This is a genomic window from Amycolatopsis sp. NBC_01488 (assembly GCF_036227105.1).
Taxonomy (GTDB): domain Bacteria; phylum Actinomycetota; class Actinomycetes; order Mycobacteriales; family Pseudonocardiaceae; genus Amycolatopsis.
Window position 1 is genome coordinate 686,667 of sequence record NZ_CP109434.1, and the last position, 115,343, is coordinate 802,009.

The 115,343-nt window shown below is 66.6% G+C and carries 105 protein-coding genes, 1 tRNA gene and 8 pseudogenes (1 of these 114 only partly in view); 48 read left to right on the forward strand and 66 right to left on the reverse strand.

The window, feature by feature from the left end:
* Positions 1-459 carry the 5' end (the start) of an ABC transporter substrate-binding protein gene (locus tag OG738_RS03280; RefSeq protein ID WP_329051093.1) on the reverse strand. Its footprint begins 489 nt before the window's first position, so only the first 459 of its 948 coding nucleotides appear in the window; it begins with the start codon at positions 457-459; the stop codon falls past the left edge of the window.
* Positions 460-555: 96 nt separating this feature from the next.
* Between OG738_RS03280 and OG738_RS03285 the strand changes: the two genes are divergently transcribed.
* Complete coding sequence (locus OG738_RS03285) at positions 556-1,539, forward strand: Gfo/Idh/MocA family protein (RefSeq protein WP_329051094.1); 984 nt, start codon at positions 556-558, stop codon at positions 1,537-1,539.
* 21 nt (positions 1,540-1,560) lie between these two features.
* A complete protein-coding gene (locus OG738_RS03290) occupies positions 1,561-1,953 on the forward strand; it encodes a TIGR03618 family F420-dependent PPOX class oxidoreductase (protein WP_329051095.1) in 393 nt (130 codons plus the stop codon).
* Positions 1,954-1,979: 26 nt separating this feature from the next.
* Here the strand turns inward: OG738_RS03290 and OG738_RS03295 are convergent, their stop codons facing one another.
* From OG738_RS03295 to OG738_RS44595, 3 genes and pseudogenes are all read right to left on the reverse strand, one after another.
* On the reverse strand, positions 1,980-2,540 hold the full coding sequence (locus OG738_RS03295) for a TetR/AcrR family transcriptional regulator (RefSeq protein ID WP_329051097.1): 561 nt from the start codon (positions 2,538-2,540) through the stop codon (positions 1,980-1,982).
* Positions 2,540-4,084, reverse strand: coding sequence for an acyl-CoA synthetase (locus tag OG738_RS03300; protein WP_329051099.1), 1,545 nt, complete (start codon positions 4,082-4,084; stop codon positions 2,540-2,542). Before OG738_RS03300 ends, OG738_RS03295 begins: the two co-directional genes overlap by 1 nt.
* Before the next feature lie 216 nt (positions 4,085-4,300).
* Positions 4,301-4,381: pseudogene (locus tag OG738_RS44595) on the reverse strand (winged helix-turn-helix transcriptional regulator); the annotation flags it as partial.
* On the opposite strand from OG738_RS44595, the pseudogene OG738_RS03305 reads away from it, so the two are divergent.
* A pseudogene (locus tag OG738_RS03305) lies at positions 4,381-4,587 on the forward strand (Rid family hydrolase); the annotation flags it as partial. The pseudogenes OG738_RS44595 and OG738_RS03305 overlap by 1 nt on opposite strands.
* Here the strand turns inward: OG738_RS03305 and OG738_RS03310 are convergent.
* The 3 genes from OG738_RS03310 to OG738_RS03320 all read right to left on the reverse strand — a co-directional run bounded on the left by OG738_RS03310 (position 4,584) and on the right by OG738_RS03320 (position 8,664).
* A complete protein-coding gene (locus tag OG738_RS03310; protein WP_329051100.1) occupies positions 4,584-5,786 on the reverse strand; it encodes a GTPase in 1,203 nt (400 codons plus the stop codon). The pseudogene OG738_RS03305 and the gene OG738_RS03310 overlap by 4 nt on opposite strands.
* On the reverse strand, positions 5,783-7,567 hold the full coding sequence (locus tag OG738_RS03315) for an isoniazid inducible protein IniA (protein ID WP_329051102.1): 1,785 nt from the start codon (positions 7,565-7,567) through the stop codon (positions 5,783-5,785). The genes OG738_RS03310 and OG738_RS03315 overlap by 4 nt, the downstream gene beginning before the upstream one ends.
* Positions 7,568-7,668: 101 nt before the next feature.
* Positions 7,669-8,664 (reverse strand): IniB N-terminal domain-containing protein, encoded by a 996-nt coding sequence (locus OG738_RS03320; RefSeq protein ID WP_329051104.1) that lies wholly within the window; start codon positions 8,662-8,664, stop codon positions 7,669-7,671.
* Between the two features lie 303 nt (positions 8,665-8,967).
* Between OG738_RS03320 and OG738_RS03325 the strand changes: the two genes are divergently transcribed.
* Positions 8,968-10,098: a molecular chaperone DnaK gene (locus OG738_RS03325; RefSeq protein ID WP_329051106.1), complete on the forward strand. Its 1,131-nt coding sequence runs from the start codon at positions 8,968-8,970 to the stop codon at positions 10,096-10,098.
* Positions 10,095-12,509, forward strand: a complete 2,415-nt coding sequence (locus OG738_RS03330; protein WP_329051107.1) for a helix-turn-helix transcriptional regulator — start codon at positions 10,095-10,097, stop codon at positions 12,507-12,509. Before OG738_RS03325 ends, OG738_RS03330 begins: the two co-directional genes overlap by 4 nt.
* A 211-nt stretch (positions 12,510-12,720) precedes the next feature.
* Here OG738_RS03330 and OG738_RS03335 read toward each other — a convergent pair whose 3' ends face one another.
* The 4 genes from OG738_RS03335 to OG738_RS03350 form a co-directional block, all read right to left on the reverse strand.
* On the reverse strand, positions 12,721-15,357 hold the full coding sequence (locus OG738_RS03335) for a fibronectin type III domain-containing protein (RefSeq protein WP_329051109.1): 2,637 nt from the start codon (positions 15,355-15,357) through the stop codon (positions 12,721-12,723).
* A gap of 99 nt (positions 15,358-15,456) precedes the next feature.
* On the reverse strand, positions 15,457-16,200 hold the full coding sequence (locus tag OG738_RS03340) for a ferredoxin reductase (protein WP_329051111.1): 744 nt from the start codon (positions 16,198-16,200) through the stop codon (positions 15,457-15,459).
* Positions 16,170-16,769, reverse strand: a complete 600-nt coding sequence (locus OG738_RS03345; protein ID WP_329051112.1) for a sulfite oxidase-like oxidoreductase — start codon at positions 16,767-16,769, stop codon at positions 16,170-16,172. The genes OG738_RS03340 and OG738_RS03345 overlap by 31 nt, the downstream gene beginning before the upstream one ends.
* Positions 16,770-16,798: 29 nt before the next feature.
* Positions 16,799-17,410, reverse strand: coding sequence for a pentapeptide repeat-containing protein (locus tag OG738_RS03350; protein WP_329051113.1), 612 nt, complete (start codon positions 17,408-17,410; stop codon positions 16,799-16,801).
* 580 nt (positions 17,411-17,990) lie between these two features.
* Between OG738_RS03350 and OG738_RS03355 the strand changes: the two genes are divergently transcribed.
* Positions 17,991-18,245 (forward strand): hypothetical protein, encoded by a 255-nt coding sequence (locus OG738_RS03355; protein ID WP_329051114.1) that lies wholly within the window; start codon positions 17,991-17,993, stop codon positions 18,243-18,245.
* A 197-nt stretch (positions 18,246-18,442) separates the two neighbouring features.
* A complete protein-coding gene (locus OG738_RS03360; RefSeq protein ID WP_329051115.1) occupies positions 18,443-19,255 on the forward strand; it encodes an LmeA family phospholipid-binding protein in 813 nt (270 codons plus the stop codon).
* A gap of 95 nt (positions 19,256-19,350) precedes the next feature.
* On the opposite strand, the gene OG738_RS03365 is transcribed toward OG738_RS03360, so the two are convergent.
* From OG738_RS03365 to OG738_RS03390, 6 genes are all read right to left on the reverse strand, one after another.
* Positions 19,351-20,844 carry a carboxylesterase/lipase family protein gene (locus OG738_RS03365; RefSeq protein ID WP_329051117.1) on the reverse strand — a complete coding sequence of 498 codons (1,494 nt, stop codon included), beginning with the start codon at positions 20,842-20,844 and terminating at the stop codon, positions 19,351-19,353.
* Positions 20,844-22,265, reverse strand: coding sequence for an ATP-binding protein (locus tag OG738_RS03370; protein WP_329051119.1), 1,422 nt, complete (start codon positions 22,263-22,265; stop codon positions 20,844-20,846). The genes OG738_RS03365 and OG738_RS03370 overlap by 1 nt, the downstream gene beginning before the upstream one ends.
* Entirely contained in the window at positions 22,262-23,914 is a 1,653-nt protein-coding gene (locus OG738_RS03375) for an FAD-dependent oxidoreductase (RefSeq protein WP_329051120.1), read from the reverse strand. The genes OG738_RS03370 and OG738_RS03375 overlap by 4 nt, the downstream gene beginning before the upstream one ends.
* Positions 23,915-23,923: 9 nt before the next feature.
* Entirely contained in the window at positions 23,924-24,850 is a 927-nt protein-coding gene (locus OG738_RS03380) for a ribonuclease Z (RefSeq protein ID WP_329051122.1), read from the reverse strand.
* 13 nt (positions 24,851-24,863) lie between these two features.
* Entirely contained in the window at positions 24,864-25,433 is a 570-nt protein-coding gene (locus OG738_RS03385) for an HdeD family acid-resistance protein (RefSeq protein WP_329051123.1), read from the reverse strand.
* Positions 25,434-25,583: 150 nt separating this feature from the next.
* On the reverse strand, positions 25,584-27,773 hold the full coding sequence (locus tag OG738_RS03390; RefSeq protein ID WP_329051124.1) for an RICIN domain-containing protein: 2,190 nt from the start codon (positions 27,771-27,773) through the stop codon (positions 25,584-25,586).
* A gap of 288 nt (positions 27,774-28,061) precedes the next feature.
* Between OG738_RS03390 and OG738_RS03395 the strand changes: the two genes are divergently transcribed.
* Positions 28,062-28,134 (forward strand) — tRNA-Ala (locus tag OG738_RS03395).
* Positions 28,135-28,475: 341 nt separating this feature from the next.
* Here the strand turns inward: OG738_RS03395 and OG738_RS44600 are convergent.
* Positions 28,476-29,540, reverse strand: a pseudogene (locus OG738_RS44600) (tyrosine-type recombinase/integrase); the annotation flags it as partial.
* A gap of 187 nt (positions 29,541-29,727) precedes the next feature.
* Between OG738_RS44600 and OG738_RS44605 the strand changes: the two are divergent.
* Positions 29,728-29,869 (forward strand): annotated as a pseudogene (locus OG738_RS44605) (IS256 family transposase); the annotation flags it as partial.
* Positions 29,870-30,429: 560 nt separating this feature from the next.
* On the opposite strand, the gene OG738_RS03400 reads toward OG738_RS44605, so the two are convergent.
* Positions 30,430-30,678: a hypothetical protein gene (locus OG738_RS03400; protein WP_329051126.1), complete on the reverse strand. Its 249-nt coding sequence runs from the start codon at positions 30,676-30,678 to the stop codon at positions 30,430-30,432.
* A complete protein-coding gene (locus tag OG738_RS03405) occupies positions 30,675-33,758 on the reverse strand; it encodes a hypothetical protein (RefSeq protein ID WP_329051127.1) in 3,084 nt (1,027 codons plus the stop codon). The genes OG738_RS03400 and OG738_RS03405 overlap by 4 nt, the downstream gene beginning before the upstream one ends.
* A 134-nt stretch (positions 33,759-33,892) precedes the next feature.
* Between OG738_RS03405 and OG738_RS03410 the strand changes: the two genes are divergently transcribed.
* Entirely contained in the window at positions 33,893-34,795 is a 903-nt protein-coding gene (locus tag OG738_RS03410) for an IS5 family transposase (RefSeq protein ID WP_329044868.1), read from the forward strand.
* On the opposite strand, the gene OG738_RS03415 is transcribed toward OG738_RS03410, so the two are convergent.
* Positions 34,784-35,515 carry an ALF repeat-containing protein gene (locus OG738_RS03415; protein WP_329051128.1) on the reverse strand — a complete coding sequence of 244 codons (732 nt, stop codon included), beginning with the start codon at positions 35,513-35,515 and terminating at the stop codon, positions 34,784-34,786. The genes OG738_RS03410 and OG738_RS03415 overlap by 12 nt on opposite strands.
* Before the next feature lie 228 nt (positions 35,516-35,743).
* On the opposite strand from OG738_RS03415, the gene OG738_RS03420 reads away from it, so the two are divergent.
* Complete coding sequence (locus tag OG738_RS03420) at positions 35,744-36,307, forward strand: hypothetical protein (protein ID WP_329051130.1); 564 nt, start codon at positions 35,744-35,746, stop codon at positions 36,305-36,307.
* Between the two features lie 93 nt (positions 36,308-36,400).
* Entirely contained in the window at positions 36,401-38,323 is a 1,923-nt protein-coding gene (locus OG738_RS03425) for an FG-GAP-like repeat-containing protein (protein WP_329056539.1), read from the forward strand.
* A gap of 117 nt (positions 38,324-38,440) precedes the next feature.
* On the opposite strand, the gene OG738_RS03430 is transcribed toward OG738_RS03425, so the two are convergent.
* Positions 38,441-39,595 carry a hypothetical protein gene (locus OG738_RS03430; RefSeq protein WP_329051131.1) on the reverse strand — a complete coding sequence of 385 codons (1,155 nt, stop codon included), beginning with the start codon at positions 39,593-39,595 and terminating at the stop codon, positions 38,441-38,443.
* A gap of 648 nt (positions 39,596-40,243) precedes the next feature.
* Between OG738_RS03430 and OG738_RS03435 the strand changes: the two genes are divergently transcribed.
* The 3 genes from OG738_RS03435 (at position 40,244) to OG738_RS03445 (ending at position 43,157) form a co-directional block, all read left to right on the forward strand.
* Entirely contained in the window at positions 40,244-40,885 is a 642-nt protein-coding gene (locus tag OG738_RS03435; RefSeq protein WP_329051132.1) for an 8-oxoguanine DNA glycosylase OGG fold protein, read from the forward strand.
* A 1,490-nt stretch (positions 40,886-42,375) separates the two neighbouring features.
* Positions 42,376-42,654, forward strand: a complete 279-nt coding sequence (locus OG738_RS03440; RefSeq protein WP_329051133.1) for an ANTAR domain-containing protein — start codon at positions 42,376-42,378, stop codon at positions 42,652-42,654.
* Between the two features lie 92 nt (positions 42,655-42,746).
* Entirely contained in the window at positions 42,747-43,157 is a 411-nt protein-coding gene (locus OG738_RS03445; RefSeq protein WP_329051134.1) for a hypothetical protein, read from the forward strand.
* 387 nt (positions 43,158-43,544) lie between these two features.
* On the opposite strand, the gene OG738_RS03450 is transcribed toward OG738_RS03445, so the two are convergent.
* From OG738_RS03450 to OG738_RS03460, 3 genes are all read right to left on the reverse strand, one after another.
* Positions 43,545-43,940, reverse strand: a complete 396-nt coding sequence (locus tag OG738_RS03450) for an Imm7 family immunity protein (RefSeq protein ID WP_329051135.1) — start codon at positions 43,938-43,940, stop codon at positions 43,545-43,547.
* Positions 43,941-43,945: 5 nt separating this feature from the next.
* A complete protein-coding gene (locus tag OG738_RS03455; protein WP_442875860.1) occupies positions 43,946-44,161 on the reverse strand; it encodes a restriction endonuclease fold toxin in 216 nt (71 codons plus the stop codon).
* A gap of 72 nt (positions 44,162-44,233) precedes the next feature.
* Positions 44,234-45,022: an SDR family NAD(P)-dependent oxidoreductase gene (locus OG738_RS03460; protein WP_329051136.1), complete on the reverse strand. Its 789-nt coding sequence runs from the start codon at positions 45,020-45,022 to the stop codon at positions 44,234-44,236.
* A 142-nt stretch (positions 45,023-45,164) separates the two neighbouring features.
* Between OG738_RS03460 and OG738_RS03465 the strand changes: the two genes are divergently transcribed.
* From OG738_RS03465 to OG738_RS03480, 4 genes and pseudogenes are all read left to right on the forward strand, one after another.
* Complete coding sequence (locus OG738_RS03465; RefSeq protein ID WP_329051138.1) at positions 45,165-45,812, forward strand: TetR/AcrR family transcriptional regulator; 648 nt, start codon at positions 45,165-45,167, stop codon at positions 45,810-45,812.
* Positions 45,813-45,870: 58 nt separating this feature from the next.
* A pseudogene (ligD, locus tag OG738_RS03470) lies at positions 45,871-46,233 on the forward strand (non-homologous end-joining DNA ligase LigD); the annotation flags it as partial.
* Positions 46,234-46,312: 79 nt separating this feature from the next.
* Positions 46,313-46,537 carry a DUF2188 domain-containing protein gene (locus tag OG738_RS03475; protein WP_329051140.1) on the forward strand — a complete coding sequence of 75 codons (225 nt, stop codon included), beginning with the start codon at positions 46,313-46,315 and terminating at the stop codon, positions 46,535-46,537.
* On the forward strand, positions 46,537-46,668 hold the full coding sequence (locus OG738_RS03480; RefSeq protein WP_329051141.1) for an SOS response-associated peptidase family protein: 132 nt from the start codon (positions 46,537-46,539) through the stop codon (positions 46,666-46,668). Before OG738_RS03475 ends, OG738_RS03480 begins: the two co-directional genes overlap by 1 nt.
* A gap of 96 nt (positions 46,669-46,764) precedes the next feature.
* Here OG738_RS03480 and OG738_RS03485 read toward each other — a convergent pair whose 3' ends face one another.
* Both OG738_RS03485 and OG738_RS03490 read right to left on the reverse strand, forming a co-directional pair.
* Positions 46,765-47,091 carry a putative quinol monooxygenase gene (locus OG738_RS03485; RefSeq protein WP_329051142.1) on the reverse strand — a complete coding sequence of 109 codons (327 nt, stop codon included), beginning with the start codon at positions 47,089-47,091 and terminating at the stop codon, positions 46,765-46,767.
* The gene (locus OG738_RS03490) at positions 47,091-48,512 is read right to left on the reverse strand and encodes an FAD-dependent oxidoreductase (RefSeq protein ID WP_329051145.1); all 1,422 of its coding nucleotides are present in this window, start codon (positions 48,510-48,512) and stop codon (positions 47,091-47,093) included. The genes OG738_RS03485 and OG738_RS03490 overlap by 1 nt, the downstream gene beginning before the upstream one ends.
* An 86-nt stretch (positions 48,513-48,598) precedes the next feature.
* Here OG738_RS03490 and OG738_RS03495 point away from each other — a divergent pair, with 86 nt between their 5' ends.
* On the forward strand, positions 48,599-49,171 hold the full coding sequence (locus OG738_RS03495) for a TetR/AcrR family transcriptional regulator (protein ID WP_329051146.1): 573 nt from the start codon (positions 48,599-48,601) through the stop codon (positions 49,169-49,171).
* Between the two features lie 156 nt (positions 49,172-49,327).
* Complete coding sequence (locus OG738_RS03500; protein WP_329051148.1) at positions 49,328-50,113, forward strand: enoyl-CoA hydratase-related protein; 786 nt, start codon at positions 49,328-49,330, stop codon at positions 50,111-50,113.
* A gap of 427 nt (positions 50,114-50,540) precedes the next feature.
* On the opposite strand, the gene OG738_RS03505 is transcribed toward OG738_RS03500, so the two are convergent.
* Both OG738_RS03505 and OG738_RS03510 read right to left on the reverse strand, forming a co-directional pair.
* Positions 50,541-50,744, reverse strand: coding sequence for a hypothetical protein (locus OG738_RS03505; RefSeq protein WP_329051149.1), 204 nt, complete (start codon positions 50,742-50,744; stop codon positions 50,541-50,543).
* Between the two features lie 59 nt (positions 50,745-50,803).
* The gene (locus tag OG738_RS03510) at positions 50,804-52,003 is read right to left on the reverse strand and encodes a tyrosine-type recombinase/integrase (protein ID WP_329051151.1); all 1,200 of its coding nucleotides are present in this window, start codon (positions 52,001-52,003) and stop codon (positions 50,804-50,806) included.
* A gap of 104 nt (positions 52,004-52,107) precedes the next feature.
* On the opposite strand from OG738_RS03510, the gene OG738_RS03515 reads away from it, so the two are divergent.
* The 5 genes from OG738_RS03515 to OG738_RS03535 all read left to right on the forward strand — a co-directional run bounded on the left by OG738_RS03515 (position 52,108) and on the right by OG738_RS03535 (position 57,068).
* Complete coding sequence (locus tag OG738_RS03515; protein ID WP_442875861.1) at positions 52,108-52,707, forward strand: GTP-binding protein; 600 nt, start codon at positions 52,108-52,110, stop codon at positions 52,705-52,707.
* Entirely contained in the window at positions 52,707-53,939 is a 1,233-nt protein-coding gene (locus OG738_RS03520) for a cytochrome P450 (protein WP_329051153.1), read from the forward strand. Before OG738_RS03515 ends, OG738_RS03520 begins: the two co-directional genes overlap by 1 nt.
* A gap of 132 nt (positions 53,940-54,071) precedes the next feature.
* Positions 54,072-55,139 carry an SAM-dependent methyltransferase gene (locus OG738_RS03525; RefSeq protein WP_329056545.1) on the forward strand — a complete coding sequence of 356 codons (1,068 nt, stop codon included), beginning with the start codon at positions 54,072-54,074 and terminating at the stop codon, positions 55,137-55,139.
* A 147-nt stretch (positions 55,140-55,286) separates the two neighbouring features.
* Complete coding sequence (locus tag OG738_RS03530; RefSeq protein ID WP_329051155.1) at positions 55,287-55,745, forward strand: hypothetical protein; 459 nt, start codon at positions 55,287-55,289, stop codon at positions 55,743-55,745.
* A gap of 27 nt (positions 55,746-55,772) precedes the next feature.
* Positions 55,773-57,068 carry an IS256 family transposase gene (locus tag OG738_RS03535; protein WP_329051158.1) on the forward strand — a complete coding sequence of 432 codons (1,296 nt, stop codon included), beginning with the start codon at positions 55,773-55,775 and terminating at the stop codon, positions 57,066-57,068.
* A 103-nt stretch (positions 57,069-57,171) separates the two neighbouring features.
* Here OG738_RS03535 and OG738_RS03540 read toward each other — a convergent pair whose 3' ends face one another.
* Entirely contained in the window at positions 57,172-57,903 is a 732-nt protein-coding gene (locus tag OG738_RS03540; RefSeq protein ID WP_329051159.1) for a hypothetical protein, read from the reverse strand.
* A 293-nt stretch (positions 57,904-58,196) separates the two neighbouring features.
* On the opposite strand from OG738_RS03540, the gene OG738_RS03545 reads away from it, so the two are divergent.
* Positions 58,197-58,373: a hypothetical protein gene (locus OG738_RS03545; protein WP_329051161.1), complete on the forward strand. Its 177-nt coding sequence runs from the start codon at positions 58,197-58,199 to the stop codon at positions 58,371-58,373.
* On the opposite strand, the gene OG738_RS03550 is transcribed toward OG738_RS03545, so the two are convergent.
* Together OG738_RS03550 and OG738_RS03555 are read right to left on the reverse strand one after the other, a co-directional pair.
* A complete protein-coding gene (locus OG738_RS03550; protein WP_329051163.1) occupies positions 58,344-59,198 on the reverse strand; it encodes a tetratricopeptide repeat protein in 855 nt (284 codons plus the stop codon). The genes OG738_RS03545 and OG738_RS03550 overlap by 30 nt on opposite strands.
* A gap of 26 nt (positions 59,199-59,224) precedes the next feature.
* Entirely contained in the window at positions 59,225-65,377 is a 6,153-nt protein-coding gene (locus OG738_RS03555; RefSeq protein WP_442875926.1) for a PA14 domain-containing protein, read from the reverse strand.
* Between the two features lie 398 nt (positions 65,378-65,775).
* Here OG738_RS03555 and OG738_RS03560 point away from each other — a divergent pair, with 398 nt between their 5' ends.
* The 3 genes from OG738_RS03560 (at position 65,776) to OG738_RS03570 (ending at position 67,650) form a co-directional block, all read left to right on the forward strand.
* A complete protein-coding gene (locus tag OG738_RS03560) occupies positions 65,776-67,086 on the forward strand; it encodes a hypothetical protein (protein ID WP_329051166.1) in 1,311 nt (436 codons plus the stop codon).
* 235 nt (positions 67,087-67,321) lie between these two features.
* Positions 67,322-67,486: a TetR family transcriptional regulator gene (locus OG738_RS03565; protein ID WP_329051168.1), complete on the forward strand. Its 165-nt coding sequence runs from the start codon at positions 67,322-67,324 to the stop codon at positions 67,484-67,486.
* Positions 67,486-67,650, forward strand: coding sequence for a hypothetical protein (locus tag OG738_RS03570; RefSeq protein WP_329051170.1), 165 nt, complete (start codon positions 67,486-67,488; stop codon positions 67,648-67,650). Before OG738_RS03565 ends, OG738_RS03570 begins: the two co-directional genes overlap by 1 nt.
* A gap of 95 nt (positions 67,651-67,745) precedes the next feature.
* Here OG738_RS03570 and OG738_RS03575 read toward each other — a convergent pair.
* A pseudogene (locus OG738_RS03575) lies at positions 67,746-68,387 on the reverse strand (ISL3 family transposase); the annotation flags it as partial.
* Positions 68,384-69,661, reverse strand: a complete 1,278-nt coding sequence (locus OG738_RS03580; RefSeq protein WP_329051171.1) for an MFS transporter — start codon at positions 69,659-69,661, stop codon at positions 68,384-68,386. The pseudogene OG738_RS03575 and the gene OG738_RS03580, both read right to left, overlap by 4 nt.
* Before the next feature lie 130 nt (positions 69,662-69,791).
* On the opposite strand from OG738_RS03580, the gene OG738_RS03585 reads away from it, so the two are divergent.
* The 3 genes and pseudogenes from OG738_RS03585 to OG738_RS03595 all read left to right on the forward strand — a co-directional run bounded on the left by OG738_RS03585 (position 69,792) and on the right by OG738_RS03595 (position 71,719).
* Positions 69,792-70,739, forward strand: coding sequence for a LysR family transcriptional regulator (locus OG738_RS03585; protein ID WP_329051173.1), 948 nt, complete (start codon positions 69,792-69,794; stop codon positions 70,737-70,739).
* A gap of 574 nt (positions 70,740-71,313) precedes the next feature.
* A pseudogene (locus tag OG738_RS03590) lies at positions 71,314-71,413 on the forward strand (Lsr2 dimerization domain-containing protein); the annotation flags it as partial.
* Positions 71,414-71,542: 129 nt separating this feature from the next.
* A complete protein-coding gene (locus OG738_RS03595; RefSeq protein WP_329051175.1) occupies positions 71,543-71,719 on the forward strand; it encodes a hypothetical protein in 177 nt (58 codons plus the stop codon).
* Positions 71,720-71,823: 104 nt separating this feature from the next.
* Here the strand turns inward: OG738_RS03595 and OG738_RS03600 are convergent, their stop codons facing one another.
* From OG738_RS03600 to OG738_RS03615, 4 genes are all read right to left on the reverse strand, one after another.
* Positions 71,824-72,072 (reverse strand): hypothetical protein, encoded by a 249-nt coding sequence (locus tag OG738_RS03600; RefSeq protein WP_329051177.1) that lies wholly within the window; start codon positions 72,070-72,072, stop codon positions 71,824-71,826.
* A 341-nt stretch (positions 72,073-72,413) separates the two neighbouring features.
* Positions 72,414-72,707 (reverse strand): hypothetical protein, encoded by a 294-nt coding sequence (locus tag OG738_RS03605; protein ID WP_329051179.1) that lies wholly within the window; start codon positions 72,705-72,707, stop codon positions 72,414-72,416.
* Positions 72,708-73,164: 457 nt separating this feature from the next.
* On the reverse strand, positions 73,165-73,944 hold the full coding sequence (locus OG738_RS03610) for a class I SAM-dependent methyltransferase (RefSeq protein WP_329051180.1): 780 nt from the start codon (positions 73,942-73,944) through the stop codon (positions 73,165-73,167).
* An 892-nt stretch (positions 73,945-74,836) separates the two neighbouring features.
* Positions 74,837-75,460, reverse strand: coding sequence for a hypothetical protein (locus OG738_RS03615; RefSeq protein ID WP_329051182.1), 624 nt, complete (start codon positions 75,458-75,460; stop codon positions 74,837-74,839).
* 342 nt (positions 75,461-75,802) lie between these two features.
* On the opposite strand from OG738_RS03615, the gene OG738_RS03620 reads away from it, so the two are divergent.
* Positions 75,803-78,169, forward strand: a complete 2,367-nt coding sequence (locus tag OG738_RS03620) for a WD40/YVTN/BNR-like repeat-containing protein (RefSeq protein WP_329051183.1) — start codon at positions 75,803-75,805, stop codon at positions 78,167-78,169.
* Positions 78,170-78,442: 273 nt separating this feature from the next.
* Here the strand turns inward: OG738_RS03620 and OG738_RS03625 are convergent, their stop codons facing one another.
* Positions 78,443-79,564: a hypothetical protein gene (locus OG738_RS03625; protein WP_329051184.1), complete on the reverse strand. Its 1,122-nt coding sequence runs from the start codon at positions 79,562-79,564 to the stop codon at positions 78,443-78,445.
* Positions 79,557-79,907, reverse strand: coding sequence for a hypothetical protein (locus tag OG738_RS03630; RefSeq protein WP_329051186.1), 351 nt, complete (start codon positions 79,905-79,907; stop codon positions 79,557-79,559). The genes OG738_RS03625 and OG738_RS03630 overlap by 8 nt, the downstream gene beginning before the upstream one ends.
* Between OG738_RS03630 and OG738_RS03635 the strand changes: the two genes are divergently transcribed.
* From OG738_RS03635 to OG738_RS03645, 3 genes and pseudogenes are all read left to right on the forward strand, one after another.
* Entirely contained in the window at positions 79,906-81,309 is a 1,404-nt protein-coding gene (locus tag OG738_RS03635; RefSeq protein ID WP_329051188.1) for a hypothetical protein, read from the forward strand. The genes OG738_RS03630 and OG738_RS03635 overlap by 2 nt on opposite strands.
* A 437-nt stretch (positions 81,310-81,746) precedes the next feature.
* Positions 81,747-82,088 (forward strand): annotated as a pseudogene (locus tag OG738_RS03640) (class I SAM-dependent methyltransferase); the annotation flags it as partial.
* Positions 82,089-82,395: 307 nt separating this feature from the next.
* A complete protein-coding gene (locus OG738_RS03645) occupies positions 82,396-82,524 on the forward strand; it encodes a hypothetical protein (RefSeq protein ID WP_329057093.1) in 129 nt (42 codons plus the stop codon).
* A 141-nt stretch (positions 82,525-82,665) separates the two neighbouring features.
* Here OG738_RS03645 and OG738_RS03650 read toward each other — a convergent pair whose 3' ends face one another.
* The 10 genes from OG738_RS03650 to OG738_RS03695 all read right to left on the reverse strand — a co-directional run bounded on the left by OG738_RS03650 (position 82,666) and on the right by OG738_RS03695 (position 92,161).
* Complete coding sequence (locus OG738_RS03650) at positions 82,666-84,759, reverse strand: recombinase family protein (protein WP_329051190.1); 2,094 nt, start codon at positions 84,757-84,759, stop codon at positions 82,666-82,668.
* A 38-nt stretch (positions 84,760-84,797) separates the two neighbouring features.
* Positions 84,798-85,436: an ImmA/IrrE family metallo-endopeptidase gene (locus tag OG738_RS03655; RefSeq protein ID WP_329051192.1), complete on the reverse strand. Its 639-nt coding sequence runs from the start codon at positions 85,434-85,436 to the stop codon at positions 84,798-84,800.
* Positions 85,396-85,773: a helix-turn-helix domain-containing protein gene (locus tag OG738_RS03660; RefSeq protein ID WP_329051194.1), complete on the reverse strand. Its 378-nt coding sequence runs from the start codon at positions 85,771-85,773 to the stop codon at positions 85,396-85,398. Before OG738_RS03660 ends, OG738_RS03655 begins: the two co-directional genes overlap by 41 nt.
* A gap of 72 nt (positions 85,774-85,845) precedes the next feature.
* The gene (locus tag OG738_RS03665; protein WP_329051196.1) at positions 85,846-86,676 is read right to left on the reverse strand and encodes a replication-relaxation family protein; all 831 of its coding nucleotides are present in this window, start codon (positions 86,674-86,676) and stop codon (positions 85,846-85,848) included.
* Between the two features lie 130 nt (positions 86,677-86,806).
* Positions 86,807-89,113 (reverse strand): helicase HerA domain-containing protein, encoded by a 2,307-nt coding sequence (locus OG738_RS03670; RefSeq protein ID WP_329051197.1) that lies wholly within the window; start codon positions 89,111-89,113, stop codon positions 86,807-86,809.
* Positions 89,114-89,395: 282 nt separating this feature from the next.
* The gene (locus tag OG738_RS03675; protein WP_329051198.1) at positions 89,396-89,983 is read right to left on the reverse strand and encodes a hypothetical protein; all 588 of its coding nucleotides are present in this window, start codon (positions 89,981-89,983) and stop codon (positions 89,396-89,398) included.
* Positions 89,984-90,040: 57 nt separating this feature from the next.
* Positions 90,041-90,547 carry an MT-A70 family methyltransferase gene (locus tag OG738_RS03680; RefSeq protein WP_329051199.1) on the reverse strand — a complete coding sequence of 169 codons (507 nt, stop codon included), beginning with the start codon at positions 90,545-90,547 and terminating at the stop codon, positions 90,041-90,043.
* Positions 90,548-90,721: 174 nt separating this feature from the next.
* Positions 90,722-90,991 carry a hypothetical protein gene (locus tag OG738_RS03685; RefSeq protein WP_329051201.1) on the reverse strand — a complete coding sequence of 90 codons (270 nt, stop codon included), beginning with the start codon at positions 90,989-90,991 and terminating at the stop codon, positions 90,722-90,724.
* Between the two features lie 333 nt (positions 90,992-91,324).
* Positions 91,325-91,564 carry a hypothetical protein gene (locus tag OG738_RS03690; RefSeq protein ID WP_329051203.1) on the reverse strand — a complete coding sequence of 80 codons (240 nt, stop codon included), beginning with the start codon at positions 91,562-91,564 and terminating at the stop codon, positions 91,325-91,327.
* Positions 91,565-91,867: 303 nt separating this feature from the next.
* Positions 91,868-92,161, reverse strand: coding sequence for a hypothetical protein (locus tag OG738_RS03695; protein ID WP_329051204.1), 294 nt, complete (start codon positions 92,159-92,161; stop codon positions 91,868-91,870).
* A 237-nt stretch (positions 92,162-92,398) separates the two neighbouring features.
* Between OG738_RS03695 and OG738_RS03700 the strand changes: the two genes are divergently transcribed.
* From OG738_RS03700 to OG738_RS03715, 4 genes are all read left to right on the forward strand, one after another.
* Complete coding sequence (locus OG738_RS03700; RefSeq protein WP_329051205.1) at positions 92,399-93,895, forward strand: hypothetical protein; 1,497 nt, start codon at positions 92,399-92,401, stop codon at positions 93,893-93,895.
* Between the two features lie 244 nt (positions 93,896-94,139).
* The gene (locus tag OG738_RS03705; protein WP_329051206.1) at positions 94,140-95,357 is read left to right on the forward strand and encodes an AlbA family DNA-binding domain-containing protein; all 1,218 of its coding nucleotides are present in this window, start codon (positions 94,140-94,142) and stop codon (positions 95,355-95,357) included.
* Between the two features lie 26 nt (positions 95,358-95,383).
* On the forward strand, positions 95,384-95,581 hold the full coding sequence (locus OG738_RS03710; RefSeq protein ID WP_329051208.1) for a hypothetical protein: 198 nt from the start codon (positions 95,384-95,386) through the stop codon (positions 95,579-95,581).
* A 568-nt stretch (positions 95,582-96,149) separates the two neighbouring features.
* Positions 96,150-96,683, forward strand: a complete 534-nt coding sequence (locus OG738_RS03715; RefSeq protein WP_329051209.1) for a hypothetical protein — start codon at positions 96,150-96,152, stop codon at positions 96,681-96,683.
* 85 nt (positions 96,684-96,768) lie between these two features.
* Here the strand turns inward: OG738_RS03715 and OG738_RS03720 are convergent, their stop codons facing one another.
* From OG738_RS03720 to OG738_RS03730, 3 genes are all read right to left on the reverse strand, one after another.
* Positions 96,769-97,269: an LppA family lipoprotein gene (locus OG738_RS03720; RefSeq protein ID WP_329051210.1), complete on the reverse strand. Its 501-nt coding sequence runs from the start codon at positions 97,267-97,269 to the stop codon at positions 96,769-96,771.
* A gap of 107 nt (positions 97,270-97,376) precedes the next feature.
* A complete protein-coding gene (locus OG738_RS03725) occupies positions 97,377-99,146 on the reverse strand; it encodes an alpha/beta hydrolase (RefSeq protein WP_329051212.1) in 1,770 nt (589 codons plus the stop codon).
* A 17-nt stretch (positions 99,147-99,163) separates the two neighbouring features.
* The gene (locus OG738_RS03730; protein ID WP_329051213.1) at positions 99,164-99,472 is read right to left on the reverse strand and encodes a hypothetical protein; all 309 of its coding nucleotides are present in this window, start codon (positions 99,470-99,472) and stop codon (positions 99,164-99,166) included.
* A 181-nt stretch (positions 99,473-99,653) separates the two neighbouring features.
* Here OG738_RS03730 and OG738_RS03735 point away from each other — a divergent pair, with 181 nt between their 5' ends.
* Positions 99,654-99,872, forward strand: a complete 219-nt coding sequence (locus OG738_RS03735; RefSeq protein WP_329051214.1) for a hypothetical protein — start codon at positions 99,654-99,656, stop codon at positions 99,870-99,872.
* Positions 99,873-99,979: 107 nt separating this feature from the next.
* Here OG738_RS03735 and OG738_RS03740 read toward each other — a convergent pair whose 3' ends face one another.
* The 6 genes from OG738_RS03740 to OG738_RS03765 all read right to left on the reverse strand — a co-directional run bounded on the left by OG738_RS03740 (position 99,980) and on the right by OG738_RS03765 (position 102,648).
* Complete coding sequence (locus OG738_RS03740) at positions 99,980-100,792, reverse strand: S1 family peptidase (protein WP_329051216.1); 813 nt, start codon at positions 100,790-100,792, stop codon at positions 99,980-99,982.
* 108 nt (positions 100,793-100,900) lie between these two features.
* On the reverse strand, positions 100,901-101,149 hold the full coding sequence (locus OG738_RS03745; RefSeq protein WP_329051217.1) for a hypothetical protein: 249 nt from the start codon (positions 101,147-101,149) through the stop codon (positions 100,901-100,903).
* 23 nt (positions 101,150-101,172) lie between these two features.
* Complete coding sequence (locus tag OG738_RS03750) at positions 101,173-101,568, reverse strand: hypothetical protein (protein WP_329051219.1); 396 nt, start codon at positions 101,566-101,568, stop codon at positions 101,173-101,175.
* Positions 101,565-101,771 (reverse strand): hypothetical protein, encoded by a 207-nt coding sequence (locus OG738_RS03755; protein ID WP_329051221.1) that lies wholly within the window; start codon positions 101,769-101,771, stop codon positions 101,565-101,567. Before OG738_RS03755 ends, OG738_RS03750 begins: the two co-directional genes overlap by 4 nt.
* Complete coding sequence (locus OG738_RS03760; protein ID WP_329051223.1) at positions 101,764-101,979, reverse strand: hypothetical protein; 216 nt, start codon at positions 101,977-101,979, stop codon at positions 101,764-101,766. The genes OG738_RS03755 and OG738_RS03760 overlap by 8 nt, the downstream gene beginning before the upstream one ends.
* Before the next feature lie 276 nt (positions 101,980-102,255).
* The gene (locus OG738_RS03765; RefSeq protein WP_329051225.1) at positions 102,256-102,648 is read right to left on the reverse strand and encodes a hypothetical protein; all 393 of its coding nucleotides are present in this window, start codon (positions 102,646-102,648) and stop codon (positions 102,256-102,258) included.
* 269 nt (positions 102,649-102,917) lie between these two features.
* Here OG738_RS03765 and OG738_RS03770 point away from each other — a divergent pair, with 269 nt between their 5' ends.
* The 3 genes from OG738_RS03770 to OG738_RS03780 all read left to right on the forward strand — a co-directional run bounded on the left by OG738_RS03770 (position 102,918) and on the right by OG738_RS03780 (position 106,448).
* Positions 102,918-104,396 carry a helix-turn-helix domain-containing protein gene (locus tag OG738_RS03770; RefSeq protein WP_329051226.1) on the forward strand — a complete coding sequence of 493 codons (1,479 nt, stop codon included), beginning with the start codon at positions 102,918-102,920 and terminating at the stop codon, positions 104,394-104,396.
* Positions 104,380-104,937: a GNAT family N-acetyltransferase gene (locus OG738_RS03775; protein ID WP_329051228.1), complete on the forward strand. Its 558-nt coding sequence runs from the start codon at positions 104,380-104,382 to the stop codon at positions 104,935-104,937. Before OG738_RS03770 ends, OG738_RS03775 begins: the two co-directional genes overlap by 17 nt.
* A 122-nt stretch (positions 104,938-105,059) precedes the next feature.
* On the forward strand, positions 105,060-106,448 hold the full coding sequence (locus OG738_RS03780) for a hypothetical protein (protein WP_329051229.1): 1,389 nt from the start codon (positions 105,060-105,062) through the stop codon (positions 106,446-106,448).
* 2 nt (positions 106,449-106,450) lie between these two features.
* Here OG738_RS03780 and OG738_RS03785 read toward each other — a convergent pair whose 3' ends face one another.
* Positions 106,451-107,410: a hypothetical protein gene (locus tag OG738_RS03785; protein ID WP_329051231.1), complete on the reverse strand. Its 960-nt coding sequence runs from the start codon at positions 107,408-107,410 to the stop codon at positions 106,451-106,453.
* Between the two features lie 305 nt (positions 107,411-107,715).
* Entirely contained in the window at positions 107,716-108,780 is a 1,065-nt protein-coding gene (locus tag OG738_RS03790) for a hypothetical protein (RefSeq protein ID WP_329051234.1), read from the reverse strand.
* A gap of 208 nt (positions 108,781-108,988) precedes the next feature.
* On the opposite strand from OG738_RS03790, the gene OG738_RS03795 reads away from it, so the two are divergent.
* Together OG738_RS03795 and OG738_RS03800 are read left to right on the forward strand one after the other, a co-directional pair.
* On the forward strand, positions 108,989-109,240 hold the full coding sequence (locus OG738_RS03795) for a hypothetical protein (RefSeq protein ID WP_329051236.1): 252 nt from the start codon (positions 108,989-108,991) through the stop codon (positions 109,238-109,240).
* A gap of 14 nt (positions 109,241-109,254) precedes the next feature.
* Positions 109,255-109,644 carry a hypothetical protein gene (locus OG738_RS03800; RefSeq protein WP_329051238.1) on the forward strand — a complete coding sequence of 130 codons (390 nt, stop codon included), beginning with the start codon at positions 109,255-109,257 and terminating at the stop codon, positions 109,642-109,644.
* A 914-nt stretch (positions 109,645-110,558) separates the two neighbouring features.
* Here OG738_RS03800 and OG738_RS03805 read toward each other — a convergent pair.
* Together OG738_RS03805 and OG738_RS03810 are read right to left on the reverse strand one after the other, a co-directional pair.
* Positions 110,559-112,103: an antirestriction protein ArdA gene (locus OG738_RS03805; protein WP_329051239.1), complete on the reverse strand. Its 1,545-nt coding sequence runs from the start codon at positions 112,101-112,103 to the stop codon at positions 110,559-110,561.
* Positions 112,079-112,582 carry an Rv3235 family protein gene (locus tag OG738_RS03810; RefSeq protein WP_329051241.1) on the reverse strand — a complete coding sequence of 168 codons (504 nt, stop codon included), beginning with the start codon at positions 112,580-112,582 and terminating at the stop codon, positions 112,079-112,081. The genes OG738_RS03805 and OG738_RS03810 overlap by 25 nt, the downstream gene beginning before the upstream one ends.
* A gap of 81 nt (positions 112,583-112,663) precedes the next feature.
* Between OG738_RS03810 and OG738_RS03815 the strand changes: the two genes are divergently transcribed.
* Entirely contained in the window at positions 112,664-112,897 is a 234-nt protein-coding gene (locus OG738_RS03815; protein WP_329051243.1) for a hypothetical protein, read from the forward strand.
* Positions 112,898-112,972: 75 nt separating this feature from the next.
* Here the strand turns inward: OG738_RS03815 and OG738_RS03820 are convergent, their stop codons facing one another.
* From OG738_RS03820 to OG738_RS03830, 3 genes are read right to left on the reverse strand one after another with little or no spacing between them, the layout of a single operon-like run.
* A complete protein-coding gene (locus tag OG738_RS03820) occupies positions 112,973-114,355 on the reverse strand; it encodes a tyrosine-type recombinase/integrase (protein ID WP_329051245.1) in 1,383 nt (460 codons plus the stop codon).
* Complete coding sequence (locus tag OG738_RS03825) at positions 114,355-114,627, reverse strand: helix-turn-helix domain-containing protein (RefSeq protein ID WP_329051247.1); 273 nt, start codon at positions 114,625-114,627, stop codon at positions 114,355-114,357. Before OG738_RS03825 ends, OG738_RS03820 begins: the two co-directional genes overlap by 1 nt.
* Before the next feature lie 46 nt (positions 114,628-114,673).
* Complete coding sequence (locus OG738_RS03830) at positions 114,674-114,871, reverse strand: hypothetical protein (protein WP_329051248.1); 198 nt, start codon at positions 114,869-114,871, stop codon at positions 114,674-114,676.
* Positions 114,872-115,343: the final 472 nt, after the last annotated feature.

Sequence of the window (115,343 nt, forward strand, 5' to 3'; positions counted from 1 at the left end):
GTAGTCGACGAAGTCGATCTGCGCCTGGCGGGCCTTGGTGTCGTTCATGCCGGCCATGGTCAGGTCGACGCGGCCGGACTGGAGGCTGGTGATGAGCGAGCCGAACGCCATGTCCTGGTGGGTCACGGTGACACCGAGCTTGGCGGCGATCGCCTTGGCGAGGTCGACCTCGTAGCCGATCGGGGTCTTGCCGTCGGCGGCGTAGAAGTTGTTGGGCGCGGACTGCAGGTTCGACGCCAGGTGCAGCCCCGCTTGCTTGACGTTGGCCGGCAAGGCCGCGTTGAGCTGGGCGTCCTTCTGCACGCCCTGGACGATCGCGGAGGTGTCCGGGATGCCCGAGGCGGGCGCGCCGGCGGCCTGCGACGTCCCGCCCGCGCCGTCCGGACCACCACCGCAGGCCGTCACCAGGACGGCCAGGCTCGCGAGCAGCACTGCCTGTGCGGCACGACAACGGGACATAACGGACCTCCACTGTTCGGCTGGCCGGAACAGTACAACTCGTTGTTGAAGAGGTCAACTGTCTGTTGAAATCTGTTTCGGTGCTAACTTGCGCGGATGAGCCTGCGGATCGGCATCCTGGGTGCGGCCCGGATCGCGCCCACCGCCCTGGTCAAGCCCGCTTCTTCCAGTTCCGAAGTCGACGTCGTCGCGGTCGCGGCGCGGTCCCTCGAGCGCGCGCAAGCGTTTGCGGCCCGCCACGACATCCCCGTGGCACACGCGTCGTACGAGGCGCTGCTCGCCGACCCGGCGGTCGACGCCGTCTACAACCCGCTGCCGAACGGCCTCCACGGCCGGTGGACGCGGGCCGCGCTGGAGGCGGGCAAGCACGTGCTGTGCGAGAAGCCGTTCACGGCCAACGCGGCGGAGGCCCGCGAGATCGCTCGCCTGGCCGCGGATTCCGGCCGCGTCGTGATGGAGGCGTTCCACTACCGCTACCACCCGCTGGCGTTGCGGGTGGAGGAGATCGTGGCGTCGGGCGAGCTGGGCACGGTGGAGCGCGTGGAGACGGCGTTGTGCTTCCCGCTGCCCAAGTTCTCGGACATCCGTTACGACTACGCCCTGGCAGGCGGCGCGACGATGGACGCGGGCTGCTACGCGGTCCACATGGCCCGCACCTTCGGCGGCGAGACGCCGTGGGTGGTCTCGGCGTCCGCGAAGCTGCGTTCGCCCGAGATCGACCGGGCGATGACGGCGGAGCTTCGCTACCCGTCGGGCCACACGGGGCGGGTGGAGTGCTCGATGTGGTCGTCGTCACTGCTCAAGATCAGCGCGAAGGTGGTGGGGTCGCGGGGCTCGATCCGGGTGGTGAACCCGGTGATGCCCCAAGGCTTCCACCGCATGCGCGTCGAGGTGGACGGCATCCCCCGCGCGGAGCGGTTCCCGCGGAGGGCGTCGTATTCCTACCAGCTGGACGCGTTCGCGGCGGCGGTCCTGCGAGGCGAACCGGTGAAGACCTCGGCGGCCGACGCGATCGAGACGATGACCGTGATCGACGAGATCTACCGCGCCGCGGGGTTGCCGTTACGCGAACCGAGCTGAGCACGGACTAGCGTGGGCGGCATGAAGATCGACCGCGGCGCGGACTTCCGCGCCTTCTGGACCGAGCGCCGGCTGGCCACCCTGACCACGGTCCGCCCGGACGGCACCCCGCACGTCGTCGCGGTCGGCGTGACCGTGGACTTCGACGCCGGGCTCGCGCGCGTGATCACGTTCTCGACGTCGGTCAAGGCCAAGCTGATCCTAGCCGCGGGCACCGACGGCGTCCCCGTCGCGGTGTGCCAGCTGGACGGCCCGAAATGGTCCACTTTGGAGGGACGCGCGGTGCTGCGCGACGACCCGGAATCGGTGCGGGACGCGGAAAACCGCTACGCCGCGCGCTACCGGCAGCCCAAGCCGAACCCCCAGCGCGTGGTCCTGGAGATCACCGTCGGCCGGATCCTCGGCAACGCCTGAAGAGGTCGTGAGTGAGAAACAGTGTGCTAACCCTGTTTCTCACTCACGACCGCGCGGGCGTGCACCAGGCGCGTGTACTCCGCCAGGAGCGTCGCCAGCTCGCTGTGTTCGCCCGCCGACGCCAGCTGCTGGTGCCCGACCAGCATCGCCATGCCCAGCGACGTCAGCGTCCGTGCCAGGTCGCCGTCGCCGACGATGCCCTTGACCGCTTTGCCGACCGTCCGCAGCCGCGCGGCGTCGACGCGTTTCTGAGCCGCTCGCACGGTTTCGTCGTTGGCCGCCCACGCGCGGATGGCGGCTTCGGCCTCGTGCGGCAGCCCGAGCGTCAGGTCCATCAGCGCGGCGAAGTCCGCCGACGGGCCGCCGCGGCCGAAGTTCCGCTCGCGCAGGATGAGCACCTGCCGGTTCTCCCAGTGGTCCAGCAGCTGCGCCACGAACCCCGGCCAGCCACCGAAGTGGTGGTAGAACGACCCGCTCGTCACGCCGAGGTCGCGGCAGAGCCTGCCGACGTTCAGCTCGGTGAACCCGTGCTCCGCCAGCACGTTCAGCGCGGCCGCGAAGTACGCCTGCCGCGTCACCGAGGGCATCAGACGTTCCGGTCCCGGTCCCGCCAGTACGGCTGCCGCAGCGAGCGCTTGAGGATCTTTCCGGTGGCGTTGCGCGGCAACGCTTCCACGACGTCGACGCTGCGCGGGCACTTGTAGTGGGCCAGGCGCTCGCGGCAGAACTCGATGAGCTTGTCGGTGTCGAGCTGGTCGCCGGCGACGACGGCCTTGACCTGCTCGCCCCACCGGTCGTCCGGCACGCCGATCACGGCCACCTCGACGACGCCGGGGAACTCCGCGACGACGCGCTCGACCTCAGGTGAGTAGACGTTCTCGCCGCCGGTGATGATCATGTCCTTGACGCGGTCCTCGAGGAACAGGAACCCGCCGTCGTCGAGGCGCCCGACGTCACCGGTGCGCACCCAGCCGTCCACGATGGTCTCGGCGGTCGCCTCCGGCTTGCCGAGGTAGCCGGCCATCCGCTGCTCGGTGCGGATCCAGACCTCGCCGACCGCCGCGTCCTCGAAGGTCACCGGGTCGACGATCCGGACGTCCACACCGGACAGTGCGGTGCCCGCCGACGCCAGCCGCTCGGGGTGCGCGGCGTCGCGGTGCGCCTCCGGGTCCAGCGCGGTGACCGCGCCGGACAGCTCGGTCATGCCGTAGACCTGCGCGAACTTGACGTCGGGCCAAGCCGCGAGCACCGTGCGCAGCAACGGGAGCGGCATCGGCGACGCGCCGTAGCAGAGGTACTTCAGCCGGGAGAACGCCTTGAGAGCCGCTTCGCCCGCCTGCGCGATCCCGGCGACCACGGCGGGCACCAGGAAGGCGTGCGTGATCCCGGCCTGCAGCGCCGCGAACAGCGACGCGGCATCCGGCTCGCGCGTGAGGTACGACGGTTCGCCGTAGAGGAAGCCGGAAACGGCGTAGCAGCTGCCGCCGACGTGGAACAGCGGCATCGCGACGAGGTTGACGTCGCCCGGGCCGATCGGGAACGCCGTCCCGGCGGCGAGGCCGTGGGCGAGGACACTGCGGTGGGTCAGCACCGCGCCCTTGGGGAAGCCGGTGGTGCCGCTGGTGTACATGATCAGGACGCCGTCGTCCGTGTCGAGGCCGGACCCGGTGTGCGGCGCGGCGCCACTGAGGAACGGCTCGTACTCGTCGTGCTCGCCGCCGACGACGACCACGCGCTCCAGCGCGGGCAGCCGGTCGCGGATCGCGTCGAGCGCGGGCACCAGGTCGGCGCCGACGAAGACCACCTTCGCGCCCGCGTCCTTGAGGACGTAGGCCAGTTCGTCGCCGGAGAGCCGCCAGTTGACCACGGCGTTGGCGGCACCGATCCCGGCCGCGGCGAAAGTCGTCTCCAGGCAGGCCGGGTGGTTCTTGTCGACGAACGCGACGCGGTCGCCCTTCCCGATCCCGGCCACCGTCAGCGCCCCCGACAGCCGCCGGACGCGCTCGTCGAGGTCCGTCCAGGTCCACGACCGGTCACCGAAGATCAGCGCGGTGTCCTGCGGGCGTTCGCGCGCCCAGTGCGTGAGGAGGTCGCCGAACAGCCGGACCCGGGGGCGGACGTCTTCGGGCATGGCGGGTTCCTCCGGCCGACGCTGGACCATAGACCGGTCTATGGTGCGTCGGCCCCGGCGCGGAGTCAACACCGGACAGCGACCGACGAGCCGTCGCCGCGATCGGTTTCTTCTTGCCGCGTCAGGCTTCGAACCGGCGCCGGGCCGCCTCGATGTCGCGAGGAACCGCTGCGTCCAGCCGCACATGCTGTCGACGGTCGCGCGCAGGCCCTGCCCCGGCGAGGTGAGGGTGTACTCCACCCGCGGCGGCACGGTCGGGTGCACCTCGCGCTCGACGAGGCCGTTGCGCTCCAGCATGCGGCGGTTCGTTCGACGACGTCGTGAAGCTGACGCTCTACGTGGTCGGCTGGGCGCCGGACAAGATGCCCGGACTCCTGGCCGGGATCGCGCGCGCCGCCGAAAAAACTGGGGACGACCGCGAAGCCCCCGGCCACCCTGATCGGCGTCGCCGCGCTGGCGTCCCCGAGCACCTGGTCGAGGTCGAAGCCACTGCCGCCCTCTAGCCGAACAGCGCCAGCAGGCCCTCGGCCGACCGCACCACGACGTGCGCCGCCGCGCGTTCCGCGTGCGGGCGGTCGGGCCGCTCCGCCTCGTGCCGCCAGCGGCGCAGCGCGTCCAGGCCGGCGTCGTAGATGTCGCCCGGGTCCGCGTCCGCCTCCAGGCCGAGGCGGTCGGCCGGGGCCGTGCCCTCGGCGCCGAGCAGGCGGCTCGCCTCCTCCGCGGGCTCGCCGGACAGCGCGGTCCGGCCGCCGCGGATGTCCGCGATCAGCCGTAGCTCGCGGAAGTCGTGCGCGGCGGCCGCGAACCGCTCCACCCGGGACACCAGGCGGTCGCCACCCGGGCGGGGCTGGGCCGCCAGCAGGGCTTCGAGCCGGATGATCGCCGTGCGGGCCTTCAGCGCTTCGGCCCGGGCCACGAAGCACCCCGCCAGCGTGTCCCGCAGCTCGCCGAGGCCGCTGCGGCGGACCAGCTCCGCCGACAGCTTGACGCGGTCGTCGCAGCCCGTGCGGATCAGCGTCAGCGCGAGCCGGACGCCGAACAGCCCGAACCGCACCACCAGCGACCGCCGCGTCTCGACCGGGATCGGGCCGGGGAACGCCGGATCGGTGAACGAGTCAACCGAAAGCACGTGCCGTTCCAGCTCTTCGCGCGGCACCGCGGCGAACGCGGCCAGCAGGTCGAACTCGTCGTCGCGCAGGGACCGGCCGCCGTACGCCAGCTGCCCGGCGACGGCGATCACGCCCAGGAACCCGGTGCACAGCGGATCTTCGCGCCAGGCCCGCCGCGCGAGCTGCTTCGCGGTCAGCAACGCGTCGATCCGGCCCGCGCCGACCTCGTCGGCGCGGGAGAGCACCAGCACCGAGTTGACCGCGCTCTGCCGCGCGAAGGCCGAGCCGCCCGGCTGGTGCGCCGCGGCGAGTTCGTCCGGTTCGAGGTGGCGCACGAGCCGGACCGTCGCGTCCGGGAACTCGTCGGCCGGGCCGGGATCGTCCAGCAGTACGAGGTCACGCAGGGCACGGGTCGGCCACTCGCCCAGCGCGGCGGCGAGCGTCGTCTTTCCCGACGACGGCGCCCCGGCGAACGCGACGCGCAGCGGCTGCTCCAGCCGGTTCAGGCAGTCGTGGAGGAGCGCCGACGCACGCGGGTCGTCGCGGTAGAGACCGGCCGCGGCGTGCAGCAGGTCGCGGACGTCCCGCGTCACGCCGAAAGCTCCCGCCGCTTCCGCCCGGCGATCGTGCCCAGTTCCCCCGCCCGCTGGTGCAGGCCCGCGAGCCGATCGATCTCGCGTCTGATGTGGACAGTCCGGCGCTCCCGCTCGGCCGTGCCGGCCATGATCGTCTCACGCTCGCGCGTCAGCTCGTCCGCGAGATCCTCGGCCAGGCCGGTGAAGTGGTCGCGCAGCCGCCGCTGCACGACCCGGATCGCGTCACGGAACTCCTTGCTGTACCTGATGAAGACGTCGTCGACGTGCCGTTGCGCCGCCTGCTTCGCCACGGCCTGGCGGCGCTGCAGCCGCATCCCGCCCTCGTCGCGGATCGTCTTCACGGCGAACGCCGCGCCCGCGCCGAGCGAGATCGGGTTGATCAGCTGCAGCCCCAGCCAGGGCAGGCTGGTGATCAGGCCGAACATCAGCACGCCACCGTAGGACCCGCGCAGGCCGGTGAAAGCCTGGTGGCCGATCTTGAACTTCTCGATCTTGGGCCGCCGGACGTCGTCGAGCTCTTCGGCGCCCGAACCGTCGAGCGGCAGGTCGGGCAGCGCGTGGTCGTACTGGGCGCCGAAGCACGCCGCGACCGCCTGCGCGACCCACTGCGCCCGCTCGGCCAGCCAGGAGTAGTTCGTTTCGACCGCTTCGGTCAGCGCCTCGTCCAGCCAGGCCGCGAACTCTTCCCAGACCTTCACCGGGTCGCCCTCGTCGAAGGTCTGGTCGATGGTGGTGACGATCTTGCGCGTGCGCTCGCGCAGGTCGTACTCGACGTCGGCCATCAGGTCGGTGATCTCGTCGGACAGCAGGTTCTGCCACCGGGTGTTCTTCCGCCGCAGGTCGTCGGCACGGCGTTGCGCGCGCTGCAGCAGCGCGGCCTGGCCGAGGCCGGCGTCCTGCCCGGCGGCTTCGACGCGGTCGCGCAGCGACTCCACCAGCTCGGCGGCCGCGGCGCGCACGCCGACGGCGGCGAGCAGCGCGCGGGACTGCTCCGGCGGCCGCGCAGCCTGCTCGGCGATCCAGGTGAGCAGCTCGGGGAAGCCCGAACGCGCGTTGAGCTCGGCGTCACCGCTCTTCGCGGCGGCTTGGCGCACGACGGCCGAAACCGGCAGGACGGGCGCGTCGATCCCGGCTTCGGCGAGCATCGCGCGGTCGCGTTCGGCGACGGCGCGCCACCCCGGGCAGGCGTCGATCTTGGTGAGCGCCAGCACGACGTGCGGGCACCAGGTGCGGACGTGCCGGGCCAGCGCGAGCTCGGCGGCGCTCAGCGGCGCGGTCGCGTCGGAGACGAGGATCACGGCGTCCGCTTCGGCGAGCAGGTCGAGCGCGGCGGCGGTGCGCGGCGACCGCGGGTCGCCGACCGGCGGGGTGTCCACCAGCACGAGCCCGGCGGACAGCAGTTCGCGGGGCACGCCGACCTCGACGCGGCTGAGCGTGCCGGCGGGCCGGGCGCCGAGCTCGCCGGTGAGCCGGTCGACCGCGACGGGGATCCGCTCGAGGGAGCGGCCGACGAGGGTCGCGGCGGGTTCGGCGGCGTAGCCGATCTCGGTCGGCACCTCGGGAGTGGCGGCGTCGCCGACCGCGCACACGGGCGCGTTCAGCACGGCGTTGAGCAGGTACCCCTTGCCCTGCTTGGGGAAGCCGAGCACGCCGAGGCGGATCTGCCCCTCGGGGGCGTCACGTCGTCTGCGGAGGCGCTCGGCGAGATCGGCGCGGCCGTGGGTGCGGCACGCGTCCAGCGTCTCGTTGAGCACTTCGAGCCAAGCCGGTGCGGTCACAGCGGAAGAGTGTCCCCGGTTTACTCCCCGTGCGCACACCGGGTGCCCGTCCCGCGGCTGCACCCAGACCGCGGGACGGGCACCGGTGACCGGTTCGGGGATCAGTGCCCGATGTGGATGTCGTTGTTCGACGCGATGTCACCGATGTGCAGGTTGCCCAGCGCGTTGTGGCTGACGTCCGACACGTCGGAGACCACGTCGTGGACGGCCGAAGCGTTGCCGCTGGCCAGCTCGCCGACCTGGCCGACCGCGTTGTGGTCGACGTTCACGCCGGTGGCGTTCGTCACGACGCTGGTGACGTCGCCGAGGCCGTGCGCGGCGTGCGAAACCTCGTTGGTGACGTGCTTGACGTCGAGGTCGCCGGCGCCGTGGAGGATGCCGGAGAAGTCGCCGACCTGGCCGACGACCGAGCTCACGGTGTGGTTCAGGTCACCGCTGACGTCACCGACGTGCGAGGCGGCCTCGTAGACCGGGGTGACCGCGTTGTAGGACGCGTTGTTCACCACGGCGTCGCCGAGGTGGCCGGCCTGCTCGACAGCACCGACGACCGCGCTGTGGTCGACGTCGGTGACCGAGTACACGAGGTTGCCGGTGACCTGGACCGCGTCCAGGCTGGAGCCCAGGTCGCCACCGGTGCCGAAGTCGCCCGCGAGAGCGGTGACGCCCGCGGCGGTGGTGGTGAGGTCGTTCACGCCCGGCAGCGCGCCGACGCCCGGGACGGCCGGCAGGCCGAGGTCGCCGACACCCGGCAGCGCGCCGGTGCCGAGGTCGCCGACCGCCGGCAGCTCCGGGACGGCCGGCAGGCCGAGGCCCGCGGTGAGGGCGGTGAGCTGGTCGATCGCGCCCTGGATGCCGGTGGCGTCGGTGCCGACCGCGGACAGGTCGCCCACGGCGGGGAGGCCGCCGACGGCCGGGAGGCTGTCGACCGGGACGAAGTCGAGCACCAGCGGGATGACCTCGTGCACGTCGGCGGCGCTGACGTCGCCGAGACCGGCGGCAGCGAGTACGCCCTGCGGGTCCGTCCCGAAGGCCGCGAGCGCGGTCGGGTCGTTGAGCAGGTTCAGCGCGAAGTCGTGCAACGTCTGCACGGAGTCCATGGGGAATTCTCCTGATCCGGTGGTTCGGGGGACGGCAGCGACCGCAGGGACCGCTGCTCCGACATCAAGTTAGGGAGCCGGTACCCCCACGCACATCGGGGATCACTCCGAGTTGCAGGCCAGTCAGCCGATAGGGGATCGATATGTCATCGTTAGGGAGTTAGGGGCTCATCCGAGACGCGCTCAGTTGGGTTAAATCCCTCCAGCTACTTGCTTGACTAACCCGTTTGGGTGAGGATGCCCCGAGCCCTAGGGGGATTCCGCGCCCCCGTTCGGCCCCCGCGAGGTGAGGAGGAAGCGCCGTTGTCCTACGTCCTCGGGATCGATGTGGCACAGGGCCGGACCCACGCCGCGACCTGCCGCCGCACCCGCCCCGGCTGGGGCGACCCCGAACCGCTCTGGCTGGGTGAACGGACCCCGGCCGCCGCGTCCGCGCTGTTCGTGGACGACGAGGGGTACCTGCTGACGGGGGACGCGGCCGCGCAGGCGGGCGCCCGGGTCCCGTCCCGGCTGCTCACCGGCTTCCACCGGCGGGTCGGCGACGACGTGCCGATGCTCGTCGAGGGCGAGCCGTTCCCGCCCGAGACGCTGACCACCGTGCTCGTCGAAGGCATCGCCGAGCACGCCGCGAACCAGTTCGGCGGCGCCCCCGACCACCTGGTGCTGACCCACCCCGGCGACTGGGGCGGCTACCGCCGCGACGTGCTGCGCCGCGCGCTGGCCGACGCCGGGTTCCCCGCGGTCACGCTGGTCCCCGGCTCGATCGCCGCGCTCGGCGCGCACCTGCCCGTCCCCGGCCCCGGCGCGACCGCGGCCGGGGTGTGCGAGTTCGGCGCCGACGGCGTGAACGTCACGCTGGCCACGGCGACCGGCGCGAGCGGCTGGCAACCGGCCGCGAGCGCCGAGGGCGTGGCCCCGGCGGCGGCGCTCAGCACGCTCTTCGCCCTCGCCTCCGCGGCGTCGACATCCCCCAAGGGACTGGCCGGCGTCGTGTTCTGCGGCGACGTGCCGCCGCACGCCCTCCCGGCCCGGCCACCGTGCCCGGTGTTCGCGGGACCGGTTCCGCCGGCGGCCGCCGCACTCGGCGCGGCTGCGCTCGCGGCGCTGCGCGTCGACCACCGGGGTGCCCCGCACGAACCCCCCGCCGTCGAGACCACCCTGCTCCCCCAGGTGGACACGCTCGGTGACCTCGGCGAGCGGCCGCCCCGGCCGCCGGTCGAGATCACGCCGTTCGAGCTGCCCGAGAAGACCGGCCCGATGAACCTGTTCCGACGGCGGCGCCCCCTCGCCGCCGCGGTCCTCGTGCTCGCCGCGGCCGTCTCCGCCGTGGTGATCACCCTCACCGCCCGCGAAGCCACCGCCGGCCCCGACCAGTCCCCCGCCCCGAGCCACTGCGCCCGCCCCGGCGCCCCCTCCGGTGAAGGTCACTGTTGAACACTCTGCTCACGCAGGTCCCCCCGCTTCGCACCGTCCACCCCGCGGCCCGGCAGCTGCTCGACCAGGTCGCGGCCGAGCCGGCCGAGCCGCTGCGGCTCGCCGTCGTCGCCCCCGGCGGGTACGGCAAGAGCGTGCTGCTCGCCGCGCTCGACCGCTGCTACCGCGCGGCCGGCGTCGACGCCCTGCTCGTCGACGACGCCGATCGGCTGGCTCCCGACCAGCTCGAGGAGCTGCTCACCGGCGCCGACGGGCCGATCGTCGTCGCGCACCGGCCGGCCGCGGTCGCGTCGGGCTGGACACTGCTGCAGCTCGGCCCGCTCGGCGTCGAGGACGTCGCGCGGCTGATCTCGGCCGTGACGGGCTCACCCGCCGACCCGGCGGCCGCGGCCGAGCTGCACGCCCGCAGCGGCGGGGTGCCCCGGCTGGCCGAGCGCGAGCTGCTCGGACGGCTGGAGGACTTCCGGCCGGAGCTGGACGAGCTCGACGACGACGTCCTGCGCTACCTGATCGCGGCCGAAGCCGGGGCGGGGCGCAACCTCGACCTGCTGTGCGCGCTGCTGGACCGCGGCCCCGACCAGCTGCCCGCGATCGTCGACGCCGCCCGCACGACCGGGCTGCTCGGCCCGGACGACGCGCTGCTGCCGCTGGCCGCGGCCGCCGTCCGCGACTTCGGGCCGCCCGCGCGCCGGCTGACGACGGTGCAGCGGCTCGTCGAACTGCAGCTGGCGAACGGCCTTCCGGTACTCGACCTGGCGCGCTCGCTGCTCGGCACGGGCAGCGCCGGCACGTCCGCCGCGGCCGCGTTCGCCGCCGCGGCCGCCGAAGCCCTGCCGTCCGACGCGCGGCTGGCGACCCGGCTGTTCGAAGCCGCCGCCGAGGCCGGCGACCGTTCGTCCGCCGTCACGGCCGGCTGGGCGCGCGCGGCCGCGTTGTCCGGCGACCTCGACACGGCGCTGCGCCTCGGCGACGGGATGCTCGGCGCGGCCGACCCCGAAACCGGCGCGGCCGGCGCGGCGATCGCGGCCACCGTGCTGGCGCACCGCGGCGAGCTGGCCCGCAGCGCGGAGCTGTACCACTGGGCCGCCCGCACGGCCGACCCGGCGATTCCCGCGCCGGCCCCCGGCTGGCCCGGCGCCGACGCGTTCGCGGCGACGGCGCTGGTCGGCACGGGCGACCTCGACGGCGCCCGGCGGCTCCTCGACTCTCCCGCTCCCGGCGTCGCGCCGACGTTGTTCGCCGGCGCGGCCACCCGGATGGCCCGCGGCATCGCCGATTCGGTGTCCGGCTGCGCGACGGAGACGTTGTCGACGCTGCTCGGCGCGGCGGCGATGCTGGAGCCGGCACTGGGCGGCACGCTGCTGCCGGACAGCCCGGCGGCGCTGGCCGCGCTCGCCGCGGTGCACACCGGCGAGCTGGCGCTGGCGGAGTCGGTGCTGACCCGCGCCCTCGACGGCGGGATCGGCGGCGACCTGCTGGCGGTGCGGCACCGCCTGCTGCTGGGCTGGGTCGCGATGACGGCGGGCGACCTCGCGAAGGCGGCCGAGCACCGCGACGCCGTGGCCGGCCAGTCGTTGGAAGCACGCGACGAGTTGTTCTTCGCGACGCTGGAACTCGGGCTGGCCCGCCGCGCCAGCGACCTGGTCGGCTTGCAGCGGTCGTGGAACCGCGCGTACCAGGCGTCGATGCGGCAGCAGACGGACCTGTTCACGCTGCTGCCGCTGGGCGAGCTGGCGATCGCGGCGGCCCGCACCGGCGCGTTCGCGAAGATCTCGGGCCAGCTGGAACGCGCCCACAGCCTGCTGGGCCGCCTCGGCGAGCCTCCACTGTGGACGGTCTCCCTGGTCTGGCACGAGCTGCACGCGGCGATCACGCTGGAGGACGCGGAAGCGGCGAAGGCGCACCTGGCGACGTTGACGAGCCACGCCCACTGCGGCCGCCACCCGGCGGCCCTGGCAACGGCGGCCCAGTGCTGGCTCTCGGTCCTGAGCGGCACATTCGCCCCGGACGCGATAGCCACGGCGGCGGCCGAGATGCACGACCTGGGCCTCTGCTGGGACGCGGCCCGCCTGGCCGGCCAGGCGGCGATCCGCACATCCGACCGCAAGGCGATGGTCCAACTCCTGGAGGCGGCCCGCCAGTTCCAGGGCACGGCGGCCCGCCGAGAGCCGGGAACAACCGAACCCGCGGCGGCGGGCACCGGCCTGGCGGCGCTGAGCGAGCGCGAGCTGGAGGTGGCCCGGCTCGTCGTCGAGGGACTGACGTACAAGCAGGCGGGGTCCAAGCTGTTCATCTCCGGGAAGACGGTGGAGCACCACATGGCCCGGATCAGGGGAAAGCTCGGGGCGGCGGACCGGCGGGAGCTGCTCGCGACGCTGCGCGAGCTGCTCTCCCGCCCGGACGCCTCCTGAGCGACACCCTCCGGCAGCCTGGATAGCCCCACAAGGCAGCCCCCACCCTCCCTGGGGGGCGGCCCCGCTTCCAGCGTATCGGGAGGGGCCGACAAAACCCGCCTGCGAGCGCGACTGGACTCGGGTTGTCCACATCACGGCTGGCGTGTGGACAACCACCCCAAGGTGGCCGATACGTCGATGACCACCCTGGGGTGCAAGGGAATCCGGGTCAGGCCGCCGCTGTCGTCGCGGTGAACGTCGCCGCCGGGCCTGTTCCTGTCGCCGTCACCGCTGCCACCGTGAACGTGTACGCCGTCGCTGGTTTCAGGTTGTCCACCACCCTCGTCATGCCCTTGATCGTCGGCTGGGTGACCAGGGCGTCGCGGCCCTCAACCGGGATCGTGCGGCCGTCGGACACCGTGATCACGTAGCCCAGCACCGGGGTGTCGCCCGCGGCCGCCGGTGGGTTCCAGCGGATCGAAGCCGCCGTCGCGCTCGGCAGCGCCCTCGCGCTCGTCGGGACGCCAGGCAGCACGCCCGGCTTCGGGTCCGGGGTCACCGGGGCCGCCGCCAGGGACGGCTCACTCGTGCCGTACGCGTTGCGCGCCGCGACCGTCACCGTGTACGCCGTCCCGTCCGTCAGGCCCGGCATCTCCGCGTACGCGCGCTTCGCGAAGTCGGCCGCGGACACCGTCGCGGACTTCGTTTGACCGCCGCCCGTTGCCGTCACCACGTAGTCCGTCACCGGGGCGTTGTTGAACGCGAACGTCGGGTTCCACGTCGCGTACAGCTTTCCCGAAACCGCGAACGTGCCGACCCGCGACGGCGCTTCGGCCGGCGCCGGGCCGCCGACCCGGCGCGTGAGGAGGCCGCGGTAGGCCGGCTCGAGGCCCGCGCCCGCGACGATCGCCGCCGGGGCGTCGGCCGGGTTTCCCAGCAGCTTGTTGCCGCGCAGGATCGCGCCCTTGTCGACCTTGTCGCGGTCGCCCTGCTCCCAGTAGTTGTCCTCGGTCAGCGTCGGGTCGTTGTTGCCGAGGTTGTCGCGGTAGTCGACGTGGACCGTGCCGACGTTGGCGTACGCCATGCGGTACAGGACGTTGCCGCGGATCGTCTCGTACGTGTTGCCGTTGTCGGTGTAGACGCCCTTGCCCAGCCCCCACTGGTCGTGGATCACGTTGCCGGTGACCTTCTCGCCGTCGTCGAGGGAGCTGCCGGTGATGCCCTGCGTGTAGACGCCGCCACCGTCGTCGAGCATCAGCATGTAGTCGAAGATCAGGTTGTCCGAGACGGTGTTGTCGTGCGACAGGTTCGGCGTCGCCGGCTGCTTGATCTTGTCGGGCCAGCCGCCCCAGCCGAGGGAGATCGCCGAGTAGCCGACGTGGTCGATCTGGTTGTGGGAGACGGTGTTCCGCACGGTGTAGCCGTCGACGATCGGGACGCCACCGTGGAACTCGCGCGGCAGGCCGTAGAGGTGGTTGTCGGTCACCGTGACGTCGCGCACGACGTCGGCGTCGGTGTCCGTGGTCGGCTTGTCGACTCCGCCGACCTGCACGCCGTTGCCGGAGATGTCGGTGAAGACGTCGCCGCGCACCTGGGATTCCTTGGTGCCGTCGACGAGATCGAGCCCGGCGCCGCCGAGGTGCGCGAACACGCTGTCGCTGAACTCGACGCGTTGGCCGTGGGAAACGGAGACGTTCGCGGGTTCCCGCGTCCACGAGGCGTACGGGCAGGTGCCGCCGGGCACGAACTGGCACAGGCCTTCCACGGCCCAGCCGTTCGCGCCGGTGATCGTGTAGCCCGCCTGGATTTCGGAGAAGCCCTCCGGCGACGACGGCGTCAACCACGTCGCGTACGAGTAGCGCACCCCGCGGAAGGCGACGTCGTGGATCGGCGCGTCGGCCGTGCCCCGCGCGTCGACGAGCTTTTCCAGCACCGGCACCTCGACGTCGGCGCGGCGCAGATCCTGGCCCGGCTTCGGCAGGTAGTAGACGAGGTGGGCGGACCGGTCGAGGTACCACTCGCCGGGCGTGTCGAGCAGCTCGAAAGCGTTTTCCGCGTAGGTCGGGTGCCGCCCGTTGGTGAGGTCGGCCGGGCCGACCATGTTCACGCTGCGGCCGGGGATGTCCGGGAACAGCACGCGTTTGGTCGAGTTGTCCCAGCACGGCTGGGCCATCGTGATCGTCGTTCCCTCGGCCGCGGCGAGCGGGCACCGCGGCTCGGTCCACTGGCCGAGGCCGTCGCGCTGGATGTTCCACAGCGCTTCGCCCGCGGTGTAGACGAACTCGATGTCCTTCGGATTTCTCCAGTGCGCCAAGGTGTCCGCGCTCGCGGTGTACCCGGTGGCGGTGGCCTTGACCGTCACTGGCAGCGGGCCGCGGGCACGTTGTTCGCGCACGCCGTCGACGTAGAGCTGCCGCGAGTTGTCCAGCCCCGCGGGCGCGGGCGCGGCGAACAACCCGGCACGGCCCGGGACCGGCCGCCAGCCGGTGACGCGCACACCGCCGTTCAGCTCGGTGTCGCCGCTGCCCTGCCAGATGACGCGGTGGCCGTTGCCGCCGGAGTCGCGCGCGTCGAGGCGCAGCGGCTGGTCGAGGCGGAACACCCCGGGCGCGAGGTGCACGGTGAGATCGCGGGTGAGGTGCGGCGCCCGTTGCCGCACGAGGTCACGCGCCTTGTCCAGGGTTCGCACGGGCTGGTGCGCGGTCCCCGGAGCACGGTCGGAGCCGGCGGGCGAGACGTAGACGTCCCGGCTCCCGGAATCCGGATCGGCCGCGGCCGCCGGGCCGGTCGTGGCGAGCAGCGCGCCCACCCCCAGGAGAACGGTCGCCACGGTGCGGCGCCGCTTCGAGCCCCACTTGGTCAGCATGGAGGAAACATAGGATCTCTTGGCGGCACTGTCGACAACTTCCCGCTCATCGGGGCACGTTGTCACCTATTCATCGGATGGGTGACCGGTCTTGTCCCGTCAGTCGCGGCTGGGACCGAACCGCTCCGTGCGAATGCGGTGCGGGTCGTGGCCGAGGGCGACCAGGATGTCCGCCGCCGTTTCGACGAAGCCGGTCGGGCCGCAGATGAACGACGCTGCGCCGAACTCCGCCGGCCAGCCCGCCGTGTTGAGCGTGGCCACGTCGATGCGGCGCGGGATGCCCGGACGGCCTTCGGGCAGCTCGCGCGTGTACACGTACGTGACGTCCAGGCCCGCCACCGGCGTGCGCAGCTCGTCCGCGTAGTACAGCTCGGCCGGGGTGCGCAGCGAGTAGATCAGCTTGAACGGCGTGCGGACGCCCGCCGCGCGGCGGGCGCGGATCATCGCCATCAGCGGCACGATGCCCGAGCCGCCCGCGATCAGCAGGACCGGTTCCGGGGCCTCCGGGCGCCAGACGAACCAGCCGCCCACCGGGCCGCGGATCTCCACCGGGTCGCCGATCGCGTACGGCCCGGTGAGGTGCTCGGACACCTCGCCGTCGGCGACGCGCTGGACGGTCAGCTCCACGCGATCGCCGTTGGCGGGCGCGGCGAGCGAGTAGCTGCGCTGCGCGCGGTAGCCGTCGGCCGCGGTGAGCCGGACATCGACGTGCTGCCCCGCCAGGTGACCCGGCCAGCCGGGCAGATCGAAGACGAGCGTGCGGGCGGTCGGCGTCTCGTCGCGGAATTCGGCCAGGCGGGCGACCCGCCAGGCTAGTCGCCCTGATACCGCTGTTCCCGCCATGGATCCCCGTAGTCGTGGTAGCCGACGTTCTCCCAGAAGCCGGGCTCGTCCCGGGTCTTCAGCTCGAGCCCGCGCACCCACTTCGCGGACTTCCAGAAGTACAGGTGCGGCACCAGCAGCCGCGCCGGGCCGCCGTGCTCGGGGGTGAGCGGTTTGCCGCCGTACTCGTAGGCGATCCAGGCCTGGCCGTCGAGGAGGTCGGCGAGCGGCAGGTTCGTGGTGTAGCCGCCGTAGGAGTGGACCATGACGTAGTCGGCGGCCGTGTCGAGCCCGCCGACCAGCGTGTCCACCGCGACGCCGCGCCAGCGAGTGTCCAATTTGGACCACTGGGTGACGCAGTGGATGTCCACAGTGAACTTCTCGCTGGGCAGGGCCATCAGCTCGGCCCAGCTCCAGGCGTGCTTCTCGCCGGTCTCGGTGGTGACCGTGAACTCCCACGTTTCGGTGCGCACGCGCGGAGTCGGGCCGGCCGACAGCACGGGGAAGTCCTCGGCCAGGTACTGCCCGGGTGGCAGGCGCGGGTTGCCGCTGCGGGCCCGGCCTCGGAAACCCGGTGTCACGACGCCCATCGCGGCCCTCCTTCCCGGTCGGCCCGAGCCTACGCCCGGACGCGCAGCCCGAGCGACGTGACGAGCACCGCAGCCTGTTCGGGTGACACGATCGCCCCGGCCAGCTCGGCGTTCACCGGGTCGAGCGCCGAGAGGTCGCTGCCGCGCAGCTCGGCGCGGGAGAGCTTGACGGCGTGCAGCGACGCCGCCGACAGGTCGACGTCGGCGAACACGGCGTCGGCGCAGTTCGCCCCGGTGAGGTCGGCCTCCCGCATCCGCACCCCGTGGAAGGCGACCGACCGCAGGTCGGCACCCGCGAGCCCGGCGAACGACCAGTCGCCGCCGGTGACCCGCAGCGGCCGCAGCTCGCACTCACTGAACGTGGCACCGACGAGCTTGCACCCGGTGAACTCGGCGTCGAAGAAGTTGCAGCGTTTGAAGGAGCAGCCGGTGAACGCCGAGTCCGTGTGCCGCGACGCGTTGAAGCGCACGTTGCCGAACACGCAGTCGGTGAAGACCGAGTTGCGCGTCTCCGCCTCCGAGAAGTCCACCTCGCGGAACTCGCACCGCACGTAGTGCCGTCCGGTGATCTCCTCTCCGTACCAGTCGTCGCGGATGAACCGCTGTTCTTCGACGGGGTGATCTTGGGTGGCATCGGACACCCCGTCAGGCTAGCGGCAGCTCCCCGACTCCGAAGGGCCCGCGCATGCTCGACGCCGACGCCGTCCGGGCGGCCGTGCCCATGCCCGCTGCCATCGACGTTGTGCGGCAGGCGTTCGTCGGTCTCGCGGTGCAGGATTGGGCTGTGCGGGGTTGCTGGGTGATACCGGACCGCGTTGACGGTGGCGAACGGACGACACGCGTGCCTGGATGGACGACACAGGTCCGCCGTGCGCGGCACCGCGTCCGCCATGCCGCGGCACGTGCCCCGAACTCGCGTGATCGGGAGCGGGACCCGCGTGATTGAGGACGGAACTCGCGTGATCGGGGGCGGAACTCGTGTGCGGGCGGGCTCCGCTCGTGACTGGGCGGGCATCGGGCGTGATTGGTGGGGCATCTCGTGGGGCTGGGTAGGTGTTGTGCGAGATTGGGGGTGGCGACTTTGCGTGCGGGAGGGGCGGCAGAGAGCAACGGGAGCCGCCGAACGGCGCAATCTCGGGTGGGAGCGTTTGATCGGTCACCCAATCCGGGAATTTGCCGGACATGTCTCCTTGGCGAACCACCACCAGACGGAACACGGCCGTGCGGGTCATCACGGCGATCGGCGCGATCTTCGCGGGGATCGAAGTCCTTTACATGATCATGGTGCTCGCCGGTGCCAACGCCGGCAACGCCTTCTTCATCTTCATCAAGTCACTGGCTGTCCCTCTGGCGTTGTTCTGGCCGGGGCTGTTCAACGTGAGCAACGGCAGCCTGCAGGTGATCCTCGACTTCGGCCTGGCCGCGGTGTTCTGGCTGGTCGTCACCGGCATCATCGCCCGCTTCGCGGGTCGGTGACCGGCGGCGGTCACCGCCTTCGGACTGCCACCTGCCGTCATCGCCCCCTCCGGTGGCGGCAGGTGGCTCACCACTGCTCGACGGGTCACGGCGAGTCGGTCGTGTCCTGAGGAAGCCCGGCGTTGCGGCCGCGTGAGAATCGCCGCTTTTGCGTGACCTGCTGTCGGCAGGCTCCCCCCTTCAGCGACACTGGACGGATGAGCGACGGCAGGTGGTTCGACGGCTGGTCGCCTTGGCCGGAGCTGGCCGGGCTGGCCGCGGCCGGACGTTCCCTGCTCCCGAACGTCCCGGTCACGCCGGCCGCCCTCGTGCGCACCGTCACCGAACAGCTCGTCGGGCGCAGGCTGACTGCCAAGGTCGACGGCCGTGACGTCGGCCTGACCCTCACCGAGCTCGACTACCCGGCCGACAGCCTCCGGCTGGCCACCGGCCGCGTCGGCGACGTCCGGATCGTCGCCGAGGACGTCGACTGGCCCGAGCCCGAAGGCGGCAGCATTCCGCTGCGCCGCGTCACCGTGCTCGCCGAGGACGTCCGCCTCCGCTCGCTGCCCACCCCGGCCGCCAAGCCCGCCCGCGTCGAACTGCGGATTGCCGTGTCCGCGGACGTGCTGCGGGAACGGGTGGCGAAAGTCCGCCCCGGGATCGTCGCGGCCCCGGCCGACAGCGGGCTGCTCCAGATCCACTGGGCCAAGAAGCCGCAGTGGGGCCACCTGACTCTGGAAGCCCGAGTCGAGGACGACGCCGTGGTGCTCGAACCGCGGAACCTCCACATCGGACAGCGGAAACTCCGGCCACCGAAGCGCTTCCGGCCCATCGTGCTGCCCCTGCCGGAGCTGCCGCCGGGGATAAAGCTGACGAAAGTCGAGCCACGGCAGGACGAACTCGTGCTGCACACAGTGGCGGAGGAATGGCCGGAACGGCTTTCCCGCATTCCGCTCGCCGACCTGCTGAGCTGGCTGACGACCGCCGCGATGACACTGACCCTGCCGAACCTCGGTACCCGTTCATGACCCCTCCTCGATGAGCCGGACACCGAAAACGCTACTAGAACGCCTGTTCGAACGTCATCACTCACAAGGGTGGAGACACGGCGGAACGAGCGGTGTCAGGTCGCCGGGAACCAGGCCCCGGACGCCCATTCCGTGTCGCCCCAGGCTTTCCGCTCGTCGGAGCGGGGATCGAGCGCCAGATCCGTGTCTTCCCGGAAGACCAGCACTGGCCGCAGTTCCGGGCCGTACGGCGGCCATTCGGGACCGTCGGCGTCTGCGACGCCGTCCCGGACGAAGCGCACCCAGGCGCGGTGGATCAGCAGCGCCGCGCGCTCGCGCTTCGGGTTCACCTGGGTCGCCTCCGCGAACAACGGCAGCGGGGTCTTCCACGCCATGGTCGTCTCGGTGCCGTGGCCGCCGTCGAGTTGCTCGGGAACGCCGGGCGCGGCGATGTCGATGCGGTAGCGGTACACGGGCGCGTGCGCGGACTGCGCGTCGGCCAGCCGCTGTGTCGGGATGCCGTAGCGTTCGTCGCCCATCGCGGCGATCTTCGCGGACTTCAGGTCGGGGACGCGGCGAAGGTACGTCTCGAGAAGGTGCGAAGCGCCTTCCGCGCCAAGGATTTCCGAGAGGACACCCTGAGCGGGCGCGGTCGCGACGTCGTCGCCGAGCATCAGCGCGTACGTGCTGCCCTCGTTGCTGTTGCAGCCGACCAGCAGCGGGATCCCGGCCGCGCTCCCCCGGCGGATCGGCTCGATCGGGACCTCGGGCAGCACGCAGGGATGCAGCGTCGGACGCCACAGCCACAGTGCCTGGAAGCCGGTGAGGATCCGTTCCTGCGCCTCGACGAACTCCTTGGCCGGCAACGCCCGCAACGCGTCGACGTCGTCGCAGCCGACCTCGTCGAGGAGCCGCCGCGCCAGCGCCGTGCCGGCCTCCGGCGTCGCGACGTGGTCAGCGCCGCCGCTGCTGCTGATCGCCTGCGCGAACAGGCCCTTGCCGAGCGGGCTGCCCATCAGGTTCCCGACGCTCTTCGCGCCCGCCGAGACGCCGTAGACGGTGATCCGCGTGGGATCGCCACCGAACGCGGAGACGTTGCGGCGCACCCACTTCAACGCCTCGACCTGGTCGAGGAACCCGCACACCCCGGCGTCCACTTCGGACTCGCCGAAGATCCCGGCGAGGTGCAGGAAGCCGAGCGAGCCGAGGCGGTAGTTGATCGTGACGACGACGATCCCGGCGCGCGCGAACTCGTCGCCGTCGCCGAGCTGCTCGCCGTGGCCGACGCGGTACCCGCCGCCGTGCAGCCAGAACAGGACCGGCCAGCCGCCCTCGGGCACGGGTCCCTCGGGCGCGCAGACGTTGAGGTACAGGCAGTCCTCGTCGCAGACGGCGGCCGGGTTCATCGGGTCCGGCGGCTGCATCGCGTGCGGCCCGTACTCGGTCGCGACGTGCACGCCACCGGACAGGGCAGGCGGCCGCGGCGCCTTCCACCGCAGCTCGCCGACCGGCGGCCGGGCGTACGGAATCCCGCGCCAGACGCGGACGCCGTCGCCCGCCAGCCCCACCAGCGCCCCGAGCTCGGTCGTGACCGTCGGGACGGAAGCCATCAGAGCGAGGCCTGCTCGACCGTCGGCAGGCAGACCTCGAACCGGGTGTTCCCGGGCTCCGACTCGACGCGCAGGTCGCCCTGGTGGCGTTCGACGACGATCTTCCACGAGATGTCCAGGCCCAGCCCGGTGCCCTCGCCGACCGGCTTCGTCGTGAAGAACGGCTCGAAGATCCGCGGCTTGATGTCCGCGGGGATGCCGGGACCGGTGTCGCCGATTTCGACGCGGATCTGGTCGTCGACGCGCCAGGTGCGCAGCGTCAGCGTGCCATCGCCGGCCATCGCGCCGAGGGCGTTGTCGATGATGTTCGTCCAGACCTGGTTCAGCTCCGCCGGGTACGCCGGGATCTTCGGCAGGCTCCGGTCGTACTCCTTGACGACGCGGATCCCGCTGCCGACCTTGCCGGACAGCATCACGAGCGTGGAGTCGAGGCCGTCGTGGACGTCGACCCACTGGTGCGGCGCCCGGTCCATCTGCGAGTACTGCTTGGCCTTGCCGACCAGCGCGGAGATGCGCGTGGTGGAGTCCTCGATCTCGCCCATCAGCATCTCGGTTTCGAGCGCGTAGGCGAGCCAGCGGACGGCGCCGTCCATGAAGGTGTCGCCGACCTGCTCGAGCACGTTGTCCAGGTCCACCGTGGTCAGCCCCGCGCGGACGTAGATGTCGGCGAGGTCCCAGCCGCCGTCGATGTCGTGGTCGTCGAACCAGTCGGTGATCTCGTCCTCGCGGTCGGCCTGCTGCATCGCGGTCAGCTTCTCCGCCTGCGCGACCTGCTTGACCAGGCGTTCCTGGACGTCGATGAGCTGGTAGAGCAGCTCCGGTTCGATGTCCTTCTTGGCCAGGAAGGCGAGCTTGTGCCGCATCCCGGCGACGCGTTCGCGCAGGGCGGACGTCGCCCGGACGGCGGCCGCGGCCGGGTTGTTCAGCTCGTGCGTCAGGCCGGCCGACAGCTCGCCCAGCGCCAGCAGCCGGCGGCGCGAGCCGATCACCGTGTCGGTGTTGCGCCAGCCGAGGTACATGCCCTCGAGCAGGTGCGTCGCCATCGGGAACCACTTGCGGAACTCGACGGAAAACTCCTTCGACGGCAACGCGAGCAGCGTGACGTCCGACAGCGCCCGCACTGTCGCGCCGTAGCGGTGGTCGTCGTCCTGGTGCACGAAGAACTGCGTCGCGCCGAAGTAGGCGCCGCGCTGGTCGGACCGGTTGGTCTCCACCTCGGTGCCGCTGACCAGGCGCGTCATCCGGATCGCGCCGGCGAGCAGGACGTAGAAGCAGGTCGCCTCGCCGCCCTCGCTGATGACGGTGGAGTCGCCCTCGTACTCCTGGAGCACGGCGTTGGCGGCCACCCAGTCGAGCTGGTCTTCGGAAAGGTGTTCGAAAAGGAAGAGCCCGCGAAGCTCTTCCCGCGGCAGTGCGCTCATTGTTCCTCCAGGTACCGGTGTACCAGCGTCACGGCCATCGCGCCCTCGCCGACCGCGGAGGCCACCCGCTTGACCGACTGGGACCGCACGTCACCGGCCACGAACACGCCGGGAATCGACGACTCGAGGTAGTACGGATCACGGTCGAGCGACCAGCCCGCCGGCCGCTGCCCGCCGGCCAGCAGGTCCGGGCCCGTGCAGACGAAGCCGTGGTCGTCACGGTGGATGCCGTCGCCGAGCCAGTCGGTGCGCGGGGCGGCGCCGATGAAGATGAACAGGTGCCCGGTGTCGACGGTCTCGGTGACGCCGTTCTCGCACAGCGTGAGCCGCTCGAGGTGGCCGTCGCCGTGGGCCTGCTTGACCGTGGTGTGCGTGCGGACGTGGATGTTCTCGATGCCGGCGATCTGCTCGATCAGGTAGTGCGACATCGACGCCTCGAGCGACTCGCCGCGGACGAGGATCGTGACGTCGCTGGCGTGCCGGGAGAAGAACACCGCGGCCTGCCCGGCGGAGTTGGCGCCGCCGACGATGTAGACGTGCTCGCCCTTGCACTCGGGTGCCTCGGTCGCGGCCGAGCCGTAGTAGACGCCGCGTCCGGACAGCTCCTCGATGCCGTCGGCCTGCAGGGCCCGGTAGGTGACGCCGCTGGCGAGGATCACCGAGTGCGCGGCGATCTCGCTGCCGTCGCCGAAGGTGACGACCCGGGACGAGCCGCGTGCTTCGAGGCCGACGACGTCGCGGGCGGTCAGCACCTCGGCGCCGAACTTCTGGGCCTGGCGCCGCGCCCGGTCGGTCAGCTGGGCGCCGGAGACGCCGTCCGGGAAGCCGAGGTAGTTCTCGATGCGCGAACTGGTGCCGGCCTGGCCGCCGGTGGCCTTCTTCTCGACGAGCACCGTGCGCAGGCCCTCGGACGCGCCGTACACCGCGGCGCCGAGGCCGGCCGGGCCGCCGCCGATCACGACGAGGTCGTAGAACTCCTGCGCCGGGCGCGTCGACAAACCGACCGCGTCGGCGATCTCGCCGCCGGAGGGGTTCTTGAGGACGGTGCCGTCCGGGGTGACGACGACCGGGATGTCCTTTTCGGTGGCCTCCGCGGCCTGCAGGATCCGGCAGCCTTCGTCGTCGTCGACGGAGAACCAGCGGTACGGCACGGCGTTGCGGGCCAGGAAGTCGCGCATCTGGAACGACGGCGAGTTGTACCGGTGGCCGATGAGCTTGACCTCCTCGACCGGCCGGTCGCCGACCGCCTTCCAGGTCTCGACCAGCGCGTCGATCACCGGGTAGAGCTTCTCCTCCGGCGGGTCCCACGGCTTGAGCAGGTAGTGGTCGACGTCGACGACGTTGATCGCCTGGATCGCGGCGTCGGTGTCGGCGTAGGCGGTCAGCAGGGCGCGCCGGGCGTGCGGGAACAGGTCCATCGCCTTCTCGAGGAAGGCGATGCCGTCCATCTGCGGCATCCGGTAGTCGGCGAGGATGGCCGCGACGGCGTCGCCGCGCAGCTTGATCTCGCGCAGCGCGTCGAGGGCGTCCGCACCGGAGTCGGCGCGGATGACGCGGTAGTCCTTCCCGTAGCGGCGCCGCAGGTCTCGGGCGACCGAGCGGGACACGGCGGGATCGTCGTCGACGGTCATCAGGATCGGCTGGCTCACGAATGCAGCCTACGGCGCCCGATGCCCGGCTGGGGAGGACCGCCGTTTCGGGACCTGGACCCGCTCCAGGTCCGCGGCCACCACGATTTCGCCGTCGAACTCGGCTTTGGCTTCGTCCAGGAAGCGCGCGGGGTCGGGGTAGCGCTGCGAGAAGTGGGTCAGCACGAGCTGCCGGACGCCGGACTCGGCGGCCACGCGCGCGGCCTGCTGGGCGGTCAGGGGCCCGAAGTCGCGGGCAAGGCGGGTGTCCTCGGCGAGGAAGGTCGACTCGATCACGAGCATGTCGGCGTTTTCGCTGAGGGCGTACACGGCGTCGCACAGGCGGGTGTCCATGACGAACGCGAACCGCTGCCCCGGCCGGTGGATGCTGACGTCTTCCAGGCGGGTGGGCCCGAGCCGGCCTTCTCGCTGCAGCTTGCCGACGTCCGGGCCGCTGATGCCGTGCTCGCGCAGCCGCTCGGGCAACATGGTGCGGCCATCCGGCTCGACCAGGCGGTAGCCGAACGCCTCGACGGGGTGGCTCAGCCGCCGGGCTTCGAGGGCGACCTTCCCGGTGGCGATCGGGCCGTCGGCGGCGATCGGGTGCTCACGCAGGTCAGCGGTCTCGTAGAACGCCGTCGCGTGCCGCATCCGCTCGAAGTAGTGCGCGCCGGACGCCGGGAAGTGAGCGTGGACCGGGTGCTCGACCTTGTCCAGCGACAGCCGTTGGATCACCCCGGAGAGGCCAAGGCTGTGGTCGCCGTGGAAGTGCGTGACGCAGATCCGGGTGACGTCCGTGGCGGCGACGCCCGCTCGCAGCATCTGGCGCTGGGTGCCTTCACCGGGGTCGAAGAGGATGCCCTCGCCGTCCCACCTCAGGAGGTAGCCGTTCTGGTTGCGGTGGCGCGTGGGCACCTGGCTCGCGGTGCCCAGCACCACCAGTTCGCGGGTCGACACCCCCGCACGCTACTCACGCGGCGGGGGTGGCGTCCCCCAGTTTGCGCAGCCGGAAGGCCAGCACCAGCAGCATGATCCCGTACAGCAGCGCGTAGATGCCGACGAGCAGCGCGACGCCGAACGCGCCGGCGATCGGGTTGATCACGATGAGGACGCCCGCGATCACCGAGAGCGCGCCCGCCGCGATGAGGAACGCCTCACCTTGGATCTGCTTGCGCAGCCGGATCGCCGCGGCGATCTCCGCGACGCCCGTGACGATCGCCCACAGGCCGACCAGCAGGGCCAGGAGCAGAACCGTGATGCCGGGCCAGACCAGGACCAGAATTCCCGCGATGACGCCGAGCGCGCCGAGGATTCCGTAGGCGGCGCGGTGGCCGGTGTCGCCCGGGCGGAAGGCCTGCATCAGCCCGCCGACGCCGTCGACGATCGCGTACACGCCGTACAGGATCGCCAGGGCGAGCACCGTGACGCCCGGCCAGATCAGTGCGAAGAGACCGAAGAGCACGGCGAACACGCCGCGGACGGCGGCGATCGGCCACGCCTTGCGGGGTTCGACGACGGAGAACGCTGCGAAGGAGGTCATCTGCCGCTCCCGGGATCGTTGGGATCTCAGTATCGCGGCGGTTACCCGCTGTTCGCGCCTCCGAACACCCGTTCAGGGCATTCACCGGCCATTGTGGACTTGTAAGGACCGGCGTGCGCCGCGGCCGCCACCACGGCGCACGCCGGTTGCTCAGGGGTAGCTGACCAGGTCGACCGGCTGGGTGCCGGTCGGGGTCGTGGCACCCGTGGTGTTGATGACGTGCGTGATCGTGCCCTGGTAGTTGAGCGACACCGTCACCATGTCGTGGAACTTCACGCCCGGGGTGTTCGGCGCCTCGAAGGCGTGGGCGCTGGCGACCGAGGGGTTGGTGCTGAAGTAGCAGTAGCTGCCCAGCCCCCACGCCTCGTGGCTGGTGACGTTCGGGCCCACCTTGTAGGCCGAGTAGCCGTTCGACGACCCGTTCATCCAGGACGCCTGGTTCGGCACGTCGTAGGGCATCTCGTTCTGGAAGAAGTACGTCCGGCCGCCGTTGCCGTTCCAGACGACCTGCGTCTTCTGGTAGTGCTCGACGAAGAGGCCGTACATCGTCACGTTGTTGCCGTTGACGGTGAGTCCGTTGTCGGCGGTGTTGGTGGTCCAGCCGACGTAGGCGTTGTTGTCGGCGTGGTCGGCGCGCCAGATCCACATGTGGTCGCCGATCACGTTGTTGCTGTTGACCACCAGGCTGTTCGTCGCCTTGCCGACGGCGGCGCCGCCGATCCGGAAGAACACGTCGTGCAGCGACGTCGGGTCGGCCGTGTGGTCGGCGGTCGAGCCGGCCGGGCCCACCTGCATGAGAGTGGCCGAGTTGGTCGTGCCGGCGTCGATCAGCAGGCCGGCGACCTGGACGCCGTCGACGTCGTCGACGTTCATCGCGGTGACGCCGCCGTCCGGCACCAGCGTGGCGATGCCGAGGCCGAGCACGACGGTGTCCGGCCGGGTGACGTGCAGCGCCTGGCTGAGGTGGTAGACACCGGGCGTGACCAGCAGGTTCTTGCCCGCGGCGAGCGCGGCGTTCATGTCCGCGGCGGTGGCGCCGGGCTTGGCGATGTAGAACTGGTCGATCGGCAGCGAGGTACCGGGGGCGCTGCCGTTCGCCCAGGTCGTGCCGGCCGCGTTGGTCTTCACGCCCGGGACGAACACCTGGTAGTTGCCGGCGTTGTCGATGTAGAGGAACGGCTTCTCGCGCACGACCGGCGTCGTGCCGACGGTCGTGTACGGCGGGCTCGGGAAGGTGTTCGCGGGAGCGCCCTGGACGCCCGCGAAGACCATGTTCCAGTTCGAGCCGTTCCAGCTGCCGAACTGCGAGTTGCGCGAGATCCACTGCTGCTGCGAGCCGGAGCGGACCTGGCCGTCGATCTTCGTGTCGGAGATCCAGCCGCCGCTGGCCCAGCCGCCGTCGTCGAGCTGCAGGTCGCCGCGGACGTGCATCCGGCGGTAGGGCGCGGCCTGGGAGACGGCCCAGCGGTCGGCGCCGCCGGTCGGGTTCACGGACAGGTTTTCCGCGCCACGCCAGAAGTTCTGCGTCGCGTTCTGCGGCGGGAACCAGTCGGCCTCGACGTGCACGGCGCCGTTGATCGTCACGGCGTCGGGGCTCAGGCCGAGGCCCAGCACCTGCGTGTAGAAGCCGACGTTGACGTCGTTGGAGTAGGTGCCCGGCTTGAACATCACGGCGTAGCGCTGGCTGCCGAACTGGTTGCGTTCCTGCTGGCTGAAGATGCTGTCGAGCCGGCTCTGGATCGTCGAGCTCGGCATCGACGGGTCGAAGATCACCACGTTCGGGCCGAGGTCCGGCTGGCCGGGCTGCGTCGTGCCACCCACGGGGGTCAGTGTGAACGACTGGGCGGCGGTGCCGTTGCAGGAGTACTGCTGGAGCTGGACGGAGTCGGCGGCGGAGGCGCCCGGGACGTCGAGGCACTTCCCGCTGTTGCGGCTGACGAAGTGGTAGCGGCCACTGCCCTCGTCGACGGCCTGCCACTGCTGGTTGGCCCCGCTCGAGTAGGTCCACAGCTGGACGAGGCCGCCATCGGCGGTGGAGACGTTCGTGACATCCCAGGCGGCGGCCGGGTTGGTGCGGGCGTTCACCCGGAAGTAGCCGTCACCGGTGGACTGGAACTGCCACTGTTGGGAGGCGCTCTGGTTGCAGGAGTACTGCTGCACGACGGTGCCGTTGGCGGTCCCGGCGGCCCGCGCGTCGACGCACTTCCCGCTGTTGCCGGCGGTCACGGTGTACCAGCCGTCCGGAGTCGGTGCGGCCTGCGCCACGGTCGCGCTCGTGGTGCCCGCGACCAGGGCGAACGCCGCGGAGAGCAGCACCATCACCCGCCGTCTCGTCGTCATCGAAACCTCCTCCGCCGCACCGGGCGGCGTCCGTAGAGCAGGAAACGGCAGAGGCGTGCCCGGTCTGGGTAGACGCGGCGTAACGGGCGGGGACCTCGGCGTCACAACCGCGCCAAAATGTAACGGCGGCCACAGCCCGAGGTCAATACACGACTAAAAATAAGGTGTAAAACCCCAGGTCGGATGGGGTGTGCAGGTGGCAGTCACGCGGAGGCACCCCCCGCGCTCGGGTCATGCCGGGGTCGTGTACGGTACTCACATACGAGATGCGGAGTTCACCTTCGCTCCGGGGCTATGGCGCAGCTGGTAGCGCACCTCACTGGCAGTGAGGGGGTCAGGGGTTCGAGTCCCCTTAGCTCCACGTCGTAACGAACCCCTTCGTTTCAGCCGTTGTGGCTGGCCGGAGGGGTTTTCTGCGTTCCGAGTTCGATCTTCGGTGATCGGCTTACGGCCTGATCTTGTGCTCCTGGTGGGGCAAAACTGGAGCACCACCCCAGCCCCGGTGCGGCGGCGGTACGGTGTTCCCGCTGCTCCCCGGCTCACCCGGCGGGTGACCCCCACCGTGGCGAAGAGGGGGACAACCACCGCCACCCGCCTATTGTCGACCACACTCGGTGAGGGTGTCGGTGGTGGCGGGACCGCCGTGTGCCAGCGCCGCTCGAGATCGTCGAGCAGCCGCTGCTCGACCTCCGGGGCGACGTGGGAGTAGGTCTCGATGACCCGGTTGTCCAGGTGGTGACCGAGCCGGCGGGCCTGGGCGATCTCCGGTGCGCCGCCGGCGATCAGCCAGGTCTTGTGGCTGTGCCGCAGCCCGTGGAAGGTCAACCCAGGCCGGACCGCCGCGCAGCCCGCCTTTGTCCCGGACGCCTCGCTGCCGTCGACCGCGGGGCAGAAGACCCGACGGAGGAACGTCGAACGCCACAACCACGTCCCGCTCGGCGTCGTGAACACGAACCCATACCGGTGTCGCGCGAGATGCTCGCGCAGCAGCGCGACCAGGAACGGCGGCAGCGCGATCGTCCGCGCGGAGGCCCGGGTCTTCGGCGGCCCGAGCCAGCGCATCGACCCCGACTCGTGCAACGCACCCACCAACGGATCGATCACGATCACCCCACGCCTGAGATCGACGTTGTCCCGGTGCAGGCCGGCCAGCTCGCCCCACCGGCAACCGGTCCATGCCGCGGTGATTACCAGCAGCCGCGCGATCGGGCCGCCAAGGAGGTCTGCCTGCTCGGCGATCCGCACCACGTGCTCCGGCGTCGCCCAGATCCGCTCCGCCACGGCCCGCCGTGACCGCCGGCCACGGCGCCTTCGCCGACGCACCGGATTGAACGGGATCAGCCGCTCATCGGCCGCGTCGGTCAGCAGCATCGACAACAGGTTCAGCTGCGAGCTCACCGTCGACGGGGCGTAGCCGGCTCGCTCCAGCTCCCGGACCCACTCGGTCACACCCAGCGCCGTAATCGCACCCAACGGCACACCCCCGAACTTCGGCAGGATGTGACACCGCAAGCGGCTCCGATAGCTCTCGATCGTCCGCGAATCCAGATCCAGCGACCGGAACCACCGCACCACCCACTCCGCCACCGTGACCGCACTGTCCACCGGATCGATCCACACCCGCCGACGCCGATCCACCTCCAACCCGGCGGCGTAGGCCGCAGCATCACGCCGCGAGCCAAATCCGGACACCGAACGAACACCGAAACCTTGCCGCCGATACCTCACGCGCCACGACCTGTTGCCGCGCTGCTCCACCCACGCCACAACAACCTCCCACGCACGGATGAGACCAACGAAGCGTTAGCCCGCAGCGGGTGAAGTACCCCGGCACAGACATCTCCAACGTCGACCTCCAGAAACGACGACGCAGGTGACCGGGGGACTGTTCCAAGATCGGTGTTTCCAGCCTGACGTACCGGGCGCAGTTCCAGTGGGATGGACACTGTGAGTGATGACATCGGAGCTTATGAGTCCGCGCAAGAGTGAGTCCACGCTGGCGCGAGCTGTCGCCGGAGCAGGCCGCCGCAGCGGCGATGGTGGCCGAAGCGAAAGCCCGCGGGCTGGCACTGACCGGCCCAGACGGGTTGCTGAAGTACCCGGGCGTAGCGCGCGCCGGGCCGGACGATGGGAAGTGTGCGGTCGCCAGGGGCCGCGGTCCGGATTGCAGCCTCGCTGTGGTGGCGAGGTCACAGGCGAGCTCGTTCGCTTGATCCAAACTGCGGAATCTCGCTGGTGTGTTGACCCAGATTTCGAAACGGATGGCAGGTTAGGGGCCAGCGACGGACGTTGCGCAGGAGTAGACCCAGGGCCGCCGACGGCGATCCAGGGCCCGGCGGGGACGTGAGTCAGCAGGAATCCCGCACCAGAAGCTCCCCAATGGCGTTATCAGGAACAGCGACAGCGCGATCACCTGGGCTGAGACACGAGTCTTTCAGCGATCCGAGCCACTACTTCAGCCGCTTGATCACGCGGTGCACCCACCAACGGACTCGCGACCCTTCGATCACGGTCGCCTGTTGCGCTACCAGAGCGGTGAGTACGTCAGATGATCGTGGGCCTACCTGAAGCATGTAGCAAAAGACACTTTTGCTCAAGACAACCCAAATACCACAACGACCGGAACAACTATAACAGGATTCGCGCAACAGGTTATTCACTCACCAGATTCGACCCCACCATGCAACACATCACCTTTCAAATACTCCGACAGATCACCATTTTCACCCCAAAACCACAACCGATGGCAAACCTTGCATCGCACGACCAACTGCGCCCTGCCGAGCAATATCTCCGGAGAGACATCCACGTCGAACTCATCGTGTTCCAGAACAAAAAGGCTATCGTGAGGATCGTCATCACGAAGGATGGTTCCACACTTGCATCGCATCTTCGCCATCATCAACCACCAAAGAATCTGACTTCACCAATAAGTTCAGCTTTACCCCAGCTTTTGATCATACCATTCACTCGCCTGAGTGCCTCCGCCGCGCCGCCGAAATCGGCTGCGGAAAGCCCGGTCCCCCGCAGATCGACGATCACGCCGCCGCCGTGCACCTGGGAGTACTTCTTCGCGATCTTCCCCAGCATGGAATCGATGGAGGTCCCCGTCGGCGAGTACACGTCCCAAAGCACTCCGTCGACCACCAGGTCGCTCGTCCCGCCACCGGCACGGGTGCCTACCGGATCCCGCAGTGTGACCCTCGAACCCGCTCCCGCCATTTCCTCGGCGGCTCGGATTTCCGAGGCCGACGGGTTGGTTGCCGTGATCTCGAGCAGGCCGATGTCGGGCAGGTCGGCGAGGTGGGCGGCTTCGTTGGCCAGTGCTCCCGACTCCGCCGCCGCTTCCTGCGCAGCACTGGCCGCCCGCCCGAGCTGCGCGGCAGCGCCGGCACCGGCGGCGTCGAGCAGGCCCACCCCCGCGACGTCGGCCGCTTCCGTCAGGGCGGCGGCTCCCGCGCCCGCGCGCAGCTCGGCTGCCCCGCCGGCGAGCAGGTCGGCCAGTTCGCACTCCGGGCAAACGAGGGAGGCGATCAACACGAGCAGTCCGCCGAGGTCAGGATCCGTTCCGGCGGTGACGAAGTTGGTGAAGTCGTCCCGGAGCGTGGCCATGTAGTTCGGGCTGAACAGGTTCCGGTAGTCCAGGCACCGCGCCAGCGTCGGGTCACCCTGCGGGATGTGCTGTCGGCAAATGTCCTGCAGGTGTCCGAGGATGCGTTCCTGCTCGGCCTGGGAGCCACTGAACAGCAGCACGCAGTCCTGATTGCTCAGCAGGTTGACGGCCTCGACGTCGCGGGCGTTGTCGTCGCAGTCGGCGCGCCGCTGCTGGATGAGCTGCTGCTTTTCCGTCGCGGCTTTGTTCGCGACACTCTGCCAAGCGTCCTTCGCGGCTATAGCAGCCGCAGCGGCGTCGTTGCCGGCTTGGATCGCGGCGTCGTACGCGATCTTGGCCGAACTCGCGGCATCGTGGGCGTAGCCCGCGGCGGCGTGGGCATAGTACTGAGCCGTCGCGGCGGAGCGTCCGGCCCGGTCGGCGGAGACGACGGCGGACGCCGCAGCGCCAGCTGCAGTGTTGGCCGAGGTCTGGGCCTGCTGGGCGGACGCCGCGGCGCGAGTGGCAGCGTCCTGGGCCTGACGGGCGTAGTCGGCGGCCTGGTTGGCCGCCGTGGCCGCCTGATCGGCGTACCCGGCGGCTTCGTCGGCAGCGTTGCGGGCTCGAGCCGCCGCGGCCTGAGCTTCGTCGGCGTCGTGCGTGGCCGTGGCCGCGGAGCTTGCGGCCTGGGCCAGCAGGCCGTCGATGGCAGCGTTGTGGGCGGCGGTGTTCTGGTCGCGGCGGGCGGCGGTGTACTGGCCCACGGCGATGAACTCACGCAGCAGCACCGGTGGTCCGTCGAGGGCGGCCTGGGCCGCGTTGACAACCTCGCGCGCTCCCGCGGCACGAGCGGCGGACTGGATCTGGCTGGCCTTCAGCTGGTCGTCCATGCCGAGCGCGACGAACTGACCGTTGTCGAGGAACTCCCGCAGCGCTTGGTCAGTGCCGGCGTCGAGGGCCTTCTGGCCCTCCTGCACGACCACGGTGCGACCGGCCGTGCGAGCGGCGGACATGACCTGGCTGACCTGCAGGGTGTCGTCCTGTGCCCGACCGGGGTAGTCACGACTGCGCAGGAAGTTCCGCACATCGATGTCCGAACCGGCCAGTGCCGCGTTCCCGGCCGTCTGGAAGCCGGGTGCGGCGGCGTCGACGAGCTGGGCGAGGACGGCGCGGTCGTCCTGTCCGGCGGCCGCGGTCAAGCCGGTGGTGATGAAGTCGACGACCTCGTTGTCGGACGCCGACAGCGCGGCGAGCGCCGCGGTCTTCGTCCAAGGGCCGCCCTGGCCTGCGAGGGTCAGCGCGACCTTGCGGGCGTCGGTGAGCACGGTCGCGCGAGCGGTGCCGACCGCGGTGGCCTCGGTGATCAGCCGGGTGGTCTCGGCGTTCCAGGTGCTGACCTGGTCGAGGTCCCACCGGGGTGGCACCGGGCGCACGGAGGCCGACGACGCGGCGGCACGCGCGGCGTCGTCGGCCTGCTGGCCGTTCAGCGCGATCCGGTCGTCGTCGGCTTTGCGGGCGGCCTGGGCGATCCGGGCCGCCTGGTTCGACGCGCCAACCGCCGCGTTCGCCGCTGCGGTGGCGGCGTTCGCGTGCGCGGTCGCCTTGGCGGCCGCGTCCGTGGCTTGCCCGGCGTGTGCGGCCGCATCGTCCGCCGCGGCCGCTGCTGCGGTGGCGTCGTTGGCAGCGGCGGAGGCGGCATCGGCGGCCGCGCCGGCGTCCGAGCCCGCTTCGTCCGCCCAGGACTGGCTGGCCTGCGCAGCAGCGGTCGCCCGCGCGGCCTGGGCGCGAGCGTTCGCGGCGGCGGCCTGCGCCTGCCGGGCATCGGCGCCCGCAGCCGCGGCGCTGTTGGCCGCGTCGGTGGCGGCCTGCGCCGCCGTCCGGGACTGGGTTGCGGCGTCCCCAGCCGCCGAACCCGCATCCTTGGCTCGTTGTGACGCGGTCCGCGCTGCCCTGGCCGCGTCCGCGGCCGTCGATGCGCTCACCGCCGCGTCCCGCGCAGTCTGCGCGGCCTTGGTCGCGTCCGCAGCTTTGACCTTGTCGCCGATCGCTGCGGCCGCCGCGTCGTAGGCGTGTGAGGCGGCCGTTCGCGCCTGGCCGGCCGCGGCGGCCGCCCGCGCGGCAGCCATCGCCGCGGTGTGCGCCGAGCGGGACGCCGCGTTGGCCGCGCCGATCGCCTGCCGCGCGGTGAACGCCGCCTGGTCGGCCGCATACGCGGCCCGGTTCGCCGCATCCGTGGCCTCGCCGGCATGTCCCTGCGCGGCCGCAGCGGCGTCCTTGGCGGCTTGGGCGGCCTTCATCGCGGCCGCTGCCTCCACGACCGCGCGGTCAGATTCCTGTTTCGCCTGCTCGGTCTCCGTCGCCGCCTGTTCCGAAGCAGCCTTGGCCGTGGCCACTAGAGCCTGTTTTGATGTGCTGACCAGCGGAGCTTGTGGTCGGCGTTGTGGGGTGCGGCGTGTCTTGGGTGAGATAGACGAGGTCTCCGGTAGACCGATCAACGACCAAGCTGATCAAGTACACCGGAGACCTCGTGCCCAGCCTAGCGGCGACGGGGCGAGCCGATCTGACCGACGCGCAGTGGGCGATTCTGGAACCGCTGCTGCCTGTCGGCAAGAAGCCCGGCCGCCCGCCACTGTGGAGTAAACGCCAGCTTTTGGACGGTATCCGCTGGCGGGTTCGTGTCGGTTCGCCGTGGCGTGACGTCCCACCTGTGTATGGCTGCTGGCAAACCGTCTATGGCTTGTTCCGGCGCTGGCAGCGCGCTGGTGTGTGGGCGTTGATCTTGGCGGCGTTGCAGACTCGGGCCGACGCCGCCGGGTTGATCACCTGGGAGGTGAGCGTGGATTCCACGATCAACCGGGCGCACCAGCATGCCGCAGGCGCCCGCATCGAGGGCGACCTGCAGAAAGAACCGCCAGGCGGTATCGGCGAGCCCGAACCGGCCGACCACGCGCTGGGCCGGTCGCGGGGAGGCTGGACGACCAAGCTGCATCTGGCCACCGAGCAAGGCCAAAAACCACTGTCGTTGCTGGTGACCGCCGGTCAACGTGGTGATTCACCGCAGTTCGAGGCGGTGCTGGCCAGGGTCCGGGTCGCCCGGGTTGGTGGTGGGCGAGCCCGGACCCGGCCGGATCGTGTCCTGGCGGACAAGGCCTACAGTTCCCGCGCCAACCGGGCCTATCTGCGGCGGCGCGGGATCGCGTGCACGATTCCCCAGCCTTCTGATCAGGTCCGGCATCGCCGCAACCGCGGCCGGGCCGGTGGGCGGCCACCAGCATTCGACCCAGAGATCTACAAGCAACGGCACGCGGTGGAGTGCGGCATCAACCGGCTCAAACGCAACCGAGGCGTCGCCACACGGTTCGACAAACTCGCGGTTCGCTACGAGGCGACCGTGCACATCGCGGCGATCAACGAGTGGCTACGACATTGAAACAGGCTCTAGTTGCGCGATGGACGTCGTTTCCGCATCTCGCGCCTGCGCAACAGGGAGATCGACGCCGAGGAACTGGTTCAACGCGTCTACGGTGCCCGCGTCCAGCGCCTGCTGCCCGGCCTTCTTCACCTCGGGACCGCCACCAGACATCGCCCGGCTGACCTTGACCGTCTGGTCGATTTCGAACGGGATCTGCCAGTCGGACTGCAGGAATGACTTCAGCGCGTCGTCGGTGCCGGCGTCCAGTGCCTCCTGCCCGGCCTGCTTCACCTGCGCGCCGCCTGCGGACATCACCTGGCTTACCCGCACGCTCAGGTCGATTCCGTACGGCACTTCCCAGCCGGTATCGAGGAATGCGCTCAGCGAGTCGTCCGTACCGGCGTCCAGCGCCTGCTGTGCCGCCGATCGCGTCGCTACTCCCCCAGCCGACATCAACCGGCTGACCTGCACACTTCGGTCGATCGAGACGTCCGTGGCCCTCTGCGAGGTCAAGAACCGCGTCACGTCCGTTTCCGTGCCTGCCAGTGCCGCCGCCGCGTCCTGTCTGGTCGCCGGGCCGCCGAACTGCCAGAGCCGCAGCACCTTCAGGCGGTCTGAGTCTGACGGGCCGGCTTCCGCTGACGCCGCCGCGGCGATCGGGCGGCTCAGCGCGGCCACGGCAGCCGGCGGAGCGGTGATCCCGCCGACGCCCAGCGTCGCCGTGACCGCCAGGATCAAGCCAGCACGAAACCACGTTTTGACTGCACGCATTCGAGTCCCCCCTCGATTGACCGGTGCGCAGATTCCGCCCCGACGTAAAACGCGCGTTCAAACATTTACCGGGCGATCAGGAACCGGTCAACCGCCACCAAGAGGTGATTGACATCACAATGCCGCCTCCTGGGCGAGCTGCTTAGTCTCGCGCTGCCCGGCATCGTTTTGATGCCGACGTCCACATTGGGTCATATGTCGCAATTCGACTATGGAGGGGAAGAGATGCGCAAGTTGTACAGGAGGCTGTTAGGCGCAGGAGCTTTCGCGGCGGTCGCGGCCGTGGCAGTGAGCATCAGTGTCACCCCAGCCAGCGGCGCCGCCTCTGCGGCGGAGGAACAGCCGTCCGCGGTCGAGGACTACACATATCCGGGGGCCGACGCGATCCTGGCAAGCGATCACGTGCAGCTGATCAGCGGCGACGGCCACATCCTCTACAAGGCCTGCCCGCCAACCGAAGCACCAGGACTGATCATCGTTCGGACCACTGACCGCATCGGCTCGCTGGGCAACGGCAGGCTCTGCTTCGAAGCAACCGCCGCAACGGGGCACCTGACGTTGAAGGTCCCGAACGTCTACGCCGTGCGAGGCGACGGCACCTCCACGAACACGGGCCACAGGCTCAAGGCCCAACTGACCACCGACGCCGGCGTGCACACGGCAGTGGACGTGGACCCCAACTTCGACACAGAAGTGGGAATCGCTGCTACTCCGCCGGGAGACCCCACCACGTTGCTGCAATTGGACGCATCGCACTAACACTCAGCCAGCGCCTTTTCGTAGCCGACAACATCCCAATCTTCATCTTTCGAAAGCAGGAATCTCGTGCACAAGCTAAGAGCCTTCGCGCTCGTGACACTCACCGGGCTGGCGAGTGGCATACTGACCGCATCGCCGGCCGAGGCCATCTCCAGCGGCACCGGGGCCGTCGACGGCGCCTACGCGTTCGCCGCGAAACTGTCGAACGAGACCGCGGCCTGCACCGGCGCGCTGGTCGCACCGCAGTGGATCATCACCTCGACCGGCTGCTTCCCGCAGAACCCACAGGGCGGCACACCCGCCAAGCCGACCACGGTGACGGTCGGCCGCACGAAGCTCAGCGGCACCGGCGGGCATGTCGCCACGGTCACCAGCCTGATCGCTCGGGCGGATCGCAGCACGATGCTCGCGCGTCTCGACACCCCGATCACCGACGTCACCCCGGTGTCACTCGGCACCACAGCTTCTACGACCGGGGATGTACTGCGCGTCGCCGGCTACGGCCGCACCACCTCCACGTGGGCGCCTGACCAGCTGCAGACAAGCCCGTTCACCGTCGCATCGACCAGCTCGACCAAGCTGGTGCTGACCGGGGACCAGGGCGCCGACGCCTGCAAAGGCGACGCCGGCGGCCCGGTCTTCCGCGAAAACGCCGGCCACACTGACCTCGCGGGTGTTGTGACGACGACGTGGGGACACGGCTGCCTGGTCTCGACCGAGACCCGGCAAGGCACTACCGCGGACCGCACCGACGACCTCGTCGACTGGATCCGGCAGCAGGTTCTCGTCCCGTCCGCCAAGGCTGTCGGTCACTCGGTCACCGTCAGCTGGAGCGCACTCGCCGCGCAGGACAACGCCTCCTACCGCGTGTACAGCTCGACCACTACTCCAGTCCCGATCGACGCTGCCCACCTGGTGAACACGACCCAGGCCACCACACTGACCCAGACGTCGGTCCCGGCCAAGCAGACCCGCTACTACCAGGTCGTCGCCGTGACCGCGGACGGGCGGAGCGCACCGCCGACCGATGTCGTGTCCGCCTCCACCCCGCTCGCCATCCCTGTCGACTTCACCGGTGACGGCAAGGGCGACATCGCCACCTTCACCCGCGGCACAGCAGGCGACGTCTACGTGGCCAACTCGGACGGGACGAAGTTCACCGGCAACAGCGTGCTGTGGCACGACCGGTTCTCCATCGGCACCGAAATCCCGCTGTCCGGCGACTTCGATGGAGACGGCAAAGCCGACGTCGCGACCTTCGCCCGGGGGACGAGCGGAGACGTCTACGTCGCGCTCTCCGACGGCACCAAGTTCAACGGCAACGGCGTGCTCTGGCACGACAACTTCGGCATCAACGACGAGATTCCCGCCGTCGGAGACTTCAACGGCGACGGCAAAGACGACATCGCCATCTTCAAACGCGGCAGCACGGCCGACGTCCTCGTCGCACTCTCCGACGGCACGAAGTTCGGCACCGCAACCCTGTGGCACGACCACTTCGGTATCAACGACGAACTGCCTTACGTCGGTGACTTCAACGGCGACGGCAAAGACGACATCGCCGTTTTCACCCGCGGCACCACTGCCGATGTCTACGTGGCTACCTCCGACGGCACCAAGTTCGTCGGTGACGGCGTGAAGTGGCACGACAACTTCGCGTTCAACAGTGAGATCCCCGCGGTCGGCGACTTCAACGGTGACGGCAAGGACGACCTCGTCGTCTTCACGCGCGGCTCCGCCGCCGATGCCTTCGTTGCCATCTCCGACGGTACGAAGTTCGTGGGCACCAGTGCCAAGTGGCATGACCACTTCGCCGCCAACGACGAAATCCCCGCCGTTGGGGACTTCAACGGCGACGGCAAAGACGACATCGCCACCTTCACCCGCGGCACCGCCGGCGACGTCTACGTCGCCACCTCCGACGGCACGAAATTCGTCGGAGACAGCATCAAGTGGCACGACAACTTCGTCTTCAACAGCGAGGTCCCAGCTCCGCGAGCCATCACGATCCTCTAGACCTGACTGGCCCGGGCCGGGAGTTTCCCGGTCCGGGCCCCTTTTCGCGTCCTCTCGCTCTGCTGCGGCCGACGCAGTCCGGAAGCCAGACCGCGCAGGAGGTGCCTGGCGGCCGGCTCAGCGGTTGAGGAGCGTGTAGATCCGCTGCGCGCCGTCGGCTACTTTGGCGATCGCGAGCGGTCCGGTGATCTCGTGCGAGTTGAGGCTTACTCGGACCATTGTGCGGCCGACGTGGAAGTAAACCGTGGCCCCGCCGGTCACGCTGTCTCCCAGCACACCGCAACTCTCGTCACCAACGGGCCGGGGCAGGGGGCTGCTGTCCTTTGTGGTTGCCTCGTAAGCGCACATTTCCTGAGCGGCACCGGCCGCGACGGCGGGGCCCTCCGCGTAGATCGTCTGCTCGACAGACAGGCTCGCCGGATCCCGTTCGGTTCGGTCGAACAGGGACACGCGTTGACAGGTGATCTGGACCGCGTGATGGTTCACCACGGAGCTCTCGTCCACGCCGAACAAGTCCCTCTGAAGGCCGTCGGTCGGCCGGCCCGTGACCGCGGTGAAGACCTCGGGGGGCATGGCGTCGCACGGCTCGGCGGTCAGGTGGTAGGGATCCGGGTAGCTGTGCTCGGGCATCGGCCGGGGACCTGCCGTGATGTTCTTGGTGATGCCGTCGATGAGCTTGGCCAGGGCGTTTTCGCCGTCCGCTATCGCTGAGAAGTGGTCCAATTCGAGGGTGAAGGCGTTGGCCGCGCCGTGACCGCCGTCGGTGAAGGCCACCGTGATTTCGTCGTCGCCTTGATCCGGGCGACGGTGATACTCGACGCCGTTGGCGGTTCCGGCCTTCCCCGCTTGCGGCGACGTGGCCAGACGCCAAGCGGAAGCGCTCGAGAGCTTGACATTGAGCGTCGTGAGAGTGATGTCCGGTTCGTCGCGGCGGCCGGCGGCTCGTTGGAGGTGGCCGCCGCAGGAGATCGGTTCGAACGTGGTGCCTGCAAGCTCCGGACGGTCGGCGCCCGGGCTGAGTCGGGTGCCGCCGGCGAGAGCGTGGTCGGTGTACTTCAGCCCTGCAGCGGCGATGACGTCGTTGGTGAGTATGGCGCACGGGTAGTACGTCGGCGTGCCCTCGTATTCGGCCACCGGCTCGTTGCCTGGTGTCTCGATCAGGATGTTCGTCCGAGGGGAATCCAGTCCGGCCGGCTGAGTCTCCTGGGCGGGCCGACAAGCGGAGAGTCCGAGCATTGTCGCCAGAACGGCAGCCCGAAGACGGCGGGTCATCCATGCCTCCCCAGAACGATGGTCGACAAACTATGACACCGGCGGACCTGCCTGCGACACGGGGTATGTCAGCGGCTGCGTAGGCAGGGTGCGGCACACGCATGTACCCGGCCAGGGCCAGCACCGGCCGAGTGAGGAACTGGCCGCTGGTGGCGGCCTTCAGCACTGCCCTGACGGTGTCGCTGCTGGCTGGGCGCTGACTTTCGCCACGCAGGACGCTGCCCGCGAAGCAACTTTGTCATGCCAATGAGCTATCGCGCAGGTCCGTGGGCTGCTCCGCATGGCGAACGGATCATGGTCATCGAGTGCGTCCGGCACATGCTCCGGCTGAGCGTCGAGCACCATGACCTACGTCGTGTACCGCTTCTCGCTCACCATGCCGGGCGCGATCCGGGCGGAACTCACCCGCAGCTCGATAGCTGAGGCACTGCCCAGCTACCGGCTGCGTCGCCACCAGCGGTGGCGCGACCTGGCGACCTGGACCCCGACGCTCACCCGCGGAGTTCCACCACTGTGCGGCTGCGTACCCAAGCCTCATTCACGAACTCGGCAGCCGCGCAGCATGCACTATCGCGGGCGAGGTGGCATTGACTGTCCGGCAAGACCAGGAGGTGTAATGAGCGTCCGCTCCCAGGCGACTTCGTGCTCATGCCGCATGATGCGCTTCCCGGTGAACCGGAGCCGATCCCGGTCGACTCGACGCGGTGGACGGCCGCGCTCCCTCCGGGCGCCTGGCCGGCGAGCTTCGCCGTAAGCGGGAAGGTCTGGCGCAACGAGGTCTTCGTCCTCGCCGAGCGCTGGCGCGCGCGGGATGTCTCGAGCGTGCAGCTCGCGGCAGGCGTGCTGGCCTGGGGGCACGGGATCCGCGGATACGGGCCGTTCAGGACCGGCCGCATCCTGACCCAGGAGCACGCCGCCGAGAGGCTGGAAGCCGCGCTCAGCGAACTACGTCCGGACGCCGTCACCCCGGCCGTGCTCGAAGACTGCTACGAGCGATTCACGACCACCGCGAAGCTCACCGGCCTCGGAGCAGCCTTCTTCACGAAGCTGCTCTACTTCGCAGGCTATCGCCGCGGTGCAGGAGGGATCCAGCCGTTGATCCTGGACCGGGTCGTGGCGAGTCGGCTGCCCGCATCAGCAGGGTCGGCCGGGAAGTACCGGACGGCGTGGTGGGCCGGCACCTGGCTGGCCTACCTGCGCTGGGCGGCGGACCAGGCCACCCGTCCCGAGTTCGGCGGCGAACCGGACGGCGTCGAGATGGCGCTCTTCACCGGATCTTGGAAACCCTGACTTCCCTCCCGTCCCAGGGCTTCACCGTTGCCGCCGGAGCCAATCCCCGATCGCCCTGCCAGCTGGGCTGGATGTCCGAGACGAGCGCGGCCAGTCCTCTCACTAATTTCACTGGGGCACAGCTGGGGCAAACCCCCTGTCACAACTGCACTCAACAACACACAGTTGCCAACAACGGCAGTCAAGCGCATCATTTCACTAGGCGATTCTCTATCGCCGCAGGTCAGGACCATGATCGACCCTCCTGGCAGTGAGGGGGTCAGGGGTTCGAGTCCCCTTAGCTCCACAGTGACGAAACACCGCCCACCTTTGACAACTGGCGAGGTAGGGCGGTTTTTTCGTATCGGCGAACTTTGAGTTTCGCCAAGAAGACGTTCAGCTACCGACGAGTAGCTGGGGCAAAACTGGGGCACCGCGCCGACGGCGGCGAAATGGGGTCACGAAAAGTGCCCCAGCAGCGTCCCCCGAACAGGTGGATCACCAAAGGTTCTCTGACCGGGCACCTCCGCGGCGTCGATCGCAGGCTCCGCCACCGACCTAAGCCAGCCTCGATGCGGTTGACAGCGGATCACCGCCGTTCTGTCTCCCCCAAGGCGGCCGAGCGGAGTTAGCAGCGACCACAACCTGTCGCGCACTTCGAGGCCGCCATGCAAACCGATGATCCACTTCGCCGCTCCGGCGCCGTGACACCCGCGCCACCGAGGCCATCCGTGCCCACCGGCTCCGCCACCGAAGACGCAGACCGACTCCTCTACACACCGGCCGCCGCAGCCAAGCGGCTGACCATCGGCGAGTCGTGGCTCCGCCGCAAAGCCGGCCAGCGCCTCATCCCCTGCACCTTCGTCGGCAAACACCTCCGCTTTACAGACGACGATCTCCGCGCCATCGTCGCCGCCGGCCACCGCGGACCGAGCCACCGGAAACCGGCTCCGGGCCGGCCCAGCCGACGCCGTCAAACTCGGCGCTAGCACCCGATCCGGTCGCCCACCGAGGTTCTTCGCCGAATCAGCTTCCTCTCTGTCGCCTATGGAGCGGTCCTGGACACGCACCACAACGCGACCCCTCACCACAGCGCAGGAGTTCACCGTGCCCTGTAGCGCGAGCGACAAGCCGCACACGGGTTCGGGCCATCCGGCCAGGGCGTACCGTCCCAAAGTGGAAGCGCTGTATCGCAGCGACAGCGGCAGGCCCGCGACGTTCGCCGCAGAGTGCGACAAAGCTCGCCGCCCACGAGGCCGAGGCACAGCCCGCGTGACCCCTGACGAATATCGCAGAAGCGAATACGTGTATTGCACCGGCAGCGGCCGAATGTGACGACCGACAACGGCAGCCAGCCAGTCCCTCCCGTCAGGTTGTGCTCAGAGCAACAGCCGACAGTGCGATTTGATTAGCGGACGGGGATTGACGACAACTCGAACGCCGTCGCGCTCGAGCGCGACCAGCCTAGGGACGCGCTGGACACCCAGCCCGTCATCGAACACACCAAGGGCATGTTCACGCTGATCCGCGGCTGGAGCGCGGACGAGGCGTTCACCACCTTGCGTGAGATCTCCCAGCGCACCAACGTCAAGCTGCACGACGTCGCCACCGTCGTCGTCGCGGCCGGCAGCCGCGCCGAACCTGCGCGACGACGAGATCGCCCAAGCCGTCCTGCGCGAAGCACGGCATCTAGTCCTCAGACGACCGTTCGGCTGACCAGCGGCGCGCCGAATAACTCCCACATCCAGACAGCCGCGGTGGCGTGTTCGAGGTCGTACGCGCTTCCCTAGTTAGGGCGTTGACCAGCGCAGACACAGCACAGCTAGGCCGATCAGGTTACCGTCGTTCCTGGGCGTAAACGCCGCGAAGACGGAGGTTGGGCATGGCGACTCAGCGCTCTTCCGACGACCCGGAGTGGATTAAGTCGATGCTCGCCAAGGCCGACAGCACCACTGTGCTCACCAGCCGCAACGGCATCGGCTTCGCCCACGAGTTCGGCGACCTTACCGGCGTCCTCGGCCCCGCCCTCGACGGCCAGCCTGCAGTGCCCGACGGCAAGATCGTCGTATACAACGAGGCTGGGCAGATTGACTTCGGGCTGCCGCAAGAATGCCGCGGCCGCTACCAACCCACCGCAGTTCACTCCGCCGCGGCTCAACCAGGCCGGCTCGCCCACAAACATCGAACAGCCCGCAAACACGGTCGCGTGGACAGTGACGTCGATGCCGTAATGGCGCAGCTCGGAGGCTTTGCCGGAAGCAGGTCCCGACGCGTTCGCCGGCGGCTGCGGTGAATTGCGCCGGCGCGAGCAGTGGTCAATCCTGCTCCGCAGCGACCGGCCCAGTTCATGTCGCAGGGGCGGGACACGCGCGGCCCCGCCCCTGCGGCCATGTGGCAGCGCGCGAGAGCAGATCGAGATGATGGTCGGTGCCTCATCCATCTCTGTCCCTGGCTAGCGGCCACAATGGCAGTGCGGCGGCAAACAAACTGGCCTCGCAGCAGCGCCGAGCGAAGAGTAACTGCAGGGAATTCAGCCAACGGAATGCCACCATCACGGATCAACTGCGTGACGGTTCACAGCGTCGGCTGCCATCACCGCGCCCACGCCCGACCCGACACGATCGGATATGGCCAAGGCCGCCAGATAAGGTTACAGTCGCAATAGTGAACTAGCGTCACGTCAATCTTCGATTATTGGGCGAACAGGGGAAAGAAACGGATCTAGGCGCTCAGATATTTTACCGCGAGCCATGACACGAACCCGAAAAGCGCCGGGCCCAGGAGGGCTATCCATATCGTCTGACCGTTCGTACAAGACACCCCACGATCCGCGAAACTCCCGAGCGACGTGCTCCAATAGTTCGGTAAGCTCGCGCGCTTCGTCCCTACGACGATTAGGAGCGCCATCGACGGTTAAGAAGTGCAGACCGTTAAAAACTCTCAGTTGCACTTCACCGGAAGCCCAGTCAATAGCGGAAACGCGTTGGCGGAGAACATTCATAGACTCGTCAAATCTCGCAGCCTCAATTTCTTCCGGAGTCTCCGCCAGTCCAAACCAGCCGTGAAATTCATACAATTAAATCACCCAAGAGGTCCGATATCAATAACGGGTTCGACGCCGTACCGTTGCCCATACTCCGCCAGCTTCGCCAGCACCTGGGCGGCCGGCGGCCCGTCGAAGTGAAAGTAAGGGATGCGGCCGGACTGTTTCGCAAAGACGAAAGTTTCTTTGGCCTGCTTGCGAAACTGGCTGCCGAGCTGGAACCCCGCTGGCTTGCTTTGAGCGACATAGGTCACTGATCGCGTCGATCTCCCGCCCTTTAGGATCGTTGGCGAACTTAACTCGCGAGACACCGCCAAGCAAGTTTTCTACGGCGTCTTGAGGACGCCTCCGTCTACGCTCCAGTTGGAGCCCACCGCGCTGGGCATCGTCGGCGACGCCAGCAGAAGCACCGCCCTCGCGATCTCAACGGGCTCGATCAGCTTGCCGGTCACCATTCCCGACTGCTCGGGGATGGCCGCGAGCAACGACTCGTGGTCGATGCCCATGCTCGCCGACAGCCGTCCCATGTAGCCGTCCGGGCTCGTCAGGATCGCGGTCCGGGTGGCGCCGGGGGTGACGACGTTGACCCGGACGCCCGTCTCCCCCAGTTTCTCCGCCAACCCGCGGGAAAACGCGCTCAGCCCGGCCTTGGCCGCGGCATAGGACAGCGGCACCCCACGCGGATCGCGCGCCGAACTCGAGCTGATGTTCACGATCGCTCCCCGCGCCCGCGACAACGCCGGCAGCGCGGCCCGCGTCATCTCCACGGCAGCGCGCAGGTTCAGCGCGAGCACGTCGTCCCACGCCGCGCTGGAACCGCCGACGGGGTCGAGGAGGTCGGCGCCGGACGCTTCACCGCCGCCCGCGTTGTTGACGAGCACGTCGAGGCGGGAGGCGTCCGCGAGCACGGCGTCGAGTACGCGCCGCGGCGCGGCAGGGTCGAGGAGGTCGGCGGACACGAACCTCGCGCCGGTGGCTTCGAGCGCAGGGCTGCTCTTCCGCGACACGGCGACGACTTCGGCGCCTTCGGCGACGAACGCCTCGACCGTCGCCAGCCCGATGCCCCGGCTCGCCCCCGTCACGAGGACACGCTTGCCCGCAAGATCCAGATCCATGGTGGTTCTCCGTTCACGTCTGACTTGACCCTACAAATACTACACCGAAGTCTCATTTAGTCGAGGAGTCGAGACGTTGATGCTTCGGATGTAAGCTGATGCGGGATGTCTCAGTTGAGCCGAGCGAGAAGGGGGGTTCCGGGTGAGCGCAGACGCCGAACCGAGGCGCTTGCGGGCGGACGCGGAGCGCAGCACGGCGCGGATCCTGGCGGCCGCCGAGGAGGTGCTCGCGGTCGACGCGACCGCCACGCTGGAGCGGATCGCCGACGCCGCAGGGCTCGCGCGCGCCACCGTCCACCGCCGGTTCTCGTCCCGGAAGGCGTTGCTGGAGGCGCTGACCGGCCTGCTCAACGAGCGCTACCTGCGCGGGCTCGAGCAGGCGCGAGTGGCGACGGCGCCCCCCGTCGCGGCGCTGTACCGGCTGACGGAGCTGCTCTTCGAGCTCAAGGTCGACAACCGGGCGATCATGGAACTCACCGTGGACCCGGCCACCAAGATGACACCCCTGAGCCCCGAAGTCACGGCCGGGCTCGAACTGCTGTTCAGGCGGTTGCGCGAAGCCGGCGAAATCACCGCCACCGATACGGCGTGGTGCTGCGCCATCTACCTGGCCGTCGTCCACGAAGCAGCACAGCTGCCGACTGACTCGCCGATGCTGGGCGCCGCGGCGGGCGAGGTGGGCGCACGGACCGACCTGACCTACCGGACCGTACTGGCCGCACTGGGCGGCGACCGGCCATACGTTGAGCTTCCGGAGGAAAAGAGCCACCCTGATCGTCGCGTCAGGTAGCCGTTCTGGTGCGGTAGACGTTGTCCCACCGTCCTTGTGATCCGTAGTCCGGATAAGGATGCAGCTCTACGCCGCGATCGACACCGACGCGCCGTCGGCCTACGCCAAGAAACTCGCGCAGCGGCTCGCCCGCGAAACCCCCGACACCGTCACCGCCGTCATGGCCAAGAACCAGCGCACCAACCGGGTGTTCATCGACTGGTCCCAGAACAACCCCGCCAAGACCACCGTCGCCCCGTACTCCCTGCGCGGCCCCGACCACCCGACGGTGTCCACGCCGATCACCTGGGACGAGGTCGCCGCCTGCCGGCACACCAGCCGGCTGGTGTTCACCGCCGAGGACGTCCTCGACCGCATCGACGACCACGGCGACCTCCTCCTCGACCTCCACAAGAAGCCGGCCGCCCTGCCGTCGCCCTGACCCGCGACGGCGGGGTTTCGCCCGGACAGGACGGGTACTCCTCTCCCAGCAAGAGCCCATAAAGGGAAGGAGCGAACCTGTGAAGGGCGACGTCGAGACCTACCACGAAAACGGCCAGTGGCAGAACAAGATCGAGGGAAGCTCCGCGCCGGAGAAGAGCACCTTCGACACCAAGGAAGCCGCCGTCACCGGAGGCCGTGACCTGGCCCGCGAGCGCAAGGTCGAGCACTTCATCCGCAACCTCGACGGCAAAATCGGCGAACGCAACACCTACGGCCACGACCCCCGCAACATCCCCGGCTGATGTGCGGTCGGTCCGCCTCCACCACCAGCGACAAGGACATCGCCGCCGCGTTCGGCGTCGGGGAAATCGACGGTCACGAACTCCCGCCGTCCTGGAACGTCGCCCCCACCCAGCAGGCGCGCGATACCTGAGCTTGCCGTCGCACATCCCGGGGTCAAAGGCAACAACGGTGGCTTTCGCTTTCGGCGCTATCGTCGACGCCAGGTCCATCGCCGATGGCAGTTGGGTCACTGGACCGGCACGGGCAGGAGAGCCAGCTCCTGCCAGTCGTCTCCGGGCATCGTTGTCATGAGCACCCGTGGTGTCTCGACGAGGGCGCCGGGCCACTCGCGTTGGATCTTCGGGATCAGCGGTGACTTCAGGTGCCGCTCGACGCCGTCCTCGCAGTGCCCTTCTATCAGGAAGAAGACGTTCGGTTCGTCGACACAGCGCGCCCACCAGAACCAGAGGTTGCTGTCCTCGGCTCGCGTGGCGCGGGTGAATTCGTCGACGAGGTGGAGCCACCGGCCTGTCCACTCTTCGCGCACGGTGAAGCGGATGACGACGATCTGCATCAGGGAGCCCTCCGTTCGCGGGCAGGCGCGGTCCACCGGCCGAGGACGGCGGCCCAGTCCCCGGATGTGACGTCGCCGGCCCAAGCGACGTAGCCGTCCGGCCGCACCAGCAGCCCCGGTCCGTCGTCGGTGCGGTGCACCACCGGCATCGGGGCCCGCACGTGTCCGGCTTCGCGGCCGGCCACGAGCACGAACTCGCCGTGGCGCAAAGCCTCGAGCAACCGGCCTTCCCGCAATGCGACCTCGCCGGCGGGGGTGCCGACCAGCGTGTGTTCGGACGACGCGCGGCGGTAGCGGATCCCGGTCCCGGTGAACATCCCGGCAGCTTTGCCGGAGAACCTGCGGCTTCGCAGTAGCGCTGCGAGTGCGTGGTTGCGCAACATCCGCATCGGCCACGACCGCAACGTCATCATCCGGATGGTGGCTCCGCTGGTGCGGAGCACCAGCTTCCCGACCGGGTGTCGTTCGGCTTGGTAGGTGTCGAGGATCGCGGGGTCGGCGCCGTCGAGGACGGTGGCCAGTTTCCAGCCGAGGTTGGCCGCGTCCTGGATGCCCGTGTTCATGCCCTGACCGCCCGCGGGCGAATGGACGTGGGCAGCGTCGCCGGCGAAGAACACCCTGCCCGAGCGATAGGTGCCGATCTGGCGTTCGTCGCTGCGGAACTGGGAAATCCACCGGGTCTCGCCCATGCCGAAGTCGGTGCCCATGGTCCGCCGGAGGATGTCGCGGACCAAGGCCGGTTCGGCGCGGAAGGCCGGGTCGTCCTCGTGACGGCGATCCCAGGCGATGATGCGGAACCAACCGTCGCCAAAGGGCGCGAGGAACGCGAAGCTGTTCTTGACGGCGTCCACGGTGATGACGGTGTCCGGCGGCTCGGCGAGGTACGCGTCGGCGAGCATGATCGACCTCAGCAGCGTCTTGCCCGGGAACTCCGTGCCGGTCAGGCGCCGGACGGTGCTGTGCGCACCGTCGGCGGCGACCACATAGGACGCTTTCCACACGAGGTCACCGGCCTGGACGACGACGCCGTCGTCCAGCTGCTCCAGGCCCGTGACACCGGCTCCGCGCACGATCTGCGCGCCGTGATCCCGGGCGTACTTCTCGAGCAACGCGTCCACGTTGCGCTGCGGCGTCACGAGCAGGAACGGAAACCTGGACGGCAGCTGGGTGAGGTCGAGCCCCGCGCTCTTCCACAGGCTCAGGCTGCCCGCCTTGGTACCCGTGGCGACCAGCTCGTCGGCGAGGCCGCGGGTGTCCAGGACCTCCAGCGTCCGGGCGTGGGTCCCGAACGCCCGGCTGAGCGGCGAAGCCTCGGCGTGCTTTTCGACGACCACGACCGACCGACCGGCCAGGGCCAGCTCCCCGGCCAGCATGCAGCCCGTCGGGCCGCCTCCGACCACGACGACATCTACGGTGCCCATCAGAACCTCCTAAGTCAACAGCGGGTGACTTTAACGGTACGAGCACCGCCGGGCGAAGTCAACCATCGATGACTTATGCTGACGTCATGCCCGAAACCCGCCGACGTTCCGCCCCCGCCACGCGCGCCGCGATCCTCGAAGCCGCACGAGAACGCTTCGGCGCACAGGGATTCGACCGGGTGCGGCTGCGCGACGTGGCCGCGGACGTCGGCGTCGACCCGGCGATGGTCATCCGCTACTTCGGCACGAAGGAAGGCCTCTTCGCCGCGGCGGCGGCGTTCGAGCTGAATCTGCCCGACCTCACCGAGGTGACGGCCGACGAGCTCGGGCACGTGCTGATGCCACGGTTCTTCAGCGTCTGGGAGGACGACGCCGGATTCCTTTCCCTGCTGCGCGCGGCCACGACCAGCGAAGCCGCGGCGGTGAAGATGCTGGAACTGTTCACCAGCCAGGTCACCCCGGCCGTGGCCACCGTCGCGGCCGACCGTGCCCCCGAGCGCGCCGCGCTCCTCGGCTCACAGATTCTCGGCTTGGCCCTCTCGCGCTACGTGCTGAAGGTGCCGCCCCTGGCGCACATGGGGCGTGCCGAACTGGAAGCCTGGGTCACCCCGGTCATCCGGCACTACCTGACCGATCCCGCCGCCCCAGTGCCGACGTGAAATCCAGGTGGACGCAGTAGTCGCCCACCTGCTCCCCGCGAGCCGAATGGCCGTCCCGCACGGCAGGGCCAGCGGCTTGCCCTCCGGGGACTCCGCTTCGATCGTGAAGGGCCAGAACAGCTGGACTTCGCCCGCCAGTGTGATCTGGTCGACGACGTGGCGGACCCACGGCAGGGCCACGACCGCGCCAGCCGTGGCTGCGATGATCGCGGCGCGGCCGGTCAGTGGCTCGTTGTTGCCGAACACGTAGGTGGCGTCGTCGGCGAACCAGGGGCAAACGCAGCGATGACCGCGGCCTTGGACGACGCGTTGAACCGGCTCGCTGACGACCCCGAGCTGCGAGCCGGCGTCCTCACCGGCGGCCCGGACATCTTCTGCGCCGGAACGGACCTGGCCGACGGACCGGGCGGACCCACCCCGCGCGGCTGCTCGTACGGCCTCATCGCCCGCCGACGCACCACACCCCTGATCGCCGCCGTCGAAGGACCGGCTTACGGCGGCGGTTTCGAGATCGCGATGGCCTGTGACATCATCGTCGCTGGACGCTCGGCACGCTTCGCCCTGCCGGAAGCGACTCACGGCCTGGTCGCCAACTGCGGCGCCCTCTTCCGTGGGCCCCGCACCCTTCCGCCGATGGTGGGCCGCCACCTGCTCCTCACCGGGCAGCCGATGCCCGCGGAACGCCTCTACGCCTTGGGCCTGGTCTCCGAACTGGCCGACGACGGACGGGCCGAAGATGCAGCACTCGCCCTAGCCGACACCATCAGCGCCAACTCCCCCGCAGCCGTCAGCGCCACACCGAAGCCGTCCGTGACTTCGACATCCGCGACGACGAGTTGGGCTGGGACCCCACCCGCCACGCCGACTCCACGAACGGCGCGGGCGGCGAGAAAGCCGAGGGGCCTCACGGCGTTCCGCGAGAAGCGCGAGCCCCGCTGGTGACCGGCCTCAGGCAATGACCAAAGGGGACACCGGCGAGCCCGCCGCTCCGGCGATCTTCAGCGGGGCGGCGGCCTCACCGCGATGCTCGATAGCTCGCGCACCTGATCAGCGGACCAGCTGACCGCGAACTCCCACCGGGAGCAACGTCCGCGACTGTTCATCTGCTGGTCGGCCGAGTCTGGCACCCTGCCGGCATTTCGGGCATGGATGCCTTTGTCAGGAGGACAGTTCCCGCCCGCTGGTCTCGGACGTCAGTGCCATGACGATGATCGCGATGACGGCTGCGAGTACGGCGGCGCCCAGCCCGATCCTGAACCCGGTCGTCGAAGTCGCGAGCAGCCCGACGACCGCGGAGCCAGCGCACCGCCCAGCCGTCCGCCGTTGTACACGGTACCCATGGCCAGGGCGCGCACCGGTGAGCGGTAGGTCATTTCGGCAACCCAGGGCCCGGCCCCGGCGACACGCCGGCGACGCCGGCGAGGAATGCCGCGATCGGCACGACGACGCGGTGCCCCGAAGAGACGAGCAACGCGGTCGCGATGGCCGCGACGGCGAGATAGGCGATGAACGTCGGACGCCGCCCGAGGCGGTCGGCGAGCAGGGCGAAGACCGCGAACCCGACCCGGTTCATCCGAAACTTTCTGCTCGGTCCAGCACGATTACAGTTGAATCCCCGAAACCATGAGTCAGTTATGCGGCCACATATCGCCACGCACATTGCTCCGCCGGAGTTGTGCTGCCGGCGACAGCCTTCTCCCACCGCGTCTGCAGTGACTCAAGCAGGCGTTGCTCGACGGCGTCTGCGACGTGAGAGTAGGTCTCTTGGACCTTGTCTTGGAGTACATGACCGAGGCGGAGCGCTTGGGCGATCTCGGGAATCCCATCGTCGATCACCCAGGTCTTGTGGCTGTGCCGGAGCCCGTGGAATTTCAGGCCTGGCTTCACGGCGCGCAGGCGAACGCGGGGATTGACCTTGCGCGTGTTTCCGTCGGCCGCGGGGCGGAATGCGCGGCGGCCGAAGTTGCTCCGCCGGTGCAGTTCGGACTGCGGTGTGACGAAGACGTGCGAGTGGTCGTGGCTGTCCAGGTGAGCCCGCAGGAGCATCACGAGGAACGGCGGCAGGGAGATGTCTCGCACGGACGCCTCGGTCTTCGGCGGGCCGAGGAACATGCTGCCCGAGCCCGGTTCGTGGAGTGCGCCGATGTCGGGGTCGACAACGATCTTCCCGGTGTTGTCGTCGTAGAGGTGCAGGTTCGGGCGTTGCAGTCCGACCAGCTCGCCCCAGCGCGCCCCGGTCCAGCCCGCCGTGGTCGCCAGTATCGCTCCACCCGGGCCGTAGCAGAGAGCGATCTGGTCGGACACGGCGAGAACCTCTCCTGGTTCTGCCCACACTTGCCTGGGTCGGCGCTGGGTTCGGCGGCGCCGACCCCGGCGGCGGTTCCGGATCGGGTTAGCGTCGATGAGTGTCTCGTCCGCGGCGTCGGACAGCAACAGGGAGAAGCACTTCATGATGCTGGCGACGGTGCTGTCCGCCAGCCCGGATTGTCGCAATTTCTTCTCCCAGCTCCGGACTTTGGAGTTGGTGATGTCGGCCAGTGCGGTGGTGCCCCATCGGGGAAGAACGTGAACCTTGAGGAAGCTGCGGTAATTATCTTCCGTGCGCCGGTCGATGTCGAGTGCGTCGATCCAGTCCCCGGCCCACTCGGCTACGGTGGTCTGACCACCCGTCGGGTCGATCCATTTTCCGCGACGTTTGTCGGTCTCCATGTCGTCGATGTAGTTGTTCGCTGCGGCTTCATCGGGAAACCCGGCGATGGAGGCGATCGTTCCGTCGGCGCGTCGGTAGCGAACGCGCCAAGTGTCCTGGCCGGTTTGGTCGACCCAGGGCATGTGAACTCCTTTGCTCTGGTGTGGGGTCACGGGGTGACGGCATCGATTGACGCTCTGGTGCGGACAGAGAGCCAGCCCGGTCGTCGAGAAACCTCTGGTTTGGCGTGCTTCTCAGTGCTCCGCCGGATCAGCGTTGGGTCAGCGACGTCGGCGTCGGCTGCGTTGCCGGCTCGGTGGCCGGGCCGTTCGGCGTCGGCAAGACCACACTGATCGGCACGGTCAGCGAGATCGAGCCACTGCGCACCGAAGAGCAGATGACCGTCGCCGGCGCCGACATCGACTCCCTCGACGGCGTCGAGGACAAAACCACCACGACGGTCGCGCTGGACTTCGGCCGGATCACCCTCGGCGACACCGCGCTGTACCTGTTCGGCACCCCCGGGCAACAACGGTTCTGGCCCCTGTGGCCCGGCCTGGCCCAGGGCGCCATCGGGGTCCTGGTCCTGGTCGACCTGCGCCGGCTCGATCACAGCTTCGCCGTCCTCGACCAGCTCGACACCACCCGGCTGCCCTACGTCGTCGCCGTCAACGACTTCCCCGACACCCCCAACCACGCCGACGACGAGGTGCGCCAGGCGCTCGCCCTGCCCGAGGCGGTGGTGCTGCACTGCGACGCCCGCGACCACCGCTCGCCGGTCGACGCCCTGATCACCCTGGTCCGTCGTGCCCTGACCTGTCTCGACGCCGCGGAGGCCCGAATCTGATGTCCACGCCCGTGACCGGCTGCCGCCTCGCCGAGCTGACCGGCCTGCCCCTGCTGTCGACGACGACCACGTGCCCCGCCCCCCAAGCCGCCTATCGGCGGCTGCGCGAGGGCTGGGGGCAGGTCGTGCCGGTCGACCTGGATCCCGGGATCCCGGCGTGGCTGGTGATGGGGTACCGCGAGATCCGGGCCGTGGTCCGCGACGAGCTGCATTTCTCCCGCGACTCCACCCACTGGCGGCTGTTGCAAGAAGGCCGCATCAGCCCGGACTCGGGGCTCCTGCCGATCATGGCCCCGCGCGACAACGCGTACTTCTCCGACGGCGCCAAACATCGTCGGCTTCGTGCCCCGCTCGTCGACGCCCTGGCCGGGCTCAGCGAGCAGCACATGGCCCGCCTCATCCGCGCGACCTGTGACCGGCTGATCGACCGGCTCCCCGCTGACGGGCCGATCGACCTGGTCGCGCCCTACGCCGCGCAGGTGCCGATGCTCACCGTCGCGGGCCTGTTCGGCATCCCCACGGACCTCGGCGAGCGGCTGCAGGCCTGCGTGATCGCGCTATTCGGCTCCGGCGGGGACGCCCAGGCCCTGTTCGCCGAGATGGAAGCCATCCTCACCGGCATCATCAGCGCGCACCGCGCGGCGCCGGCCGCCGACCTCACCACCGCCTTCCTCGACCACCCCAACCATCGCGACGACGCCGAGGTTCTGGCCTCGATGTTGCTGACGCTGGGAGCAGGCTGGGAAACCACCCAGGTGTGGATCGCGCAGACGCTGCGGATCATGCTCACCGATAGCCGCTTCGCCGCCCAAGTCCGCGGCGGCCACCTCGGCATCGACGACGCTCTGGATCACGTGTTGTGGACAGACCCGCCGATGGCCAACCAGCTCACCCGCTGGGCCACCAGCGACACCGTCCTCGCCGGCCAGCACATCGCCCGCGGCGACGCCCTGATCCTCGGGCTCGCCGCCGCCAACGCCGACCCCTGGGCCGGCGCCCAGGACCGCATCGACACCGGCAACCGCGCGCACCTGGCCTTCGGCATCGGACTGCACGCCTGCCCCGCCCAGCGGGCCAGCCGCCTCATCGCCCGCACCGCCGTCGAGACCATCCTGCACCGCCTGCCCGACGCGCGCCTGGACATACCCGCTGCCGAGGTGCCGCTGCACCCCTCGCCCTGGACCCGCGGCCCGGCTCACCTGCTCGTCACCGCGACCCGCACCCGCAACTAGCAACGTCCGTTCCCATCCTGCACTTCACTGAGGCGCGACTGCACCGATGACACAGACCACCCCGCCCCAGCCCCTCTACGCGCGGACAACACGCCGTGGCGGTGGGCCCCCTGCGGAGCCAACCAAAGCCGGATCAACCTCGCCTACCTCTACGACGCCTTCCGCGAAGCCAAAAACAGCGACGGCCGCGTCAAACCGTGCGTCAAATACGCCCACGACAACGAACGCACCGCCGCCCAGCGGCTCAACGAAAAGGTGCAGGGCGCGGGGTTCGTGTTCCGGTCTGAACGCGGGTTCCTCGACCGGGCGGCCACCTACCTCGCCGGCCACCAGCGCGTCAGCAGCATCGTGGTCGCCGGCGCGGGCCTGCCGCACATCGCCAGTGATGACGATCTGCACTCCCAGGTCCGTCTCACCGAGGCGATCGCCCACAACCGCCTGCAGCGCACGGCGTGCGCGACGGTGATCTACGTCGAACGCGACCCGCTGACACTGGCGCAGCTGCGCACCATCGCCGATGCCGATGACGGCATCCACGTCGTCGACGCCGACCCGTGGAACCCCGCCGCCATGTGGGACACCCTCTACAACACCGGCAGCGAAAACCCAGGCCTGATCTGTCCCGACCTCGACCGCGTGGCGTTGCTGCTGGGCGGCGGGGTGATGTCGTTCTACGGCGGCAACCGCACCGATGCCACCCAGGTGGTGCAAGACCATCTCGCGCGTCTTCCGGCCGGCGGGTTCCTAGCCATGACCCACCTGTACCAGCCCGAGACTCCCGACCTCGCCGCCCAGGCACGTGAATTCGAAGCGGCACTGCAGGAACACGGTCCGGGGACCGGCAGCCTCGCCACCGACGCCGAGATCCACGCGATGATCCAGGGCACCAGCGTGCTGCCACCCGGGATCGCTCCCACGTTCACCTGGTACCCCGACGGACCGTCCGCGGACGCACCGGTGTGCGGACACTTCACCGCCGCCGTCCTCACCCAGAAACCAGGACCGGACAACGAGCTACCGGAGCCCCCCTGGCTCGAAACCTCTGACTCCCCGACCGCCCGTATCCCAACCGCGCGGACGGCCAGGGATCCGGAACCGGTGTCGCCACGAACCTCGACTTACCTGCACGGCGGCATCGGGCCCGGACCCGACCGGTCACCGGGGTGTGGCCAGTCATTCCTCGTGCACCCACAAGGTTAAGAAACCGGCCTCTGTGGTGTACGGGATCCCACGAACGCCTGGCGCGCACAACCATCCTCGTGCGCGGCCACGCAACACACCGAACCTGGCGCGTCGCATTCCCACGACCGCGCCAAAACTCGTTACCGCGAAAGGACATTTCTGCTCGTGCGTTTCACAAAGACAGCCGCAGTAGCCCTGGCCGTGCTGCCGACGCTGGCCGGTGTCTCCGCCGCAGCCGCCGCGCCACCACCGCCGACCGACACCGTCTCCCCGCAGATCGTCGGCGGCGACCCCGCGCCCGTGGCCTACGCCGGCGCCGGTTCCCTGCAGCTCCTCGACCACGGCGACCCGAACTGGCACTCCTGCGGCCTCACCTTCCTGGCCGAGGGCTACACCGAGACCGGCGCCCTGGCCGCCCACGACCTGCCAGTGATCATCCGCCAATCCGCCATCCGCCTTGACGAGACGACTCTGCTCATGAATCTCCCGCTCACCCTGCTGATCGGCCCCTCCTCCCCCGCCCTGGGTGCCTGCGTCGGACGACGCCATCTTCCCGGAACACGCACCGAGGACCGGACGGGACTGTTCCAAGATCGGTGTTTCCGGCCCGACACGCCGGGCTGAGGTCTGGCGGGATGGGCACTGTGAGTGATGACATCGGAGCTTGTGAGTCCACGTAAGCGTGAGTCCGAGCCGGCGCGGGAGCTGTCGCCGGAGCAGGCCGCCGCGGCGGCGATGGTGGCCGAGGCGAAGGCTCGCGGGCTGGCACTGACCGGCCCGGACGGCCTGCTGAAGCTGTTCACCAAGAACGTGCTGGAAACCGCCCTCAACGAAGAGATGACCGAGCACCTCGGGCACGAGAAGAACCAGGCCGACCCGGGCCGTGAGTCGACGAACGTGCGCAACGGTGCACGGCCGAAAACGGTGATCTCGGATGCCGCCGGCGAAGTTCAGATCGAGGTTCCGCGGGACCGGGAGAGCACGTTCGAGCCGCAGATCGTGAAGAAACGGCAACGGCGGCTCACAGATGTGGACGAAATCGTGCTGTCGCTGTATGCGAAAGGGATGACCACCGGCGACATATCCGCGCATTTCGCCGAAATCTACGGAGCTTCGGTCAGCAAGGAGACGATCTCGCGGATCACCGACAAGGTTGTCGCCGAAATGAACGACTGGGCCAACCGCCCGCTCGACGCCGTGTACGCGGCGGTGTTCATCGACGCAATCCACGTCAAGGTCCGCGACGGGCAGGTCGCCAACCGGCCCGTCTACGCTGCCATCGGGGTCACCGTGGATGGCCGCAAGGACGTCCTGGGCCTGTGGATGGGCGCCGGTGGCGAGGGGGCAAAGTTCTGGATGAGCGTGCTGATCGACCTGAAGAACCGCGGCGTGGCCGACGTGTTCTTCCTCGTCTGTGACGGCCTCAAAGGGCTTCCCGATACGGTGGCGAACGTCTGGCCGAAAACTATTGTTCAAACCTGCATTGTCCACTTGATCCGGAACACCTTCCGGTTGGTTTCGAGTCGGGATTGGGACGCGGTGAAGCGGGACATCAAACCCGTCTACACTGCACCCAGTCCGGATGCCGCGGCTATCGCGATGGACGAACTCGAGGAGAAATGGAGGAAGAAGTACGGGGCAATGATCCGGCTCTGGCGCAACGCCTGGGAGGAGTTCATTCCGTTCCTCGATTACGACGTCGAGATCCGGACGATGATCTGCTCGACGAACGCGATCGAATCATTGAATGCCCGTTATCGGCGGGCGATTCGTGCGCGGGGGCATTTCCCGACCGAGCAGGCCGCGATGAAGTGTCTGTATCTTGTGACCCGCAGCCTGGACCCGACCGGGACAGGCCGCGCCCGATGGACGATGCGCTGGAAACCAGTGATCAACGCGTTCGCCATCACCTTCGGTGACCGCTGGCCGGGAGCCGAGACCTACTGAACAACAACGCCGGAAACACCGATCACGGGATAGACCCGACCGGACCGCCTCGCGCAGCCGCGCGACGCGGCTTCCGTCAGCGCAGGCTTCCCTCGGTGAAAGATCAGGAGCCGGGACCGGAGTAGATTTCCGCCGCCGCGGGTTCCTTGATGGTGGTGGGTTTGTTCCAGTCCGTGTACTCGAGAGTGCCGCTCTTGGGATCCTGCATGCGCAGCAGGTAATGCGGTTCGTCGGCGGCCACCGTGGCGGTGCCGTCGGGGCTGGTGAAGTTCACTGCCCGCGTACCTGCGAATGTGGTCGGCCCGCCGGCCGTGAAGGTCGCCGCCGCGAGCTGGCCGACCGTGTTCTCGGTGAATGTCTTGTAATCGAGGAAGGCCTTGAAGGCATCAGCGATACCCGCGCCTATCTTGGCCGTCGACGGGACCCACTTACCGGTCAGCTGCTTAGCCGCCGACGCCGGGATACCGGACTTCTTCACCACCGAGGCGGTGAAGCGGAAGTAGTACTTGTCCCCGACGCGGAGCGCGGGGATCTCGAGACCGTCCTGCGTGACGGTGCCGCTCGCGCTGTCCTGGTTGAGCTGCACGTCGAGGGTGACGTTGCCGCCCTCGACGATGGCGCCCCTGACGTGCACGGCCGAGGACTGCTTGGCGGCGGCGACCACGGCGGCGCCGGCCTGGGCAGCATCGAGGGCGGCTGGGGCGGCTGTCGTGGACCCCACGGCGGCGGCCTCAGGGGTCGGCGCCTCCGCGGTGGCGGACGAGCCGGAGCAGGCAGTACAGGCAAGTGTGACGGCTCCGGCCGCGACGAGTGCGGCCAGGTGAGATCGAGGCATGGCGGAAATCCGTTCACGAAGGCCCGGACACCCCGGACTCAGACGAGTATCGACCGACGGGGTGATCCGTTACAGACCGAGCCTGCGACCTCGCCGACCCGCCCCGATCGGCGAAGCCGCGGTTCACGGACCCGGCGCCCGAGGGTCCCGACCTCCGACACGTACGCGCTGGACGGTATTTCCGGTGCAGGCGGGTTGTCCCCGCAGGCCGGATCCGTCGCAACGTAGTCCAGTCCCGCGCCCGGCACCGGGCGCAGCCGGGCTGGATCAGCAAGTCCTGCCTGGTCGATCCGGTGGCCCGCAAGTTCCCCGCCGGCACCACGACGAACCAGGACAAACGTTCCGTGCCGGACGCCGACAGCTTCGCCAGACCCCTGGGCAACCGCCAGGCCGTCGGCGGTGAGAACGTCCCCAAGACCGTCGGCATGACACCGGCGCTCTTATCGATCTGTCTTGCCGTTGCCTCCTGATTCAATTTCTTCCAGAAGCTCTTCGGCGTCGACGTCACCCCAGGATGCGGCAGTGGAAAGTATGATCCGAGCTTCATCTTCGCGACCCAGCTCGACCAGGAACGAGCCCAGCTCATATCCCCATCCCGGCTCGTCGCGCTCCTTCGCAAGCCGAAATTCGCGCTCGGCACCGATTAGGTCTTCTCGCTTCTCCCAGAGAAACAAGGCGTAGTTCTGGTGCACCTTGCGGGCTTCCAGACCCACAGCTTCCTGGAACTTGTCCTCAGCCTCGTCAAGCCGGCCCTGCTCGGCGTAGACGTTGGCCAAGGCCACATAGGTACTGGGCTGGTCCCTGCTCAGGTGACGCAGCGCCAGCCGCTCTGCCGTGTCGAGATCACCCAAGTCGTCGAAGTACAACGAAACCAGGTTCGCCGCGGCCAAGCTGTCACCTTCCGCGATCGCTCGCTGAAGAATATCGATGGCTTCAGCATATCGCTCCCGGCTCCGAAGAAAAACGCCGTAGTCGTTCAGAGCGTCTTTGTCTCCCGCATCGACCGCCTGCCGATACGACGACTCGGCCAATTCGTCGTCTTCAAGATCATCCGCAACGTCGCCGAGCAGGCCAGCCAAGTTCGTCTGCCCGTTGGCAACAGCATCGACGAGCACCTGCTTGGCATCTTCGAGGTCACCGGTCTCCATGAGCGTCAAGGCCAGCAGACGGTCAGCGTCCGGCTCGTGCGCTGCGACGGCCTCGCGGAGGACCGGCACCGCCTCCTCGTGACGGTCCTCCTCTCGCAACGCTGCACCCTGCGCAGTGAGAGTCCGGGCGTCTTCATTGCTGCTCATGTTGTTCCTGTCGATGTAGGTAAAGGCTAGAAGGCAATCGCGCAGAGCGGTAGTGCGGGACCGCAGGCGGGCGAGGCGAGTTTACCCAACCACCAAAGTATGCCAATCCCGGCCAGGCCCGCTCCGGCGCGGCCCCAGCCCCCCGAGTCTTCGGGTTTGGACCAGCGCGGCACAGTGCTGCGATAGCTTCCGCGGTTGAGCGAAGGAGAATCGCGCATCAGCTCGCGATTACGCAAGGACAAACCCCCGCCGTGGAGCCGCGCGAACGATCCTTGCTGCCCCTTCTTGGGGTTGCCGAACTTGTTGGGATTCAACGGGATGTTACGACGGCCGCCATGGCGGTTTCCTTTGGCATGCTTGTCCGAAGTGCGCTTCTTCGCCTTTCGGTGGCCCTTGCGGCCCTGCTGGTTGAGACCGTTGTCGTCCCCGTTTTTGGGCCGCATGCCGTCGGTGTCGGTGGCGTTGATCGGGTCGGCGTTGACGTAGTCGTAGTCGTTGGCCGAGCCGCCGTCCACCGGGTCGACGGAGAGGAATCGTCCGAGTGCCGGGATGTAGGGACGTGCGCCCATCTGTACCAGTGCCAGGCCGCCGGCGTGTTCGTAGGGACGCTGGTGGGTGCCGAGCCAGCCGTAGTCCATTGCCCCCGGCTGGTTGTCTGGGACGTTGTCCTTATCGGTGTTCCCGCTGGTGGTCAGCGGCTCGCCGTAGGGCGTGTAGGTCCGCAGCGCGCCAACCTGATGGCCGCTGCTGTCGGTGGTGAGAACAAGGTCACCGCGGATGCTGGATGCGTCCCAGGTGGCTGCAGCGCCGTCGTAGCGTGCCGTGTAGACGACACCCCCGGGCAAGCTGAAAGTACGGCTGAGCAGCCGCTTGTCGGCGGTTGCGAGTGTCAGCGATGCGGAGTCCCCGTCACCGAGGTAGGAGTACAGCAGATCGGTGGCGGTGTCGCCCTGCGCGACGTTGCGCCTGATGATCCGGTTCGTGGCATCGCGGACGTAGGCGACGTCGGCGCTTGCGGCGCCGGTGACGCGCACGGTGAGGTTGCGGTTGTCGCTGTCCCAGCCGAGGGAGGTCGTCCCGCTGGGTGTCGTGAGCTGGGTGGTGTTGCCGTGGGTGTCGTAGCTGACCGCGCTGATCGTGGTCGCTCCGGCGACGGCAAGCAAGCGGTCGGCGTTGTCGTAGCAGTAACCGGTTTCCGCGGTCCCGGCGCTGGTCTGGTCGAGCAGGCGGACTCGGTTGGTGTTGAGACCCGCGTTGCTCGCGCTGCCCGTGGGGCAAGTCGCAGCGGTCGGTGAGGTGAAGTCATAGGTGTAGTGGTGCCCGGTGACGTAGGCCTCGGCGAGCCGGCCCGCCGTGTCGTACACGTAGTTCGGCCCGTCGGGGCGAGCGTCGACGCCGCCGAGGGATTCGTCGACGACGGTGCCCGCCCGACTCCGGGCAACCTGGGCCACAGTCGTGGCGCCGTCGGCGCTCTTCCACGTCAGGCTCGTTTCCTGTCCCGCGGCGTTGCGGCCGACGCTGCTCAGGCTCATACCGTTGGCGTAGGTGACGGAAGCCAGCTCGCCGGCGCTGTCGTAAGTCGTCGTGGCCAGCGTCGCCGTGCCGTGGGTGACCGTGGTCGGACGGCCCGCGTCGTCGTAGCCGAACGTCGTGACCTGCGGGGTGTCAGCGGCGTTGGGCGGGGTCACCTTCTGCTGGCTGACCCGTCCCACGACGTCGTAGGTGGTGTCGGTCCGAGTGCCGTGGACGTCGGTGTACGCGACCACGCGTCCGAGAAAGTCCGACGTGGCCGTGACAGTGCCGAAATTGTCGCTGATCGAGGTGGTCAGCGGATCACCGCCGACGGCGTAGTTGTGGGTGACGGTGCGTTCACCACTGGTCGGGTTCGCGGGGCTCTTCACCACCGTGACCCGGTCCCGGGCGTCGTAGGTGGTGCAGACCCAGTCCCCACTGGTGGCCTGAGCAACAATTCTGCCCGACGCGTCGTAGACGTTCTCGTCGGTACGTGCCGTCCCCGACGCCGGTGTGGGCGAGGTCAGCAGCTTGGGCTGGCCGCCCTGGTTCACCGCGGGACTGCCGGCGACGCAGGGGTTCGTGCGGGTCTCGGTGTCGCCGTAGTACGCCGTGGCCGTGGCTGCGCCGTTCGGGGCGCTCCGCGTGGTCGCACGAAGGTAGCCCGTGCCCGGCGCTTCGTAGGCCGAGGCTGTGGTGAGGCGGCCGGCCCCGGCGCCGGTGGAGACACTGGTGGCTGCTCCGAAGACAGGATCGAGCCCGTTCTGGCCGTACTGCGTGCTGGAGATCTTGTCCGGCACGCCATCGGACTCGGACTCCACTGTGGACGTGGCCAGTCCGTAGCGCGGTCGCAGCTGGGTGCCGGGGACGAGCTCCTGGGTGCCGCTGGGGGTGGTCCAATTGAGGTCAAGTTTGGCGTAGCCGCCGTTGTCGTAGTAGTCGATGCGGATTTTCTTGGCCTGGCCGGGGGTGTCGCTGTGTACGGTGGCTTGGCGCCAGGCGGGGTTGCTGATCTGCCAGTAGTCCATGACGAGCTGGTCGTCGATCCACATGCGGATGCCGTCATCGACGTAGGCACGCAGGGTGTAGTCCCCAGAGGCAGGGAAAGCGATCTCACCAGTCAGCCGCAGGGAGAAGCCGTCACTGGAGACGCCGGGGGTGACGTCGTTGCTGTACTCCCACGGGCTCTTGAGCGTGCCGTCGGTGGTGCCGATGCCCGTGGTGTAAGCCTTCGGGGCTCCGGTCAAGGTCAGGTTGTCGTACCAGGACGCAGAGAGGCCGTTGATGCCCTCGTCGTAGCCGGTGTGGGAATGTCCGACCGTGCCCGCGCACGCAGCCGTCGGGAGTTGACCGGCGAAGCAAGAGGCGGGCGCAGGGCCGTAGCTGTCGGTGGGCCGGTCGGCGTAGTCGTAGACCGTGGTCGACACCCGGTTGGCTGTATCGGTCGAGGTCAGTTCCTGGTCCTTGACGTTCCAGGTTTCGCTGGTGGTGCGGCCGGTCGCGTCGGTGGTGGACAGGGCGCGGTCGGCGTCGTCATAGGTCACCTTGGAGTAGAAGCCGGTGGCCGGGTTGATGCCGGCGACGTCGACGAAGGTCTGGCGGTTCGCCGGGTCGTATCGATAGGTCCGGCCGGAGCGAGGCTGACCGATGGCGGGAACGGCGAAGCTGACGCCGCCGGCCTTCGGCTTCGTGGACGTGTCGTAGCTGATAGTCGTGGTCAGGTCACCCGCGTTGGCGTTGCGGTTGGCCGGGTCGGCGGCGATCCAGTCGTTGGCGACGCTGTCGCGGGTGCCGGCGAGGAGGCCTTGGGCGTTGTAGCCGTAGTCGGTGATCTCTGAGCCCGGGTCCTCGATTCGCCCGAGGCCCAGCGTGCCGGTGCCGGTGTACCAGAGGCGGGTCTCCGTCCCGTCCCAGTAGCTGATGCGGCACAGCATCTGCGACGGCGGCAGCGCGGCGGCGCCCGACGGCGGGGTGACACCGCCGTAGCAGTCATCACCTGGGCGGTTGTAGTGCAGCACGTGCGAGCGGCCAGAGACCGGATCCTTGATCTCCCACAGACGTGACGGCGTGCCGTCATAGAGGTATTGCAACGTCGCCGGTTTCCGGCCGTCGAGCACGCTGGTCTGCGTCTCCAGCTTGCCGTCGGACCGGAAGACGTAAATCGCGCCGCCTTCGTTCAGGGTGACCTTGCCGGCGGTGTCGAGGGCAATGGTGCCGTCTTCGTTGTCCGGTGCGGTGTAGCCGCCGGTGCTCTTCTTGGTCCACGTGTGCTTGGCGCCGGTGGCGTCGGTAAGCACGATGTTCTGGTCGGTGATCTTGGCTTCGGTGTAGCTCGAGCCGTCGCCGTCCAGGTCCGCCGACAGCGTCCACCCCTGGGGCAGGACCGGCAGATCCGAGGTGAACAGCCAGTCGGCCGGCACGATCTGCGGTGCGACGGTCGTGTTGTCGGTGGTGCGGACGAACAGGCGCATCTTCGCCGCGCCGGTCGCTTCGGCGTTCTCCACCTTGATCGGCACGCGTTGCCCGGCGGTGAGCGAGACGCCGGTGGCCTGGGTCCAGTTCAGGTCGCTGGCGGTGTTGACCTCGTAAACCTTGGCGTTATTGATCCACACGGTGCCACCGTCGTCGTGGACACCGGCGAACTGGTAGGTCCCGGTGACCGGCGCCTGGAAGAAGCCCTCCCAGCGGGCCACGAACCAGTCCGCGGGCAGGGCCGGCGCGAACGGCGAGTCAGTTCCCCAGTCGACGTTCACCTGCGGCTCGGTACGCACCAGCACCGGCTGCTGGGCGTCGTTGATGATGCCGTTGTGGGACAGGTCGACGAAGTAGGACGCCTTGAGGCCCTTGTTCTCGACTTGCTGGGAGTTGTAGGTGAAGCTCAGCCCGGCATTGCCGCCGACCGTGGTGAAGGTGGGCGTTTGTTCGGCGGTCGAGACGTTGCCGTTGGCCAGGTTCACGCTGATCGGTCCAGCACTGTCCACCGGCGACGGGCCGTGATCGCCGATCCGCTGATCGATCTTGAAGTGACCGACCCAGGCGGGGGTGATCGTCGTGGTGCCGCTGTAGGTCATCGCCTGCCAGGTGTAGGCGACGCCGTCCTGCAGAATGCCGGCCGGGACCGTCCAGGTCGGCGTCGTCAGGCAGCCGGATTCGACGACGACACCGGACTTGGCGTCGGCGCCGGTGGCGATGCGGAAGCAGTACCTCACCGCGTCGCCGTCAGGGTCGGTGACCGGCGCGACCGACAGCGTCGGCGTGAGCGACGTCGACACGGTCCCGTCCGCCGGGCCTGCCAAGGTCGTGGCGGGGGCCGGGGTACCGGTGTCGACGGTGAGGGTGGCGTTCAGGTTCTTGTACGTCCAGGTACCGGGGTTGTCGGACCCGATCAACATGAAGGAGACGTTGGCATCACGAGCGGTGACTCGGGCGCGTAGGAAATCGGTGAACGCTTGGCTGGAGAACGAGCCGACGTCCCCGACCAGGGCACTGGCCAGGAACGGGCCGACGCCGTTGTAGTTGTTGTCCGAGGCGTGGTAGAGGTTGGTGTTCCAGGTCTTGACCGACCCGACGACGCTGGTGTTGCGGGTGACGTCCATCGTCGCGCCGACCACGGTCTTGCCCCACAGCGGCGAGTAGTCGAAGTGCGCGACCGAACGGTTGTAGGTGTCACCGTTGGCCTGGCTGTTGCCGATCCGCAGCCCGCAGTCGTTGCAGGTGGTGCCATCGGAGCGGTAGGCGAAGGAGTACTGCACCCCGAACGTCACGGTCGGGTCCACGAATACCGGATATACCCGCTTCGCGTCACGGAGCCAGTTTCCGTCGACCGCGACCGTCAGCCACCAGTCGTTGCCGGTCCTGTCGAGGGCATAAGTGCCGCCGGTCATCGCCGGCGCCGTCTGGCCGCCACCGGCCGAGTCCCACGTCTCCACCGGCGGCAGCACCAGCTGTGCCGTACCCGCGGCGTCGGCCAGGGTGATCGCGCCGTTCTTCTCCAGCCGCGGCGTCAGCCCGTTGGTGGTGAGCTTGAACCGCCACGACGACCGCCCGTCCGCAGGTGGCCGCTTCAGCTTGATCGTCTCCTTGACCGAACCCGGCGTCACTTCGTAGTCCAGGTCGGTCCCAGTGGCGACGTCGGGGTAGCTGACGAAGTCACCCTTCACCGTGGCTGCGGCGGGCGCGGCCTGGTCCAGGCTCAATCCCGCGCTGTGGCCACTGGTCTCGACCTTCAGCACCGCCGGATCGTTCGCTTTGGTCGCCAGTGACGGGCTCAACGGGTGGACGTCCGCGTCGGCGCGCTTGGTCGCCGGGTCCGTGGCCAGGGTGGTCTGGACCGGCTGCCACTGGCCTTTTCCGTCCTGCACGTTCAGCGGCTGGTTCGATTCCCGGAACGAGTGGGTGCCATCGGGATTGCGGTACTCGGTCGTGAACATCGAGCGGGACACCGGCGTCGAGCGCTGCGGATCGAAATGAGTCCCTGCACCCCCGTTCAACCGGCTCTGCCCCGCAAAATCCGCCTTCGACGGCGCCTGAGCCGCGGCCGGGACAACGGCAGGGGACGGCAATAAGCCGACCTCACGCGGGTCAACCGGAGACGCTGCGGCCGCCGCCGGCGGCGCGATCACCGCCTCCACACTGCCGGTCAGCAACGCCACGACCAGCACCAAGATGAGCAGTCTCGCTCGGTTCAGAACACGAATATCCAGCAACCGCAGCACGGCACGCCCTCCCCCTGGCCAGCCCGCTTACGCGTGCCGCCTCCACCCGCCCACCGCGAACGTATGCTCCGTGGGGTGAAACCCGAACAAATCGCACGTATGTCGGTTTTGCCCGCATGCCAGGACTTTGACCTGGTCCGCTGCTCACATCGCCGCGACCTCACACCGGCGTTACACCAATGAGTGAGACGAAGAACACAGTTGATGTTCGATTGTCGATGCCGTAGTGGCGCGGGTCAGATGTGGGGCGATAGCGCCGAATTGGGCTACACAATCCCCCGATGGTGAGAGACGGAGAGGTGCGTACGGCCACGCATTGATAGCGGTGGTCGTTGACTACCCTCTGGCGGGTGACCACAGCGATCGATCCGTCCGCTCCCGCCTCTCAGGAGGCAACCGTCCGGCAGAGCAGGGTCGCCCGGCGGACGGCGGTCTACCTCACTCTGGCGACGGTGTCGCTGATCAATCTCATCTCCTACGCCCCGCTCGACGTGCGGGCGCACGAGAAGGCCTGGGGCGACGCGCTCAACTACTACGCCATGTCCGAGCACACCGGGGCCCAGGTCGATAACCCCTTTGCGCTTCGGATGCTGAGCCCATGGCTGGTACACCTGGCCGGCAAGGTGACCGGGCTCCCGCTCGATGTGCTGTGGCTCGGGTTCACCGCTGCGGTCACACTGGCATGCACCGTGGTGTTCTTCGAATTCTGCTGGCGGCACCTCAACCTGCAGCTGTTCACCTCGGCGGTCGCGGCGATCGCGCTCGGCTGCACGTTCTGGTATGGACCCTACGCCTTCAGCAACCCGTTCCTGGTCGACCCGCTGAACAATCTGCTCTATCTCGTCGCGTTGTGGCTGGTGTTCAAGCGCAAGCTGGTGCTCTTCACCGTCGTCATCGTCGTCGGCGCGATCAACAAAGAAACAACATTGCTGCTGGCCCCGTTGTATCCACTGCTGGCCTGGACGCGCGCGCGGTCGCTGCGCGACCGCCAGGTGCTTTTCGGTGTACTGGCCGTGGTGGCTGCGTCGGTGGCATACGTTGGCTTCCGCATGTGGGCACAGCACCTGATCGGGAGCACCTACAGCTTCGGCAGCGGACAAGGAAACCACAGCCTCGCCTCGAACATTGTCTTCGCGCTATCGTCGAACAAGCGCGGCGAGCACGCCGCACTCTTCGACACGTTCCACTTCTTCTGGCTTGTCTCCGGCTACGGGCTTTACCTGCAATACCGCCAGAAAGGCCCGCGTAGCCCCCTGTTCGTGTCCAGCATCTACCTGGCACTCTGCTGCCTCGCCGGACGAATGGTCGCCACAGACACCCAGCGCGTCTTCGTAATGCTTGCGCCCCTGGTCATCGGCGTGGTCGCGGTCACCTTGGACAGCCAGCGCAGCGACATCCGGCGCCTTCTTGTCGTCCTCCTTGCCTTTCTCTATCTCGCGCTCAACCTGCAACTGGTACCCAACGACATGAAATTCCTCGCCGAGGTCGGCGGCCTGGTCTTGTTCGCCGCTCTCGTCTCTCCGCAGACCTGGCTTTCTCGAGGCCGTCGAAGCGCCGCTCCAGCCGACCCGCGGACTGAGGATTTCCCACCACGCCGCGGAACCCTCAGCCTCAGCGAGGAACCGACGACCAGACGGCCGGCCTCCGAGACTCGACCGTGAGGATCACACGCTGACCGCCGAGCCTCAGCATGCCGCGGTGTGACGATTCCTGAGTCGTCTGCGAACTACCGCTGTGACCGATTCGGGGCTCCCCTCGGCCGCCCTCGGAGTGGGCACTGTCCGCAGTGACCGGTCCGCGCTTCGTCGACGGAAAGTGACAGCCACCGGAATCTCCTGTGACCAGGGTGAGGCGGCGCGCCGCTGATTCGTCCGCAACGGCTTCCACCGCACGTCCATGCAGGACGTGTTCGCCGAGTCGGGCCGGTCCGCCGGCGCCGTCTACCGGTACTTCCGCAAGAAGGAAGACCTGATGCTCGGCGTCGCCGCGCAGAACCTGGACGACATCACCGCGGTGCTGCGCGCCGCGGTGGCCGGCGGGGAGCGCAGTCTGTCGTGGTGATGGCCGAGCTGCTGCGTGCCGTCGCCGAGCGGCACGCGAACCGCGATCTCGCGGCCGTCGCGCTGATGGTGTGGTCAGAGGCGCTGCGCAGTCCCACGCTGGCCGAACGGCTGCGAGCGGCCGTGCTGCGCCCACAGACCTTCCAGGTCGGTGAAACCGGCTAGTGCCTGAGCAAGGAAGGTTGGCGTTGTAATCGTGTCGCGTGGACATCCAGGCTGGTGACCGCGAGGCTTGCCGGTGGCGGTGAGCCACGGCACGTACGCCTGGAGCGGCCCTCGACCATGTCGAGCAGCCGTGCAGGTCCGGTGCCGTCACGGATCTCGGTGAGGTCGATGATCACCGTGACGTGCTTGTCGTCACGGCGGGTGTGACGCCACACGTGCTCATCAATCCCGATCGTGGTGACGCCGTCGAACCGGTGCTTGTCATCGATCAGCAGCCGCTTGCCTTCGGCCAGGACGGCGTCGTTGGCGGTGTCTCACGCGACCCCGAGCCCTTCGGCGACCCGGGCGACGGTCAGGTGCTCCGACCACGATCGCTTCCAGCGCCGACCGCAGCCCGCGGCGCGACAGCTTCGCTCGCGGCTCGGCCGCCAGCGTGGTGTCCTGACGCCAGACGTGCTTGCAGTCGGTGCATCTGTAGCGACGACGCACGATGATCTCCAGCATGGTCGGGCGCCAGCCCAGCGTTCGTGCGCCAACCGACGGATGACACTGTCACGCGGGACGCCTTCACCGCCGCAGCGACGGCACCACTGATCGGACTTGACGACCCGGCACGTGATCACCGCGCGGTCTACCTCGCGACGCTGTCCTATGGCTTCGAGGCCGAGCTCGTCGAGTCGGCAGAACGTGGTCAGGTCAGGGCACGCGAAACCCGCCGCCGTATGGCGGGCGGTCACATCTCCTCAGTGATGAGCGGCCTCGTTGGGCGCTCGCCAGGTGCCCCGGTGCGCGCCGGGGCGCTGTCGCGCGATGTCGCAGCCCGGAGCAGGAACAGGGGCGTGGCAAGCAGCAGAAGGCCGGCCAGCCCGATCGCGACCCTCGTCGACGTCAGCGCGGCCAGGACACCCCACGCGAGGGTGAGCAAGGCCGTGGCGAGGCTGCTGCTGATCTGCCACGCCGACAGCGTCCGTGAGAGTCGCTCGTGCTCGATGTGCTTGAGCCGGAAGGTCGCGACCACCGGGTTGAACAGGCTCATCGCGATGATGACACCGAACTCGATGGCCATGACCAGCAGCAGTCCGGCGATGCCGCCGGGGGTGAACGCCAGCCAGATCGGCCACAGGACCGCCCCGACACCGGCGATCTGCATCACCTTGTGCTCGCCGTACTTGGCGACTGTTGGGCCTGCGAGACGCGAGCCGATGAACCCGCCGATGCACGGTACGGCGAAGGCGAGCCCGTACTGCCACGGCGCGAAGTGGAGGTCGCGCAGCATGAGCACCGCGAGCAGCGGCTCGGTCGCCATGAAGAGCCCACCCACAGCCAGCCGGTTCAAGAAGATCGGCCGCAGCTGCGGGTGGTTGAGCAGGTAGCGCCAGCTATCCGGCACATCCCGCAGAGCGATCCTCTTGGTTGTGTCCTTCACGGGAGCAAGCTCGTGTCCGCCGATGGCGGTGATGCCGAGCGCTGAGAGCAGGTAGCTCAGGCTGTCGGCGACGACGGTGGTGGTGTAGCCGAACAGGCCGACTGCTGCACCGCCCAGTGGTGGGCCGATCGCGATCGAACTCCACGTGGTGGACTCGAAGCGGCTGTTGGCCGCCAAGAGGTCGTCGCGGGTTACGACGGACTTCAGGTATGCGCCGCCGGCGGTGGCGAACGCGATCTTGGCGCCCGCAACCACGATCGCGACGAGCAAGAGCTGCACGTAGGTCAGCCAGCCGAACCAGTAGGCCAGCGGGATGGTCGCCATCGCGACGAACCGCAGCAAATCCATGGTGATCATGACGGGCCGCTTGCGGCGGGTTTCGATCCACGGGCCGGTCGGGACGGCGACGAGGGCACCGACGATGAGGCTGGCCGACGAGAGCGCAGAAACGCTGGTAGGGCTGGAATGCAGGACGCTGATGGCGATCAGCCAGAAGGCCCCGAACCCGAGACCGGAGCCGTAGGCGCTGACCGCGTACGCGGCCCACAGCCATCCGAACTGCCGCCCGAGCTTCCTGCGCGCCACGTCGTTCCTCCATCTGGTGTCCACAACCGTCGGTTCTGCTCGGGTTATGCAATCCCGAGCGGCAACGTAGGAGGTAACAACCGATCGGGCGGCGCGCCACAACTGTTCGTTGTGTCTCTAGGGTGGGTGGATGGACCTCGACGCGGTGCGGACCTTCCTCCAGGTCTCTTCGGAAGGACAGTTCCAGAGCGCGGCCGACGAGCTCGGCATCACCCAGCAGGCCGTCTCGAAGCGCATCGGTGCCCTCGAGCGTGAGCTCGGCGTGGTTCTCTTCGCCCGCGGACCCCGCGGCGCCACGCTGACGGTCGACGGCCAGGCGTTCCTGCCCCACGCCCACGAGCTGCTCCAGGCTGCGGACCGCGCCCGCGCATCGGTGATGCCCGGACGCCGAGCGCTCCGAGTCGACGTACGGAACCGGCGGACGGCACCGGCCACGCTCCTGCACGCCTTCTATCAGCAACGCCGCGGGCGCGACCTGGACGTTGTCGCATTGCCCGACCTCAATCTCGAGGCGGCGCTGGCCGCCGTCGCGGGCGGCGCCGTGGACGCCACGTTCCGCGGTCTGACCGACCCGAGGAGGCAACTCTCAGGCACGGGACTCTCCAGCGCCCTGGTCATCGAGGACCGCCACGAGCTGCTGGTCGGCCCGAAACACCCGCTTGCAGATGCTCCGTCTGTGACCCCACGCCAGCTCGCCGATCACCCGATCTGGATGCCAGGGCTGCCCAGCGGGGACGAAGTCGCGGCCTACTACGCCGAGCTCGCCGCCACTTTCGGGATCACCATCGACGTCCTGGGCCCTGCGTTCGGGGCCGAGGTGTTGATGACCGAGATCGCCGAGTCGGCGACGCTCGCGAACCTCGTCGGCGAAGGCTCCCGCTATCTCTGGCCCGCGCACTACGACCTTCGACGCATCCCGATCGTCGACCCCACACCGGTCTTCCCGCTGTGGGTCATCTGGCGTACCGACAACCGGCAGCCCGATCTGGCCGAGCTGCTCGCCTTCCTCGAAGCCGACTTCGCCGGCCGACAAGGCAACGGCAGCTGGCGCCCGTCCTGGGCACGCCACGGCCACTAGTCAGAGCTGCCGCAACTCTGGTGAACAGCCGCGACGCTGTCACCGTGTCAAAGCTCCCAGTCCACCCTCATCTGTGATGAGCCAGGAATCCGCGCGACATGATTGCCGAAGACCGCTATTGCTCGACACCACCCTCCGAGCGCTCGCGGGCACACAAGCCATGAGCAACACCGCAGAAGCCAGCGTCCCGATCGGCATTTCACGACGAGCGACAGCTTTGTCACCCAAGACTCGGGAGCAGGTTCTCCACGATCATGCCGAGTTGTCCAGCGAGTCCACGGGTAGAGAGCACATGTCGACATCATGCTGCGTGAGGTGCACACAAGTCCGGCGTGCACCTCACGCGCTTTCGCGGCATCGACATTCCACTTGCTGTTCGACGTGTTGACAGGTCATCGCAGGCTCCTCTGCCGCGAGATCGTCACGACGCAGGCCCAAACCGGTGCGCGTCATAGTCTTGAGCTGAACGCTATCGCAATTGCGGCAATACCGATCGGTATGTATGATTTCGATCGTTCCCACACATCGTGCGCCAATAATCAAGGGCACACGGTCAACCTACTGGAGAATTTACATGGCGCAAAAAGTACTTGTCGAGATGCTGGACGACCTCGATGGCAGTCCCGCCGCCCACACGGTCCCGTTCGGCCTCGACGGCGTCAGCTACGAGATCGCCGGCGTAATGAAGCGTGGATCTCCTTCTCGCGCAATAAGGACATTTGTGGCGCACTGCCCGGGAGCGCGGGTGAGGAACCGACCCAACGGCCGACAGTTTTACTACTTGATCCACCCATTCTGACGAGGTGGCGACCATCAGTTTCAAAGCAACACTCTCGGTCCGCGCCATGGTCGCGACGGCGGCCGGGCCGAGCATTCCGATGTCCGGCCAGCAGCGGGAAGGGGAGGCGAGGCAGCCTGCAGCTCCCCGCGGGCAGGTCGAGCTCGCCTTCGTCGTCACGAAAGATCACGCGGTCTTCTGACTGCACGCCGACCACTAGCGCAGCGACGTGGCCGCCCACGAGGTGCGGGCTGCGCAAGTTCGCTGGCCGACCGCCCGCCGCTCAAGGCCGCCAAGGGCCGGCACCTATCCAAGCTCTGCGACGGTGACCTCGGTGACGTCAGTCGCTACAGCCAACTCTGCGCAGTAGTCGTCGACCCCTACCACCCAGATCGGTGGCAACCGCGCGGCAAACTGCCGCACCGTCACGTCCACGACCACGTTGCCTTCCAGCAGTGCCGCACGGTGCATGAACGCCACGGCCCTGGTGGAAAATACATCGAGCCAGCCGACCACGGCTGTCTCGTCCGCCCGGAGTCCGATCGAACGCAACACGTCGACAACCGTCGGCGTCCACGTCAAACAGTCGCCATCGACAGGTCGGTCAGGCAACCGTAGCCGATCCTCAGGAGATCACAGACCTCGCTATGACCGCCGTCATTCCCGCTCAACTTTGTTGTCACGACAGGCATTCCATTGGCCTTCGAGGACCAAATGAGCGCGGACACCAAGCTCGCGCCCGATCTGGCTCATGTGCTCTGGTGGTGCCAGCGTCACGACAGTCCAAATCTCGCGACCGCATCTGCGCTCAGAGCCACGCCTACGACAGCGACGGCTCGGCTTGACCAAGACCCAGCACGTCGGCCGCAAAGCACGTTCGGGCGGGCTGTCTTGAGTCAGGAGGAGGGTCGGTCGAGTGCCTCGTTGACACGCCGTTCGCGTTCGAGATCGGCCTCTGTCGGGGCGAGTCGGAAGCAGGAAAGGCGGACGCGTGCAAGCGCGCTACGGCGGGGACGAAGCCGCCAGTTGGCGAGCGCCGGGGTGTCGACGATGCACTCGAACGCTGCATCCGGCTGCTGGATGTGCCGGATTAACGCTTCCCATACGATGCCCGCCGTCGTCGGAGCAGACAGGTCAGAGAACCCGCCGAGGTCGACGAGCGTGTCGACAACACCCGTCGCGTAGGCCATGCCCTCTTTCCCGCTTTCATTGAGATCTCCTTCGTCAAGTCCACGCATCGCCCATGAAAGGCAAGCCCGGCAAGGGTCACGGCGGCGGGCATGTGAGGCCATGATATCGGCTCGTCGGGGCACGTGAGCCGCCGGTGGTAGCGGAGGCAGACGCCTGTAGTGGACGCCCAGCAAGAGCCTATCTGGCCCTCACACAAAATACGCCTTCAGAGTCAAAGCTGGCAGAGCGGAGCAGTGTGCCGTGGCACCGCCATCGAGCCGACGCATTCGCGCCCACCCGCACGGTGACCGCTTGACGCGCCGAAGAAGCCAGACCCACAACGCATCAGCGCGGCGTCTCACCCTCGCCAACCCCGCTGCGCCGGCCGATAGACCTGGAACCGCCCCAACAGGGCCCAGCGGCCCAGCGTGAACGCTGACGCTGCCGGGTCAGGTCAGGCTGGATGACGGCGCACCATCACGCGCTCGGGTCTGTCTCCCAGATCGACACGTGTTTAGTGCTTTCAGCAGTGAGCTCCGAGCGGTCCCAGTCCGCCCAGCGGTACTTCAGGCTCATCCCGGCGATGCGCGCCATGAGGTCCATCTCGGCTGGCCAGGCATACCGGAAGGGAATTCGACGGAACCGCCCCGTCCCGTCCGCTGACACGGTGACGTGATTCGACGTGAACTGCTGCGTGACGACGTCATACTGGTCGAACCCGACATAGCCGCCGCCGTCGGCGCTGGGCGCCACCGCGAACGGGACGGCGTCCTGCCCGGGCGGTAGGCGACGCAGGTCCGGCAGGCCTACCTCGACGAGGAACAGCCCGCCCGGCCGCAGATGTGCGGCCGCATTGCGGAAGACGTCGACCTGACTATCCTGTGTGGTCACGTTGCTGATCGTGTTGAACACCAGATAGACCATCGAGAACTGACCCATCACCCGCGTCGTCGTCATATCGCCGATCGTGACCTCGACCGCGTCGCCGCCCGGCTTGCCCGCGATCCGCGCCGCCATCGCCCGGCTCAGCTCGATCCCGCTCACCAGCACACCGCGAGCGGCCAGCGGCGCGGCAATCCGCCCGGTCCCGACGGCGAACTCAAGTACCGGGCCGTCGGCCAGGTCTTCGAGAACGTCCACTGCGGGCGTCACCACCCCAGGCGCGTTCGCACCGCCCGGAGAGTCGTAGCTCGCAGCCACGCTCTCGGGGAACCAGCCGTCCGCCGGGTCATCTCCCGCCTTCGTCTCACCGATCACGATCGCCGACGCTACGCCCACGACCGTGCGCCCACACACCATTTTCGACGCCCGTTAAGGCCACGACACCCGGTCGCTCGGCATCGCCCCGATCACGAGGTCGACACCAGCAACATCCAGACCACCGAGCAGGCGATCGAACCAGCCTCACACGCGAGCACGTTCATCCGTCTACGGCTGCGCGCCTTGATCAGTACGCCGACAGATGGCTCTACACGTTGACTTGACAGGGAACATCATCCAGACCGGCGCCCAGTCCTACTGCCTAGCCCACGCGGGAGTCCAAGACACCAGCAACGCCGCGGCCCGACTACGAGTCGACCTGGCCGCCAACTCCAGCAGCCGACCGCGCGGACGAGATCAGCTGGGTCAGCACATCCTCATCGATGGTCTCCGAGTATCCGCACCACAAGCAGCACCAACTGTCGCCTTCCCGACCCACCCCGGCCAAACACCGCGGACAGGTCGGAATGAACCCCGCCCACCACACCTTGCCTGCCTCGACCGATCGCGACGTCATGGCGATCATCCTAGCGGTCGGCATGCCCGCGAAAACTCCGCAAGAACGTCCATCGGCCGCGGCCCACCTCAGAGGACGACGGCGGACAGTACTCGCCGACATTGATCACGAAGTTGAGCGTCAAATGCGGTCAGATAAGGCGAACATCTGCGGTCCGTTCCCACTGGCTACAACCACACCTGGCACACCGCGGTGGAGAGGGTTCCGACAAAAGTGCGCTGGCGGTGGACGGTACCGTCACTGTGGCAGCGTTCCAGCCCTGGCCGTCCGCCCGCGGCCTACGGCATGCCGGAAATGAACGAGGCTTCGACGCGTAACGCCGCATGTCTGCCCGCCGCACGACCCGGTGTTTGACGTGCCGCCACCACGCGTTCAGGCGAGCTTGCGTACGAGTTCGCGCAGCCAGTCGCCGTATGCGCCGCTGGCATGCACGAGCTCGGGTACGAGGTACGTGGACGTTCCGGCCGAGCGGATCTGCTGATCCAGGACCGGCAGCACGATGATCCGCAACGAGAACGGCGCGGCCTTGTGACCGATCTCAGCTTCCACTGCCCGGACGACCGCGCCTTCTCGCCCCGCCCCTTGGGCACGTGCTGCCCGGAATGCCCTTATTCCGGCCCGCTTGCGAGTCGAATGCCACGCGTTGGCCGCGCCCCACCGTGTGCTGACCACGTGCCGAAGCGCCGGATAGCCGTCAAGGCCTTCGAAATCCGGTGGGCTGAACCTGTTCAGGTCAGCCATGTCCAACGGTTTCGGGGGCCCACTGAGCGACGGCGGGGCGAGCAATGCCCGCCACCACCACAGCCACCCTTCGACCAACTCGCCACCCGAAGGCAAGGACGGCTCGGGCACAGGGTCCACGTCCGGTGGGCCAGTCACCAGTCCGTCCGCTGGCACGTCGATCCGTTCCGCAGCCCGGAACCACAATGCCCACTCCAGCTGGTGATCCCACTGGTCGATGCTGATCGACCACGATGCCGTTCCAGCAGAGCGCACGCATCCTCCTCCATCGAGCGGGCCGCGGCAACGAACGTACTCTTCTGCCGAATTGAGCGCGTGCACGTGGGCAGATCGACATACTCTGCTCGTGTGATCGAGATCGGCTCGCGGGCGTGCACACTGCCAGCGCCTCCTTCCGTCGTCTGGGACTCCGCCAGTGGGGAACTACGGTGGACGTCCTTAGACTTTGGTCGCCCCGGAAGGACTCGACCCTACTTTCGACGCGGGCCGAATGGCCTAGCATGCCTGGGTTTCCCGTCGATCGTCCGATGACATCAGGGTTTGGAGAGGGTTAACGTACCTTGCTGATCAGGGGACACCCGGGGCGAGGTGCGCTGTATGTTCGGTTTCCGCCGGTTTTTGCGCCTGTTGGGCATAGTCGTCGTGGCCGTGGTCACCGCAGCGTTGTTGACCTCGGCGGCAGGGCACGTGATCGGGCTCGAGGGCGAGGATCACGACGCCGACAGCGGTCAGGTCGACGAGGACGAGGACGCCGGCGGTCCGCAGGCGCCGGCGGACTATCTCGACGACAAGTTCACGTCGTTCCAGACCGTCACCGACGATCAGGTGCGGCAGGCAGAGGCGCAGGCCGCGGCCTTGCCTGAGAACGGCAACGGCTGGCGTCTGGTCGGACCGTCCAACGTCGGCGGACGGATCAGTGGCCTCGTGGTCGACCCACGCCGTCCAGACACGATGTATGTCGCGGCAGCAGGCGGTGGCGTGTGGCGCAGCACGGACGCCGCCGCCACGTTCCAGCCCGCATGGCCGTCCGGCCTACCGCAGGCGATCGGCTCTTTGGAAATGGGACGGGACGGCACGTTGTGGGCCGGCACGGGCGAGGCGAATCCGTCCGGCGGCGGCCTGACGTTCTTCGGAAATGGTGTGTACCGGTCAACCGACGGCGGTCGTTCCTGGGATTCCTGGGGCCTGACCCGAAGCAGCTCGATCGGCAGGATCCTGGCCGACCCGGTGGATCCCCAGCGCGTGTACGCAGCCGCGACCGGCAACCTGTCCGGAACGGCTCAGCAGCGTGGCATCTACCGGCTGTCCGGCAACGGCCGGGATTGGCGGCTCGTGCTGCCGGCGCCGAACAAGACCACCGGTGGCGTGGACCTCGCGATGGACCCGGCCAACCACAACCGGATCTACGCCGTGCTGTGGGACCACCAGCGCAACAACGGCGCGCGCGTCTACGGCGGCGTCGGCTCCGGACTGTTCCGTTCGGACAACGGCGGCGACACGTGGACACGGCTGGAGAACGTGATCGGCACCGCGTCGACCGACCAGGCCGGCACCGGGCTGCACAGCGATCCGAGCCTCGGTCGCATCGGCATCGCCGTCGCACCGAACGACCCGAACCGGGTCTACGTCATCTCCGCCACGCAATACGGCCCGGACAAGGGTTTCTACGTGTCCAACGACGGCGGGAACTCGTTCACGCCGGGTGGGCACGCCGGCGGCAGCAGCGGTTACGCCTGGTGGTTCGGAAAGATGTGGGTCGACCCGCAGCACGAGAACCACTTGTTCTCCGCGGACGTCAACCTGCGGGAGTCCAGCGACAGTGGCGCGACCTGGCAGGTGTCCAACGGAGTCCACGCCGACCAGCACGCGATGCAGTGGGATCCGAACAAGACCGGCCGGGTCTACCTCGGCAACGACGGCGGCGTCTACCGGTCGGACACCAACGGCGCGTCGGGCGACTGGATCCACGCCACGTACGAGCCGTTCAACCAGTCGTATCACCTCGCTGTGGCCCAGGACGATCCCACCCGGCTGGCCACTGGCCTGCAGGACAACGGAAGCGTCCGGACGTGGACACAGACGACCCCACCCGGTGACCTCACCCAGTGGAACGCCTACGGCGGCGGCGACGGGCACGAGGTGCTGATCGACTACAGCGACCACAACGTCTACTACGAGTGTTCGCAGGTCGGTGTCTGTCATCGGCACGTGGACTCGGGCGGGAACTCGCAGTCGGTCAACTTCGGCACCCGGCACTCCGACCGGATCACCACGGACGCGCCGGTCGTGCTGGATCCCACCAACCCCAAGGTCGTCTACTTCGGGGGCAACGTCCTGGACCGGTCGACCGACGGTGGCGTCACGTTCACCCAGATCAGCCCGCCCGGCGATTTCCTGACCGGTCCGGTGCCGCCGAACGAGAACGACCAGGGTCCGTTCTACGCCAACGAGTACGCGACGATCACGTGGATCGCGCCGGCGAAGACCGACCCGAACACGATCTACGTCGGCACCGATATCGGCCGGCTGTGGAAGACCACGGACCTCGGCGCGACGTGGACCGAGTTCACCGGCAAGGGACTGCCGACGCGGTGGGTCAACGCGATCGTCGTCGACCCCACTGACGCCAGGCACGCGTTCGTGGCGTTCTCCGGCTACCGCGAGGGCGATCTCGCCGCCAACATCTGGGAAACCACCGACGGCGGGAACTCGTGGGACAACATCAGCGGGCGACTTCCGAACGCGCCGGTTGAGATGATCACCTACGACCAACCACGGAAACGGCTCTACGCGGCCACCAACCTCGGTGTGTTCGTCAACCGTGACGGCCGGGGCAACTGGCGTCGCCTGGGCCGCAGCCTGCCGAACACCTCCATTTTGGACATCAAGATCACGGGTGACGGCCAGAACCTCTACGCCGCCACCTTCGGCCGCAGCGTCTGGTCGATCCGGATCGACGACTGACGCTTCTCAGCGGCTACCTCACCAGCGCGATCGCCCTCGCCGAGGCCACGTCCGGACAGATATTGACGTCCTGTCATGCCGACGAGCGGGCCCTACATCTCATGAGCTGGCGCTCGACACGCAGACCCACCGGGGCCGCCGGTCGAACAGCTCCCATAGGTCCTCACCGCGCACACCACGCGACTGCCGGATCGGCACGGATGCTCAGCTCGTTGCACCAACATCCGCTGCCGACATCAAGTGGACAACCTGACGAAGAGGTGACATGAATTGTCAGAGGCGGTACGCAGCGCAGTCGGCGCGTAGCTGGTCGTACTCAGTGGTCTGCCGTCCTTCGACTGTCGGACGCGGGCCGAGTGCGTCGCATCCCGGAGGCACTCGGTAGACGATCCGGTAGCGAATCAGGCGGATGGCGGTGTCCAGCCAGTCGGGCCAGTCCCGCCCGGCTATGCCGCATCCCAGAGCGAGGTCCAACCAGAGGGGCAGCACTTTCCCGCCGTCGAGGACGGGATAGAGGTAGGCATCGATGTTCTGGTACAGGTCGCGTTCGGCCTGTTCACCCCGCTCGGCGCGGTGCTGGAGCTCGGCCCTTTTCTGCGAGGCGGTGTCCAGGTCGTCCTGTGCCCGGCGCGCATCGGCCTTCACGTGAGGAAGCACTTGAGCGAGACGCGTTGCCTCCTTTCGGTTACCGGCCCACCGCTCCAATAGCTGGGCCAGCGCCCTTCTGCTCGTCGTCGGATCCACTGTGGTCAGTTGACGAGCGGCCGTGACGGCTTCGCACACATGGCGCTGATACGCGGCGTCCTCGTCGCGGTACTGCTTGATCCGGGCCGCCGGCTCCTGGGTGTCCGTCATGCGGCGCAACTGGTGCGCTGCCTCCCTGCCCTCGGCCACCAGCCCGCCGAGTGCGGCCTGGCCGACCGCCCAATCGTCGATCTCGGCCCTCATTCCCGGCGCCTGAATCATACTGATCTGCCGTTTCAGGACAACGCACTGGCGCTGTGCGCTTTCTGCATTCTTCGCGACCGAGGTCATCTCCTGCCGCAACACGGCGAAGTTCTTGTCCACAGAACTGCTTTGCTCGTCGAAGAGCTCCTTCCACGCCTTTCCCGTCTTGTCGAGCCTGGTGTCCACCTCCTGGATCCGCTCGCTGACCGCGGCGGCCAGTTTTCGCTGCGATTCGGCGACGAGCGCTCTGGTGCTGTTCAGCTCGACCCGCAGTTTTTCCGGTTCGAGCGCGACGACCTGGATCGCGTTCTCGAACATGGCCACGACTTTGATGAAGGATTCCTTGATCGGGCCGGTGATCCTCGGGTCGGAGATGCGCTGGACGCCCAACGCCCATTCGTGCAGACGGCGCATCGTGCTCGTCAGCTCGTCGCGGCCATCAGACACGTCGGCCTCCCACGGCCAGCAGGACGGCGCCGGACGTCACGGCCACCACCGTCATGACGAGCAACGCCGCGTTCCACCCACCGAAGACCGCCAACGCCAGGGACACCAGGCCGGCCACCAGACCGGCCCACCCGCCGAGCCGGCACAGCCGGGTGGCACTTGCCTTTGCCCGGCGCCGCTGCAGTTCTCGCAGCGCGTCATCGAGTTCGTCGGCGACCACGGCGAGGTGACCGAAGTCCTTGGACTCCTCGTCGATCGCGTCCCAGCGACCGAGAGCCTGCCGAAGGTTTTCCTGCAGTATCCGAATTCTTTCGAAATCTTCATGGGTCTCGTTGAGCTGCATGTGGCGCCCCCGGCTCGTCCTTCAGGGTGAACATCGAAATGTACGCCCTGAAGGCGCGGCGCCGGTTTTTGTTGCTTCACCGATCCGCTGGTGCAACATTGGTGGCGTGACCCCACCGCGGCGAGGCAGGCCGAACACCGTCCCCGACGACATCGGAAAAGATCTCTTCGGCACCGTGTCCAACCGGAGCGCGGCGCGGTGGCTGTTGCGGTCGTGCCCGACGCACTCGCCCGATCCGGCTCTGTCGACGGTGCGCGGGTTCGCTACGGCCCTGAACGGACCCTCGCACCCGGGCACGGATGCGAGCACGATATCCCGCTGGGAGCGGTTGACCACGAGGATGCCGGCGGCGGCCGTCGCTCGCTACGAAAAACTGTGCAACCTGCCGGCAGGACAACTCGCGGCGGTCCTGACGAGTTTGGGCCAGCAACCGCACCGCGCCGCCTTCGACCACACGATGCCGGCCGTGCGATCCCGCATGGCGGACCTGCTCGACCGGTGTTTCGGGGCGGACGAATTGAGCGGCGTCGACTGGCTGGAGCTCATCGAGTTCCTGGTCACCTCCGAGAACCTGTTGCCGACGCGGCACTGGCACCTGCTGGCGACGCGGCTGCTCACCGAGATGTCCGTCTCAGTCGGCTGGCACTACCTGCACCGCCTGACCGCCCTCCACCGCCTCCACCGCCACCCGGAAGCCGGCCGCGTACTCGTGCCGGTGATCGCCGAGTTCATCACTTCCCGGTCCTGCCAGGTGATCGCCGATCCCCTGGCCCTTCTGGCGGCCAGTCCGCAACCATCGGCCCAGCCGGTGCTCATGCGGCTGCTCCGGCACCCGCCCGACGAGCACCACCTGCGCGCGGCGATGGTCGCCTGGTCGGTGCGCACCACCCCCACGTCGGACGACGTCGTGCGCCGCATCGCCGCCGCGGCCGCCGGGCACCTGCTCGACCCGGGACAGCCGCCCGCGGTGCGGCGAGCAGCGGCCGACCTCCTCGCCACCTGCCCCGCCGACCGGCTCGACACCGGCGTGCGCCATATCCGCCGGGGGCTGCGGGTGGACCAGGATCTTCGTGCCGTCCTCAATCACCGCGCCCTGATCACCCCCACGTCGAACGCGTCCGTGGTCACCACACTCACCGAAGCCGTCCAGGACGCCGTCGACGACGGCTCAGCTCTCCCCGGTCTCGTCCACCAGGCGTTGTACAGCACGAACAGCGACGCGAAGGTCAACGCTGTCAACGCGCTCGGCGCGTCACCGTTCCGCGCGACGCTCGTGGCGGCAGCCTGCCGACACCTCGCGGAGCTGGACAGCACCGCCGGCCCGACGACGTGGCGGCGCTGGCCGATCTCGTGGGCAGTCTCGGCGACGCCACGCATCGACAGTCCCTGGAGTCCGTGTTGACCACCCCGGCTCCCGGCGCTGTCGCCGCGGCCGCCGAGGGACTGGCACACCTACCCGGTCGTACCGACCCCGCCACCTGGCTGCGGGTCTTGGCGCTGCACCCGAGGCCAGACATCGTCAGAGCGGTCGCCTACGCGGCCGGTATGAACCAGGACCGCGCGACCCTCTGGACCCTGCGTGCCGACGCCAGAGTGAGCCAACGAGTGACGTGGTGGCTGCACCTGCCGGCTGCCGCCCAGCGCAGTGCGCGCCGATGACGGCCCGCTACTGCCTCGCTTGCGCCCAGGGCATAAGTTTTCCGGCGAGCGCCCGGCTGAACGGGCGCACCAGATTCTGCAGTAACCCGTCTCGTGGGCGACGTGGACCCGCCGACCTGCCCCTCCACATGAAGCTCGCCAGCGCACGCTCGTGCCGTTGAGCGGCGGCAGGGTGACTGGATGCAACCGGAGGTGCGCCTGCGCCTTGCCTCGTCCTTCGGCGCCACGGCAAGCGCCTACGACCAGCACCGCCCGGACTACGCGTCGGCCGCGGTGCGCTGGGCGCTGGCGCCCGCACCAGGCCCGCGAATCCTGGACCTTGGAGCCGGCACCGGCGAGCTGACCAGCACACTGGTCGCGCTGGGCGCCGACGTCATCGCGGTCGAACCCGAACCAGCGATACTGACCGAGCTCCACCACGCGCTGCCGGATGTCCGAGCCCTGGCGGACAGTGCCGAGACGATTCCGCTGCCGGACGCATCCGTCGATGCCGTGCCAGCCGGAAACGCCGTGCACTGGTTCGACATGACCGTCGCAGCGCCCGAGATCTCCCGGGTACTCGCACCTCGTGGCGTCCTGGCCGGCCTCTGGAACGTCATGGACGACCGTGGCGACTGGGTCGGCGGACTCGATCGGGTTAGGGCAGCGCAGCCATCGGCCCCCGTGACACATTCAGCACCTGGCGTGCCGCGACGGCGGGCTTGTCCCTTCCGACCCCGGTCTGGGTGTCGGGTTCGGCTCTCCGGAGCAGGCCGAGTTCCCGCACGGGCAGCGTCGCACCGCCGACCCCCTCCTCGCGGCCATCGCCACCTGTGCGGGGGTACTGGTCATGCCGGACCAAGAGCGAGACGCCACGCTCGACCGGATCCGCGCTTTCCTCGCGAGCAGGCCCGAAACCTCCAACGGCGAATTCACCCTTCCGATGCTGACGGGTGTGCTGCGCGTCCAGCAGCTGTGAAAGCGTCGACGACCCGGCGCTGCGGCGAGCGATTCGCGGTTCGTCGTACACAACACTCATAGCGCTGACCGGTGACTGCCCGACGCGCGCTCATGCCGCGATGAGGTCACCTGCCAAGGTGTACCGTCGGGGTCGATCGTGTCAGACTGACGGACTGGCATCACTACACGTTCTAGCGACATCGCCGAGAGACATGATGGACATTACGATCGCGGCCCATTGGGAAGGTGACGCGCCCGAGCGCGAACCTGCCGCACGTGCGGCCCTGATCATCACGCAGGCTTCCGACGAAGTCTCGGCAACAAGCCTCAACAGGCCTGCTGGCGACAGTCTCTCACCAATTACGGTGGAGCAAATCTGGAGCACAGCCACGATGCCAACCGCATTCAACTGCACTGGACCGCACTCAACGGCAGCCAACTGCGCCACGCGACCAGCAGGTTCTCCATAACCGCAGGTCAGAGCCATGATCGGCCCTGGCAGTGAGGGGGTCAGGGGTTCGAGTCCCCTTAGCTCCACCCTGGAAGCCTTACTCCAGAAATGACCCGCTGAGGGTGATGTGGAGTTGGCCGACGAACGTCCGAGCGAGTCAGCGTCGTACCCTTCCGAGGATGCGGCGCTGGTGTCGTTCTGGGGCAGCGTGCTTCGCTGGGCCGCTGTCCGGGTGTGGCTGACACGATACGAACGGTAGCCGTCCACGATCGCACCGAAGGGTTCGCGTAGCTCGTGCTCGGTGATCTTGCTGCCGTCGACATACAGCTTGGTGAAGAACACCTTGTTCAAGATGGCCCGTACTGTCTCGTTGCCCCGCTCGTAGGCCTCGTGAGGCTGGGCAAGCAGTGCCAGCGCCGCGTAGAAGACTTCACGGCCGACGTCGAGCCGCTGTTCTGACCGGTCAAGCGTGTCCTTGAGTTCGGCTTGCTCGTGGTGGATGCTGTCGAGCTTGGCGCGCAGCTTGTCTTTCGGCCAGCCTTCCTCGGCCGCGAGGTCGAGGTAGTAGTCCTCTTTGCGGTCGAGCTTCGTGAGCCGAGCTTGGAAGTCGGCGCGCAGGCTGTCGGTCAGCTCGGAGTTGGCGCTGACCGCTTCGTCCACGCCTGCCCGTACCTTGTCGAGCCATTCCTGGGGCAACGTGACGGCATGCGCATAGTGGGCGACGACCGCCTGTTCCATGATCTCGACGGGGACGCTGGGCATGTCGCACAGGCCGTCCTGGCGACCCCGGCAGTACCAGTACATGTACTCGCCGCCGTGACGCCCTTCGGCCCGCTGGATGATGAAGCGGTGCTGGCAGCGTCCGCACCAGACCACGCCTTTCAGGTAGTGATGGTGGGTGCGGTAGCGGGTGTGCCCTTCGGTGTGGCTGGCGAGGACGCGCTGCACGCGCTCGAAGAGCTCCTCGCTGACCAGGGCCTCATGCCGTCCGGGGTATTCGATCCCGTCGTACTCGACATACCCGAGGTAGTAGCGGTCGCGCAGCAGCGGGCCGATCTTCTTCTTGGAGATGGGACCGCCGGGGTAGCGTCCGGTCATCGGCATACGCAGCCCGGCTTGGGTGAGCTTTCGGCACAGCGACTCGTACGTCTCCTGCCCGGTGGCGAACAGCGCGAAGGCCATCGGTATGTACTTGGCCCGCTCCGGGTCGGGTACGACCGTGTTCACCTTGTGCCCGTCGATCAGCAGCTTCTCGTTGAGGTAGCCAAGTTTGGCGCGGCCGATGGTGCCGCCGTTGCGCGCCTTGTTGGCCATCTTGACCTTGATGTCCTCACCGCTCAAGCGGACTTGCAGCCAGTTGAAGACGTCCGTGATGGCCTTCATGGCTTCGCCCATCGCGCCGTCGCCGAACTCTTCCTTCGCGGACTGGAGCTTCACGCCAAGTTTGCCGAGTGCGACTTCGGTATTACCAGCGTCGATGTAGTTGCGGAAGGCGCGGGATCGCATATAGATCAGGACACAGTCGACGTCGCGTTGTTCGTGTATCCGCCGCATCATGTCGCGGAAGACCGGCCGCTTCTCGATGGTCTGCGCGGAGTTGCCCGGCTCCACATATTCCTCGATGATCACTGCGCCCATCTGGCGCGCCTTGTCGTGGCAAGCCTTGCGTTGGGTGTCGATCGAATTTCCGTCGGAGTCGAGATCGGCGTCAGTGTCCATCTGACGCTTGGAAGATACCCGCAGATACAGAACGACCCGTTTGACCGGATTCGTCACAGCATCTTTGACGGTAGTGGTGCCCACGGACACGTACCCTTTCTATTAAGGAACGAGCAGTGTGCTTACGCGGCACACGCTGAGTAGGATGGATCGTTGACCGGCGTCCGGGCGACTGCGCGCCAAAACTTAGGCGCGCCAATTAGCCCAAGCTTTTCCAGCCGGGTTTGCATAGCCTCATACGAGACGTTGAACGCACTGGCCGCCAAGGCGGTATCTTGCATATCAAACCAGGCACGCTTCACAAGCTCTGTCGGCATAAGAACATGTGCGGCGAAATCATTGGCGATAGCCTCGATGAGTTCGCTGCGATTCTGCTCATCGCGGCCCAGTTTTGCGTAGAGGACAGGATGGTCATAGAAGTCGAGAGCGTGTTTAAGCTCATGCAGAACACTAAAGCGCTGCCGGGTATAGGGTTCGTTTTCGTTAATGAAGATCCGGAGCTCCCCGCCGGGCTTGTCCATAGTCAGGCCGCTATTCTCGCCAAGTACGTAGCTTGGCACCAACAAAACCGGTATCGCGGTCTGCTCGAATAGCCACTGCACGTCAACCGCTGGAGTGTTCTCGTCGGCCAGGGCACGCACTTGGTACGCTTGCTCCCGGCCGTCGTGAAGGTTCTGGCCGTAAGTCATTGGCCGCCTCGGCACGAATGAGCGCCAGTAATCAATCAGGGCAATCATGTCTTTCTTGCTCGGCTTCTTCACTCGGTGCCTCCTTCTGCTTATGTAGGTATTGCACGAGGCCAGCTAACATGTCAGCCTCCTCTTCGGTGGCACCAAGCGCGCGCAGGAAGTAGTCGCGCGGTTTCGGTAAGATGCTGGAGGGCTTGATGCCGATACATTCGAGCAGTTCACTTGGGTCAACGTGGAGCGCCTCTGCTATTTTTTGCAGCAGCTCGGCTGACGGGTTCTTCTTGCTCCCTTTTTCTAGGTGTGCAATGTAGCCGTGATCCACACCAACTTCGCCCGCGAGCTGTCGCAGCGTCAGCTTCGATTGCTCCCGCGCGAGGCGAATGCGGTGCCCAAGTTCGTTGTCGTTCACATGGCCCTCCTGCTTAACAGGTCCATTGTCCCATATTAGTGGTCTATAGACAACGAGTAGAATGTACAACGCTCACCCGTCGAGAACGTTAACTAGATGGGGTACTGCCTGCTCAAAACGCACCGCATGAATCAGGCGATCAGCCGGGTCAGGAAGGCCCGAAACCAGCTCTTGTATAGCCTTTAGCCTGTTTTCGATGACCAATGGCTTTTCGTGCGACACAACGACCAATACGCGTGGAATGGTGCCGTCAGGGCCGACTTGCCCGGCATTGGCAAAGTCTACGTAGGCCAGCAGCTTGTGTCGCAGCGTCGGCAAGCTCTCGGTGGCCCTGTCCAGCTCAATCACCCACGAGTCCTCAATGTTGCCAGCCTGCAGCAGGAGCGAGGCGTCCGGCTTCATCAGACCGCCGAACCCGTTCGGGTAAGCCGCCGTCGCCTCGACCGCCCACCGAGCCAGCGTCACGGCGCCAGTTTGCTCTTGCTCACGGAGCTGCACACCCAACTCGCTGACGTCGAGGCTGTGCTTGAGAAACCGTTCGCCGGGCGTCCACGGCCGCCGTGCGCGCGTCGGCAGCTTGACGGCCGACTCAGCAGCAAGCAGCGGCAGGACGCGCTGACCGGCGATACCCGGCGCGAACACCAGGCCGTCGCTGCCGGATCGCGCTCCGCCGACTCGGCGATCCAGGATGGCCAGCACGCCGAGCGTGACGAGGCGAGCGAGGACCTTCCGGCGAATACGATCACGAGCAGTAGGCGCGATGGTGACGAAATGTAGTCGACTGAGTTGGGCTCCGCTGAGGACTCGGTTACGACCAACGTCTACCAAGATGGCGCGATCACGGTCGCTCAGGCTGTCGAGGATACGTTCGAGTGCGCGGCCCCTCAGCCGGGCCGCCGTCACGACGAACCTCTGGGTGGGGGTACGTGAGTCGTTGGACAAAACGGCGATGCTCCCTCGCCTGACCTCGGAAGACCGCCCGGCGCACTCGACGCGACCGGACCGCCGAGCGGTGCGGCGAACGGACCGGCAATCATGATCGGCCTCCGCGGCTTCGCCGACCGAATGCAGCACCACCGCTGGTCGATCCGGGAGGCGCAATACGGGCCTTGATCACTGCTTCGACCTCCGCTCGCGGGACGCCGTAGCGTTGCCGGCTGGCTCCCGCCAGCTCGTCAGCGTCCCGGAGCACCGGCCCGAGCGGCAGGGTCGTCATGGTGAGCGGCGGTAGGGTAACGCCGTTGACACACGGCTTCATGGCCACCTCGTAGCGCGCCAGCCCGGTGAGGTCGTCCGCAGTCAGAGGCGCGAAGTGTTTGGCGAGCAATACTGCGTCGTCATGCTGCACCCTGAAGCTGAGCTGGGTCAGTACCGTCCCGAGCAGCGCAGCCCGTATCGACTCCGGCGCTTGGCTCAGGTACTGCATGGCGGTGACAACGCCGAGACCCAATCCTCTGGCCTGGCTGTACATATCGGCCAGCGGCACTGGTAGGCGCATGACGTCCGCCGCCTCGTCGATGTAGGCGAACACGGGGTGCCGCTTCTCCGCAGGCACGCGCACGCGCGCCAACGTGGCTTGCCAGAACAGGGAGATGATCAGCGAGCCGAGCAGGTTGGCCGTTTCAGTACCCAGCGTGCCCTTCGCCAGGGAAACCAGGACGACTGATCGGTCCCGGAAGACTGAGCGCAGGTCGACACCGCACGACTGACCGACCATGAGCTTGATCGCGGTCCGGCTGGTGAAGGCTTCGACCTTCGTCAAGATCGGCGCAATGACCTGCTGACGCTCACCATCGGACAGTGCATCGTGACGGAGCCAGTACGCCCGCACGGCGTCAGGCACACCGGGCTGTCCAACCAGGAACCGCCGGAAGGCTGGTTGTGTCAGCAGCGGCACCAATTCAGCCAGAGTCAGAGCCGACCCCTCGGCACCGTGTCCGTTGGTGAGGAGCGTGAGCCCCATCCGTAGGAGTGCGTCCGAGCGAGGGCCCCAGAAATCCGACCAGATAGAGCGGAAGACATGTAGCACGTTGTCCACCACCAGTTCGCGGCTCGCTTCATCGCGCGCCTGGCCGAGGACGTTCAAACCGACAGGCATGTCGCGCCGGGCTGCATCGAGAACCACGACCCGTTCGGCATCGCGATCGTTGATCCGCGCCAGCACATCGGTAACCAGGTCTCCCTTGGGGTCGACGACAAAGACACCGCGTCCAGCGGCGATGTCGTCATTGATCATGGAAGCGAGCAGCCAGGATTTTCCAGCTCCGGTGGGAGCAAACACGGCCATGTGCCTGAGGCGATCTTCCGCCGCCAACGTAATCGTTCGGTTGCTCATGCCAGGGTAGTTACTCACGCCCAGCGAAATTGCATTGCGCCGTGCCAGGTTCGGCGGTGGCGGGAGCTGTCGCGCGGCATGCAAGTTCAGTCCGGGCAAGAAGATGCTGGCTCCGGTCGGCAGAGCGACGAGGCTACTGAGTTCGTGCGCCCCGAGTAGAAATGGCCACACCGTGACCGGTAGAGCGTGCTTCACCATGCGCGTCGCGACAACCGCAGGCGGCAGCCAACGGCGGACGATCCGGACACCGGGAGCGTTCGCGCCATGCAGCGTGCCCCAGGTGCGATGCAGCAGGGACCACGCTTGCGCGCGGCTCGGTGCACTTACGCCGAGTCGTAGGCTCACGTGCAGCAAGGGTTGACTGCGCTTGTCTCTCAGCGCACGGACCGCCTCGGCGTCGGCCGATGGCTCACCTTCCATGAGGTAGGCAGCCCACCAGCGGTCCTCACGATTTGGCGAGGCGCTATGTACCGGCTCCGGCGTTCCCGCGCTGGTCATGATGACCTGGAGGCGAACTTCGTTGTCGCCAGACAGAGGTTGCAGGGACTCCAGGAACGCGGTGCTGGTCGCCTCTGCCCGTTCTACGGCTAACGGCCGATGGCGGCTCGTGGCGGTGAACTCGCCAGCAGCGAGAAATTGAGGCTGCTCGCCCACAAACTCAGGCGCTTCTTCAACCCGTGCGCCGGGCAAGCCCGCGCGAACGCTACCTAAGAACTTCGCCTCGGCGCTCTTTGGCACCAGTAGGTAGTGCTCGATGCCGCGTGCAGTGGCGACGACCTGAAGTTCAAGGGGCGACGTCGGCAGAAGTGACCATTGAGGCGCGGTTGTCGTTGCGGCCACCATGCTCAACCATCTGGTCACGTCGTCAATCGTGAGCTTGGCCGGCAACCGCAACCTATACGCGGTCAGTGCTTCCCGCCAGGCAAGTGCGGCGAAGGCCCGCGCACCCGCGATGGTCCCGAGAATTGCCAGCCCGCCGATGGTGATGATTAGTGCCAGTGTCATGTACCCTCCCTTCTATTTCCTTCATAATCTTCCAACTCGTCCGCTCGCGCTGCTGCCTGCAACTGTTTGCCGAGCGCAATGACCGCTTGCACAAGTAGGGCTATATCCACCTCCTGACGGGGCTTGCCCTTGATCCGAATTTCCCACTGCCGCACCGTCTTTGTTGTCTAAGGACAACAACCTCCCATTGTTTATGCAGTATCGTGACCACAAGGTCAACTATGTTACAAAATTCCACAACGCCGATCGGTCCGTCTGGACCTCAAGAAAAGCACCAACGAACTACGCAGATGGCGCGCTGCGGACGTGTTTGAGCAGCGTCCCCGCAACCTCGTTCGACACGCGGAGCCCTGCCCGCAGCCTGTCCCGCGTGATGGCTCGCCCCGTCGCAGCGCGGTGCTCAGCGTCGAGCTGCCGAGCGCGTTTGACCAGCTCGGCTGACGGCGCGGGGTGTTCGTCCTGGACAGCGGCGGACGAATGAGGACCGTCCGGGACGACCACCGGCTGGTTGGCTGCGGCATGCAGCAGACCGAGCAGCCGCGGTCCGACCTCGCTCCAGCCAATGAGCAGCAGAGGAGCAATGGCGTCGAAGCAGGCCCGTCCGACCTGACCTGCCGCGATCGCCTGCGTCGTGTTGAGCGCCACCGTCACCAGGCCGCAGCTCACCAGCAACAGCCGAGGCCCGATGAGCCGGTCACCGGCGCCCTGAGTTCGGAGGTACTGCACCGTTGCCAGCAACGTCACGACCGACAGATCGACGGCCGGCGCCACGAGCGGAGCAATCCAGCCGGGCACCCCGAGCGCCAGCCCGAGATGCCAGCCGTTGCCGAAGCCGAAAGCGAAGGCCAGGCCCGCGATGACGAAGGCCACGGAGGTCACCATTCGCCGTACGGCCGCAGCCGTCCGGTGATCGGTCACCGCCATGCCTCACAGTGCGACATCACAGCTCACCTCGTTGCCCCACACTTCCCAGCCAGATCGGGCCCGACGGGCGAACAGCTCGAGCCGCGGTGCAGGCGAACACCGCTCGACGACCGCATATACCTCTTCGGGCTTGTGCGAATGTGCTTGTACCGGTGCGAACAGCCACGTTGGCTGACTCCGGTACAAAATCGGAGCCCGACCGCGGACCGCGAACAGCAGTTGCTCGCTGGCGTTGCGCAGGTAGACGCCCAGACCCAGTCGCGGCTTGACCCAGGTAATGAGGTTGACGTACCGAAAACCCCACGCCTCGATGACCTGCTGCGCCACCGGAAGTGCGGCGTTTGTGGTCCACAGCCAGAGGTGAGCGTTGTCGTCGGCCAGCCGATCGACGCGCAGCGAGCAAATCTCGTCGATGGACATCAGCGGATAGTGTCGCTCGGCCCCGAGACTGCCGCACTGTTGGATGTCCCAGGGCGGGTCGGCCAGGATGGTTCGATACTTTGTCGTCACCGGCTCACCGCGACTCCTTTCGTTTGATCCACTGACTGTGGAGGGACGCCGCGAGGACGGCGATTCGCCTCTCTCGAACGTATTGCATGAATGCCTCGTCCTTGCCGACGAGCTGTCGGCGGGTGCGTCTGGGCATGTATCTCCTGTCTGTGGAATTGCTGATTGGTGGCCGAATCACGACGGCCGATGCTCCTCGTGCGCCGTCGAGTTGGCGAACGTGTCCGACTTCAGGAACTCGGCCCGTGCCTGCTCGCGCTGCTTGGCGGCGTAGTCCAGCAGTCGCGACACGTGCTCGCACAGCTCATCCTGGATGAAGAAAGTCAACGCCGACATGCGCTCCGTCTCCTCCAGTCGCTTGACGACCTGCTCCAGCAGCTTCGACAGCCGCCGGAGCTGCACCGCCAGATCACCGGGCGGCGGGCTGGGGGTAGTGGTGTTGCTCATTTCCAAAGTCCCTTCTTCTTGGTGGTGCCCATCAGGTGACGGGCCGTACGAAGCCACTGGTGGGCACGGCCGAGGGTGTAGCCGGCCAGGCCAGCAGCGGCCATGAGGAGGACGGTGCTCACGCCTTGCCCAGTCGGACGATCGCGCGACCGGCCCAGATGGCGAGGGCGACCACCAGCAGCCAGAAAACGGCGTGGGGCAACACTCCCCACAAGATCATCCCGAGAAACCAACAGACCAGTGGCAGGCACAGCAGTGCACAGCCAGCTTTTGCAAGCATGGGTATACTCCAATACGGAAAGATGAAAGTGAGAAAAGAGAAACAGGAACGACCTACCTGCGGCGGCCGACTGCCACCCAGATCAGGCCGCCGAGGATGGCAACGGCCGCAATGGCGACGAGCGCTGGATTCACGAGCGATAACAGCAAATCCCAGCCACCAGACACTGCTTGCCACAGACTTGGCGGCAAGACTGGTTGCAGGATGGAAGCCAAGAGCTTCAGGAATAGGCCAACAATGACCAGGCCCGCCAGGATGGCTACCAGACGACCAGCAATGGAGCTGCGGTTCATAGAGTTACACCTCCCCAATTCGAGAGAGAGAGAGAGAGAGATGCAGGCCGCATGGGGGCGCACGTCGGCGCAGGGTTGGAGATCAGCCGGTGCGTGAACTGTGGGAGCCGTGCGGCGACTGCCTGACACCGAGAACTCTGCCTCGCGGCTCACCTGTTACGGCAACCTAAGAAGTGCTTGCTGACTAGTCGAGCATTGCATTTGCGCTGCTCAAACCCGGTTTGCCGATCTGGCGGTTGACTAGTCAAGATCGTCGACAAAGAGGCTGGAGCGGTCCGCTGATGCGTGCGCGCCACACTCGTGTCAGGCGTCAGGGCTGGGTGCGTCGAGACCAGGAGGAAGAGGGCCAGGGATACCCGTATCCGGCGTCACTTCCCAGTATCCCGTCTCGTAATCTGGAGTGGGTTCGTCGTCATCCAGTCCCTCGTCAGGGTCGTACTTCCAGTCGTCAGCCAAAGCAGGCGAATCTACCCATTCCGGCGCTTTATACAAATCCCCGCTGGCAAGCAACCTCAAGTGCTCGATCTCGGCGGGATCCAGGTTCAAATAGTCGCCATGTTTATGAAGACCATTGTGATCTACTTCCTCGTACTCCATGCCTGGACGGTAGCCAGATGATTTAGCCCACTCCTCGGCGGCCGAGATACGTCTGTCCAGCTCCGTTTCGGAATCCAGGGGGCCATACTCATCGTTAGACTTTGGGGTTTTCTCAGACATAGATCAAAAGCTCGTTTACTATCCCTTTACTTATAACATTATAGTAAAGAAATGTCAATGATCTTGCGCTTTGATCTAAGCTCCATCGTCTTTGTCTTTACATCGATGAGGGGTCGCGTGTCCGAGCAAGACGAGCGTTCGCTGTACGCCAAATCGCTGCTCAGTCAACTTGAAGTGTTATCGCAAGGATACGGCTTGTGGCGCGACAACTTGCTCGCCTTCATGCAACAAACCACTCCCGATTTGCTGGCCTATTGGCAGATAGTCCCTGAAGGGAATGAAGACCATTTAAGAGACGCTGTTCAAAGAAGATTGTGGCACCACTTCAAGGCTATCCCCGCCAAAGAGGGCAAGCCGTGGACTGACGACCGGGCAGACATCTTTCGATTCGCATTCGGTGCCGGATTCAACCTTTCTGCCACAAAGAACCATGTTAGACTACGCGAGCGTCAAAGGCGTAGCGAGAAGGACTTCAAGGGGCGGCGCGGCTCCAGTTATGAAACTGCGTGCCGCTACCTGGACCAAGCCTCAGAAAAGATTGTTGAACAAATTCTCGATACCGGCTTTCGTCCCAGCTTGTCGCCGGACGCAGCGCAATTGTTACTTGCGGCGGAAAAAGCCGTCTCATTCAGTGAGTCGGCACCAGGCACGGCGCCACCAGCAGTCGCAGCACCACTACAGGAACAACTCGCCCCGCACCGCGCTCCTTGGAAAGTCCCCACCCTCACCGCCGTCGTCCTACTGGTGGTGACACTGGCCATATGGCAGCCCTGGCCTCACAAGACAACGGCCGGAAGTGCCCAGGCCGACGCCCCAGGCGCTAACCCCTCGACAAACATCGAATCCTCTTCAGCTGCGGTCGTCCCTCCGCAAGCCCCTGACATTCTCAAGATCGCATCCGTCGCGTATATGCAGGGTGTCCGGCAAGGCTTCTCCTTCGTGAGCCCACGACCGGTAACGCTCGCGCCAGACGACCTCTCGATGATCAACGGAATACCGAACGACTGGGACAAACTCTTTGCGTGGGCGCATGGCCGAAGTTGGGTGGTAACCAACGAAGCACTCCTGCAAATCGTCGTGAGCGACCCACTGTCAAAGACTGTGGTCATTACGAAAGCCGAGATTGCCAATCTGGAGTGCCGCAGCCCACTGAACGGCACATTGCTCTACTCGCCGCCGGCCGGTCAAAACAATGACCCACAAATGATCTTCGACCTCGATGCGCCGCAGCCAGCGGCACATATCTATCAAGACGGACAAGACCAAGGAATGTATTTCAGTGGGCCGAATGCCAAGAATATAACCGTGGCGTCAGACAAGCCGGAAACCATCCTGGTGCACGCAGTAACACAAAAGCAGTACTGCATATTCTCGCTCAAGTTCACGGCGACGTCGTCTGACGGCACCGTGGCATCCTATATCGCAAATGACCACGGCAAGCCGTTCGCGGTTACTGCGGCCCCGTATGGCAATCCCAATGATCTCCAAAAGTTCTCGATGTACAAGAATGTCTACGCAGGCGGCGTAGTCAGCCCGCATGAAAACGACGGTAGCCCGCCAGAGCATGCCAATGACTTCGTAGCCGTTGACCCAGCGACATACGACGGACACTAACCCGGCGTCGCCCCTTTCTCAAGTCAGTCAAGGCGTTTGAGCCCGTCAAGGACGCGTTGCATAAGCTGAGGATCGGGGCGCCGTAGCGGCTCCCGCTGGTAGGGTGTCAAAATCCGAACCTCCTGCGGCTATCACCGTCGATAGATGGTCGGATTCGGCCATGACCGGCCAGGGTGTAACTGGCCTCGTGTTACCAACGACTACTGCTGTCTAGTCCCCACGGCGCGAGGGAGCGATCCGACCCATGAACACACCACGCTGGCAACCGACGACTGAGGCCGAGCTGCGTGCCGCTATTGAGGACGGCACGCTCATGGAGAACCACTTCATCGACTGCAAGCGTGAGGTCAGCAGTAAGAGCGACAACCGCGAGACGGCTCGTGACCTTGCCAGCTTCGCGATTGACGGTGGTGTGGTTCTGATCGGCGTGGCGGAAGACAAGGCAACGCGGACCTTCTCGCTCGCCCCACAGCCGCTCTCCGGCCTGGCGGAGAAGATCGAAAACATCGCTGCCAACGTCATCGATCCGCCGCTCGACGTAACACCGATCCCGGTCCCGTCCCTTGCGGACACCGGTCTCGGCTACCTGTATGTCCGGGTTTCGCCGTCGCCGTTCGCGCCGCACATGGTTGACCACGTCTATTTTGGCCGTGGGGAGACGATCAAGCGAAAGCTTTCTGACGCTGACGTGCTCGTGGTGCATGCGAGACGACGGACAACGGAGGCTCTGATGGATGCGCTAATCGACGAGGAGATTGCCCGCGATCCTGTTGTGAACGTTGCGAGGAAGACAGGCCATCTCTACATGGTGGCGCAGCCGTTGACGGCACCGCCGGGCATCGGGCGGGCGTTCGTGCGGAGTGCTTCCCTGGCGACTCTCCATGCAATCACCAACCCGGCCGATGAGATCTTGCTGACAACAGGCCAACTTGGATCGTCAACCCCCCAGGAAGCCCAGTCGGTCATGAAACGGGCACAGGGTATTGCGCTCTGTACGCATGCCTTGGGACCCGGTCGCACCATGAATCCGCATGTCGATGAGCGGCATGCCCTCGATATTGAGTTTCGCGAAGACGGCGGTATTCGAGCTCTATTCTGCAACACGAGGATTTCTGTAAACGTCGAGGCACAGATTCTGCCAGCAATCCTTGAACGATCTGTCGGGAACTATGCCTACCGACTCGCATCATGGGCGGGCAACTACGCTGAGCGGATTCATTACCGTGGACAATGGGGTTTGGGGTTCTGCTTGCGCGGCATCCGCGGTCATGTCAATTCGGTGGACCAACCCTTCGCGACCCTGGAGGACAAGACCGCCTATGACGCCGACGAGTATCGTGAGATGGTTACGGTAACGCACGACCAACTTCAAGAAGGTGCTGGCAAAGTCGCGTCATCCTTGGTTGAGCGGTTGTTTCATGCGATCGACTACCCGAAGGACTTACGCATAATTTTTCCATAGCCTCGCCGCGCGGTGACCCGATATTGGTGATCGAACCCAGCTATCCCCTCGCCCGGGACGGCTCGCCAACCCTTGTAGCTCTGCCCCGCGTCCACATGCGGCTGTTCCACGAGGCGATGGAAGGCGTGGCGCACTACCTGGATGCCACCGACACGGGAATCCGCGAGATGATCAACACCGAGGACGAAGTGCGGGAAGCCATGATGGACCTTTACGGCCCGTAGTGGCCGGCCACGTCCGGTCTGCAAACATGTCCGGGTGACCACCGACCCCGGCGAGCAACTGTTCGAGCGCTACCTCGCGGCTCGCGGCTACGAGGCGCTGGCGTGTGAACCGAACGTAGACACGACGAAACGGCCTGACTACCTGTTCGGGCCGGGAGGAAGCCGAGCACGCCCCACGTCATAGAGACCGCACCTGCACGATCGACCGTCAGCAGCCCCAAAGGGTAGGACACCGTGGCGCACCAATTGTTACCGAGGCGCTCGTAACAGAGTTGAGGGCGGTAGGCGACTTCTGTGCGTGACAGTAGACCAGAGCGGCAAGACCACAAGGCGACCACGTCTAAGGCGGTGGAGTGGCGGGAGTGCGCTCAGAGGGAGGGGCCAGCTCTCTTTCGGCCTCCTGCTTACCTTTGTCGCTGTGACAGCATGCAGCGCTTCGCCGTCACCCGGAACAAGTCAGACGCCGACGGAGGTCCCACAGGCCGCGGCGACCACCGCTGCCCCAAGCACCACGACTGCCATCTCGCCGCCTGCGCCCGACTTTGGCCCTGTTGTGCAGCACGCGACCATGAACGCTATCGACAACGATGGCTACCAAGCCACCGTTGATATCAAGTGGCACGAGATCCGGCAGATTGATGCCGACTCGTTATTTCCCTCGTGTCACGACATGTTCGTTATCCCTGCTCAGGGAGGGATTCCCCCGGGCAAAGTATTTCACGCATCGGTGGTCGAAGCGTCGGCTACTTTTCCTTCGACCAACGGCTTTACGTGGCCAGACTCGAAATCGCTAACTTTCAGCCTGCAAGGAGGGAACGCAGATAGTCTTGAAGGCTTGGCTGTAACGACGTGCACTGACGGTGTGCCAAACTCTAGTACTGGACGTGTGCCAACCGACCTGTCGCCGCAGCAGTCAAGCCATCGGTACATGTTCGTAGATTCAGCCGAAAAGACCCCCGATAATCCTTCTGGCGCTTCAAAGACAGATACGCTGATTAAATCAAGACTCTCACTCGTCGATCTTACCTTGAAGAAGTGCAGCGGTACGGGTCTCGACGACGTAATAGGTGCCAGCCTGTGCAGGGTTTCATACCAACATTAGTGGTTGTGCTGCCTGGCATCGTCTGGTCGCTCAGGTCATCTTCCATCTGGGCGCTGACGATGCTGTCTCGTTCAAGGCTACTCCATTAGTACGTCGGCGGCTCGGCGGGCGTTCCCCGCCTCTTCGCCTCGGCGGTCAGATGACACCCCGTCCGCACCGTCAAACCCGTGTTCACCGCACTGCCAAACGTGACCTCGGAACCATCCGGCGCTCGAAACGTGACGTAGTGGTCACCTGGCTGGTTCTTGACCACGATCGGACCAGAGTCGAACCCGTAGGCCCGCAAGGTGGTGTCAACCGCAGCCTGCACTGCGCTCCACTGTTCGTCAGGAATCTTTCCCGCTGCCACCCAGTTCGGTAGCCCACGCTCCACAGCATCATCGGCGCGCAAGCCAGCATTGACCGCCGCGAATTCATTGCCACAGCCGGAACCTGACATGTCGTCGGTCTGGCGCCAGGTCAGGGCCGGAACGATGGCCGTCAACTGGTTCCGCAGCTTGACGTACATCTCGTCGTACGTTGCAACGGCTTGATCTATGTCAGGCCGCTTCAGTAGCTGGTTGAACTGCTCAGTTTTCTGGCTCACGGTTGTCTCCGGAGGTACGTCTGGTCCACAAGCGCTCACCACCAATGCCGTACAGAGGGTGGCGATCAGGACAAGGGTGCTTTTCATGGGGCTGTGGCTTGCTTTCGTCATCGTGGGAGCGGTGGTGGCTGCGGGTCGCGGCCAGGTGGCGACGGAATCGGCTGTCCTGGCGCCGGTGGCGGCGAAGGCACTTCCCACGGCTGCACGTGCCGCACCGTGAGATCGGATCGGCCGGCTACGACGTTGGCCATGTTGTACTGGCTGGTCGAGTTGTTGTCGAGGTACTGGCCGTGCTCGTGAGTGGCGTGTAGCGGCTGTCCACTGGCGCCGCTCGCGTCTCCCGTCGACAGTTGTTCAATGCTGGCCACGGAACCGCCGGAAATGCCCTCGTACGGGGATGTCCCAAAGTTGTGCGCGACGTCCAGCCGCGGTACCGGGTCCTGGTCGGACCACTCCGAGAACATGTGACCTTGCGGCACCTTCAGGTCGTTCGGCGTCTGCATGTCCAGGCCCGGCGACCCGAACACCACGGCGTCATGGACCGGCGTGGCCTGTTGTAGCGCGATGCCGGTGGTGAGGCTGCCGTAGGAGTGACCGAGCGCCGTCAGGTGCAGCGGCTGGTTCTGGACATCATGGGATGCACCGATTCCATTGAGGAAGCCGTCGAGCTTGTGGGCGCCGATCTTCGCGAGGTTGTCACTGCCGACCGACAAGTCAGGATTCAGCACATCCGGCGTCTGCGGCGCCTCGTAACCAATCCATGTGACGGTCGCAACTTTTCCGCCGTCTCCGTAGATGTTCGAGATCGACTGTGTCTGTTTCTGGAGGTTGTCCATGTCGCGGTCATAGCCGCCCATGCTGCCATCGACCGTCGAGGTGAAGCCGGGCGTGAAGACTGCTACGTGCTCAGCGGTGTCGATATTGCCGACCGCGATGGCCGCCTTCACGCGGTCACCCGACGTGTCCAGGGTCAGCAGCTGGCGGTTGCCTTGGGACAAGGTCGCGTCGATGGAGTCCAGCGACTTGAGTTTCGCCTCGATCTGGTCCTGCTTGGCCAGGGCATCGGACAGCAAGCCCGGCACCGGCCACGGCATGCCCTTGACCTGGTCGACGTAGGCTTGTGCGTCGGTGAGTTGGCGTTGGAGGTCGGCTCGTTCAGCGGGCATCCGGGCGACGTTGGCCTGCGAGCGCACCGCACCAGGCAATCCGTCGAGGTTGCCGAGCCAGTCCGGGTGGTCACGGAGCAAGATGGCTTGCCCGGCCGGAGATAGCGAGTTCCACCAGCCCGCGTTCTGGCCCGGAGTGCCGTCCTTTGGGGGTTCCAGCAGGGTGAGGCCGGGATCGAGAGCACCGTCGGCGGCTGCGGCGGCCACTGTGGTTTCGTCGCCGGTACCGAAGTCGCCGCTTTCGGCGCGTTTGAGGACGGACGCTAGGTCGTTGTCGATGTCGTCCGCCGTGCGCAACGCCTGGGCGATGGCGTCGGCTACCTCGGTCTGCACCCTCGCGCGGTCCTCGGGATGCATGTCCGCCGGCACTTTGCCGTCAGGGAAGCCATCGACAACCGTGCCATTGTCGGCGATCTGGTAGCCGTACTTGCGGGCGAGCTCTTCAGCGTTCGCAATGGCGTGCTGTACACCGGTGATGGCATCAGCGGCTTGCCCGATGGACTTGTTGACGATGCCGGCCCCGGCCGCCAACTTGTCGATTCGAAACATCAGGCCCTTATGGACAGACCCGGCGTTGTCGTTGGCTGGTCCTTCCCAACCCTCGACGGGGAACACCTTGCCGTAGTCGTCGCCGGAGTGGATGAGGATTTGGAGCCGCTGCTGCACGGTCCGAAAGATCTCGTCGAGCTGGCCGGTGTTCCACCGCTTCACGTCCGAGACGCTGACCATTAGCGCGGCCCCCGCAGCTTGCCCGCGTCGGCCGCAGCGTTGGCAGCGGCATGGTCGCCGGCCTGGTAGGTGTCGGCTGCCTTGACGAGGTCGGCGCCGCACTGCTCGCCATCGGTACACCAGCTCTTGAACGCCGTCTGCCACGAATTACTGAACGATGACGCCGCCCCGCTCGCGTTGCCACCCGGCAGAGCTGCGGTCACACCGCCTACCGGTCCGCCGCAGTCGGCGCCGCGAAGTTCCCCGATCGCGTCGCCAGCGGCCTTGCTCGCCGCGCGCAGTGCCTCCGGTACCGTCCGGAATCCCATTGACGCGTCCCCTCCCGTAGTCGCGTGGTAACCCTACGGGAGGGGACGCCCGGTGCTCAACGGTGCCGCTCACAGTCACGGGACTTACCCGGGAGATTCGCGCAGGTCTACGCACCCGGGTCTAGGTATAACTACGTAAGCGCTGTGACAAGGAGTCCAGCTATGTCTCATTCCGCTTCGGGTGGGAGTTCTCCTGCATACGCGCCGCAAGATCTTCCAGTTGTGTCGCAAGCACGTCGCCAGCCTTTGGCGGCACTGTTCCGGCCGCAATCGCTTGTCGGAGCTTCTCGGCAGCCTCAACAAGCTCCGCGCCGACCTCGGCTATGCGCGCCTGAGCGGCGACTTGTGCGTCCTCAGGCAGGGGCGGCTGTTCGTCAGCGTCACCGGCGTCACCCATTAGTGATCCATTCGGAGTTTGTTGACGATCGGCCAACAGTTCATCGTTAAACGCAGACCGGAGGCCCGCCACCGTTAGCGGCTCAAGGTGACGGGCGCCTGGCCTTTTAGCTACGCGGCGCTAGCCCCACCACCCCGTGCCGTCCCATAAAGCCACTCCCGAAACTCCGGCGAGCTGGTGTACACGGTCGGCGCCTCACCGGGGTACTGCGCAGCACCCCGGCTGCACGTGCCCACGAGCTGCGGCACGCCGTGGGCGAAGCTCACGGCCGGGCCGCCCGAGTCGCCACCACCGGGGCCATCGGTGCCGTGCGGGTTGCTGGTGCAGATCTCCCCGACGGACTGCTGGGCGTCAGCGCACTTGACCGGTGCGAGCACCTTGGTACTGAGCTGCTGGAGCTTCAGCGGCAGCGGGTCGCCCCCGTCCGGCTGGTCAGCACCCCAGCCGTACAACGTCACCCGATCACCGGGCTTGGCGGCGTGTCCGGCCAGCTGAATCGGCTGCATGTTCACGGCGTGGTCCAGCTGGAGCATGGCCACATCGTCCACCGGGTTCTCCGGTGCGCCAGCCGCCCACTGCCAGCCCGGATGCACCACGACACGCACGACCTTGGCCGTCTCGCCGCCCGTGGTGCGGTCTTTGGAGCCGACCCGCACCGAGAACGTCTTGGCCGAGGTCGGGATGTGCTGCGTATCTCCTGGCACGTCGGTGACGCAGTGGGCGTTGGTGACGACCCACGAGCGGAACAGCAGCGCCGCGCCGCAGGTGTGGTGCGCCGCAATGCCGTAAGCCGGGGCGTCGTACTGGAGCGAGGCCATCCAGGACGTGTTGCCGGTGGCCTCGCTGCCGCCCACGATGTTCGGCTGCACGTCGGCCGTGGCGGTGCTGGCCGTGAACAAGCTGGCCAGTCCCAGCGCGGCCACCGTGGACGCAATAACAGACTTTCTCAACATTCCTCATTTCTTCTTTTGGTACCAACGGAAACCGCTCGGCATGTCAGGTGCCGAGCGGGGCTTTCGGGGATCGCGGCCCTACAACTGCCGCCCGTGTGCCTTGCGGTAGGCCGCCAGGTCGGCCGCTTCGGCTGGTTCGTTGCCGTCGCTGTACACCAGGCTCAGGTGGTGAATGTCGGGCAAGCCGGAACCGTCTTCGGGCAGTTCCAGTTCGGCCGTGATCGCCAAGACATTCACCCCGGCCTGTTCCGGCCGATTCAGCCACATGCTTGCTTCAAAGAAGCTGTCTGCCAGTCTCGTGTTGGAGAAGGTCAGCACGTAGGCCATCCGGGCATTGCCCCTTTCTCAAGTCAGTCAAGGCGCTTGAGTCCATCGAGGATGCGTTGCATGAGTTCGGTTTCGGGGCGCGGCAACGGTTTACGCGGGCGTGGGCTTGGACGGCGGACGTAGCGCCTCACCCGTTGCGGCATCACGGGCGGAGGCTCCGGCCGGACGGTGGGCAGTACCGTGGTCGGCACGTCATCCGGCATGACCACCGGGAAGACTTCGGTATCTGCCTGCGCAGCCCGTTCTTCGGCGCGCTCGCGTTCCACCCGCTCCCGAATACCGGCCACCGACCGGTTGCGGTGCTTGGCCAGGAACCGTCGCCGACGCTGCGCGCTACGTAGCTCGCGGATAACCCACACCGCGACCGCGATAAGAGGCACCGCCACCACGACCAGGGCGGCAAGGCCCAGGCCGTTCATCTGGCCGGCGGAGGCTCACGCGACGGGTGACGGCCCTCAGCCTCCGGGCTACCGAGCTTGTCGGCGTACAAGTGCACCGTCTCAGCCAGGGCGCTCAGCATGTCGCCGAACAGGTGCAACTCAGTCCCAGACAGGTCGCCCACTTTGAGTTTCGCCGACACCTCAAGCATGTGCCGGGCAATGGTGTCCAGGCTGTCAGCCAAGCTCGCCGGGTGCCTGGTCATTCGCGGTCGCCTCCTCCCGGCCGGTGGCGTGGCTGTGCAGCACGTTGCCCAGCTCGATGAGCAGCCCGGCGAACTCGCGCTGCTTGGCCACCGTCATGCAGTCACCGAGCAGCGCTCGGCAGACTTCCGGGATACGCTGGTTGATCGCGCCGAGTGCTGACACCAGGTGGGCGGTCTGCTCGTTCACGCCACCACCACCCGGGCCTGCAACCGCAAGCCAACCTTGAAGCGCAGGCAAGGCCAGGCCCGCCCGCAGCACTCGCAGGACACTCCGGTTTCCTCGGCGCAGTGCGCCACGAGGTACACCCAGGCCAATGCCGCCCACAGGTTCACGGTGGAGGTGGCGTGGCGACCGCCGGGCGTAACCAACGTGGCGTGCAGCCGGACGGGCCGATGCCGGACAGGTCGAACAGTCACGGGTCAGTTCTTTCGCTGTTGGAGATCGGTGCGACGACGGACGGCTTTAGGCGGTTTCTCGTAGTGCCAGGACTTCGGCCGCGGCTTCGTGTTCGAGGCGAGTGAGCATCTGGTTTTGGAGGAGGACGCTGCGGGCGAAGTGCCGCAATGACGGGATGACGACGTAGTGGGCCTCCGCCCGCCCCAGTTCGGTCAGCAGCTCGCCAAATGCCTCCTGCGAACCGCAGTCGAACTCAAAGAAGAACGTCACCAGGTACAGCCCCTGGAGCGCGGCGAAGGCCCGCAGTGCCTGTTCCAGCCGCCGCACCTTCTGGTCCGGCACGTCACACGGCACCCGCAGGTAGCCGTAGGCCAATGGCTGCGTGATCTGCTGGTCTTCACGCTCGGCGTCTGCCCGCCGCACCGCGGCTCTCGACCGCTCAATCGTCTGTACCGTCATCTTCGTCCGGCTCCGTCCGCTTTGCCCCTCGTGGTGGAACGGCACCCAGCGACGGGACAGCCCTGGTCACAGGCGGCCAAGTGGTGCTCAGCGGGAGCCTGCCCGTGGCTGGAGGCGTTACCGGGCTGTTCGACCGGTCGCCGGGTGCCTGGCAAAAAGCCTGGTCAACGGGCGTCCGTAGGGGAATACCGGCGTGTGGCAGCCGTGTGGCACCGCTGTGGCACTCTGCGTATTAGGCTGGCTACAGGACCATGAAACTCGGGAGCGCTATGACCGCCGTCGACCGCTGGACCGGCCAGGAGGCCGCGGCGCTTCGCGCTGCTCTGCGGATGACGGTCCGTGACTTCGCTGCCCGGCTGGGCATCGGGGTACGGACGGTAAGCAACTGGGAGGCCCGACGCGAGGGCATTACGCCGTTGCCGGAGATGCAAGCCGTACTCGACACGGTGCTGGCCCAGGCCGACGACGACGTGCAGGAGCGCTTCTCTCTGACGCGCAGTTCTGGATCGGGCACCAGCGTGGCGGCCGTGTCGCCAGCAAGCGCCGCGCCGGTTGCTCCCGACCTATCGCTCGACGTACTCATGGAGTGGACGACCGGCGACTTTCGCTTGTCGCGGTCCGAAGCGGCTGAGGCAATCGAACGATTTACAGCGAGCGACATGGCAACCAGACGAGCGTTCCTCATGGGGCTCTCGCTGCTGTCCGGCACCCCGCTGGTGCGCCAAGTGCAACGTTGGGTGGCGGCCTTGCCCATGGCACCCGTCTCCACCGACCAGCTTGGCGCTGACCAGCTCAGCGACCTTGAGCAGTCGGTGACCTTCTTCCGCCGATGGGACGCGTCCGGGGCGGGCGGCCTGCACCGCAAAGCGGTCGTTGGTCAGCTCAACGCTGTCGCCGAAACACTCGGCGAGCCGCATGCGGTCGCGACCGAACGCCGCCTCTTCCAAGTGGCCGCCGAACTGGCCCAGCTGGCCGGCTGGATGACCTACGACACTGGCTCGTTTGGGCTGGCCCAGCGCTACTACCTGCTGGCCCTGGGCGCCTGCCAGCACGCCGACGCCCCCGACCTCGGGGCCAAGATCGTGGGCGACATGACCCAGATGTTAACTGCGCTGGGCTTTTACGACGACAGCCTGTCGCTGGTACAGACGGCACTCGCCAGCCTGCCCCGTCACGGCAACGCCTTGGTGCGTTCGGAGCTGCTTGGCCTCGAAGCCCGAGCGTGCGCCCAGCTCGGCCGCCAGGAAGCCTCCAACGCTCGTCGAGCGGTGGACGCCTGCATTGAGGCGTACCAGGCAGCGCCGCCCACTGACCGGCCGGACTGGGTGCACTACATGAACCAGGCCGAAGTGGAATGCTTGGCCGCCAACGCCTACACCGAGCTGGCCCTAGCCGAACCGGAGCCAAAGCGCGCCCTCGCGCACGCCGCGCAGGCCGAGCAGCACACCAACAGCGCGATTGCCATCCGGGGAGCATCCTACTCACGCAGCCGCGTACTGGACCACCTCCGCCTCGGGAAGGTGCGCCTCGCTCAGCGTGAGCCTGCCGAGGCGGCCAACGTCGGCATGCAAGCCCTCGAGCAAGCCAACGGCATGCGCTCTTCGGTGCTTACCAAGTGGCTGACCGGCCTCTCTGACCCGCTCGGGGCGCAGTACGCCTCCGTTCCGGCGGTCGCTGCGTTTCGCGAGGCGCTATCCGACTACTTGCGCGTGAACACCGCGGGGAGCCGTCGTGAATCCGACGACTGAACCGGTGCGCTACAACCATCTCGGGCCAGAGGAAGCTGCCGACGCCGCGAAGGCGCTCACCGCCTTATACCGCGAGGTGTACGCCGAACCGCCTTACAACTGGGACGACGAACACGCCGAGTTGTTCGCCAAGCGGTTCGAGCAGCAACGCCAGGCCCCCGGCTTTGACCTGGTCGTGGCGCACGCGACAAGCGGGCTGGTGGGCTTCACATTCGGGGTGACGCTGTTGCCGGATACGCCGTGGTGGCAGAACCTCATCGCTGAGGTAGACAGCTCGCTGACCGAGGAATACCCCGACCGGACGTTTGCCCTCGTCGAGCTGATTGTGGCGCAGCCCTGGCGGCAGCGTGGGATTGGCAAACAACTGTACGACCGACTGCTGGCCGGCCGCCGTGAGGAACGGGCGACCTTGACAGTCTTACCAGCAGCCGAACCAGCCCAGCGAGCTTACGCTGCCTGGGGCTGGCGACGCGTGGCGCAGAAGCGCAACCCGCTACCGGGATCGCCGGTGTTTGATGTGATGGTTAAGGATTTCACATAGCTCAAACCACAAAATTTCCTTGCAAGCGCGTGGCGCCGCAGTTTCGGCGCTTCCGTCTCTCTGCCACCTTCGGTCGACCGTCGACGCCGTGCGGCTGTTTCAAGTAGGTGTAAAATAGGGGTATGACGGAGCAAGGTTGCAACGACCCGCGGGAGAAGCGGCACCGACTCAAGGCTGGCGGAGCTATGAAAAGCCTTGCCCCGGAAGTCGTCGGCGCAGTCATTGCACATCCCGTTCATCAGACCAACCGTGCCCGCATAGAGATTCTCATTGAGCAGCTTCGCTCCTGCAAGGAACCAGCAGACTACAACGAGTTCCAGCGTCACCTGTTCAAGGCTGTCTACGAGATTGAGGAACGTCGCAGTCAATGTTCTCGTATCGTCAAGCGGCTACGGAAGGGCGAGTCACTTCCGGTCGACCGGCCAGCACTGTCGAATGACAGCGACCCAAGCGTGTTGGCAACATGGGAATTTGAGCTCTTTGTCTACGAGCGTTTGGCTCGGCAGCTACGGACCGTTGGCGACGGCCTCGCTTGGCGTTGCTTTGGCTATGACAGGCGACTGATACTCGCTTTGTCCCGCAACGAATCGCCCGGCATGATGTATGGCAAAGAGGGCTTGCCGTTCGAGCTCGGCCGTGTCAATCATCTGTGGGAGGATCGTGGACATTTCACACTTCTGCATGACCTCACAAACTGCCTCCGTATCGCTGACCTATCCGAGTTCACGGCAGACGGTGGAATCCTGCTACACGAAGTCAAGAAGAACCCGCAGGCCGACCGAAGCGCCCAAATGAAGCGTATTGAGGCCGCTGTCAACGCCGTGATGCACGGCGGGACTCTTCCTGGGGATCAGCTTGACGCGCGACTGGTTGAGCTAACTGAGCCGTATGTTGTGAACCTTAAGCAACTTAATGACCTGCTCCAACTTGCTAAGCAGCACGGTTGCCGAGGGATGCGCCTGCCTCAGGGCCGCGCCCTCTTTGCCACCTCGATCCCTGACAATTACAACCGCTGGAAAGGTAATCCTGACGCCGGCATGGCCGCGTCTGATTCAGCTCGGCTGCGAGCTATTAAACGCGCTGGAATTGACAAGGCGATGCATCATATTCAAGGATTCAGCGGCGACACCGCGGCACGCTCGCCCATCATGGCACCATGGTCGATCTACCCATTCAGTTCAGAGGATTGCTCCGCGCTCATCTGCGATCTGCTTGGTTTTCAAACAATCCTCTCCGTAGATGCACTTGTTGATAGCCTGACGGCGGTTGGCCTCCACGCCGACATTCTTCTCAATCCAGCCGACGGTGACCTGAGCGGTGACAAAAAGGTGCTACGCGCCTGGTTGGATAACCGATCGTTGACACTGCATGCCGAAGGCTTGAACGTGCTGCTATATGAACTCCTGGAACCGGACGCTTGGGCGCGCGGAGTACTGGAGACACTGAGCGTTGAGACTCGGCCGGGCTCGCCAGGCGTAGTTTTTGCAGATGAAGCTGCCAGTTGGCTCTGACATTACTCCAGATGCGCCAGATCGTCCCGAGTGACAGCCACAGTCTTTTGGGAGCCCCGATAGCTAGCTGACGGCATCGGGCGTGCACGGATAACGACGACGAAGACGGTAACGCCAGAGGCATGCAAGCGAGGAGGCCATAAGGTCGCGTCGTCGTCGGACGAGATCTGAAGATTGTTCTCGCTCAGGTTGATGACGATAAGATGGGAGACCGTCTTGCCGTAATCGTGTGCGTAGTGGACCGCCTGGTTGAAGCCCTTCCGTATGTATGAAACGTCGTAGTGGTCGCCGTTGTACAGCTTCGTCTCTTCAACAAGAGAGTCATCGCTGCCCACGTTGGCAATATTGTCCGCTTCGCCCGACGCCGAACGTGGCTGCGAAATAATGTAATCCACTCCCTGGTCAAACAAGAACTTCTGAATGTATCGGTCGTAGATTGCCTCCCCATGCGTCTTGTCCGCATCGTATCGTGCGTAAAGCTCGTCGACGTCAAAAGTCTCCAGCCGCCGCTTCAGTCGTTCGAGTAGGTAGAGCGTCTGACTGGCCGTACCAAGCCGCTCTTCAAGGTACTCAACGAACGGCTCGATAGCTTGCTCGGTCATGTACCGAAGTATGGTATCAATATCGCGTTCCCCCACCGGCGCAAAGGAGGTGCCGAGCTGAAGAACGTTCGCCTTCCCCTGGGCAATGTCATTCAGGAGCCGCCATATAACACTTGCCCGCCCCTCTTCCGAGTCGGGCCAATCGTAGCCATCACTGTTGATGTTCTGGTCAATCCAATCTTCGACACTAAGGCCTGGGTCGGCTCGTTCAGCTGACTCAACGATCGCCCTGAGCGCGGGTGACTTAAGAACGAAGCTCCGAAGGTAGCGGCATTCAGTTACGTAGGCATCCTGGCCAGTCTTGTAGAGGCGCCTGTAGCGGTCGCGCAGTTTGACTTGCAGGTTTTGCTCGTACTTCACTCAAATAGTCCTCTCAAGGAGTTCTTGACGTCTTCGATCGCGCCATGCACTGAGCCGCCGCTGTCGATGAGGTGGATCAGGGTGTAGCAGCACCGGCAGCGACGATACGCCTGGGTGTGCACATCCAAGAGTTGAGTCTCGACGACGTAGCCGCACTGCGGGCACGGAAACTCAATGAGCTGTGACAGCAGTCTATAGGAAAAGTCAGACAACAGGCGCCTCCGGCATGCGCTATGAGCGTCGCAGAGATCAACTCTCGACTACCTCTTTCCCAGGTTTTTTCGCTGCGTGGTAACCGCCTTTTGTCACAACGCGTCTGCGCACGCCTGAAGCAAGGTATTGACGGCAACACTTGCCGGCATGTCGACGAAACGGAGAAGACTTGCTTTTCCTGATATTTGACGATGCAACACGTCATGTGCTTGCGTCTTGAACTCAACCAAGCGCGTCATGTAGTTCTTGTCATTGCGACTACCCCAACCATAGTTGTTGGCCGCTTCCTTGAAGTCATCAAAACCAAAGATCGGCGGCACGTGATCCAGGATGGCTCGCAAAATCGCATGAGAGCTGTAGGTCTTCTCGTGAGCGTAGTTGTCATTGAGTTCGGCGATCAGCTGGAGCAACTTTTCGCAGTTGAATCGGGTCGCCGACATCTTGGCCTCGATCGCCGCGACTACATCAGGGTGGACGTAGTCAGCTGTCGGAGTCACGGGCTTGCTCTGCGCAAACCCGCGAGCATGCATCGGCAACGGCCGGAGCGGTACGCTGTCCGATTCCGCTCGCCAAGTCGCCTGAACTGCGCGGTAGTCTGCAAGCGAGCGAACCTGTGCGAATCGACGTACGTCGCGCCCGAGCGTGAATTCCCAGCTTTGCTCTGCGGGTTTGGATCCCGCCGATCCCCACCGCTCGACGGCCAGTAGTTTTCCGAGTCGCTGTACGTCAGCGAGCCTGTCCTTCTTTAGTCGAAAAGCCCGCACGAGATCTGCGCTCGAAACGGCGCAGGCGTCGTACTTGCCTTGGGAAGGTTCGAAATCCAGCTCCTTCTTTGCGAACCAGCGAAGTGTTCGGAAAAACAAATAGAGGTCAGACTCGGTGCCTGGGCAGAGCGCCACGCCTTCGAGCGTTAACCGCAGCAAGGTGTCCACTTGGGGTGGTGCACCACCTGACCATGTGGGTTGTAGCACGTCTTTAGGGATGTCGCGTAGGACGCGAGCGAGGTCTAACTTGTCGTTCTTGCGCAGGGGACGATCGAGGTGCCCGAACGTCGGCCACGTGCCGCGCTCGAGGAAAAATCCGTAGACCGCTTGGAGGGTCGTTTGCATCTCTCGCGGTGGCGAGGTGTACAAGGTATCCACGTGTTCGATCTCCATGTCTCCGGCGGTTCATGGTGAGGATACGCCTGGGCGAGTCGTAGGCGTAATCCGGATTCCTTGTAGCCTCGACTCCATTGTGCTGACACTTGACCTTGGCAACGAAGTCAGCCGCGCGGGCCTCATTTGCTCGGTAGCCCCAGTCGGCAGTTTGCCTAACATGCTACTGCTTGGAGTAGCGCCGGACATTTGCTATACTCTTTCACGTATGGAAGCAAGCCTGATCCAACTCGAACAAATCCTCCGCGACAACAATGCGGAAAGCTTCATCACGGCCGTTGACGGTGCGGTTACCAAAGCCGGCAAGATCATCCTGATGAGCCTGCGGGCCTTCTACCAACAACCAGAATTGTTGTACGCTGCCCTCAGCCACGCCAGCGCCCGTGGCGTGGCAGTGACTTTCACGCCTGGTGCTATGCCGGGTGATGCAGATTCTGAAACTAAGGCTGAACGGCCGTAGGCTTTGCAATATCCATGGAGCAGATCAACGAAGAATCACCCGATCATTTTCGTAACACGGATCCAGGAAGTATCACAAGAAACCGCTCTGCATTTCTCCGCGCAGTGCCAATCATTGGACGCATGGCATTCCCAGTCGTTGCGGCTCAAGTGGCAATATTTGGCGCCTACATACACCACGAGTGGCAAGTGGCAGATCAGGCTGCGGCTGCCGCGGGGGCGCTCGGAAGGTATTCTGGACCCGCAGCGGCTATTGCTGAGTACCAAGCGCGTGCACGAGAACATGACGAAAAGATCTTCTCTGCAAGCGAGTATTCAGCAGGCATCCTTGCCCTGGATGCCTTGGCTGTCCTGGGCGGCGCTGCTGCGTATGCGCGAACATCTGGGCGAGACTCGAACGAGTGATGCCCGATCGATCGGAGGGAAGTAGACTACGCTCATCAAACTTTAGAATTTGAACTCAGACGTAGTTGCTAACCGTGAAGGCTACTAGAGTATGCCCGGTCGAAGATCGAAAGTTCGCACTGTCCTGACTGTGACGCTGGTCACGGTAGCTGCGGCGGTCGATGCGATAGCTATCAGCCAGTTTGCCAATGCGCTGCCACTTCCTTTTCCTGTAGCACTCTCGGCGCTGCTGGTTGTAGTCATCGTCAAAATCATTGTCGGAATACGAAAGCGGAGCAAGGAATCCACGAAAGACTCGAACGCCCCTACTCAGTATCCTATGATCGCCACACCGCCCAGGCGCGATCCCCAACTAACCAACTTCCCGCCAACCGAACCCATCATCATCATTTCGCAGCCGAAACCATTCATTGACCCTCCACCGATTTACGCTCCTTCGGAACAGCGGTCAGGCAACGTGCTCCAATACGACCCCCCTGTCCCCTGGCGACCGCCGGAACCTCCGTGGAACCCTTCCTGGCCACCATTTCCTACACCGCCGGGTCAGCCCTCATTTCCGCCATCCAAGGCGCTACCGACCGGCAATGTCGTTGACAGCCCCATCAAGCCACAAAAACATCGTGCGCGGCTGAAAAATGTCGCAGCGCGCTTGACCCTCGGGGCCTTGTGGTTCTCCGCTGGCTCCCTCGCACTGTTTGCGGCATATAGTATATATCCCCATCTGCATAGCGCCGCTTACCCAGGTGAGCAGCCCAGCGCTGTCAATGTCCTCCTGGCCTTGTTCGTTATTGTCTTGGTTTGCGTCGCACTACTCTGTGGCTTCATGGCGCTAAGGTTCTTGTTCTTTCCACGTGGTGCGCGATGAAGGGATTGCGAGCCATGAAATGTAAGCCCGCCTAAGCTTGGGATCTGGATCACCTCGTCCAAAACACCGCCACCCTGCCATGGTGCAGCTCCTCCACCAGCAGCCCTTCGGACTGCATGTCCCGCGCGTACGCCTCAACGTCGACGCTGACGTAGTGCCGGATGCTCTCTGGAACGAACTGCATGAAGTCGTAGGCATCGGTCTCAGATAGCAAGTGCTCGACGTATTCCTCGGCCGACTCCCACTCGCCGTGGTAGTGGTCGAGGAAGTGTTCGTCGGTCAGGAGTTCGGTACTGTCGATGCCAACGTGCTCGACCCACTTGGTGTACGCCTGTCCATGCTGAGCAAGCCCTCGCGCCACCCGTGACACCGTGTCGAAGCTGTCGTACTCGCCGACCGAGTACCCCGCGAAATCCTCGTAGTCGAAGATGGCCCACTCCTCGGCATCCGGGGTGTAGCCATTGCGCAGCATGAACTGCGTGGCGGCTTGCAGCTCATCCGGCTCGAGGGTGGCGTCCATCCAGACGCCGTGCAGCCGCCCGCTGTTGTAGTCAGCCAGGCTGCCCACCCAGATGCGCGGGCTGTGCCCGCTCGGCGAGGCGTCGGCCTCCGTGTTCGCTTGCTCGTAGGCGTCACGCTCGGCGTGGTACGTGCTGTACTCGGTCTCGATGGCTGACCATTGGACTTCAAGCGCATGGTCGTCCAGGGCTTCCCGGACATGCCGGTACCCCTGCTCGTCCTGGATCAGGATGAGACCGCCGGGGCGGTCCTGGTGCTTGACCAGGCCGTACCAGCCCAAGTCGCTCACGGTGCCGATCTCGTTGTCCGGCGGTGCACCGAACAGGACGTCGAGCTCCTCGACTGAGTAGCGGCGTTCCTCGAAGTTGTGGCGAGCGACTTCGGTCGGACTCCACGCGGCGGCATCCGTCCATGGGTAGTCGTCAAGGTCGTCCTGGTCGCGGGTATCGACGACGGCCACTTCGCCCAAGGTGCGCACGCCAGCCGCCGAGATGCGCTCGAACAGGGCCTGGCAGGCGGCGGCTTCTTCAGGAGATTGCTCGACTTGATCACTGGTGCTGACGGCCAGGCGCCCCATGGCATCAGCCGGCGGGCCGTACGGCGGTCGTTCTTCGTCCCGGCTATCCGGCTCGTCGTCCTGGCGTTCCGGCTGCGCCGGCCACAGCTGGTGCCAGCCAGCTACGGGCGCCGCGTCGTCGCGGTTGTCCAGGTATTCGTCGAGGGCATCGAGCCAGGGTTCGACTTCGACGCCGGTCTCATTGTCTTCGCGCCAGGCATCCAACTCATCCCTCAGACCGTCCGTCAGGGCACCCGTCGAGGCCAGGGCGTAGAGCGGTGAGCGTTGACCGCCGTGCAGCTGGGAGGCGATGACCCGCACCGTGGTGTGGTCGATGGGGCGGCCTTCGCGCAGGGCTTCCGTGATGCCGTAGTGGATCAGTTGTTCGTCGGTGAGGTGCTCTGGTGGCGTTGATTCGTTTTGAAAGTTACCTCCTTGAGGTGTTGATAGGTGTTCCACATTCGTGTCTCCGTTTACGGTAGTTGATGAAATATCTAGAGAATGGTTGCTGTGGTACATCGCCATTCACGTCTGTACGGTTGCATTCTGCCGACCACCGCCCGTACGTTCTCAGCATTGGCGGCATGACCCCATGCTTCAATGATGTGCTCGCTTGGTTTTTGGAAATGGAAGGTGCGCAGCCGGTATCCCTGTCCAGAAATATTCGGCCGGAATTGCCGACCGAGCAGCGCCAGGCACAGTTGTGGCGATAGGTGTGCCTCCACCTGCGTCAAGGGGCGGCTGCCGCCTAGTACTTCGACCAGGCCAGACAGGACATGAGCGGCAAAACGTTGTTCTTCGCGGGTAACAGGTTCGAGATAAGGTGCAATGACTGACTGTTCGACTCGCTGAGTAATTGGTTTGGATGCAGCGAGTGTCTTTTGCTCCGGGATGGCGAGGTGTTCAAGAGTGAGCGCTGTTTGGCCTACGAGGTGAGTGAGAACGTTAAATTGCTCTGCGGATGCTTGCGCCTCCTTGAGTGAGACAAGTTGTTCCATATGAAGTTCTCCTTATGAAGTTATGTGATGTAAAATCGTCCTTGATCGATGAGCGGCGTTGGCGCATACTAGAACGTACTTATGACCAACGAAGAACTATTCAACGATCTCAAACAGTTTATTGCAACGACGGTGTCGCAAGAAGTAGCTGGCTTGCGTACGGAACTGAAGGACGACATCAAGAGCCTGGACCAAAAGGTCGATGCTATCCAAGATGCCGTTGCCGAAGCACTGAGCCAAACCAACGAAGCCCTCGATGCCACGGTGCAAGACCATGAGCAGCGCCTCCAGCGTCTTGAGCATCGGACGGCGTGACGGCATTGGCCGGTGGCTGGCAGGTCGTCTGTTTAGGAGGTAGTTCCGCCGCAAAGTTGCCGGGTCGTAGTGATACTACGACTCAGCCACTTCATCGATTTTGACGGCAACGCTGACGGCAACGAGGCCAAGCAACCACATCTTTCGCCGTTCATTGACGAGGTTGTTTACAGCGGTCACGCGTTGTTGGACACCTTCACGAATTGAGCTTCGAACCAAGGGGTCGCAGGTTCGAATCCTGCCGGGTGTACCAGATAGCAAAGATGTAGTTTGATCAACAAGCTCACGCGTTTGCGGCAGTATTTGACGGCAACGCGAGCCACTGGTTGCTCTCCAGAACAACCGTTCAACCTTGCCTAACGCTTCGCGCCGCGCGTCCATGTCTACGTGCTGGTAGAGCTGTTGCGTTGTCGACACATGGGCATGTCCGAGAATTAGCTGGGCATCCCGCGCTTGCACACCCAAGTCCTTCAGGAGCGTCGCTGTGGTGTGGCGCACATCATGAATTCGGATCACCCTGACACCATGTTGCCGACAGATTCTCTGGAAGGAACGTAGGAAGTTCTTTGGCTCGATTGGACGACCGGTCTTTGTCGTAAAGATGAGCCCGTTGTCCACCCACCCAGTACCAGCAGCATCCCGCATTGCATGGTAGCGGATCTTGTGGGCGGCGAGAGCTTCGTGGGCGAGGCCAAGCAGCGGCAAATCCCGGTTCCCGGCATCCGTTTTCACGGGACCTTGGATGAGAGCGTGGCCAACTCGCTGAACTTGCTGACGAACGCGGACCTCCAATGTGGCAAGGTCGATGTCTTGCCAACGAAGTCCGAGTACTTCACCGCGCCGAAGTCCGTAGAGGACGAGCAGCGCGAAGGCGGGGTACAGGGGATCGGTGCGTGCTGCCGCAAGAAACTGCTTCGCTTCGTCGCTTGCCCACGGCCGTACTTCCTTTGGCTTGTAGCTATCGAGGACGACGAGCCGCGCGACGTTTCGGATAACCAACTCGTCGCGTTGCGCTTGTCCCAAAGCTGCACTCAAGACCATACGGATGACGTGTGCCTTGCGGAGCGAGTGCCCGCTTTCAATCCCCTGGTTCAGAAATACCTGTACCTTTGGTACAGACAGCAAGGCGAGGGACTCTCTTCCGAGGTTTGGCTTGAGAAACAACCGGACGGCCCACTCGTACTGTTCATAGGTTGCTGGACGCCGGTTCGGTAGCACCACGTGTTCAAGCCAGTAGTCCAGGTACTCGCCCATTTTCCAGTTCCTGTCCGGCACCGGTACGCCACGCTGACTCTGTGCCTTGATTCGTGCCAGCTTCTCATGAGCCTCCTGGCGAGTCTTCCCAACTTTCCGTACGCGCTTTCGAGTACCACTGGTGGTCAGGAAGTAGGCCGCAGCTTCGTACCGCCCGTCCTTCCGGCGGTAGATCGTGCCCTCGCCGTTGGCGTGGCGACCCACTACAAGGTCCCCTCGTCGCGCAGGTGAGCAATCAGCGTATCGACCGCATCCCGAGGGACAAGCCGCCGCTTACCGATCCGGATCGTGACGAGCTGTCGTGACCGGATGAGCTCGTAGAGCTTCCAGTTGCTGACCCGCAGCACCGCGCAGGCTTCCTTGACGGTGTAGAGGACTGGCATGACGTTGTCGTCGGCCTCGCCGCCGGTTGGCGTTGATCGACGCCAGAAGGCTCGAAGCCTCGTATGTGAGACTGGTGTACTGGTTGTGATCATTAATCACCTCCTTTCAGTTGGTTGTTGTTGCAAGGGCTCGCGACCCTCAGCCCCGCCGCCGGGGACGGCGGAGCTGCGAGACACGAGGCGGGCGGTAGGGGTACTCCGGATCGTTTGCCTGCAAGAGCCGCTTGACGGTGCTTTCGCTGATCGACCACTGCTCGCCGATCCGCCACTTCGGCGTCCCGCCGTGGTAGGCGTCGATCATGAGGCGGAGGTCAGCGTCGCTCAGCTGGTCAGTCACCCGCCACTGACGCTGGCTTCGGCCAGTCGATTGGACCGAAACCCGCCCTGTGGTGATCTCGGCTCGGGCGGCCTCCAGACGGTCGACCGCTCTGACTAGGGCGTTCGCCAAGTCCAAGCGTTTGGAGTAAGCGCCCACAAGGTCCACATCGTACGAAACCCCTTCGTTTCAGCCTCCTTGGCTGGTCGGAGGGGTTTTTTGCATTGCGTATTCGATCTTCGATGATCGGCTCGCGGCTTGCTCTTGTTCTCCTGGTGGGGCAGAAGTGGAGCACCGCCCCAGCCTTCATCCGGCGTCGGCGCGGTGTTCCCGCTGTTCCCCGGGCTCGCGCGGCGGGTGACCCCCGCCGTGGCGAAGAGGGGACAACCGGCGCCACCCTCCCACCGTCGGCCACACTCGGTGACGGCGTCGGCGGTAGTGGCGCCGCCGTGTGCCAGCGGCGCTCGAGATCGTCGAGCAGCCGCTGCTCGAC

Coding starts and splice junctions, on each gene's coding strand:
- OG738_RS03695 (WP_329051204.1), bottom strand. CDS start 92,161: ATGGAGTACGAGGAAGTAGATCACAATGGTCTTCATAAACATGGCGAC.
- OG738_RS03505 (WP_329051149.1), bottom strand. CDS start 50,744: ATGAACCGGGTCGGGTTCGCGGTCTTCGCCCTGCTCGCCGACCGCCTC.
- OG738_RS03780 (WP_329051229.1), top strand. CDS start 105,060: ATGACGGAGCAAGGTTGCAACGACCCGCGGGAGAAGCGGCACCGACTC.
- OG738_RS03730 (WP_329051213.1), bottom strand. CDS start 99,472: ATGGGATTCCGGACGGTACCGGAGGCACTGCGCGCGGCGAGCAAGGCC.
- OG738_RS03765 (WP_329051225.1), bottom strand. CDS start 102,648: ATGACGGTACAGACGATTGAGCGGTCGAGAGCCGCGGTGCGGCGGGCA.
- OG738_RS03435 (WP_329051132.1), top strand. CDS start 40,244: ATGCCGCATGATGCGCTTCCCGGTGAACCGGAGCCGATCCCGGTCGAC.
- OG738_RS03825 (WP_329051247.1), bottom strand. CDS start 114,627: ATGATCACAACCAGTACACCAGTCTCACATACGAGGCTTCGAGCCTTC.
- OG738_RS03550 (WP_329051163.1), bottom strand. CDS start 59,198: ATGAGCAGCAATGAAGACGCCCGGACTCTCACTGCGCAGGGTGCAGCG.
- OG738_RS03585 (WP_329051173.1), top strand. CDS start 69,792: ATGGACCTCGACGCGGTGCGGACCTTCCTCCAGGTCTCTTCGGAAGGA.
- OG738_RS03645 (WP_329057093.1), top strand. CDS start 82,396: ATGCCGGACCAAGAGCGAGACGCCACGCTCGACCGGATCCGCGCTTTC.
- OG738_RS03795 (WP_329051236.1), top strand. CDS start 108,989: ATGGAAGCAAGCCTGATCCAACTCGAACAAATCCTCCGCGACAACAAT.
- OG738_RS03510 (WP_329051151.1), bottom strand. CDS start 52,003: ATGCCCTGGGTCGACCAAACCGGCCAGGACACTTGGCGCGTTCGCTAC.
- OG738_RS03495 (WP_329051146.1), top strand. CDS start 48,599: ATGCCCGAAACCCGCCGACGTTCCGCCCCCGCCACGCGCGCCGCGATC.
- OG738_RS03370 (WP_329051119.1), bottom strand. CDS start 22,265: ATGAGCGCACTGCCGCGGGAAGAGCTTCGCGGGCTCTTCCTTTTCGAA.
- OG738_RS03635 (WP_329051188.1), top strand. CDS start 79,906: ATGTGGCGCCCCCGGCTCGTCCTTCAGGGTGAACATCGAAATGTACGC.
- OG738_RS03485 (WP_329051142.1), bottom strand. CDS start 47,091: ATGCAGATCGTCGTCATCCGCTTCACCGTGCGCGAAGAGTGGACAGGC.
- OG738_RS03815 (WP_329051243.1), top strand. CDS start 112,664: ATGACCAACGAAGAACTATTCAACGATCTCAAACAGTTTATTGCAACG.
- OG738_RS03630 (WP_329051186.1), bottom strand. CDS start 79,907: ATGCAGCTCAACGAGACCCATGAAGATTTCGAAAGAATTCGGATACTG.
- OG738_RS03295 (WP_329051097.1), bottom strand. CDS start 2,540: ATGCCCTCGGTGACGCGGCAGGCGTACTTCGCGGCCGCGCTGAACGTG.
- OG738_RS03620 (WP_329051183.1), top strand. CDS start 75,803: ATGTTCGGTTTCCGCCGGTTTTTGCGCCTGTTGGGCATAGTCGTCGTG.
- OG738_RS03605 (WP_329051179.1), bottom strand. CDS start 72,707: ATGGCCTACGCGACGGGTGTTGTCGACACGCTCGTCGACCTCGGCGGG.
- OG738_RS03685 (WP_329051201.1), bottom strand. CDS start 90,991: ATGAGCAACACCACTACCCCCAGCCCGCCGCCCGGTGATCTGGCGGTG.
- OG738_RS03565 (WP_329051168.1), top strand. CDS start 67,322: ATGCAGGACGTGTTCGCCGAGTCGGGCCGGTCCGCCGGCGCCGTCTAC.
- OG738_RS03705 (WP_329051206.1), top strand. CDS start 94,140: ATGAACACACCACGCTGGCAACCGACGACTGAGGCCGAGCTGCGTGCC.
- OG738_RS03480 (WP_329051141.1), top strand. CDS start 46,537: ATGTGCGGTCGGTCCGCCTCCACCACCAGCGACAAGGACATCGCCGCC.
- OG738_RS03670 (WP_329051197.1), bottom strand. CDS start 89,113: ATGACACTGGCACTAATCATCACCATCGGCGGGCTGGCAATTCTCGGG.
- OG738_RS03715 (WP_329051209.1), top strand. CDS start 96,150: ATGAACGCTATCGACAACGATGGCTACCAAGCCACCGTTGATATCAAG.
- OG738_RS03805 (WP_329051239.1), bottom strand. CDS start 112,103: ATGTACCACAGCAACCATTCTCTAGATATTTCATCAACTACCGTAAAC.
- OG738_RS03290 (WP_329051095.1), top strand. CDS start 1,561: ATGAAGATCGACCGCGGCGCGGACTTCCGCGCCTTCTGGACCGAGCGC.
- OG738_RS03570 (WP_329051170.1), top strand. CDS start 67,486: ATGGCCGAGCTGCTGCGTGCCGTCGCCGAGCGGCACGCGAACCGCGAT.
- OG738_RS03690 (WP_329051203.1), bottom strand. CDS start 91,564: ATGAACCGCAGCTCCATTGCTGGTCGTCTGGTAGCCATCCTGGCGGGC.
- OG738_RS03490 (WP_329051145.1), bottom strand. CDS start 48,512: ATGGGCACCGTAGATGTCGTCGTGGTCGGAGGCGGCCCGACGGGCTGC.
- OG738_RS03540 (WP_329051159.1), bottom strand. CDS start 57,903: ATGCCTCGATCTCACCTGGCCGCACTCGTCGCGGCCGGAGCCGTCACA.
- OG738_RS03445 (WP_329051134.1), top strand. CDS start 42,747: ATGGCGACTCAGCGCTCTTCCGACGACCCGGAGTGGATTAAGTCGATG.
- OG738_RS03430 (WP_329051131.1), bottom strand. CDS start 39,595: ATGACCCGCCGTCTTCGGGCTGCCGTTCTGGCGACAATGCTCGGACTC.
- OG738_RS03750 (WP_329051219.1), bottom strand. CDS start 101,568: ATGAACGGCCTGGGCCTTGCCGCCCTGGTCGTGGTGGCGGTGCCTCTT.
- OG738_RS03365 (WP_329051117.1), bottom strand. CDS start 20,844: ATGGCTTCCGTCCCGACGGTCACGACCGAGCTCGGGGCGCTGGTGGGG.
- OG738_RS03420 (WP_329051130.1), top strand. CDS start 35,744: ATGTCGCAATTCGACTATGGAGGGGAAGAGATGCGCAAGTTGTACAGG.
- OG738_RS03390 (WP_329051124.1), bottom strand. CDS start 27,773: ATGACGACGAGACGGCGGGTGATGGTGCTGCTCTCCGCGGCGTTCGCC.
- OG738_RS03300 (WP_329051099.1), bottom strand. CDS start 4,084: ATGCCCGAAGACGTCCGCCCCCGGGTCCGGCTGTTCGGCGACCTCCTC.
- OG738_RS03460 (WP_329051136.1), bottom strand. CDS start 45,022: ATGGATCTGGATCTTGCGGGCAAGCGTGTCCTCGTGACGGGGGCGAGC.
- OG738_RS03790 (WP_329051234.1), bottom strand. CDS start 108,780: ATGGAGATCGAACACGTGGATACCTTGTACACCTCGCCACCGCGAGAG.
- OG738_RS03535 (WP_329051158.1), top strand. CDS start 55,773: ATGACATCGGAGCTTGTGAGTCCACGTAAGCGTGAGTCCGAGCCGGCG.
- OG738_RS03340 (WP_329051111.1), bottom strand. CDS start 16,200: ATGGCGGGAACAGCGGTATCAGGGCGACTAGCCTGGCGGGTCGCCCGC.
- OG738_RS03745 (WP_329051217.1), bottom strand. CDS start 101,149: ATGGCCTACGTGCTGACCTTCTCCAACACGAGACTGGCAGACAGCTTC.
- OG738_RS03770 (WP_329051226.1), top strand. CDS start 102,918: ATGACCGCCGTCGACCGCTGGACCGGCCAGGAGGCCGCGGCGCTTCGC.
- OG738_RS03810 (WP_329051241.1), bottom strand. CDS start 112,582: ATGGAACAACTTGTCTCACTCAAGGAGGCGCAAGCATCCGCAGAGCAA.
- OG738_RS03345 (WP_329051112.1), bottom strand. CDS start 16,769: ATGGGCGTCGTGACACCGGGTTTCCGAGGCCGGGCCCGCAGCGGCAAC.
- OG738_RS03360 (WP_329051115.1), top strand. CDS start 18,443: ATGAGCGACGGCAGGTGGTTCGACGGCTGGTCGCCTTGGCCGGAGCTG.
- OG738_RS03520 (WP_329051153.1), top strand. CDS start 52,707: ATGTCCACGCCCGTGACCGGCTGCCGCCTCGCCGAGCTGACCGGCCTG.
- OG738_RS03335 (WP_329051109.1), bottom strand. CDS start 15,357: ATGCTGACCAAGTGGGGCTCGAAGCGGCGCCGCACCGTGGCGACCGTT.
- OG738_RS03385 (WP_329051123.1), bottom strand. CDS start 25,433: ATGACCTCCTTCGCAGCGTTCTCCGTCGTCGAACCCCGCAAGGCGTGG.
- OG738_RS03800 (WP_329051238.1), top strand. CDS start 109,255: ATGGAGCAGATCAACGAAGAATCACCCGATCATTTTCGTAACACGGAT.
- OG738_RS03285 (WP_329051094.1), top strand. CDS start 556: ATGAGCCTGCGGATCGGCATCCTGGGTGCGGCCCGGATCGCGCCCACC.
- OG738_RS03320 (WP_329051104.1), bottom strand. CDS start 8,664: ATGGACTCCGTGCAGACGTTGCACGACTTCGCGCTGAACCTGCTCAAC.
- OG738_RS03440 (WP_329051133.1), top strand. CDS start 42,376: ATGTTCACGCTGATCCGCGGCTGGAGCGCGGACGAGGCGTTCACCACC.